This window comes from Metapseudomonas otitidis, from assembly GCF_011397855.1.
GTDB classification, from domain to species: Bacteria; Pseudomonadota; Gammaproteobacteria; order Pseudomonadales; family Pseudomonadaceae; genus Metapseudomonas; species Metapseudomonas otitidis.
In genome coordinates, this window is record NZ_AP022642.1 from 5,136,366 (window position 1) to 5,249,088 (window position 112,723).

Below are 112,723 nucleotides of genomic sequence, written 5' to 3' on the forward strand. Positions count from 1 at the left end.
CCGCGATGACCCGGCGCGTCTCCTGCTCGACGGTGGTGGTGGTGCTGTCGGCGAACTGCGGGTACAGCGGCGCCAGCGTCACGCGCTTCACGCCCTGGCGTACCAGCTCCTGCAGGGTGTTCTCGATGGAGGGCTCGCCGTAGCGCATCGCCAGGGCCACCGGCCCGTGGGGCCAGAACGGCCGGGTGGCCTCTTGCAGGCGGCGGCTGAGGGTCACCAGTGGCGAGCCTTCGGGCCACCAGATGGAGGCGTAGGCGTGGGCCGACTGCGCCGGCCGCTTGATCAGGATCAGCGACACCAGCAGGCGGCGCAGCGGCCAGGGCAGGTCGATGACGTAGGGGTCCATGAGGAACTGGTTGAGGTAGCGGCGCACGTCCTCCACCGAGGTGGACGACGGCGAACCCAGGTTCACCAGCAACAGCGCGTGATCGGTCATGGAACATCCTTCTTGGGCCCGACCAGGTCAGCCAGCGCCCGGTCGAGGTCGTTGAAACGAAAGGTGAAGCCGGCCTCCAGCAATCGGCTGGGCAGGGCACGCTGGCCGCCGATCATCAGGATCGACATTTCCCCCAGCAGAAGCCGCAGCACCGCGGCCGGCGTCGGCAGCCAGACCGGCCGCCCGAGGGCACGGCCCAGGCTGCGGGCGAAGTCGGCGTTGCGGGCCGGCTGCGGCGCGCACGCATTATAGGGACCGCTCGCGCCGTCCAGCCGCAAAAGAAAATCCATCGCGGCGATTTGATCTTCCAGATGAATCCACGGCCACCACTGGCGTCCGCTGCCCATGGTGCCGCCGAGGCCGAAGCGGAACTGCGGCAGCAGGCGCGACAAAAAGCCGCCACGGGGCGACATCACCAGGCCGATGCGCAGCAGCACCACGCGGATGCCCAGGGCTTCGGCGTCACGGGCGGCGTCTTCCCAGGCCTGGCACAGCTCGCTGGCGAAATCGCCTTGTCCGGGTGGGGCGTCCTCGCGCAGCTCACGCTCGCCGCCGTCGCCGTACCAGCCCACCGCCGAGCCGTTGAGCAGCAGCGCCGGGCGCTGGCTGCGGGTACCCAGCCAGGCCACCAGGCGCTCGGTCAGCGCCACGCGGCTGGCCAGCAGGCTGGCCTTGCGGGCGCGGGTCCAGGGGCGGTCGGCAACGGGTTGGCCAGCAAGGTTCACCACCGCGTCCAGCGGGCCGTCCCCGTAGTCTTCCAGCCGGGCGATGCCACGCACCGAAGCGGTGCACAGGCGCGGTACATCCTGGGGCCGACGGCTCAAGACCGTCAGTTGGTGGCCTTCGGCAACCCAGCGCCGGCACAGGGCGCTTCCAATCAGCCCAGTACCGCCGGTCAGCAATATGTGCATGGCATCCTCCTCGCATGGCACCAACTGGAAATATCGCCCTAGTCTGAATCATGACGGGGCACAGGTTGGCTCCATCACGGTCACACCCCTTGAAGGCATCGCGATTGGAACCGATCATCCCTGTACAATTCAAGCAATCTGTACAGGTTTGTCAGCCCGACCTGCAGTCACGCACAAAGGTATCGAGGTAGACCATGAACACACCCATCGCAATCATCGGGACCGGCCTCGCGGGCCTCTCCGCCGCCCAGGCGCTCAGCGCCGCCGGGCATGCCGTGCAGCTCTTCGACAAGAGCCGCGGCAGTGGCGGACGCATGGCCAGCAAGCGCAGCGACGCCGGCTCCCTGGACCTGGGCGCGCAGTACTTCACCGCCCGTGACCGCCGCTTCAACGAAGTCGTCCAGCAATGGCGCGAACGCGGCTGGGTCGCCGAGTGGACGCCCACCCTCTACAACTTCCGCAACGGCACCCTCGCGCCCTCCCCGGACGAGCAGGTGCGCTGGGTCGGCACCCCACGCATGAGCGCCATCACCCGGGCCCTGATGGGCGCGCTGCCGGTGAACTTCAGCTGCCGCATCACCGAGGTGTTCCGCGGCGAGCAGCACTGGAGCCTGCTGGACGCCGAGGGCCAGAGCCACGGCCCCTTCAGCCACGTCATCATCGCCACCCCCGCGCCCCAGGCCACCACCCTGCTGGCCGCCGCCCCCAAGCTCGCCGGGGTCGCCGCCAGCGTCGCCATGGAGCCCACCTGGGCCGTGGCCCTGGCCTTCGAGAAGCCGCTGGAGACGCCCGTCGAGGGCTGCTTCGTGCAAGGCAGCGGGCTCGACTGGGTGGCGCGCAACCGCACCAAGCCGGGTCGCGACAACAGCCAGGACACCTGGGTGCTGCACGCCACCAGCACCTGGAGCCGCCAGCATCTGGACCTGCCCAAGGAAGCGGTGATCGAGCAGCTCTACGGCGCCTTCGCCGAGCTGATCGGCTGCGCCGTGCCGCCGCCGGCCTTCACCCTGGCCCACCGCTGGCTCTACGCGCGCCCGGCCCAGGCCCACGAATGGGGCGCCCTGGCCGATGCCGACCTGGGGCTCTACGCCTGCGGCGACTGGTGCAGCTCCGGCCGCGTGGAAGGCGCCTGGCTGAGCGGGCAGGACGCCGCCCGCCGCCTGCTCGAACACCTCTGACGGTCGCGCACCGTCCCACCGGCGACCCCGGACAGGTCGCCGGGAAAGTTGTACAAGGCTATTGATTTGTACAACGGCACGCCTATGATGAACACAGGTTGTACAAACCACAGAACCTGTACAAGTTCATCCGAGGCACCGCATGTCCAGCGCCCCCACTGCCCAGCCCCCCAAGATCGGCATCAGCGCCTGCCTGATGGGCGAGGAAGTCCGCTTCAATGGCGGGCACAAGGAATCCCGCCTGTGCAGCCAGTTCCTCGCCCGCCACCTGGAATTCGTCCGCGTCTGCCCGGAGGTCGGCATCGGCCTCGGCACACCACGCCCGACCCTGCGCCTGGTGGGCGACCCCGCCGCCCCGCGCGCCGTGGGCAGCCGCGACGAGCGTGACGTCAGCGATGCCCTGCGCGACTACGGCCGGCAGACCGCCGAGCGCCTGGACGACCTGGACGGCTTCATCTTCATGCAGAAGTCGCCCTCCTGCGGCCTCTACCGGGTCAAGGTCTACCAGGACAACGGCTACCCCGCCGAAGGCGGCGGACGCGGCCTGTTCGCCGAGACCTTCTGCGCCGCCCGCCCCGACCTGCCGGTGGAGGAAGAAGGCCGCCTGTGCGACCCGGTGCTGCGGGAGAACTTCCTCACCCGCGTCTACGCCCACGCCGAATGGCGCGCCCTGCAGGCCGAGGGGCTGACCCGGCGCGGCATCCTCGAATTCCACGCCCGCTACAAGTACCAGCTGATGGCCAGCGACCCCGCGCGCTACCGCGCCCTGGGGCGGATGCTCGGCGGCATCGGCGAACACCACCCCGAGGAACTGGCGCCGCGCTACTTCAGCGAGCTGATGAAGGGCCTCAGCCGCTGCGCCACCCGGGGCACCCACAGCAACGTCCTGCAGCACCTATCGGGTTACCTGAAGGACGCCCTGTCCCGCGAGGAGAAGGCCGAAATGCAGGCCCTGATCGACAAATACCGCGCCGGCATCGTGCCGCTGGTGGTGCCAATGACCCTGCTCAAGCACCACTTCGCCCGCCACCCGCACCCCTACATCGCGCAGCAGGCCTACCTGCAACCGCATCCCGAAGACCTCAGCCTGCGCAACGCCATCTGACCATGGACGAACAGGACGACCTCCCCCTCGACGCCGAGTGCCAGGCAGCCCTGGAACGCGGCCTGCTGCCGATTCGCGACGTGTCGCGGCTCACCGGTGTCAACGCCGTGACCCTGCGCGCCTGGGAACGGCGCTACGGCCTGGTGCTGCCCCACCGCACCGCCAAGGGCCACCGCCTCTACGACGCCGGGCACCTGGCGCGCATCCGCGCCGTGCTCGCCTGGCTGGACCGCGGCGTGCCGGTGAGCCAGGTCAAGGCGCTGCTGCGCGGCGGCCAGAGCCCGGACATCGACATCACCTCCCAGTGGGACGAACAGCGCGCCAAGCTGCTGGAAGCCATCGACGCCCTCGCCGACCGGCGCCTGGACGAGCGCTTCAACGCCGCCCTGTCGCTCTACCCGCCCCACACCCTGTGCCAGCAGCTGCTGCTGCCCCTGCTCACCCAGCTGGAAAGCCGCTGGCGCGACCAGTACGGCGCACGGCTGGAGCGGGTCTTCTTCAATGCCTGGCTGCGCAGCAAGCTGGGCACCCGCATCCACCACAACAACCGCCAGAACAGCGGCGCGCCGCTGCTGCTGATCAACCCCTGCGAGCAGCCGATGAACCCCGGCCTCTGGCTCACCGCCTGGCTGGCGAGCAACACCGGCTGCCCGGTGGAGGTGCTGGAGTGGCCGGTGCCGGTGGCCGAGCTGCCCCTGGCCCTGGCCCGCATGGAGCCCCGCGCCCTGGCCTTCCACGCCGACCACGCATTGAACGGGCAGTTGCCGCGCCTGCTGATGGGCCACGCCTGCCCGGTGCTGCTCAGCGGCGCCGCCGTGCGCATCCACCGCGAAGCGCTGGCACCGCTGGAACACGACCACCCCGACATCCACCTGGCCGACGACCCGGTCGCGGCCCTGAACACCCTGTACGGGCTCGGCCTGCTGGCCGGCTCCTGAGGTTCCCATGCAGCAACTGATCTGGTTCCGGTGCGACCTGCGGGTCCACGACAACACCGCCCTGACCGCCGCCCTCCAGGCCGGCCCGACCCTCGCCCTGTTCCTGGTCAGCCCCGGCCAGTGGCAGGCCCACGACGACGCAGCGGCCAAGGTCGACTTCTGGCTGCGCAACCTCGTCGAACTGCAACGCGAACTGCAGGCCCTGAACGTACCGCTGCTGGTGCGCCACATCGACCACTGGGACGAAGCCCCCGAGACCATCGCCCGACTGTGCCGCGAGCACGCCGTGGGCGGCGTCCAGGTCAACGAGGAATACGGCATCCACGAGCAGCGCCGGGACGAGGCCGTGCGCGCCCGCCTGGCCCGCGACGGCATCACCCTGCACAGCCACCTCGACCAGTTGCTGTTCCGCCCCGGCAGCGTGCTGACCCGTACCGGCGGCTACTTCCAGGTCTACAGCCAGTTCCGCAAGGTCTGCTACGAGCGCCTGCACAGCGCCCTGCCTCCGTGCCTGCCGCTGCCCGCCGCCCAGGCGCCGCTGACTGTGCCCAGCGACCCGCTGCCGGAAGCCGTGGACGGCTTCCCGACCCCGCCGCAGAGCCTGCGCGAGCTGTGGCCCGCCGGTGAACGCGCGGCCCTGGCCCGCCTGGCGGCCTTCGCCGAAGACGACCTGCACGGCTACCGTGACCGCCGCGACCTGCCCGCCGAGCCCGGCACCAGCCAGCTCTCGCCCTACCTCGCGGCCGGCGTGGTCTCCCCGCGCCAATGCCTGCACGCCGCCCTGACGCAGAACCGCGGCGAGTTCGACAGCGGCAGCGAAGGTGCCGTGACCTGGATAAACGAACTGCTCTGGCGCGAGTTCTACAAGCACATCCTGGTGGGCTACCCCCGCGTCAGCCGGCACCGCGCCTTCCGCCCGGAGACCGAAGCGCTGCCCTGGCGCGATGCCCCGGCCGACCTGGAGGCCTGGCAGCAGGGCCGCACCGGCGTGCCCATCGTCGACGCCGCGATGCGCCAGTTACTGGCCACCGGCTGGATGCACAACCGCCTGCGCATGATCACCGCCATGTACCTGACGAAGAACCTGCTCATCGACTGGCGCGAGGGCGAGCGCTGGTTCATGCGCCACCTGATCGACGGTGACCTGGCCGCCAACAACGGCGGCTGGCAATGGAGCGCCTCCACCGGCACCGACTCCGTGCCCTACTTCCGCGTGTTTAACCCGGTCACCCAATCCCGTCGCTTTGATCCCAAGGCACGCTTCCTGCGCCAGTGGCTGCCGGAGCTGGGCCGCCTGGACGACGACGCCGTGCACGACCCGTCCGCCCTTGGCGGGCTGTTCGGCGTGCAGGGCTACCCGCGCCCGCTGGTGGACCTGGCGGCCAGCCGTGACCGCGCCATAGCCGCCTTCCGCGACCTGCCCAAGGAGCCCCGCTGATGGACGCCTTCCTGCCGCGTTTCGCCGAGGACTTCGCCGCCATCGGCCGCGACAGCCTGGACCGCCTGGGCCAGCTCTACAGCGACGACGTGGTGTTCCAGGACCCGCTGCACCGCATCGAAGGCCTGGCCGCCCTGCGCCGCTACTTCGCCGAGCTGTACGAGAACGTCGAGGCCCTGGCCTTCCAGTTCCACGGCCACGACAGCGTCGGGGAGGGCGAGGGCTACCTGCGCTGGACCATGCGCTACCGCCACCCGCGCCTGGCCGGTGGCCGCGAGATCTCCGTGGAAGGCTGCTCGCACCTGCGCTGGCGCGACGGCCGCGTGTACCACCACCGTGACTATTTCGACGCGGGCGCACTGCTCTACGAACACCTGCCGCTGATGGGGCGGGTCATCCACTGGCTGAAAGGGAGATTGGCATGAGCACCCGACGCATCTGGCTCACCGGTGCCAGCAGCGGCATCGGCGCCGCGCTGGCCGAGTGCCTGCTGGATCAGGGCCACCACCTGGCCCTCACCGCGCGCTCGCTGGCCGCGCTGCAAGCCTTCGAGCAACGCTACCCCGGCCAGGTACTGGCCTTGCCCGGTGACCTCGGCGCCCGCGGCGTGGCGGCCGACATCGCCGAGCACATCAAGGCGCACTGGGGCGCGCTGGATACCGCCATCCTCAACGCCGGCACCTGCGAATACCTCGACGCCCGCCAGTTCGACGCCGACATGGTGGAACGGGTGGTCAACCTCAACCTGGTGGGCAGCGCCCGCTGCATCGAGGCGGCCCTGCCGCTGCTGCGGGCCGGCCGCGATCCCCACCTGGTGGGCGTGGCCAGCGCCGTGACCCTGTTCGAACTGCCCCGCGCCGAAGCCTATGGCGCCTCCAAGGCCGGCCTGCGCTACCTGCTGCAATCGCTGCGGGTGGACCTGGCCAGCGAAGGCATCGACGTCACCGTGGTCAGCCCCGGCTTCGTCGACACCCCGCTGACCCAGCGCAACGACTTCCCCATGCCCATGCGCTGGCCGGTGGAGCGGGCCGCCCGCTACATCGCCGAGCGCCTGGAACGCCGCCCGCTGGATATCGCCTTCCCGCGCCCCTTCATCCTCACCCTCGGCCTGCTCGGGAGCCTGCCCGCGCGGCTGCGACTGGCCATCGGCAAACGCCTGTCGCGCAACGGAGCCCCTTCATGAAGATCGCCATCATCGGCAGCGGCATCGCCGGCCTCACCACGGCCTACCTGCTGAACCGCCGCCACGACATCCAGGTGTTCGAGGCCAGCGACTGGATCGGCGGCCACACCCACACCGTGGACGTCACCCTGCACGGGCGCAGCTACGCGGTGGACACCGGGTTCATCGTGTTCAACGACTGGACCTACCCGAACTTCATCCGCCTCATGGAGCAGCTCGGCGTGGCCCACCAGCCCACCGAGATGAGCTTCTCCGTGTGCGACCCGGCCAGCGGCCTGGAATACAACGGCAACAACCTCAACAGCCTGTTCGCCCAGCGCAGCAACCTGCTCTCCCCGGGGTTCTGGGGCATGCTGCGGGACATCCTGCGCTTCAACCGCGAGTCCCTGGCCGACCTCGACAGCGGCCGCGTCCCCACCAGCGCCACCCTCGGCGACTACCTGCGCGAGCGCGGCTACGGCCAGCGCTTCCGCGACCACTACCTGGTGCCCATGGGCGCGGCCATCTGGTCCACCTCCCTGGAGGACATGCTGGCCTTCCCCCTGGCGTTCTTCGTGCGCTTCTTCAAGAACCACGGGCTGCTCTCGGTCAACGACCGCCCGCAGTGGCGGGTCATCAGCGGCGGCTCGCGCAGCTACGTGGCGCCCCTGACGGAGAGCTTCGCCGAGCGCATCCGCCTGGCCTGCCCGGTCAGCCGCGTGGAGCGCGATGCCGACGGGGTGACCGTGCACAGCGCCGCCGGCGCAGAACGCTTCGACCAGGTGGTGTTCGCCTGCCACAGCGACCAGGCCCTGACCCTGCTGGCCGAGCCGAGCCAGGCCGAGCGCGAGATCCTCGGCGCCCTGCCCTACGCCGACAACGAGGTGGTGCTGCACACCGATGCCCGCCTGCTGCCCCGCCGCAAGCTGGCCTGGGCCAGCTGGAACTACCGCCTCGGCGGCCCGGCGCACCAGCCGGCGGCCGTGACCTACGACATGAACCGCCTGCAAGGCATCGAGGCGCCGGAGACCTTCTGCGTCAGCCTCAACCAGACCGACGCCATCGACCCGGCACGCATCCTTGCGCGCTTCACCTACGCTCATCCTCAGTACAGCCTGGCCGGCATGCAGGCCCAGGCGCGTTGGGGGGAAATCAGTGGCCAGCAGCACAGCCATTTCTGTGGCGCCTACTGGGCCAACGGCTTCCATGAGGACGGCGTGGTCAGCGCCCTGCGCGTGGCCCGTGCATTCGGGGAAAACCTGTGAACAGCGCCCTCTACAGCGGCTGGGTGCAGCACCGTAGGCACAGCCCGCGGGCCCATGCCTTCCGCTACCGCATCGGCCTGCTGTACCTGGACCTGGACGAACGCGAGGCGGTACTCGGCCTGTCGCCCCTGGCCGGCAGCGGGCGCTTCGCGCCCTTCTCCTTCCGCGAGCGGGACTACCTGTGCGCCTACACCGCCAACGGCCACCCCCTGGCCGAAGCGGCCCGCCAGCTGGTGGCCGAGGCCCTCGGCGAGCGGCCGGAGGGCCCGGTGTGCCTGCTCACCCAGGTGCGCAGCTGGGGCCTGGCCTTCAACCCGGCGAGCTTCTACTACTGCCACCACGCCGACGGCCGCCTGGCGGCCATCCTCTGCGAGGTGACCAACACCCCCTGGCGCGAGCGCTACCACTATGTAGTGCCGGCCCAGGGTGACGGCGCCCAGCGCATCCAGGTGGACAAGGCCTTCCACGTCTCGCCCTTCATGCCCCGCGACATGACCTACCGAATGGCCTTCACCCCGGTGAGCCAGCGCCTGGGGGTGCACATCGAGAACTGGCGCGAGGGTCAGCGCGCCTTCGACGCCACCCTCGACCTGACCCGCGAGCCGCTGGACCGGGGCAGCCTGCACCGCTACCTCGCACGCTTCCCCTGGATGACCGCCAAGACCGGCCTGGCCATCTACTGGCAGGCCCTGCGCCTGCTGATCAAACGCACGCCCATTTTCAACCATCAGGTGGCGGCGGACGCTTACCGCGTCGCCGTCCCGCTTTCCCAGGAGCATGACCATGAAAAACCCTAGCCTCGCCCGGACCGGACTGTTCGGCGGCAACGGCCTGGCCAGCGGCCTGCTGAGGCGGCTGGTGACCTCGCGCCTGGCGCAGCTGCGCCACGGCCAGCTCACCGTGCTGGAAGACGGCGAGGAGCACGTCTACGGCGACCCGCGCGCCACCCTGCGGGCACGCATCGAGATCCTCGACCCGGCAGCCTGGGCGCTGGTGGCCAGCAACGGCTCCATCGGCTCCGGCGAAGCCTACGTCCACGGCTACTGGACCACCCCGGACCTGACGGCAGTGATCCGCGTGTTCGTCGCCAACCTCGACGTGCTGGACGACATGGAGGGCGGCCTGGCGCTGCTCGGCCGTCCGCTGCTGCACGGCCTGCACTGGCTCAACCGCAACACCCGCGCCGGCTCCCAGCGCAACATCTCCGCCCACTACGACCTCGGCAACGACCTGTTCGAGCGCATGCTGGACCCGACGATGATGTACTCGGCGGCCCAGTACGAGCACCCGGAGCAGTCCCTGGAGGCCGCGCAGCTGAACAAGCTGGAGCGCATCTGCCAGAAACTGCGCCTGACTCCCGACGACCACCTGCTGGAGATCGGCAGCGGCTGGGGTGGCATGGCCATCCACGCCGCCACCCGCTTCGGCTGCAAGGTCACCAGCGTGACCCTCTCCCACGAGCAGCACGCCCACTGCCAGAAGCGCATCGCCGAACTGGGCCTGCAGGACCGGGTGGAGGTGCTGCTGAAGGACTACCGCGACCTGGAGGGCCGCTTCGACAAGCTGGTCTCCATCGAGATGATCGAGGCCGTGGGCCACCGCTTCCTGCCCACCTACTTCGCCCAGTGCGCGCGCCTGCTGAAGGACGACGGCCTGATGCTGCTGCAGGCCATCACCATCCGCGACCAGCGCTACGAGCAGGCCAAGCGCAGCGTGGACTTCATCCAGCGCTACATCTTCCCGGGCGGTGCCCTGCCCTCGGTCACCCGCATGCTGCAGGTGGCCACCGAGGCCAGCGACCTGAACCTGGTGCACATGGAAGACTTCGGCACCGACTACGCCCGCACCCTGCGCGCCTGGCACGAGAACCTCGCCCGCGCCCGCAGCGAGCTGGAAGGCCTCGGCTACGACGCCTACTTCTACCGGCTATGGGAGTTCTACCTGTGCTACTGCGAAGGTGGCTTCCTGGAGCGCGCCATCGGCACCGCCCAGCTGCTGCTGGCCAAGCCCGGCGCCCGCCACGCCCCGCTGCTCGGCCAGCTGGATGCGTGAGCTGCCGCCGCTGCTGGCGAACGGGCTGAACGCCCTGGCCTTCCAGGCCGGGTGGTTCGCCTGCGTGTTCGCCAGCCAGCACCCGCTCCTGCTGCTGGTGCCGCTGGCTGCGCTGGCGCTGCACCTGGGCCTCGTCGCCCACTGGCGCCAGGAGCTGCCGCTGGTGGCGGCCGTCGCCCTGCTGGGTGCGGCGCTGGACAGCCTGCTGCTCAACCTGGGGCTGTTTGACTTCGCCGGTGAGAGTCGCTGGGCACCGGCCTGGCTGATCCTGCTCTGGGCCCTGCTGGCCACCACCCTGCGCCACTGCCTGGCCTGGAGCGCGCGCCCGCTGTGGCTGTCGGCGCTGCTCGGCGCCCTCGGCGGACCGCTCTCCTACTACGCCGGCGCGCGTCTGGCGGACGTGGGCCTGCCACTGGGCCAGGTGACGAGCCTGGCGCTGCTGGCGGTGATCTGGGCGCTGGTGTTCCCGCTGCTGCACGCACTGGCAGCCCGGCTGGTGCCCGCGCGCTGAGGTGCGACACGGGGTGACCGGTGCTCGCGGCGCTGGAAATCGATCGATGAAGAAACAGAACGCCCGCTCCCCATTGGGGGAGCGGGCGCTTGTCGTGCCTGTGGCTGCGCGCCCCGGAGACGCGCAGCCGATGACAGGCAGGCCCTTAGAAGGCGACGCGGTAGTGCAGGGTGTAGGCCTCTACGCCGTCGTTGGGCTGCTTGATGCCCGCGTTGGAGTAGTGGATGGCGCGCACGCCGACTTCCTGGCCGTTGAAGCGCAGGCCCGCGCCGATGCGGTCCTCGAACTGGAAGGAGGAGCCCAGCTTGTTGTCTTCCAGCTCGGTGCTGGAGAACAGCGCCACGCCGATGCCGGCCTCGACGTAGGGCTTCACGGTCTCGCCGGCGAATTCGTAGACGAACACCGGGGCGAAGGAAATGCTGTGGTTGCTGGCGGTGTCGTCGCCGTCCCAGTAGGTGTAGCCCGCATCCCAGTAGCCGGTGACATGGCCGACGCTGCTTTCCAGCCAGCGGGTGCCGAAGTCGAACTGCGTACCCAGGCGGTAGACCATGGTGGAGTCACCGGTCTGGCCGATGTCGAGGGAGACGTCGGCGGCCTGGGCGCTGATGACGGGACCCACGCACAGGGCTGCGAGGGCAGCCAGGGAAAACAGTTTCTTCATGATGGAAACTTCCTTATTAAAAAGGCTGATCAGGAGGGGATACCACGCTAGGAATTGCGCGAATTATAGAGTGGCTGGTTCTAAGAGAAAGGCGACGAACGGAGAGTTCAGAGTTTTTTTACACCGGCAGCGGCTGCACGTCTTCGCCGCATTCCCCCCACAACACCGGCAATACCGCCTGCAACGCGCCGGCATCCCCGGAGCTCCAGAAACGGCAGGGTGCTGCTTCGCCTTCGGCGAGGGCATTGCCAGCCTGCAGCAGGCGCTGCAGCTGGCGCGCCACGGCGGCGCCGGTGTCCACCAGGCTCACCGACTCCGGCACCAGCTCCCGCAGCAACGGGCGCAGGAAGGGGTAATGGGTGCAGCCGAGGATCAGCGTGTCGCAACCCGCCTCCAGCAGGGGCTGGACGTAGCCCTGCAACAGCGCGCGGGTCGCCGGTCCGGCCAGGTCGCCGGCCTCGATGCGCTCCACCAGACCCGGGCAGGGCTGGGTCACCACCTTCACATCCCCGGCGAAGCGGTCGAGCAAGGCAGCGAACTTGGCGCTCCTGAGGGTGCCGGTGGTGGCCAGCACGCCCACCACGCCGCTGCGGGTGGCACGGGCCGCCGGCTTGACCGCCGGCTCCATGCCGACGATGGGCAGGTGCGGATGGCGCGCCCGCAGGTCGGCCACGGCAGCGGCGGTGGCAGTGTTGCAGGCCAGGACCAGGGCCTTGGCGCCCTGGCCGAGGAGGAAGTCGGCGATGCGCTGGCTGCGCTCGCGGATGAAGTCGGGGCTCTTTTCGCCATAGGGCACGTGGCCGCTGTCGGCCACGTAGAGCAGGGATTCGGCCGGCAGCAGCGCGCGGATCTCGCGCAGCACCGAGAGGCCGCCCACGCCGGAGTCGAAGACCCCGATCGGCGCCCGATCAGGCATGGCGCTCGCCACAGACGCTGCAGGCCGGGTCGCGCTTGACCCGCAGCTCGCGGAAGCGGGTGCCGAGGGCATCCACCAGCAGCAGCCGGCCCACCATCGGCTCGCCGAAACCAGCCAGCAGCTTGAGCGCCTCCAGGGCCTGCAGGCTGCCCACCAGGCCCACCAGTGGGCCGACCACGCCGGCCTCGCTGCAGGTCAGCTCGGCTTCGCTGCCGTGGCCGTAGAGGCAGTGGTAGCAGGGGCTGTCGTCGCGGCGCGGGTCGAACACCGAGAGCTGGCCGTCGAGGCGGATGGCGGCGCCGGACACCAGCGGCTTGCCGGCCGCCATGCAGGCGGCGTTGACCGCCTCGCGGGTGCCGAAGTTGTCGGTGCAGTCGAGCACCACGTCCACCTGGGCCACGGCAGCCGCCAGGCTGTCCTCGTCCAGCGCGCGGGTGATCGGCACCAGGCGCACGCCGGGGTTGAGGGCGGCCAGGCGGGTCATGGCCGACTCCACCTTGAGCACGCCGACGCTGGCGCTGTCATGGATCACCTGGCGTTGCAGGTTGGTCAGGTCGACGCTGTCGAAGTCGGCCAGGTGCAGCTCGCCGACACCGGCGGCGGCCAGGTAGAGGGCGACGGGCGACCCGAGGCCGCCAAGGCCGACGATGAGCACGCGGCCCTGCTTGAGCCGAAGCTGCCCGTCGACGTCGATCTGCGGCAGGAGGATCTGCCGGCTGTAGCGGAGCAGTTCCTCGTCGCTCAGCATGGCCGGCGGCCCAGGCTGATGCGTTCGTGGCCGCCCAGGTCGCGGCGGCTTTCCACGGATTCGAAGCCTTCGCGGGCGAGCAGTTCGCGCACCGCGGCGGCCTGGTCGTAGCCGTGTTCAAGCAGCAGCCAGCCGCCGGCATTCAGGTGTGCGGGGGCCTGGCTGACGATCAGGCGGATGTCGTCCAGCCCGTCGGCCCCGGCCACCAGGGCGCTGCTGGGCTCGAAGCGCACGTCGCCCTGGGCCAGGTGCGGGTCCTGGGCGGCGATGTAGGGCGGGTTGCTGACGATCAGGTCATAGCGCTCAGCGCCCAGGGCGCTGAACCAGTGGCTTTCGCGGAAGGCGGCATTGCCCAGCCCGAGGCGCTCGCGGTTGCGCTCGGCCAGGGCCACGGCCTCGCTGATGCGGTCGACGCCGGTGACCTGCCAGCCGAGGCGCTCGCAGGCCAGCGCCAGGGCGATGGCCCCGGTGCCGGTGCCGAGGTCGAGCACGCGGGCCTGGGGCAGCGTGACCAGGGCCAGGGCGGTTTCCACCAGCAGCTCGGTGTCGGGGCGGGGAATCAGGGTGTGCGGGGCGACTTCCAGGTCCAGGCTCCAGAAGCCCTGGTGGCCGAGGATGTAGGCCACCGGCTCGCCCTGGCGGCGGCGTTCGAGGTAGCTGGCGTAGCGCTCGGCGGCCTCGCCGCTGACCACCCGTTCGGGCCAGGTGTGCAGGAAGCTGCGCGGCTTGCCGAGGGCGGCGGCGAGCAGCAGTTCGGCGTCCAGGCGGGGGCTGGGCGAGTCCGGCAGGCGGGGGTCGCTCAGCAGGCTGGCGATGATGCTCACGGTCAGTCTCCGAGGGCGGCCAACTGGTCGGCCTGGTATTCCGCCAGCAGCGGTTCGATGACGGCTTCCACGCTGCCGGCGAGCACGTCGTCCAGGGCGTAGAGGGTCAGGTTGATGCGGTGGTCGGTGACCCGGCCCTGGGGGTAGTTGTAGGTGCGGATGCGCTCGGAACGGTCCCCGGAGCCCACCAGCAGCTTGCGGGTCTCGGAGATTTCCTTGTGGGCGGCGGCTTCCTGCTGGTCGTTCAGCTTGGCCGCGAGCCAGGCCATGGCCTTGGCGCGGTTCTTGTGCTGGGAGCGCTCTTCCTGGCACTCGACCACGATCCCGCTGGGGATGTGGGTGATGCGCACGGCGGAGTCGGTCTTGTTGACGTGCTGGCCGCCGGCGCCGGAGGAGCGGTAGGTGTCGATGCGCAGGTCCGCCGGGTTGATCTCGATGGCGGCCTGCTCGTCCGGCTCGGGGAGCACGGCGACGGTGCAGGCGGAGGTGTGGATGCGGCCCTGGGACTCGGTCTCCGGCACGCGCTGCACGCGGTGGGCGCCGGATTCGAACTTGAGCTTGGCGTAGACGTTGTCGCCCTCGACGCGGGCGATCACCTCTTTATAGCCACCGTGCTCGCCTTCGTTCTCGGAGAGGATCTCCACGCGCCAGCCCTGGCGTTCGGCATAGCGCGAGTACATGCGGAACAGGTCGCCGGAGAAGATCGCCGCCTCGTCGCCGCCGGTGCCGGCACGGATCTCGAGGAACACGTTGCGGCCGTCGTTGGGGTCCTTGGGCAGCAGCATGCGCTGCAGGCGTGCCTCCAGCCCCACCAGTTGCTCGCGGGCCTGGGCGACTTCCTCTTCGGCCATCTCGCGCAGGTCCGGGTCGCTGTCCTTGAGCAGCGCCTGGGCGCCTTCGAGGTCGTCCTGCACCTTGCGGAACTCGCGGAAGGCGAGGATGACCGGCTCGACCTCGGCGTACTCCTTGGAGTAGGCGCGGAAGCGGGTCTGGTCGCTGATGACCTCGGCATCGCCGAGCAATGCGGTGAGCTCCTCGTAACGATCCTGGAGGATGTCGAGCTTCTTGAGCAGTGACGCTTTCATTGAGGGTGCTTGTCCGGGCCCTCGTCGAGGGCGAAGAGTTCCTGGGCCACGGCCAGCGCATCGAAGCGGCCGTCGGCGGAGAGTTTCTTCAGCTGCACGCTGGGGGCGTGCAGCAGCTTGTTGGTGAGGCCACGGGCCAGCTGGGCGAGGACATCCTCCGGGGCGGCGCCGTTGACCAGCATGCGCTGGGCCTTGGCCAGTTCCTCGTCGCGCAGCCGCTCGGCCTGCTGGCGGTAGGCGCGCAGCACGTCCACCGCAGCCAGCTCGCGCAGGCGCTGCATGAACTCGTCGACACCGCCGCTGACCAGTTCCTCGGCGGCCTGGGCAGCGCCCTGGCGGCTCTTGAGGTTCTCCTCGACCACGTCGTGGAGGTCATCGACGGTGTAGAGGTAGACGTCGTCCAGCTCGCCCACTTCGGGCTCGATGTCGCGGGGGACGGCGATGTCGACCATGAAGATCGGCTTGTGCTTGCGCTGCTTCAGCGCGCGCTCCACGGCGCCCTTGCCGAGGATCGGCAACTGGCTGGCGGTGGAGCTGATGACGATGTCGCTGTTGACCAGTTCGCCCGGGATGTCGGCCAGCAGCACCGCGTGGGCACCGAACTGTTCGGCCAGCAGGCTGGCACGCTCCAGGGTGCGGTTGGCGACGACGATGCGTTTGACGCCCTGCTCGTGCAGGTGGCGGGCGACCAGGGTGATGGTCTCGCCGGCACCGATCAGCAGCGCCTGGCTGCGGCTCAGGCTGGAGAAGATCTGCCGGGCCAGGCTGACGGCGGCGAAGGCCACGGAGACGGGGTTCTCGCCGATGGCAGTGTCGGTGCGCACGGTCTTGGCGGTGCTGAAGGTGGCCTGGAACAGGCGCCCCAGCAGCGGCCCGACAGTGCCGGCCTCACGCGCCACGGCGTAGGCGGATTTCATCTGCCCGAGGATCTGCGGCTCGCCGAGGACCATGGAGTCCAGGCCCGAGGCCACGCGCATCATGTGGCGCACGGCGGCGGCGTCATGGTGCACGTAGGCGCAGGCGCGCAACTCTTCGAGGCTGAGGTTGTGATAGCCGGCCAGCCAGGTCAGCACCTCGTCGGCGCAGATTTCGTCCTGCTCCAGGTAGAGCTCGCTGCGGTTGCAGGTGGAGAGGATCGCCGCCTCGCGGCTGGGAGTGAGGCTGCACAGCTGCTGCAGGGCCTCGACCAGCTGCTCGGGAGTAAAAGCCACGCGCTCGCGCACATCCACGGAGGCGGTTTTGTGGTTGATACCGAGGGCTAGAAAGGCCATGCAGGGTCGCTAACGGATACGGAAGGCGCGCAATTGTCCTACTTCGATTCAGTGAGAACAACCACCGCTTGCCATTGTCACAGGCCTGTATACGCGCCATGCAATCTATAGGGCCCGGCCCCATGGGCTTGCCTGGCGGCTTGTGTCATGATGCTCCGACCGCAGGTTAGTCGCCCTTTCCCCCTTATGAATAAATCCCTCGCGTTGCTGACCGCCTTCCTGTTCCTTGGCGGATGCCAGACCCTGGCCCCTTCATCCCCGGACGGCACCCCGCCGGTGGAAGACAGTGCCCAGGCACCCGAAGCCAAACCCCAGGTCTATGCGTCCTTCAGCCGCGACACGCTGTTCGCCCTGCTCACCGCCGAGCTGGCCGGGCAGCGCAACCGCTTCGACATCGCCCTCGGCAACTACGTCCAGCAGGCCAACGCCACCCAGGACCCCGCCGTCGCCGAACGCGCCTTCCGCATCGCCGAGTACCTGGGCGCCGACCAGGCCGCGCTGGACACCGCGCTGATCTGGGCCACCAACGCCCCCGAAAACCTCGATGCCCAGCGCGCCGCCGCCATCCAGCTGGCCCGTGGCGGTCGCTACGACGAATCCATGACCTACATGGAGAAGGTGCTGCAGAAGCAGGGCGACACCCATTTCGACTTCCTCGCCCTCTCCGCCGCCGAGACCGACCCGGACACCCGCGCCGGCCTGCTGCAGAGCTTCGACCGCCTGCTGGCCAAGTACCCGGACAACAGCCAGCTGGTGTTCGGCAAGGCCGTGCTGCTGCAACAGGACGGCCGCACCGAGGACGCCCTGGCCCTGCTGGAAGACCTGCCCTCCAGTGACAAACAGATCCCGCCGATCCTCCTGCGTGCGCGCCTGCTGCAGAGTCTGGACCGCACCGACGACGCGCTCCCGCTGCTGGAACGCGCCATCAAGCAGCATCCGGACGACAAGCGCCTGCGCCTGACCTACGCCCGCCTGCTGGTGGAGGCTGGCCGGCTGGACGAAGCCAAGTCCGAGTTCGCCGGGCTGGTGCAGCGTTTCCCCGATGACGACGACCTGCGCTTCTCCCTCGCCCTGGTGTGCATGGAAGGCGAAGCCTGGGACGAAGCCCAGGTCTACCTGCAGGAACTGGTGGAACGCGGCAGCCACGTGGACTCCGCCCACTTCAACCTCGGCCAGGTCTACGAGAAGCGCAACGACCTCGAAAGCGCGCTGATCGAATACGGCCTGGTGGGCGCCGGCAACGACTACCTGCCCGCGCAACTGCGCTACACCGAGCTGCTGCTGGACGCCAAGCGCGGCGACGAAGCCGCCAGTCACCTGGCCAAGGCCCGCGAGGCACAGCCCGACTACGCCATCCAGCTGTACCTGATCGAGGCGGAGAACTTCGCCGAGCGCCAGCAGATCGACCACGCCTGGGCCACCATCGCCCAGGGCCTGAAGCAGTTCCCGGGCGACCTCAACCTGCTCTACACCCGCGCCATGCTGGCCGAGAAACGCGGCGACCTGGCCCAGCTGGAGCGCGACCTGCGCTTCATCATCGAGCGCGAGCCCGAGAACGCCATGGCGCTGAACGCGCTGGGCTACACCCTGGCCGACCGCACCACCCGCTACGAGGAAGCCCGCGCCCTGGTGGAACAGGCGCACCAGCTCAAGCCGGATGATCCGGCCATCCTCGACAGCCTCGGCTGGATCAACTTCCGCCTGGGCAAGCTGGACGAAGCCGAGAGTCTGCTGCGCCAGGCCCTGGAAGCCTTCCCCGACCATGAAGTGGCCGCCCACCTGGGCGAAGTGCTGTGGGCCAACGGCAAGCAGAGCGAAGCCCGCAAGGTGTGGGCCGAAGCCCTGAAGAACCAGCCCGACAGCCCCATCCTGCGCAGCACCCTGAAGCGCCTGACCGGTTCCGAGACCCTCTGATCCATGCGTCTACGTCATCTACTGGCTGCAGGGGCGCTGCTCCTGCTCACCGGCTGCGCCGGCCTCACCTCCCGTGAATCGGTTGAAGGCAAGGGCGACGCCACCCTCTGGAAAGCCCACAAGCAGCAGGTCGCCGCCCTCGATGGCTGGCAGATCGCCGGCAAGGTCGGCATCCGCGCACCGAAGGACTCCGGCAGCGGCACCCTGTTCTGGCTGCAACGCCGCGACTACTACGACATCCGCCTCTCCGGCCCGCTGGGCCGTGGCGCCGCCCGCCTCACCGGCCACCCCGGCGCCATCGTGCTGGAAGTGGCCAACCAGGGCCGCTACGAAGCCGAATCCCCCGAAGCCCTGCTGGAAGAACAGCTCGGCTGGCGCCTGCCCGTCTCCCACCTGCAATGGTGGGTGCGCGGCCTGCCCGCCCCTGACAGCCGCAGCCGCCTGACCCTCGACAGCGACAGCCACCTCTCCCGCCTGGAGCAGGACGGCTGGGAGGTGAACTACCTCAGCTACGTCGAGCAGAACGGCTTCACCCTGCCCGAGCGCATCAAGCTCAAGGGCGCCGACCTCGACGTCACCCTGGTGATCAAGGACTGGCAGCCGCGCCAGCTCGGCCAGTGAGTTCCGCCATGCAAGACGCCCAGCTGATCCTGCCGGCGCCGGCCAAGCTCAACCTCATGCTGCACATCCTCGGGCGCCGTCCCGACGGCTACCACGAGCTGCAGACGCTGTTCCAGTTCCTCGACCACGGCGACGAACTGGGCTTCTCGCTCCGCGAGGATGGCGCGATCCACCTGCGCACCGAGATGCCCGGCGTCCCCCATGACAGCAACCTGATCGTCCGCGCCGCGCGCAGCCTGCAGCAGGCGTCCGGCACCCGCCTGGGCGCCGACATCTGGCTCGACAAGCGCCTGCCCATGGGCGGCGGCATCGGCGGCGGCAGTTCCGACGCCGCCACCACCCTCCTCGGCCTCGACCACCTCTGGCAGACGCGCCTCGGCGAAGAGCGCCTGGCCGAGCTGGGGCTGGCACTGGGTGCCGACGTGCCGGTGTTCGTACGCGGTCGCGCGGCCTTCGCCGAAGGCGTCGGCGAGCGCCTGCAACCGGTCACCCTGGAGGAGCCGTGGTTCCTCGTCGCCGTACCGCAAGTCTTTGTCAGCACAGCAGAAGTTTTCACCGATCCCGAGTTGACACGGAATTCGGCGCCCATTAATCTTCGCAGCCTTCTTGAGGGGGGCAGTCGTAACGACTGTCAGCCAGTGGTCGAGAAGCGTTACCCCGAAGTTCGTAACGCACTGATGTGGTTGAACAAATTCACATCGGCCCGACTGACCGGCACCGGAGCTTGTGTGTTTGGGAGCTTCCCAAACCGGGACGATGCTGATAAAGTCGCCCGCCAACTTCCGGCCACTCTGCCAAGTTTCGTCGCCAAGGGCAGCAACATCTCGATGCTGCATCGACGCCTCGAAAGCCTGGCTTGAAAGAAGTGTGCAAGTCCTCCGGTTATACCGATACAGGGGCGTCGCCAAGCGGTAAGGCAGCAGGTTTTGATCCTGCCATGCGTTGGTTCGAATCCAGCCGCCCCTGCCATAACCCTTCCCAGGGTCCTCGGTAGAACAGGTCTTGCAACGGTAGTTAAACGATATAGGGGCGTCGCCAAGCGGTAAGGCAGCAGGTTTTGATCCTGCCATGCGTTGGTTCGAATCCAGCCGCCCCTGCCATACACGAAGAAGCTGTTCAAAAGCCTCGGCGTTTGAACAGCTTTTTAATTCATCAGGTCCACCCTCAGCCGGCAGGTACTGCGCGTGTCCAAGATGATGGTCTTCACGGGGAACGCCAACCCCGATCTGGCGCGTCGCGTCGTACGTCAACTGCATATCCCCCTCGGTGATGCCTCTGTAGGCAAGTTCTCCGACGGCGAAATCAGCGCGGAAATCAACGAAAATGTCCGCGGTAAGGACGTCTTCCTGATCCAGCCCACGTGCGCGCCCACCAACGACAACCTGATGGAGCTGGTGGTGATGGCTGACGCCTTCCGCCGCTCCTCGGCGTCCCGTATCACCGCTGTGATCCCCTACTTCGGCTATGCCCGCCAGGACCGCCGCCCGCGTTCCGCTCGCGTGGCGATCAGCGCCAAGGTCGTGGCCGACATGCTCACCGTGGTCGGTATCGACCGCGTGCTGACCGTCGACCTGCATGCCGACCAGATCCAGGGTTTCTTCGATATCCCCGTGGACAACATCTACGGCTCCCCCGTCCTGGTGGATGACATCGAAGACCAGCGTTTCGACAACCTCATGATCGTCTCCCCGGACATCGGTGGCGTGGTACGTGCCCGTGCCGTCGCCAAGTCCCTGGGTGTCGATCTGGCGATCATCGACAAGCGCCGTCCCAAGGCCAACCAGTCCGAAGTCATGCACATCATCGGTGATGTGGACGGCCGGACCTGCGTCCTGGTCGACGACATGGTCGACACCGCCGGCACCCTCGGCCACGCCGCCAAGGCCCTGAAGGACCACGGCGCTGCCAAGGTCTACGCCTACTGCACCCACCCGGTGCTGTCCGGTCGTGCCATCGAGAACATTGAAAACTCCGTGCTGGACGAGCTGGTGGTGACCAACACCATCCCGCTGTCTGCCGCGGCACAGGCCTGCTCCCGTATCCGTCAACTGGATATCGCGCCGGTCGTGGCTGAAGCGGTCCGCCGCATCAGCAATGAGGAATCGATCAGCGCGATGTTCCGCTAAGGAACGCGCCTGACGAAAACGCCCCGCTCCGGCGGGGCTTTTTTGCCTAACCGCCCAAGATGCTGGTCGCAAGCACTCGGGGCGGTTTGGCTATTTTGGAGAACTGCAATGACTGAATTCGCCCTGAACGCTTCCGTACGTTCCGACCTGGGGAAAGGTGCGAGCCGCCGCCTGCGTCGTAACGAAGCCCAAGTTCCCGCCGTTGTCTACGGTGGCGACAAGGCTCCGCAATCCATCGGTCTGCTGGCCAAAGAACTGGCCAAGCTGCTGGAAAACGAGGCTGCCTTCAGCCACGTGATCGCCCTGAACGTCGCCGGTGCCACCGAGACCGTTCTGATCAAGGCCCTGCAGCGTCACCCGTCCAAAGGCTTCGTCGTACACGCTGACTTCCAGCGCGTCGTTGCCGGCCAGAAGCTGACCGCTCACGTACCGCTGCACTTCCTGAACGAAGCCACTGCTGTTGGCGTGAAGACTGGTGGTGGCGAGATCTCCCACACCATCTCCGAAGTCGAAGTTTCCTGCCTGCCGAAAGACCTGCCGGAATTCATCGAAGTCGACCTGGCCAAGGTCGAAGTGGGTCAGACCGTTCACCTGTCTGACCTCAAGCTGCCGAAAGGCGTCGAGCTGGTGGCCCTGGCCCACGGCAACGACCTGGCAGTTGCCAACATCCACGCTGCTCGCGTAGCGAAGGAAGAAGGCTCCGCCGAGTAATTCGCGCAGCCTGAAAAGGAAGGGCCCCTGTCGTGACCGCCGTACAACTGATCGTCGGCCTGGGAAATCCAGGCCCCGAATACGACCAGACCCGGCATAACGCAGGGGCCCTTTTCGTTGAGCGCGTGGCAGACAGCCAGCGCGTCAACCTGTCTCTCGACAAGAAGTATTTCGGCCTCGTTGGCAAATTCAGCCACCAGGGCCGCGACGTTCGTCTGCTCATCCCCACCACCTACATGAACCGCAGCGGCCAGTCCGTGGCGGCGCTCGCCGGTTTCTTCCGCATCCCGGTCGACGCGATCCTGGTGGCCCACGACGAACTCGACATGCCCCCCGGCGTCGCCAAGCTCAAGCAGGGCGGTGGCCATGGCGGGCACAACGGGTTGCGCGACATCATCGCCCAGCTCGGCAACCAGAACGGCTTCCATCGCCTGCGCCTCGGCATCGGCCATCCCGGGCACGCCAGCCTGGTATCCGGCTACGTCCTCGGCCGCGCACCGCGCAGCGAGCAGGAACTGCTCGACACCAGCATCGACTTCGCCCTCGGCGTGCTGCCCGACATCCTCGCGGGGGACTTCACCCGCGCGATGCAGAAACTGCACAGCCAGAAGGCCTGATCCACACCTCTTAATCGCCCCATTGGCGCGAGGGACATAGCATGGGATTCAATTGCGGCATCGTCGGCCTGCCCAACGTCGGCAAGTCCACCCTGTTCAACGCCCTGACCAAATCCGGCATCGCGGCGGAAAACTTCCCCTTCTGCACCATCGAGCCGAACAGCGGCATCGTTCCCATGCCCGACGCACGCCTGGAAGCCCTGGCCGAGATCGTCAAGCCGGAGCGGGTCCTGCCCACCACCATGGAGTTCGTCGACATCGCCGGCCTGGTCGCCGGAGCCTCCAAGGGTGAAGGCCTGGGCAACAAGTTCCTCGCCAACATCCGCGAGACCGACGCCATCGCCCACGTCGTGCGCTGCTTCGAAGACGACAACGTCATCCACGTCTCCAACAGCGTCGACCCCAAGCGCGACATCGAGATCATCGACCTCGAACTGATCTTTGCCGACCTCGACAGCTGCGAGAAGCAACTGCAGAAAGTGGTCCGCAACGCCAAGGGCGGCGACAAGGACGCCATCGCCCAGAAGGCCCTGCTGGAACAACTGATCGCCCACTTCACCGAAGGCAAGCCCGCGCGCAGCCTGATGAAGAACATGGACGACGAGCAGAAGCGCGTGATCCGCGGCTTCCACCTGCTCACCAGCAAGCCGGTGATGTACATCGCCAACGTCGCCGAGGACGGCTTCGAGAACAACCCGCACCTGGACGTGGTCAAGGCCATCGCCGCCGAAGAAGGCGCCGTGGTCGTACCGGTGTGCAACAAGATCGAAGCCGAGATCGCCGAGCTGGACGACGACGAAGAGAAACTCATGTTCCTCGAGTCCATGGGCATGGAAGAGCCGGGCCTGAACCGCGTGATCCGCGCCGGCTACAACCTGCTCAACCTGCAGACCTACTTCACCGCTGGCGTGAAGGAAGTCCGCGCCTGGACCGTGCGCATCGGCGCCACCGCCCCGCAGGCGGCAGCCGTCATCCACACCGACTTCGAGAAAGGCTTCATCCGCGCCGAAGTGGTCGCCTATGACGACTTCATCCAGTACAAGGGCGAAGCCGGCGCCAAGGAAGCCGGCAAATGGCGCCTGGAAGGCAAGGAATACATCGTCAAGGACGGCGACGTGATGCACTTCCGCTTCAACGTCTAAGCCCTCCCCGCTTTACCCGAAGCCCCCTGCGGATTCACGCCGCCGGGGGCTTCGTGCTTCAGGCCGCCTCACCCCGCTGCTCGAACACCTCCCGCGCCACCGCCAGGCCGTTCAGCGCGGCCGGGAAGCCGGCGTAGACGGCCATCTGCATGATCGTCTCGACGATCTCCGTGCGGCTGGCGCCGACGTTCAGCGCACCGTGCACGTGGACCTTCAGTTGCGGGGCGGCGTTGCCCAGGGCGGTCAGTGCCGCCACCACGGCGATCTCCCGGCTCTTCAGGTCCAGCCCCGGGCGGGAATAGATGTCGCCGAAGGGGAACTCCACCAGGTAGCGCGCAAAGTCCGGGGCGATGCCCGCCAGGCTCTCCACCACCCGCTCACCGGCCTCGCCGTCGATCTCCTTCAGTTTCGCCAGCCCACGCTGGTAGCGGCTCTCGTCATTCATCTGCGTTGCCCTTCTCGGTTGATGGCTCCAGCGCCAGGGCCTGCTCGCACGCGCGGTAATGCTCGATCTTCGCGTGCAGCGCATCGGCGGCCTGGCGCATCGCCTCGATCTCGGCCAGGACCTCCGCAAGGTGGCCCTCCAGCATCTGGCGACGCGCCGGCACCGTCGGGTCCCCAGCGCTCCTCAGCGCTGCGAACGCCTGCATCTTGCCGATGGGCATGCGGGTCGTGCGCAAGCGCAGCAGGAACTCGATCCAAGCCATTTCCGAAGCCGCGTAGCGCCGCTGCCCACCCGGCGCCCGGCCCACCGGGGCGATGAGCCCGATGCGCTCGTAATAACGCAGCGTGTGAGCCGTGAGCCCGGTGCGCCGGGCGACTTCGTCGATGCTGAGATGAGGTTCCATGGGGCGATCCTAGAAGTTCGAGCGCGCTCTAAGTCAACCCTTTGCCGGCGCCACGTCAAGCCCGCCCTCAGCGCCGGCGAAAACGCAGGGGCAACCCCTGGCAATCCTCCCCGAAACGCCCCTGGTGCCAACCCAGTTGGCCCGACACCAGCGTGGTACGCACCGCGTGGCGGAAGGTGCGGCCCTGGAACGGCGTCCAGCCGCATTGCGCGTGGATCGGGTCCGCCTCCACCGGCCGGGGCTCGGCCAGGCGCTCCACCAGCACCAGGTCCGCCCAGTAGCCCTCGCGCAGGTAGCCGCGCCGCTCGATGGCGAAGCGCTCCGCCACCGCGTGGCTGGTCTTGTGCACCAGCAGCGTCAGCGGCAGCAGCCCGTCGGCCACCAGCTCCAGCAGCGCCGGCAGGCTGTGCTGCACCAGCGGCAACCCGGCGGGCGCCTGGGCGTAGGGCCGGGCCTTCTCCTCCCGGGTGTGGGGCGCGTGGTCGCTGCCGATCACGTCCAGCCGCCCGTCCAGCAAGGCCCGGCGCAGGGCATCGCGGTCGGAGGGCGCCTTGATCGCCGGATTGCACTTGATCAGGTGGCCCAGGCGCGGGTAGTCGCGGTCATCGAACAGCAGGTGGTGCACGCACACCTCGGCGGTGATGCGTTTGCCCGGCAGCGGCCCGGGGATGAACAGCTCCAGCTCCCGCGCCGTGGTTATGTGCAGCACATGCAGGTCGGTGTCGAAGCGACGGGCCAGCGCCACCGCCCGGCTGGAGGAGCGGTAGCAGGCCTCCGCATCGCGGATCAGCGGGTGCGCGTCGGCCGGGATGGCGTCGCCGTAGCCCGCAGCCCATTGCGCCTCGCGCTCGCGGATGCGCGGCGTGTCTTCGCAGTGGGCCAGCAGCAGCGTCGGGCAATCGCGGAACAGCCGCTCCAGGGAGGCTTCATCGTCCACCAGCAGGTTGCCGGTGGAGGCGCCCATGAACACCTTCACCCCCGCCACCCGCTCCGGGTCGAGCCGGGCCACGGTGTCGAGGTTGTCCCGGCTCACACCGAAGTGAAAGCCGTAGTTCACCGAGGAACAGGCCGCCGCGCGGCGCTCCTTCGCCGCCAGCGCCTCCAGGTCCAGGGTCGGCGGCTGGGTGTTGGGCATGTCCATCACGCTGGTCACGCCCCCGGCCAGCGCCGCACGGGACTCGCTGAGGAAGGTGCCCTTGTGGGGCGCGCCCGGGTCACGGAAGTGCACCTGGTCATCGATCATCCCCGGCAGCAGGTACTGGCCGTTGGCGTCGATCACCCGCACGTCCGGCCGGGCGCTGATGCTGCGGTCGATGCGTTCGATACGGCCGTTGTGCACCAGCAGGTCGGCCTCCCACTCGCAGCCCTCATTGACCAGACGGGCGTTGCGGATCAGCAGGTTGTGCATGGCTGGAACTCATTCTGCAGGGCCTGGTAACCGGGCCCCAGGTCGATGGGGACAAGGGCCACCTGTTCTGGCGGGTGGGCCGGCGCGCCAGGCTCGGGCGACGTGCACGTCACCCGCAGCCCCGCGCCGGAAAGCTGGTTGTAGAAGCACGAACGGCGCCCGGTGTGGCAGGCCGGGCCGGCCTGGTCCACCTGCAGCAGCAGCGCATCGCCGTCGCAATCCAGGTGGGCGCTCACCAGGTGCTGCACATGCCCGGAAGTGTCGCCCTTGCGCCACAGGCAGCGGCGCGAGCGCGACCAGTAGCACGCCCGCCCCTCCTCCAGCGTGGCCCGCAGGGACTCGGGGTTCATCCACGCCAGCATCAGCACCTCGCCGCTGTCGTACTGCTGCGCCACGGCGGGGATCAGCCCATCGGCACTCCAGGGAATGGCCGCCATCACCGCCTCCAGATCCCGCCCGGTGCCGGCCGGGCTCCGCTCCAGTTGCAGCCAGAAGCTCATGGCGCCAGCGCCTGCAGCAGCCGCTCGACGTTCTGCCGGTACATGCCGAGGTACGTGCTGGCCGGGCCCTCGGCCGCCAGCGCATCGGAATACAACGTACCGCCCACCCGCGCGCCGGCCTCCTCGGCGATCTGCTTCACCAGCCGCGCATCGCGGATGTTCTCCACGAAGATGGCCCGCACGCCCTCCGCCCGCAGCTGGCGGATCAACCCCGCCACCTCGGCAGCGGAAGGCTCGGCCGCATCGCTCACGCCCTGGGCCGCGAGGAACTGCAGGCGCCACTCCTGGGCGAAGTAACCGAAGGCATCGTGGCTGGTCAGCACCCGACGCCGCTCCGGCGGCAGCGCCATCAGGCGCGGGGCGATGCTCTGGCGCAACGCCCCCAGGCGGCCCAGCCAGGAGTCCCGCCGCGCCTCGAAGGCCGCCGCGCGGGCCGGCACCAGCTGCACCAGCGCCTGGGTGATGTTGCGCGCGTAGATCTCCGCATTGCCCAGGCTCTGCCAGGCGTGGGGGTCCACCAGGCGCTGGTCGTCCTCCAGCACCGTCATCGGCACCACGCCCTTGCTCGCGTCGATACGCGTGCCGCGCGCCTCGCCGTTGGCCAGCAGGCGCTCCAGCCAGGGCTCGAAGCCCAGCCCGTTGGCGATCACCAGGTCCGCCTCCAGCACCGCGCGCACCTGGGCCGGAGCGGGCTCGAAGACGTGGGCATCGGCATCCGCCCCCACCAGGTTGGTGAGCTGGATATCGTCCCCGCCGATCTCGCGGGTGATGTCCGCCAGGATGCTGAAGGTGGTCACCACCCTCGCCTTCTCCGCAGCGGACAGTGAAACGGGCAGGCACAGCAACAGCACAACGCACAGGCGCATGAACATGCGGGGGCTCCTCAACAGGGCACGGGAAGGGGCGCGCGTCGCAGCAAGCCGTGGACCGGCCCGACGAACACCGAAATCAGGTAGGCCAGCCCCGCCAGCAACACGATGCAGGGGCCGCTGGGCAGGTTGGCGTGGAACGACAGCAACAGCCCCAGCCACACGCAGCTCGCGCCGATGCCCGCCGCCGTCAGCAGCAGCACCGGCAGGCGCCGGCTCCAGAAGCGCGCCGCAGCGGCCGGCAGCATCATCAGCCCCACCACCATCAGCGCACCGATGGCGTGGAAGCCGGTCACCAGGTTGAGCACCACCAGCGCCAGGAACAGCGCATAGGCCGGCGCCCCGAAGCGGCTCACCCCGCGCAGGAACACCGGGTCGAAGCTGTCCCACAGAAGCGGGCGGTAGATCAGCGCCAACAGCGCCAGGCTGGTGCCGGCCACCGTCAGCATGCTGCGCAGCGTCTCGCCGTCCACCGCCAGGGCCGAGCCGAACAGCAGGTGCAGCAGGTCGATCCGGCGCCCGGCCAGCCCCAGCAACAGCACGCCGCCCGCCAGGGAAATGGGGTAGATGGCCGCCAGGCTCGCATCCTCCCGCAGGCCGGTGCGGCGGGTGATCCACGCGGCCAGCCCGGCCATGCCCAGCCCCGCCACCAGGCCGCCAAAGGTCAGCGCCGGCAGGCTCAGGCCGAAGAACCAGAACGCCAGCGCCGCACCGGGCAACACCCCATGGGAAATGGCATCGCCGATCAGGCTCATGCGCCGCAACATCAAAAACACCCCGAGCGGCCCCGCGCTGCACGCCAGCGCCACCCCGCCCAGCAGCGCCCGCTGCAAGAAGGCGAACTCCGCAAAGGGTTGCCAGAGCGCCGCGAGCATCAGGCCACCTGCTGGCGGGTGGGCGCCGGCAGCAGCACCCGGCTGGCGCCATGACGGCAGCCGTCGGCGCGGATCAGCAGGCAGCGTGGCAGGCGCTCACGCACCGCCTCCAGGTCATGGCAGACCACCAGCTGCGTGCGCCCCTCCCGCTGCCAGCGGGCGATGCGCTGCCAGAGAATCGCCTGGCCCTCCACGTCCAGCGCCGCGTCGGGTTCGTCCAGCAACAGCAGCGGCGCATCCATCAGCTCCAGCCGCGCCAGCAGGGCTCGCTGCAATTCCCCACCGGAAAGCGCCAGCAACGGCTGGTCGGCCAGCGCCTCCAGCTGCCAATCCGCCAGGGCCGCCTCGCAGCGCCTGCGCCGCTCCACCCGGCTCAAGCGGCTGCGCCACAGCCCCGCCATCGCCAGCTCCCCCAGGCTGAGGGGGAACTGCCGGTCCAGCGCCTGTTGCTGCTGCAAAAAGCCCACTGCTCCCAAACCCGCCGCCCCGACGCTCACCCGCCCCGCCAAAGGGCGCTGCAAACCGGCGATCACCCGCAGCAGGCTGCTCTTGCCGCACCCGTTGCGCCCCACCACCGCCGTAAGGCTGCCGGCCGGCAACGCCAGGGAAAGCGGAGGCGCCAACGGCCGCGCAGGCGGCCCCCATTGCAAGGCATCGAACTGAAGCATCGTCAGGTCCAGGGCGTGGGAGAAAGGGCTGTAGGAAAACGCAAATGTTATAAAGTAACAAATCACGCTTCACAACCCATTTCCCCGCGCACGCCCCCTCCCCTTTTCCAACCCGAACGCCAACCGGCACCCACCGCTAAGCGGTTGATCGCCCTTCGAAAAATTCTGAAAAGTGGGGTTGACAGAGGCAGGAAGCGAGAGAATAATGCGCGCCACGTTGGCTACGTAGCTCAGCTGGTTAGAGCATAGCATTCATAATGCTGGGGTCCGGGGTTCAAGTCCCTGCGTAGCCACCATACAAAACAAAGGGTTAGCTTCGGCTAACCCTTTGTGCTTTCTGGGGTGTTAATTTCTTGACGCCTCCCCTGCCTCGATCACTCCCCTAATCGCTTGGCCAGTTTGGTTGCGGATATGCTTCGGGGCCAAACGCCCCCTTCGCCTCAACGCTTGAGAGGCCTCCATGACTCCTCCGCCAGCACCTAACCACAGCGCTCTAACATTATGAATGGAGAGTTCTAATTGCCCTCCAAAAGCAATTCTCTTCGGCGGAAATTTAGTTTAAGCAAGCTATAAAAAACCCTCATCGCAGAACCATCCACTATTCGCTAGCGCTTGATACAACGCTCTCTTCCATGAGTTCATGTGGAGCCGGCTCTCTATCAACTCCATTCTCTTCAATTGCTGGCTTCGCTCATTAGCGGAAGCATTATTAAAATAACAAATGAAAGTCTGACGAATATTCGAGAGCTCCTCTGCCGCCTCAACTGAGAATCGGGCATTCAGATCAAATGCTCTCAAATGTGAGTTAACTCTTGCTATAGCAGAACTGGACCACGACTTAGGCGCTCCAGCATAAAATGAAACTGTTGCTGGCCGTGTTTCATGTATCTCACAGAACAACCACTGCACTGAATTAAAAGTATCAGCATCAAAATACGGATGAATAGGTTGGTCACCCTCAGAAGTAGCTACAGCGACCCCCTTCCCTCCCAAATTACAGTCCCTGCACGATGGCACTAAATTTGTGACAAGAATAGATAAGCGAGGGAATTTAGATTTTGGAAGATAATGATCTAATGTGGCAACACGACCAATGCCACAGTAGGGGCACTTTTCGCCTGGAGCAGCTCCCATCAGCTTGTCATATATACCTCTAGCTGGCTTACCTTGCGCCGCCAGATAATTTGAGTAGAGTGCTTTCAACTCGCCTTTCTGAACTCTACCAACTACGACATCATTTTTCCGTTGATTATTTTGTGGAATTGTCCACCAGCTGGCGTGTACCCCATGTGCGTCATAGGCATTCGCGTCTAGTGTAAGATCAGCAAGAATTTCATTGTATCGCTGTTGGAGTGTCGCATCCCCGACACCTGCGACACATAAATCAAAAACATCGCTAAAATTCTCTAACGGTTTAGGAAGCGCTCTCACAAACCATCATCCCCTTGTGCCTTCTTAAGAGCTCTCAGCAAGGCTTGCCCTTCGAATCCAAGCTGCCCTTCGTACTCTGAAAAGACCTCTTGATAACTTTTCCCCTCGCGAATAGATTGCTCAAGCAGGTCATAGAAGCCCGACTTAGAAACCTCTAAACCAAAAACTTCTCGCGTTAAAAAACCAACATTTTCTGCAAAGGTCTCTGACTCAGGCCTCTCAGCATAAGTTAATAAATTTGAACGCCTAACTTTCCACACACAGGAACTGGGAACCTCTTGCAAAACAACAGGAGAATGCGTAGCAATGATTGCCACACCATTTCTATCAGTAAGCAAATCAGAAATCGCGCGAGTAAACGCGGACAATAATGGCGGATGAAGATGACTTTCCGGCTCATCAAGCAGAACTAAAGTTTTTTCTTCGACAGTTTCAACCAAGCGCGTAACAGTTAACAAAACTATTGCATGCCCAGAACTCATTTTAGCAAACAGATATTCTGCTCTATCGAAAGCAGAGGAATCTGTTCCGGCAGCCAAAGCAGGGAGGTCCATACTCTGGAAATTCAGGTCTGACTCTAGCCTTTTAATGGCTGTCACCCACTGCGAACGCTTTCTCTCCAAACTAAAACAATTTTCTAAACTTTTTACAAACTCCCGAGAAAGCTCCACCATTGTCTTAAGACTGTATGAGCCGTCTGCCTTTATAGATAGAGAATCTTTAAGACCTACATAGTAATAACAAGTACCTTCAGCCTTATTTATGCGATCCCTGGGGGGGATAAATGGGTCAAACGCGCTAAATGAAACAGAAACAACACTACTAAAATAATCCGAAGTAATGGGCCCTCCACCATCCCAAGGATCGTTATCAATAAATACTCCCCCCCCACTCTCCGCACCTACCCCTTGAACTATCGACCGAATCATCCCATTTAAAAGGGTCGTTTTCCCGACGCCATTACGCCCGATTAGCACATGCATATTTGTAGGAGGCTTCGAGCCAGGAATTACCTTGAAGCTTAAATCCGCACCGCCTATTGTGCTTGTAGCGGCTCGCTTATAGCTAAAATCAAATGGGGTTAATACAGCCCCGCCGGCTATAACTCTTCGATACTGATTACTGATAGCAGCCACACTGACGCCACGCGTCAATGAATCTTTAAAGACTTTTTCCTCTTTTGCTATAGATAATATTTTCTGGTCGTACGCAACATCACACAGACTGGCAAGAATTTTTTCAAATAGCTCTGCCGTCAAATTTTTCTGCAAACTCGCGTAGTAACCAACATCTTGCCCTAAAGAAAAATAACCTTCAGGCAAAAACTCAAAACTCGGAGACAAAGACTCCTCGGTCCACCCATGCTGCTGGTTTACATACCCAATTTTTACGTTTCCAATCTCATGTTCAACCCCTAGCTCGTCATAGACAGTCAGGAAGAATAATGTTTTAAAACCATAATCATCCCAGTTATTAACTCTCAAGTAGGCAGCTGTCTTTTTGGGACCGGTAACACCACCTGACTGCTTATGAAAAATAATATTCATTCATTTCCCTCAAGAATCCAAACATTCTAAATCCAACCTTCCCTGCTCCTCACTAATATAGCGATAGGATTGTGGCGCGTTCCCACTCGGGACGAAATGAGTCAGTGCCAAAGGTGTGCAATACCGGCGAACAACACTTACCTTTATTGCATGAGCAGTTTCCCGCCCCTTAAAATATGAATTAAAGAATTTTCTAGATATCCCAGAGAACTCATGAGTCGCAGACCATATAGCATTCGGGGGACCAGAAAGCACTACATCAAAATCAAATTCACCCACAACTTTTCCCACAGGCATCGTGGCATAAATAACAACAGTCCTAACATCTTTATTCTTAAATATATTTTTTCTGAACTCATACCTCTTAACGCCTTGAAGTATCTTTTCAGCATACTCTGGCTTAATCGACAATAAGACCTTCATGAACCATCCCTCTTCTGGCTACAGCTTTTACGTGAGATGAGGGAATCTCAAAAAACCCCCAATACTGCGATCCGTCCGGAAAACCAAGTTCCTCAATAAGGACCTGTCGCGTTACTTTTTTCTTAAAAGCCAAGTTATAAGAAAACTTAAAAATGTGAGGATAGTTCCCTTTAACCCACAACCGCTCTAGCTCTGAAGGCGTAAAAACACTATGCGGCCCACAATATCTAAAAAATTCTTCTTTGCAAGAAAATTTAGATATATGGCGATACTCTTCAACCACTCCAATAGAAGTAGCAACGGATCTATAGTGGGCCGGTCCCTGCCCATCACCTTTACGATAAATAACGATAACATCTCCAGCGCGAAGACTTTCCATGCCTCGCATACCGGCCATGTATATCTTGTGAATACTATTTGCCGAAGATATATCTTCAACAATATCAGGACTTTCATTACTCAACATAGAGTCGGGCAATAGACGAGTGTGCCACTTGGGATCAATGGCAACAACATAGCATCGGACCCCTCTTAAACTGACTAGCGGATAACTTTGAAATTGAGACACATAGTTTGAGACAACACTTTTCACCAATACCAACTCGACGCCATTACACGTCGTTTTAGTACCTTGCTGCATAAAACCGTATTTCTTAAGTAATTGAATTAGCCCTTCGTGCTCCTTAAAAACTGTTACATACACCTCATCAACATCAGCTGAAATGGCATGATCGATTATCTTTTTGATGAACCTTTCACCCATTTTTGTACCATGAGCATTGATCTTCATCGTCCCAACTTTCAACCGCTTCGCGGCGGGCAGTGGAGGCGATACATCATCTACAGCACCATTCTCAATTTTTAGATACAGGAAACCATCCAAGGCTCCGTTGCCTCGAAAAAAGACATAGGCTTTTTCATTAGCCTTACGCCTAAACCAATCCGTAAACTCTTCATATGAACGCTTCAGAGAATCAAAAAATGGATCACTCAGATTTATGTCACTAAATTTTTTCAGCTCCAGCTCCACAAACTACCACTCCCTATTGACAGAATTAAACATAGAAAGCACAGCCCGAGAAAACTCCTCAAAGTCCGGCTCATATAAAATTTCAAGATTCAAGCCGAGGGCGCCACATATATTCTCAGCATTATTTCTCTCTGCCTTTATAAAGCCCTCTATATTTACTGCGCTTTTTGAATAATCACGCTTTTCAAGTCGACTAACAATGACTTCCGGACTTGCCTCTAATAGCACGACGCCTCGAAGGCCTAGGCTTTCAAAAACCTGCACATCAAGTTTTATAAACTCCGCACTTTCGCTTATGAGAACGAAGTGCCCGTCCAAAAGAAGTGAGTCGCCCTCTAAGGCTATACGTCTAACGGCTCGGAACAGTGCGTTCTGATTATCGTTGACATCAACGACTCGCTTATCGAGGCTCCAAGCCGTCTGAGTGCGCTCCCGCTGAATCAAACTACTAGCACTCTCGTGGAGGACCGGAAAGGCGCTAGCGTACTGCTGGCAAAGGTGGGTTTTTCCAACCCCGTGAACACCCGCTACGAAAACCGTCATGGCACATCCCTGTACTCCGTAAGGTTTTCGATGCTAATTGGCCAGTAGCAGCGACGTAAAGATCTAGGCAACACATCACCAGCTTTCTCTGTGCAAACCTGTTCCGGGTGCTGTAGCGGTCGCCTCTCCCAATCCATGAGTCACCGAGCTGGAGATAGGTCAATATCAGATAATTCGCATTGCTGGACACTAGGCTCAAGCGACTGCACAACCGTCATACAAAACACGGTCTTACAGTCGATAGGCGCTTTTATTTGTAAGCAGCTTGCAAGCGGGGGCTTCACTTTTATTGCCAACAAGCACCTTGGCCGCGCCCCCTCCTCAACTGTCTTCGTTTGCCAACTCAAAGCTTTGGTTCGTCTCCGCTCAGAAGGAGCCTCCAAAAGCCATCGCAATACGAACCACAACTCGATAAATTCGCCCTGGCGTCTGGCTGGCAGGCACACATGATGGGCGCCCGAGGCTAATGGCCAAGCGCCTCAGAAGGGCAAAGAAAAAATTGCAAAGGAAGCAGTATGAAAAAAGTGATGCTGGCACTCGCACTCTTGGCAACGACCGCTCATGCCGAGGACTTCGACATGAAGTCGTACGTGGACAGTGCGTACCAGAAAGGTGATTCCGTCCCCTTCAAATGCGTAGAGGCTGATGGCTCTTTCGACTCCTTACATCTCTACGGCGAAGAGGAGATGCTTTGGACCAGATACGTGGGGGGTGACCCGGTAGCAAGGCAGTTCGTAAAGCCCAGAATCTCGAAAGACAAGGTCGTGATTCCGCTCGAAAGCGCTTATGAAGGTGCCTCCGAGCGAGTGTTCACCTTTGTAGCCAAGGAAGGGAACAAGGTGATCTGGAACCACGGGAAGCCGTGCACAGTGAGCCTGTAGCCCGGTCTGCCTCGGGCTGGGTGGCCCACGCCCTTATCCACACCTCCCGCATATACAGCTCCTCCGGCAGCACATAGCCCCAGCGCCCCCGGATATCGGCGCGGGGTGCGCGGGGGCGGCGGGTGGCGGCTGGGACGGGGCGCCATTGGCCGTAGGGCGTGGGGGTGAGGATGCAGAGCAGGCGCAGTGCGGGGCGCGCCTGCTGGGGGTGAACAGCCTTGTTCATATGAGCTCCCGGTTATGGCGGTTGGTGCGCTGGTTGTAGGCGTTGAAAGCGAGGCGGTCGAGGCGCTTGATTTCAGCCTGGGTTACATCAAGTCCCTCCAGACGAAGGCTGGCGATGTAGTTGGATTGGCGAACTTTGGCGAAGTAGGCCTTTTTGACCGCTAGGGACGAAGTGGACATGGCGTACGTCTCTCGCTGAGTACCTAAAGCAGGCGCAATGCGGGGCGCGCCTGCTGGGGGTGAACTGCCTTGTTCATATGAGCTCCCGGTTATGGCGGTTGGTGCGCTGGTTGTAGGCGTTGAAGGCGAGGCGGTCGAGGCGCTTTATTTCGGTGGTGTCGAAGGTGTTTGTGTCCTGCAGGGCGTCGAGGTAGCCGCCCATGCGGATGTAGTAGGCGAGCGCGCGTTCCGAGTCGGAATAGCGAATGGCCTTGAGGAGCAGGCGCAGTTGAACGTTGATGGCTTTCATTGGGCGTAGTCCCCCGCGCTGAACACTGTTTTGCCGCTCTCCAGGTCGAGGCGGATGCGGTGCAGGTTGATGACGCGGCGCCGGCCGATCTTCACGGTGGGGATGGTGTTGCTCTCAACCCAGCCGCGCACCACGTCCTCGGTGATCTCTCCGAGACCCAACATTTCAGCCAGGACGAGCTGCGTGCAGAACGGTGCATCGCGGAAGGTGGTGATACGCATGGGGTTCCCTTCATAGGAAAGCCCCACTATTCCAGACTGTTCCATAGTTCTTGCCCTATACTCCTCAAGATTTTCTATCAAATAGTTCATTTCAAACTATTTGAAATAACCATAGGGCGAGAATTCGCGCTTTTCAAATTATTTGATCTATTTATTTGTAACAAATGAGTAATATTGCCGAGCGCGTCAGGACACTAGCTTCAATCATTGGCATGGATCGCCTGGTCCGTGAGACGCCCATCGGCTCAAACCGGTGGCGAACCGTGCTGTACAACAAGGACATTCGGGTCAGCACGGTTGAGGTAGAAGAGCTCTGCAAGCTCTTCCCGGCCTACCGCTGGTGGCTAATCACCGGGGAAATTGCGCCAGAAATGGGGCAGAGCAGCCCCGAACACGACGGCTTGATCACTCCGCCCTCCCAGGCCTAGCGCCGCCTTTCACCTTCCCCGCCCGGTGCCCACGCTATGCGCGCCGGGCCCTTCCCTCTCCTGATCCCCCGGCTTCATTCCTGCCCTCCCCCGCTGCGCGCGGCCAACTGCTCATGCAGGGACCACGCGACGGCGTAGGGCTGTTCGCGCCGGCTGAAGGTGGCCCCGGCCTGGTGCCAGCGCGCTTCATCCAGCCCGCTGCGGGCGATTTCGTGGGCGAGTGCTTCGATCTGCCGTTCGAGGGTGCTGCCCAGGCCGGCGGTGACGGTGAGGGGCAGGCCGAACAACGGCCGCCCGATGAAGGCGGGGTAGCGCTCCACCGGCCCATCGAGGGCGGTGGCCTGGATGCCCAGCAGGACGATACGGCCCTCGGCATCCACCACCTCCAGCCCGTACGAGCCGCCATCGCTCAGGGCCCAGCCGTCGAGGCGCTGGAGGGGGTAGGCCAGGCGGGGCACCTGGGTGAGGTAGAGGTAGCCGGCGGCTGCGGCACTGGCGGCGAGTGCCAGGGTGAGTGAGGTGATCCCTGATGCGCGTTTCATCGAGGCCTCCTTGCGGGTGGGCGAAGCCTACAGGGCGCGAGGCCTGGCGGGCCATGGCGGCTTGCCGGGGCGCTGAAAGCGGAACTGGCCGGTCATCCCCCCGGTGGGAAAAAATTGTACAAGCCTCTTGCGCAAACTTATACGCAGCAGTAGAAAAGCTATACAAATTTACTGAATGTACAGCTTTAGAGGACTCGACCATGCCGGCCTACCGCGCGCCGCTCCGCGACATGCGCTTTGTGTTCGATGAAGTACTCGACGCCTATTCGCACCTGCAGGCGCTGCCGTCCCAAGGGGAATTCGGCGCGGACCTGGGCAGCGCGATCCTCGAAGAGGCGGCGCGCCTGGCTGAGGGCGTGCTGGCCCCGCTGAACAGTTCGGGCGACAAGGAAGGCTGTCATTACGACCCGGCGACCCGCGCGGTGAAGACGCCCGCCGGGTTCCGCGAGGGCTACCGCCAGTTCGCCGAAGGCGGCTGGACGGCGCTGGCCTGCCCCACCGAGTTCGGCGGCCAGGGCCTGCCCCACGTGCTGAACATGATGGTGGAGGAGATGGTGTGCTCGGCGAACCTGTCGCTGGGCATGTACCCGGGCCTGACCCACGGCGCCATCAATGCGCTCTCCGCCCACGGCACCCGCGAGCAGCAGGAGGCCTACCTGCCGAAGCTGATAAGCGGTGAGTGGACCGGCACCATGTGCCTGACCGAGCCGCAGTGCGGCACGGACCTGGGGCTGATCCGCACCCGCGCCGAACCCCAGGCGGACGGCAGCTACGCGCTGAGCGGCACGAAGATCTGGATCACCGGCGGCGAGCACGATCTGGTGGAGAACATCGTCCACCTGGTGCTGGCCCGCCTGCCCGACGCGCCGGCCGGGGTGAAGGGGATTTCGCTGTTCCTGGTGCCCAAGTTCCTCGCCGATGGCAGCCGCAACCCGGCGTTCTGCGGGGGGCTGGAGCACAAGATGGGCATCAAGGGTTCAGCCACCTGTGTGATGAATTTCGAGGGGGCCAAGGGCTGGCTGATCGGCGAGCCCCACAAGGGCCTGCGCTGCATGTTCACGATGATGAACTCGGCACGCCTGATGGTCGGCATGCAAGGCCTGGGCATTGCCGAGAACGCTTACCAGATCAGCCTGGGCTTCGCCCGCGAGCGCCTGCAGAGCCGCTCCCTGAGCGGGCCGAAGGCGCAGGACAAGCCGGCCGACCCGATCCTGGTGCACCCGGATGTGCGGCGCATGCTGCTGCGCCAGAAGGTGATGATCGAGGGCAGCCGCGCGCTGGCCTACTTCACCGGCCTGCATCAGGACATCGCCCACGACCACCCGGACGCCGAGGTGCGCCAGCAGGCGGACGATCTGGTGCAGCTGCTGACGCCGGTGGTGAAGGCCTTCCTCACCGACGAGGGTTTCGCCTGCGCCAACGAGGGCCTGCAGGTGATGGGCGGCTCGGGCTTCACCGAGGACTGGGGTATCGAGCAGCTGGTGCGGGACTGCCGCATCACCCGTATCTACGAGGGCACCAATGGCATCCAGGCGCTGGACCTGGTGGGCCGCAAGCTGGCCCTGGGCGGCGGCCGTGCGGTGCGTGGCTTCTTCCAGTTGGTGGGTGAGTGGCTCAAGGCCAACCCCGAGGCGGCCCACGTGGCCAAGGTGGACAAGGCGCTGCGCCAGTTGCAGCAGGCGACGATGTGGCTGGCCACCGAAGGCATGAAGGACCCGGAACAGGCCGGCGCTGCAGCCACGCCCTACCTGCGGCTGTTCGCGCTGACCGCGCTGGCCTGGCTGTGGGCCCGCATGGCTCAGGTGGCCCAGGCCAAGCTGGACGCCGGCAGTGAGGAGAAGACCTTCTACGGCGCCAAGCTGAAGTCCGCCGACTTCTACATGACCCGAACCCTGACCGAGACCGACGGCCTGCTGGCCGAGGTGATGGCAGGCAAAGCATCCCTGATGGCGTTCAACGAGGACGAGTTCGCCGCATAGCCAACCCTCCCCCTCCGTATGCGCACGCCGGCAATCCCTCCCTTTTTTGATTGCCGGTTTTTTTTTGCCCGGAATTTGGTCGGCCCGTGGGCCGGCTGGGACCGTCGTAGGGCGGGTTTCAGCCCACCGGCCGACACCGACCGGGACCGATGCGGTTCGCCGAGCTCACCGCATCCTACGAGCAGGTGACGTGCCGGTTTGTGGGGGCGAGTTCGGTCGCGATGGGGCGGGAATGGTCAGCGCCGTTCCCGGGCTGAAGCCCGGGCTACGAGTGACAACGTGCCGGCCCACTGCCATTCGTACAGGCACACACCGTGGTGGATCGCGCTTCATCGATCCACCGACGGAGTCATACCGGATGCCCATGGTGGGCAGGAAAAGCATCGCGAATGAGTTCGCTCCCATGGGGTGCGTCATGGGGCCGTGTCGAACGCCATTGGTGGATGGAAAGAGCGCCATCCACCCTACGCCCCGAGAGGCGATGTGCCGGTTTGTGGGGGCGAAATTATTTGCGATTGGTCGGGGAGTGATCGGGCCGCGCCCATGGGTGAAGGCACACCCCGTAGGGTGGATCGCGCTTCATCGATCCACCGGCGGAGCCATGCCGGATGCCCATGGTGGGCAGGAAAAGCATCGCGAATGAATTCGCTCCCACGGGGTACGGCACGGAGCCGTAGGGTGGGCTTCAGCCCACGCTGTCTGCCGCTGGTGGGCTGAAGCGGAACGCCGCCCGGCCCACCCTGCAGGGCATGTGCCCTGGGATCGGGAGGGAATTGATGCGGTTCGCTGAGCTCACCGCATCCTACGGGGTGCGCGTTGGGTGACGTGTGGGCAAACAAAAACACCCCGCCGGGGCGGGGTGTTTGTGGGGGTGCCGTCAGGAGGCGGTGTTGCTGGTCAGGTGGGCGTCGGGTTGGTTGCCGAGCTTGAACACCTTGAACAGCACAGTCAGCAGTACGAGGAAGGCCGGGCCGATGTAGAGGGCGATGCGGGTGTCTTCGAAGAAGGCCATGAGCGCCACCACCAGTACCAGGAAGGCCAGGGCGAGGTAGGAGCTGATGGGGAACAGCCACATCTTGAACTGCAGCTTGCCCTGTTCGGCGGGGCTGAGGCTGCGGCGGAACTTCATCTGGGCGAGCAGGATCATGGCCCAGGTCCAGATGGCGCCGAAGGTGGCGATGGAGGTGACCCAGACGAACACCTTCTCCGGCACCAGGTAGTTCAGCAGCACGCCCAGCAGCAGGGCGAAGATGGACAGCAGCAGGGCGTTGCGCGGGACGCCATTGCCGGAGGTGCGGCCGAAGGCGCGCGGGGCCTGGCCGTGCTGGGCGAGGCTGTAGAGCATGCGGCCGGTGCTGAAGATGCCGCCGTTGCAGGAGCTGAGGGCGGCGGTGATGACCACGAAGTTGATGATGCCGGCGGCGGTCTTGATGCCCAGGCGCTCGAAGGTCATGACGAAGGGGCTGCCCTGGGTGCCGATCTCGTTCCACGGGTAGATGGACATGATCACGAACAGCGCGCCGACGTAGAACAGCAGGATGCGCCAGAACACGGAGTTGATGGCGTCGGGGATGGTTTTCTGCGGGTTGCGCGCTTCACCGGCGGTGAGGCCGATCATCTCCACGCCAAGGTAGGCGAACATGACCATCTGCAGGGACATGAGCACGCCCTGCACGCCGTTGGGCATGAAGCCGCCGTGGGTCCAGAGGTTGCTGATGCCGGTGGCGATGCCGCCGTTGCCGATCCCGAAGAGGATCATGCCGGCGCCGGCCACCACGAGGGCGATGATGGTGACGATCTTGATGAGGGCGAACCAGAACTCGAACTCGCCGAAGGCGCGCACGGTGATGAGGTTGACGGTGCCCATGCTCGCCAGGGCCAGGAGGGCCCAGATCCAGCGGTCCACGTCGGGGAACCAGATCTGCATGTAGATGGCGACGGCGGTGATCTCCGCGACGCAGGTCACCAGCCAGAGGAACCAGTAGTTCCAACCGGTGAGAAAGCCGGCCAGCGGGCCGAGGTAATCCTGGGCGTAGCGGCTGAAGGAGCCGGCCACGGGGTTGTGCACGGCCATCTCGCCGAGGGCGCGCATGATCACCAGGATGGCGAGGCCGCCGATGATGTAGGAGAGCATGATGGCGGGGCCGGCCATCTGGATGGCCTTGGCCGATCCCAGGAACAGACCGACACCGATGCAGGCGCCGAGCGCCATGAGCCGTATGTGTCGTTCACCCAAACCGCGGTGCAGTTGATCGCTGCTGGACATGAAGAACCTCTTATTTTTGTAAAAGGGCTGACACCCGCCAGGGGGTAACCCGGCGGGCGCTCTCGTTTCCCGCGGGCCCGGTTTGGGCGGGCGGGAGCAGAGGACGTCCGGGGCCACAGGGCATGCCTGTCGGCCAGGCTCGGACGGCCGGCTGTTGTATAGGGGGGTGTGCCGGGGGGCAACTTGCCAATCGGCTTCCGGGTTAAAACAGCTGAATCTGCTGCGCGGACTATACAGCGCAGTGAAAATGTCTTCGATACGACGAATTGACAGGAATAGCGCGGCTGGTACGCCCGTTCTGACCCGGGATCGACGGGGAAGCCGCGATTCCTGGCCGTTTCGCCAGGAAGCCCCTGCCCGGCCTGCGTTGTGGTGTCGCAGGCCGGTGCACGGGTCAGCGCAGCTTGGGCCGGGTGCCCAGCAAGAGGCCGGCGAAGATCATCGCGCCGCCGAGCCAGTGGTAGCCCTGCAGGGACTCGCCGAGCACCAGGTAGCCCAGCAGCGCGGTGAACACCGGCATGAGGTAGTTGGTCAGCGACACCTTGGCCACGCCGAGCACGGCGATGCCCCGGTTCCACAGCAGGTAGGCGATCAGCGAGGCGAAGGTGCCGGTGTAGCCGATGGCGGCGAGGTTGGCCGGGCTGGGGGCGAAGCCCTGGCCGCTGGCGATCTCCAGCAGGTACAGCGGCAGCAGCATGGGCACGCCGCAGAGGATCAGCGCGCCGAGGAACACCAGCGGGGGGATGCCCTGGAACCAGGCGGCCCAGCGCCGTTGCAGCAGGGTGTAGAGCGCCCAGTCGAGCACGCCGAGCAGCATGATCAGGTCGCCGGGGTTGAAGCGCAGGCCGGCCAGGGTGGCCAGGCTGCCCTGGCCGATCAGCACCAGCAGGCCGAGGATGGCGACGGCCATGCCGCCCCAGGCGCGCCGGGCCGGCCATTCCCCCAGCAGCACCCCGGCGCCGATGAAGGTGGCCAGGGGCAGGCAGGTGTTGAGCAGGGTGAGGTTGATGGCCACGGTGGTGCGCGCGGCGAAGTACATCAGCACGCTGAAGGTGCAGATGCCCAGCGCGGCCACCACCAGCAGGCGCCAGCCGGCGCGGCGCAGGGCGGCACGGTGCTGCCACAGGGGCTTGGCGATGAAGGGCAGGAGCAGCACCAGGGCGACGCTCCAGCGCCAGAAGGTCAGGGCAAAGGGCGGGATGTCATCATGGAAGGCGCGGGCCACCAGGGCGTTACCGGCCCAGCAGGCGCTGGCCAATACCAGGCCGGCCCAGGCGAGCGCCGGGGCGTGTGTGCGGTTCATGGGTCAGCGCACGCCCTGGGGGCGCAGGCGGTACTGCGGCGGCAACTGGTCGATGCCGCTGACGGTGACGTTGAGGTCTTTCCAGAGGCCGTCCTTGATGCCGTAGATGCAGCCGTGCACGGACAGCGACTGGCCGCGGTGCCAGGCGTTCTGGACGATGGTGGTGTGGCTGACGTTGGCCACCTGCTGCATGACGTTCAGCTCGCAGAGGCGGTCGACCCGCGCTTCGTCGGTGGGGAACTGGGCGATGTGGTCGCGGTGTTCGTAATAGAGGTCGCGGATGCTGCGCAGCCAGCCGTCGATCAGGCCGAACTGGGCATCCTGCATGGCGGCGCGCACGCCGCCGCAGCCGTAATGACCGGTGACGAGGATGTGCTTCACCCGCAGCACGTCCACGGCGTACTGGACGACCGACAGGCAGTTAAGGTCGGTGTGCAGGACGACGTTGGCGACATTGCGGTGGACGAACAGGTCGCCGGGCAACATGCCGACGATCTCGTTGGCCGGTACGCGGGCGTCGGAGCAACCGATCCACAGGTATTCGGGCGCTTGCTGCTTGGCCAGTTTCTCGAAGAACTGGGGGTCGTCTTCCTTGATGCGTTCAGCCCAGCGGGCGTTGTTGTCCAGCAGCTGCTGCAGGTCGCTCATGGTGCTTTTCCTCCGTTGGCCGGCGCACCTTACGGAGGGGGGCCGGCTTTGACAAGGCTGGATGCCGAGTCGGCCGGCCCGGGGGCGTGGCGGCTGGGAAGGGTGGGCGCGCGGTCAGTCGAGCAGGGTGCAGGCCATGACGAGGGCGTCTTCACGGCCGCCAACGGCGGGGTAGTAGCCACGGCGGCGGCCGACTTCGTTGAAGCCGTAGCGCTCGTAGAGGCGGTAGGCCGATTCGTTGCTGGCACGCACTTCGAGGAAGCATTCGCGGGCGTTGAGCGCGCGGGCGCGGTCCATCAGGTGTTCCAGCAGGCGCAGGCCGAGGCCGCGCCCCTGGCTTTCCGGCTTGACGGTGATGTTGAGCAGGTGCGCTTCGTCGATGATCACGTTGATCACGCCGTGGCCGACCTGCTGGGAGCCTTCGAACATCAGCCAGCAGTCATAGGACTTGATGCCGTCGGCGAAGATGCCGCGCGTCCAGGGGTGGCTGAAGGCGGCGTATTCGATCTTGAGTACGGCGTCGAGGTCCGCCTCGGTCATGGGGCGGAAGGTTACGGCATCGGTCATTCAGCGTTGTTCCAGCGGCGCATGACCCGGCGCATGGCGCGCCAGAGGTCCGCCTTGCGGTGCGGTTCGTCCATCAGCAGTTCCAGGCCGGGCACGGCCCAGGCGGCACAGAGCCCTTCGATCTGCAGTTCGCGGCCAAAGGCCTCGGCGTCGGCTTCGCCGGCAAAACGCACGGCGGGCAGCCCCACCAGCCAGAGGCAGGCGCAGGCCGGGCCTTCTTCCAGGCGGGCAGCGAGGAAGCCCTGGAGGAAGTCGCGGGCGGCGTCGGGGCCCTGGTCCATGTTGCCGCGGGCCAGCAGCGGCCAGCGGATCGGCTCGCCGATGAGCTGCGGCGCGTCCGGCAGGCCGGCGGCACGCAGCAGGTCCTTGAGCAGCAGGTAGGCCGGGTCGCGGCTCTGGAAGCCTTCCCCGGTGGGCAGCTCCACCAGCAGCAGGCAGGCACCGGCCCGCAGCAGCTGGAGGGCGAAGCGCGGCGGGGCCACCGGGGCGGCCTTCACCGGCTGGGGTGCATCCACCTCGGGCTCCGCCGCCGGCTCGGGCACGGCCACGCGGGGCGTGCTGCCCGGGCGCGGTACTTCGATCTTCGGCCGGGGCGCTGCCGGGGCTTCGGTGCGTTCGGCCACGACGGCTGCGGCCGCCGGTTCCGGGCGCGCGGGGCGGACCGGTTCCGGCGTGGGCAGGGGCTCGGGCAGCACCAGCAGTTCGGGGCGCGAGGGGGCGGCGAAGGGCAGCGCCGTGCGCGGCAGCCAGGTGGCGACCTGCATGGCGTCGAGGTATGCGCGGCGGCGAAGCTCTGGGATCAAACGTCAGCTACCTGTGGATGGGCTTTGCGTACGCCGGCCTGCATGAGGTTCAGCGCGTTGAGATAGGCCTTGGCGGAGGCGAGCACTATATCCGTATCGGCGCCGTTGCCGTTGACGATTCGTCCGGCTTTTTCCAGGCGCACGGTCACTTCGCCCTGGGAGTCGGTGCCCTGGGTGATGGCGTTGACGGAGTACAGCTGCAGGCTGGCGCTGGAGCGGGCCAGGCTCTCGATGGCCTTGAAGGCGGCGTCCACCGGGCCGGAACCCTGGGCGCGGGCTTCGTGGTCCTGGCCGTCGATGCTGAGCACCACGCGGGCTTCGGGGATCTGCCCGGTGCGCGAGGTGACTTCAAGGAAGGCCAGGCGGAAGTGCTCGGGGGCTTCTTCGCCGAGGGTGTCGGAGACCAGGGCCTGGAGGTCTTCGTCGAAGATCTCGTGCTTCTTGTCGGCCAGGGCCTTGAAGCGGGCGAAGGCCTCGTTCAGCTCGGTCTCGCCGGGCAGGTGGATGCCCAGCTCTTCCAGGCGGGTGCGGAAGGCGTTGCGGCCGGAGAGCTTGCCGAGGGAGAGCTTGTTGGTGTGCCAGCCCACCGACTGGGCGGACATGATCTCGTAGGTTTCGCGGTGCTTGAGCACGCCGTCCTGGTGGATGCCGGACTCGTGGGCGAAGGCGTTGGCGCCGACGATGGCCTTGTTCGGCTGCACCGGGAAGCCGGTGATGCTGGAGACCAGGCGCGAGGTGCTGAGGATGTGCGGGGTGTCGATGCCGGTGTGCACCCCGAGGACGTCGGCGCGGGTCTTGATGGCCATGACGATCTCTTCCAGCGCGGCGTTGCCGGCACGCTCGCCGAGGCCGTTGATGGTGCATTCCACCTGGCGGGCTCCGGCGGCGACGGCGGCCAGGGAGTTGGCGACAGCCAGGCCAAGGTCGTTGTGGCAGTGCACGGAGAACACGGCCTTGTCGGCGTTGGGGATGCGCGCCAGCAACTGGCGGATGGTCTCGGCGTACTGGTGCGGGATGGCGTAGCCGACGGTGTCGGGGATGTTGATGGTGCGGGCGCCGGCGTCAATGGCGGCTTCGATGATGCGGCAGAGGAAGTCGATCTCGGAGCGGCCGGCGTCCTCGCAGGAGAACTCCACGTCGGCGCAGAGGTTGCGGGCATGGCGCACGGCGCGCACGGCCTGCTCCACCACCTGGTCCGGCTGCATGCGCAGCTTGTACTGCATGTGGATGGGGCTGGTGGCGATGAAGGTGTGGATGCGCCCGGCGTTGGCGCCCTTGAGGGCTTCGGCGGCGCGCTCGATGTCGGCTTCGACGGCGCGGGCCAGGCTGCACACGGTGCTGTCCTTGATGCTGTCGGCGATGGCCTTGACCGCCTCGAAGTCGCCGGGGCTGGCGATGGCGAAGCCGGCTTCGATCACGTCCACCCGCAGGCGCTCGAGGGCCTTGGCGATGCGCAGTTTCTCTTCCCGGGTCATGGAGGCGCCGGGGCTCTGCTCGCCGTCACGCAGGGTGGTGTCGAAAATGATGACGCGATCGTTGTTGTTCATTGTGGTCACTCTCCTCTTGTCCCGCCGGGGGTGCGGCCGAGCGCTGGCTAATGACGCCGCGGCTCGTGGCCGCGACGACGGATGGCGGATTGTGGCGCGAAACGCGCGGGGCGGGAAGGCGCGGGCGGCGCGCAGGGGCGCCGCCGTACAGGCTCAGTTGATCGGCGTGGCAGTGAGGTTGGCGCGGATGTCAGCGTTCTGCAGCTTGACGCCGTACATGGAGGTGACGGCCCCGCCGGTGGGGTGTACGTGCTGGACGCGGTCGATGTCCACTTCCTTGAAGTGGACGCGCCCGTTCACCGCGAAGCCCAGCGGGTCGGGGGTGACGGGGGTGCAGCTGCTGCCGTTCTTGGTGCAGACCTTGGTGGGCGCGACGTCCAGGTTGAGGTCGGCGTTGAAGCCGTAGGTGTTGGCGTTGGGGTTCTTGGGGTCGCCATCGGAGGTGTAGAAGTTATCCACAACCAGCTGGGCGCCGCTGCCGTTCACGCCGTTGACGCGGTCGGTTTCGAGGATGATCTGGTTGCGCTTCTCGTCGGTGGCGACGCCGTTGACGGAGCTGTCGATGGCGGTGTCGCGGACGAAGACGTTCTTCAGCTTGACCGAGACGCCTTCGTTGCCCCGGTCTTCCCAGCGGCCGCCGCTGGCGGAACAGGCGCTGGCGGTGGAACCGCTGCCGCCCACGCAGAGGGCGCCGGCCCCGCCGGAGCTGAGGGCGAGGGTGGAGCCCTGTTCGTAGCGTTTGAGCACCAGCCGGCCGAGGCTGGCGCCGGTGGCGCGGTCGCCCCAGCGCAGGTCGGAGACGTCGAGGTTGGACCAGTAGGTGCCTTTGCGCAGCTCGACGCCGTTGTTGGTGACGTCCACGGTGCCGTCGCGGAAGTGCATGTCGTAGCGGGTGCCGGACAGCCACAGGCCCTTGCCGGTTTCGTCCACGGTGATGGCGGCGCGGGCGTCGCTGACCACGAAGTCGGCGTTGTAGCCGATGCCGTCGCCCACCAGGCCGCCGGGCTTGAGGGTGATCTGGCCGTTGAGGGTGAAGTCGTAGGCCGGGAAGATTTCCATCAGCACCAGCAACTCGGTGCCGCCCTGCAGGGGTGCGTTGGCGCTGCCGACCCGCAGGCCGTCGAAGCTGTAGCTGCCCTTGAGGTTGTTGAGCCCCAGGCGCAGGCCGTCGAAGTGGCCGTTGTAGTTGCCCTTGCTCATGTCGCTCTGGGTGCCGGCGTAGCACCCGGTGGCGGCGCCGCCGGCGCAGCTGCGGGTGATGTCGAGGGTGAGCTGGCCGCTGCCGTAGGTGCGCAGGCCGCTGAACCACATGCTGTTGCCGTTATCGGTGAGCGAGACCGCGCTGTTGGCCATGTTCCAGCTGAGGTCGGCGGTGAGGCGGGTCAGCCCGGAGTTGGGGTCGCCGCCCGGGCGCAGGGCGATGCTGTTGCGGCGGCTGCCGTCGTCGACGAAGTTGAGGTCGATGCCGAGGCTGCCGAGCTTCTGGTTGGTGGGGTTGCCGAGGATCAGCCCGCCGAGGGTGGCGTTGAGCTTGAGGTCGGCGAAGGCGATCTGGACGAAGCTGCCGTTGGCGTCCTGCACCAGGTCGAGGGTGAGGCCGTTGAGGCTGCGCAGGGTGCCGGAGAAGTTCTCGGCGCGGAGGATGCCTTCGTCCTGGTACTGGAACAGGCTGTTGCTGATGCTGACGTCGGTGCGCACCCGCAGGCCGGAGCCGCTGGCGCCGCCGCTGGAGACGCTGACGGTGCCGCCCAGGCGCAGGTCCATGTTGAGCTTGCCGAAGCTCTTGTCGGCGCCGGGGCCGCGCAGGTCGGGGGCATCCGGGGTGACGGGGCTGGCGCTGGGGTCGCCGCTGGCCAGGTCGAGCCCGATGCCGCCGATGGCGGCGACGACGCGCGAGTTGCCGAGGTCGAGCTTGACGGCCTGGCCGTCGCCTCCGCTGACGATGTCGAGGTAGGCGTTGTTCAGGTAGGCGTCCAGGCTCATGCCCTTCACCACCAGGTCGTAGCCGTTGTCGCGGTAATAGAAGGTGACGTCGGAGAGCGACAGGCGGCTGTCGTCCACCGAGATGCCGGTGACGCCGCTGGCGCCCCCGCCCTTGAGCTTGAGCACGCCGCCGAGGGTGTAGAAGGCGCGCAGGCCGCCGAAGCTGCGGGTGCTACCGCCCATTTCGACGCTGTTGACGTTCATGACCCGGGCGCCGCCCTGGTGCTGCACCTGCAGGCGGCCGCCGGTGACGTCCACCTGGGTGGTGGAGGTGGTGGTGGCGCCGGTGCGGGCCTGGTTGCTGACGCCCTTGAGGTTGAGGCTCTGGCCGTCCTCCTGGTAGCTGATGGAGCTGGCGGACCAGGTGCCGGTGGTGGTTTCCAGGGTAATGCCGTCCCGGCCGCTGACATCGGAGAGCGCGGAGTCGTCCAGCGCCTGCATGGCCTGGGCCAGGGGGCTGAGGAGGATCGCGAACAACGCCACTGCACGCATCGCCTGCTCCTTCTTCTATTTGGGGAACACCAGCACGCTGCCTTGCATGCGGATGCTGCCGTCGATCCGGGCGGAAAAGATGTTGGTCTGCTGGTAGGTGGCGTCGCCGCCGTTGGCGACGGTGCCGGCCTTGTTGCGCCAGCCGCCCTGGTTGGCGACGGCGAAGGCGAAGCTGCCGTCCTTGAAGCGCACGTTGTTGGGCAGGCCCAGTTCGATCACGTCCTGGTTGAAGCCGGCGCTGGCGTCGTTGATGGCGCGGGTGCGCAGGGTCAGCCCCTCGAAACTGAACACGCCTTTGAGGTTGTCCAGCACGTACCAGCCGCCGTTGGCTTCGGTACGGATGGCGACGCGCATGCCGCAGGCTTCGGGGGTGCTGGCACCGGCGGTGGCGCAGCTGCGTTCGTTGACCGTCCACTGCGCGGGGTTGTTGCCGGCGGGGGTGTTCCACAGCACGCCGCCGGCCTTGTTGATGCTGAACTCGCCGGAGAGGTACACCCCGCCCTGGCCGCTGGTGGCGCTGAGGTCGGCGTCGTCCAGGGGCTTGAGTTCGGCCCGGGCGCCAGCGCTGGCAAGCAGCAGGGCCAGGGTGAGCAGACGGGTCCTAGAGGTCATGGCTGGTCACCTTCAGGTAGTTGATGCTGAGGCCGCCGATCTCGTTGTAGCCGAAGTTGTAGCCGCCGGTGGCGGGGTCGCCGGTGCCGGACTTGAGGTTGTTGATGATGATGCTGGTGCGCGGGGCGTTGGCGTAGAAGTCGTCGGCCAGGGCCTGCTTCTGCGCGGCGGTGGTGCCGGAAACGGTGGGGTTCTGCAGCTCCAGCACGAACTGGCCGTTGCTGCTGACGTCGAACAGCAGCGGCTGGCTCTTGCCGTAGCCCAGCGCCACGGTGGCGTAGGCGCCGCTCATGAAGAGCGTGCGGTCGCGCTGCTGTTGGGCGGTGGTGCAGTTGGTGGTGCCGGCGGCGCAGGACATGAGCTGGATGCTCTTGGCGAAGACGTTCAGGCGCAGTTCGCCGACCATCTGGTTCTTCACCTTGTCGCCCCAGAGGCGCAGGTAGGAACCGTCCATGGCCAGTTCGGCGATGTCGAGGTTGATCACGTCGGTGCGCCCGGCGGCAACCTGGAAGTCGAAGCGGATGCCCAGGTCGACCTTCTCGCTGGCCCGGCTGGAGCAGGTGTTGCCGCCGGTGCTGTAGCCGCTGATGCAGGCCGACCCGCCGCTGGTGAGGCGCTCGGGGAAGGTGAACTCCAGCACCGAGATGCCGCTGGGGGTGGTCTGCACCCACTGCCCGGCATCGTTGAGGGTGCGCATCGACTCGCCCCGGGCGAAGTTGAGGGTGAAGGGGTGGTCGAGCCGGCCGATGGTCACCGGGTTGAGGCTGGCGCCGTTGTTGCTCCCGGTGGCCCCCAGGTAGAACTCCTTCACGGCGATGGGCACGTTCTGCCCGCTGCCGTTGGTGATGTCATTGAGGGTGATGGTGGCGCCGCTGGCGTCGAGCATCACCTTGTCCAGCACGAAGCCGATGCCGGCGCCGTCCACGGCGGACAGCTCGGAATCGTCCATGGCCTGCATCTCGGCGTTTGCCAGGGCCGGCAGCAGGCACGACAACAGGGCCAGGGTGCGCATGGTCAGCACCCCTTGGTGGCGGAGCCGAGGCAGGTGTCCTGGCGGGGGATGCCGTTGAACGCCTGCTCGAAGTCGATGTTGATCGGCGACACCATATTGCCGTTGGCGTCCCGGTACTTGGGCATGTTCATGAAGGCGCCCTTGAGGGCGGTCATGAAGGCGTTGCTGTCCATGTCGCGCCAGGCCACATCCTGGGTCTGCAGGGAGATGAAGAAGCCCTTGGCCGCGCCATCCATGCCCGCCATGTTGCTGGTGTTGCCCACGGGCAGGGACTGGAACTGGGAGAGGTTGAAGCAGGTGGTCAACGAGAGAATGCCGCAGCCGCTGGACTTGAACAGGCTCAGAAGGCCATCGGAGAGTCCGCCCCAGGTACAACCGCTGACGCAGTTGAGTGCGGTGCCATTGGTCAAACCCGCCATGGTTCCGCGCACGGGGTCCGCGTTGCCGCTGGAGTTAACCAGCGTAGCGTCCGCTTCAAGCTTGGTTTCGTCTCGGATACCTGCCGCGCCTAACAGGAACCTGTCGATGCCCGATGCAGCGTCCCTGATCGGTTTGGCGTTGCCACTGATATGCACCGGGATGTTCCCGGTCAGGCTCTGGATATCCCCAGAAAGAACCCCCTTGGCCTCGCCAAAGCCGATGCGCACCCCCACCACCTGGTTGCCCGAGTAGGCGAACTCGACGAAGGGGTTGGAGACCTTGAAGGGGTTGATGGTGTTGTCAGCATTGACGGTGCCGAGGGCGAAATTGTTGATCAGGATGTCCGACGAGCCGGCCGCCTCACCGGCGCGATCGTACTGGCCGAGCTGGAGCTTCTTGATGTTGAGCTGGGTGTCGACGTCCACCCCGAAGTTGACGCGGGTGTAGTTGATGCCGGCGTTAGCGTCGGTGGTCAGGTTGATGAAGGCCTGGCCGGTGATGGTCGAGAGTTCAGCGTCATCCAGGGCCTGCATCTGGGCCTGGGCAGCGGTGGCCAGCAAGCTGGCGGCGAGCAGGAAGACAGCGCCCCTGAAGGGACTGCGAGACGGACGCATGGCGGGTTCCCTCACTTTTCTTGTTATCCGGGGCCGCTCCGGGGGCGGCACGATTCCGTGTTGCCACTATAGGGGCGCCCCCGCCATTTAGGCCCGACCCATAGGCGGGAAAAGGGCGGAATTGCATGGGCCCCGTACCGAGCGGCCGTTGCGGTTGTTACCCAACGCCACACTCCCCGTCCCGACCTTGGTTAGGTGGGCGATGAGGTCATGCACTGGTGAACTGCCAACGCAATTAAGTTCCTGTCGCTCACAAACACGGAGTCGTTTAATGCGCTTTGAAACTGTTCTGCTCGCCCTGGCTGTATCGCTTCCAACTCTTGCCAACTCGGCATCGCCAGCGCAGACAACCTCGATCCTGACGCAACAGATACTGCTCACTAAAGAAAGTGTGCAGCCACCAAATAAACGCGCAGAGAACACACATGGCGCCATAACGGTCGGGAAAGTCATAACGTATGACGCCAGCAACTACAGCCCATACAACGGTGCAACTGCGGACATGAACGTTTTTAACGCAGTGTTCGCCGGATATTCATCCGACGTGCCGCAAATAGGCGTATCAGAAGCGCTACCGGAACTGCGCGCACTCGTTATGACCCGGATGGTTAAAGTGTTCGGGGTAACTCCAATTCCGGAAGCCGATTTGATATGCAATCTGGCGCTGAGTACGCGCAATGAAATATCAGGCGTAAGCATTGGCGATCAGTACTTTCCCCTCACGCTCTCGACTACCTCAGTAATCAATGGCGTGAATTACCACGAATACGTGGCGGTCCCACAGAACGGTCCAGGCTTTCAGCAAATCATTGCGCAGCACGCCTTCTGCACCACCTTCGAATCCTTCAACAGCACCTACCCCAACGGCGCCTCGGTCCCGGTGACGCTGGTGCCCTGATCGCCCAGGTGACGCACTGCGTCAGTTTGCGACTGGCGCAGGAGGGGGGCCGGGGGCGTAGAATCAGCCCAGGCCATGCCAGGCCGTGCCTTCACGGCCTGGCATGTTTTCTGCTCCCACCCTGCCATGGCCGCCCTCCTCTCTCTCATGACCACAGACCCGGATTACGCCGACGCCCGCTGGGACGAACTGAAGAACCAGAACGACCTGGCCTGGGACCTCGACGCCATCACCGACCGCCAGCAGGCCATCGACTTCCTGCTGCGCTTCGAGAACCGCCTGTGCGTCTACTCCAGCTACGTGGAGAAGCTCTACAGCAACTACAGCTTCGTGGTGCCGGATGAGGCCCACGGCAGCATCACCATCCTGCCCGACGAGCAGGCCTGGCATGACACCTTCCACGAGATCCCGCCGGAGGCGGTGCAGCCCACGGGCATCCACATCCTTCCTGGCGAGACCATGGGCCACACCGGCCTGTACCTGAAGATCCCCGGCGAGCATCGCCTGGCCGCCTCCCGCGAGGTGCCCTTCCAGGAGGGGCTGAAGCTGCTGATCCAGCGCTACCAGGCCAAGCACGACCACTTCCTGCCGGTGCTGGCCAAGGGTGACCTGCGCGAGTACGAGGCGCGCATGCCGTCGCTGCACCTGCACCGCGTCGACACCACGCGCCTGGGCCACCTGTCGCAGCTGGAGGTCAACACCATCAAGGCCGCCATCGCGGACCACCTGATCGGACTCTTCCGCCACGCCTGACCGGGTGCGGCACGCGATCCTTTGATCGCTTCGGGCTGATTCGTCGCCCCCCTCATGCAGTACAATCGCCCCCTTTTTCCTGGCAGGGACCGTCTCCCACGATGATCGAACCCAAGCGCGTCTTGCGCGCCCTCGCCGAACACTGGTCGCTGCTGGAGCCGCTGTGCGAGCGCTTCGATACGGGCACCCTGAGCCTGTCGGAGCTGCGCATGCAGGTCGGCGCCCAGTTGCCGGCGGGCACGCCCACCGATATCACCGCGTTGCTCGACCAGTGGATCCGCCTGGATATCCTGGTGCCGGTGGCCAAGAGCCCCAACCGCTTCGAGCTGAACGCCCAGATCCACGACTTCCTCGCCTACCTGCGCCGCGAGCACCGCCTTGGCCTGTGCCTGGAGATCGAGGCCTACCTGCGCCACCTGGAGCGCCTGGCCGGGCACATTCAGGAAGCCTTCGAGATCCGCGACGGCAACGACCTGGCACGCCAGCTGCGCCTGCTGGACATGCGTGTGCGTGACGTGCTGAAGAAGCTCGACAACGACGAGCAGGCGCTGGTGGGCGTGGCCGAGCGGGCCAAGACCAGCGACCGGCAGATTCCGCTGCGCCAGCGTTATGCCGAGGTCCTGGCGACCTGGGACGAGTACGTCGAGCCGATGATCCAGCTGGTGTCCGCCGATGGCGCCTTCGAGCAGGGCGTGCGCCGTGTGGAACAGGTGCTGCTCAAGCTGCTCGGTGAGCAGCAGCGCCTGGGCCAGCTGGTGGACGACGATCTGCTGCTGCGCACCCATGCGCGCATCCTGGAGATGCAGACCACGGCCCAGCTGACCCTGCGCAAGGCCCGTGAGCTGCTGCTGCCGCTGCGCGAGGAAGCGCGCCGGCACAACGCCGTGACCCGTGGCGCGGCCCTGGCGCTCTCGGTGATCCGCAAGAAGGGCCTGGACGGGGTGCCCCAGGCGGCGATGCCGCTGTTCACCCGGCCGCAGAGCACCTTCCTCGGCAGCGCGTCCCAGGTGGAGGCCTACGTCTACGCCCTGGCGCGCTTCGAGCCCAAGCCGGCGCACTTCCCCAAGGCCGGCGTTGGCCGCAAGGGCGCGCCGCCCAAGGCCCCGCGCACGGCACGGGAGATGATCGAGCGCTGCGAGCAGGCCCTGCCGCTGCCGGACCTGATGGCCTGGCTGCTGGAGCAGGAGCCGGACGGCGCCACCGACGAATTGCTGTACTGGTTCTCCCGCCTGTCGCGGGATGGCCGCTTCCAGCGCGAACGCCTCGAGCGCCGCGACTACCTCACCGCCGAGCATCAGGTCAGCCTGAGCTCCTTCGCCCTCATCAAGAGCGAAAACCATGCAACTTGATCTTTCCGAAATGACCCAGCTCCAAGCGATCTTCCGCGAGCTGTTCAAGGGCTATCACCTCTCCCGCAGCGAGCCGGAGTGCTACGCCCAGCTGTCCACCATGCAGGACCAGTACCGGGCGCTGTTCAAGGCCCTGGGCTTCGAGCTGGTGTGCGACCCGCGCGGCTTCTACTACTTCGTGCCCGAGCAGATGGGCGCACAGGTGAACAAGACGGCGCAGCGCCTGGCACTGTTCACCTTCATCCTGGTGGAGCACCTGGCCGACCAGGGCCGCGACCCGCTGGCGGTGCTCGATGGCGGCAGCATCGGCCGTGACGAGCTGCCGGCCCTGCTGGACAAGTACCGCGACCTGTTCCTGCAGGCCGAGGTGACCACCCATGAGGAGCTGGAGGAGAAGATCATCCGCCGCCTCACCCAGTTGGGCTTCGCCGAGGACAGCAACGGTGTGTACCGCTTCCTGCCGCCGATGCACCGCTTCCTCGATGTGTGCCTGTCGGTGCAGCACGACCGCGACCTGGCGGCCAGCCTGCACAGCACCGACCTGCCGCTGCAGGCGCCGGTGCTGATGGACGACGACGGCGACGAGCCCATCGTCAGCCTCGATCCGCAGGAGAGCCCTGTGGATGAGTCCGAAGAAGACGCCCTGGCCCGCGCCATGGCCGAAGAGCGCGCTGCACAGGAGATCGACGCATGAGCCAGGAACGCTACGGCATCCGCCGCTTCGCCCTGCTGAACACCGCCGGCTACAGCCTGGGCCTGTTCCCGCTGGAGAACCCGCTGTCGGTCTACGGCGCCAACAACCTGGGCAAGTCCGCGTCGATCAACGCGCTGCAGTTCCCCATCCTGGCGCGCATGTCGGACATGAGCTTCGGCAAGTACAGCCTGGAGCAGTCGCGCAAGTTCTACTTCGCCACCGACACCAGCTACATCCTCGTGGAGGTGTCCCTGCCCCACGGCCCACACGTGATCGGCGTGGCCGGTCGCGGCCCGGGTGGCGGTTTCGGTCATCAGTTCTTCGCCTACCAGGGCAGCCTGGACCTGGATCACTACCAGAAGAACGGCACCTGCCTGCGCCAGCGCGAGCTGTTCGCCAACCTGGAGCGCGAGGGCATCAAGGCCTACGAGCTGAAGCCCGATGAGCTTCGCCGTCTGCTGGTGGGCGGGCATACCTCGATCCCGCTGGACCTGACGCTGATCCCGCTGCGCTCCACCAGCGAGCACAGCCTGAAGACCTTCCGTGCGCTGTTCATCAACCTGCTGCACATGCGCGAGATCACCGCGGCCAAGCTCAAGCAGCTGTTCCTCGATGCGTTCGAGCACAGCCTGCGCTCGGGCAGCGTGGACTACATCGCGGCCACCGAAGAGGCCTTCCGCGATGTGCGCCGCATGGAGCAGGACTACCAGGCACTGGTGGCCGCCGGCCCGCTGGTGGAGGCGCTGGCCAACGGCGTGACCCAGCGCGAGATCCTGCGCGGCAAGCTGCATCGCCTGTCGCCCCTGCTGGATTCGCTGCTGGGCACCTGGCACGACTATTCGGGTGCGCGCCGCGAGGAGCTGGTGATCCAGGCCGAGCACTACCGCAGCGAGCAGGACGGCCTGCAGAACGAGCAGCGCGGTGGCACCACCGAGCTGATGCGCCTGGAGCGCGAGATCACCGAGACCCAGCGCTGGCTGGGCGAGCTGGCGGTGCTGAAGAACCGCTTCGCGCTGGTGGAAGACGCCAAGGTGCTGGAGCAGCAACTGCTGGCCGCGAAAGACGCCCACGACGAGCTGGCCGGTGCGCTGGCGCAGTCCCGCCAGTTCTCCACCGAGGACCTGGACGAGCGCGTGCGCGACCTGGAGAAGCGCCTGAAGGCGGTGAAGCAGCAGCTCGACCATGCCGACAACAACAGCTACTCGCGCCTGCGCGAGGAGTTCTCCCAGGCCGACGTGGATCGCCTGATGCGCCTGTTCAACGGCCAGCTGTTCAGCCTGCCGCTGGGCGAGAAAGGCATCCAGCTGGATGACGCGGACGCCTGGGTGAAGACCCTGGAGGCGGTGCTGGATGGCTTCAAGGGCGATCACTTCATCGTCCCCGGCCTGGAGGTGGACCTTTCCCACATCGAGCCGCCGGCCCTGCAGGCCCTGGCCGACCGGGCGGCGCTGCGCGACCAGAAGGACCGTCTGGAGCGCGAGCTGAAGCAACTGAAGACCCAGCAGTCCGTGGCCGCCGACCGTTCCGCGAGCAAGGCCCAGGCCGAGCAGCTGTACCAGGCGGTGCTGGATGCGCAGAAGGCCCTGGAGGACTTCCGCAAGACCCAGACCCTGACCGCCGAGGAGCCCGCCAAGCTGGAGAAGCTGGCGGTGCTGGAAGCCTCGCAGGACGAGCTGAAGCGCTCCAGCGATGCCTTCACCGAGCGCGTCCAGCAGCTGTCCGCCAAGCTGCAGCTGGTGGGCCGTCAGCTGGCCGACCTGGAAGCCAAGGAACGCACTCTGGAAGACGCCCTGCGTCGTCGCCAGCTGCTGCCGGCCGACCTGCCCTTCGGTACGCCGTTCACCGACCCGGTGGACGACAGCCTCGATAACCTGCTGCCGCTGCTCAACGACTACCAGGACACCTGGCAGGCGCTGCAACGCATCGACGGCCAGATCGACGCGCTCTATGCCCAGGTCCGCCTGAAGGGCGTGGCGAAGTTCGACAGCGAGGAAGATGCCGAGCGTCGCCTGCAACTGCTGATCAACGCCTACGCCCACCGCCAGGACGAGGCGCTGACCCTGGCCAAGGCCCGTCGCGCGGCGGTGACCGACATCGCCCGGACCCTGCGCAACATCCGCAGCGACTACGACAACCTGGAACACCAGCTGGCGCTGTTCAACCGCGAGATCAACAAGCGGCAGGTGTCGAACCTGGCGAGCTTCCGCATCGTGCTGGCGCCGAACAAGGATGCGCTGCGCCACATCGACCAGATCATCCACAGCGCCGGCCAGTACGAGGAAGGCGAGACCCTGTCGGTGTTCGACCTGACCCAGTCCGCCGAGCAGGACGCGAAGAACGAGGAGGCCAAGGAGTACCTGGCACGCCTGGTGGCGGCCAACGGCAACCAGCTGGGCCTGAAGGACCTGTTCGAGCTGGCGTTCGAGATCACCAAGGTGCATGGCCAGCCGGTTATCCACACGGACATCGATGGCGCGGCGTCCAACGGTACGACCATGACCATCAAGGCGCTGACCAACATGTACCTGCTGCTGCACCTGATGGACCGCGAGCAGGCCGGGCGCATCCGCCTGCCCTACTACCTGGACGAGGCGGCGGACATCGACGAGCGCAACCAGCAGGCGCTGATCGAGACCAGCGCGCAGTTGGGCTTCACGCCCATCCTGGCGTCGGTGAAGCCGCAGGTTTCGGCCCACGTGGCCATCGACCTGGAGGGCGGCAGCGGCCCGAACGGCATCTACATCGACGAGGCGGACTGGAAGTTCATCAAACCCCGCGAGAAGGCGGCCAGCCCGGCCACCGCCGAGGCGACGGGCTCCGAGGTGGAGCCCGCCTGACCGGGATGCTGTTTCGCTGACAACAAAAAGGGCCGCTTCGCGGCCCTTTTTGTTATCGGGGTGGGGTCATTTGCCGAGTTCGATCTTCGGTGCCCACTTCAACCACTCTTCGTTGAGTTCGTCGTGCAGGGCGAAGGTCTGGCCGGGGATGGCCGGGCTGCCCATCTGGGCGTTGTCCGGGGTGGCGAAGGCGATGCCGCCTTCCAGCAGCGCTTCGAGGGACTCGGTGCGCACCTTCACGCCCTTGAACAGGCCGGCGTCGATACCAACGCCGCTGGCATTCCAGAAGCGCGTGCCGCTGCGGACCAGGGGCGCGTAGCGGGGCTCGATGAGGATGTGGATCAGCACCCGGTCGGCGGAGCTGCCGAGTTCGAAGCTCTCCACCTTGCCCACCGGCACTTCGCGGTAGCTGACCACGACGCCGGGCTTGATGGAACCCCGGCGGGCGGTGCTGAGGGTGACGCGCAGGCCCTCTTCCCGGGCGATGGTGGACGGCGGCTGGGCCAGGGCGGTGAAGCGCGTCTGGCTGGCGCCCTTGCGGGAGGACGGCTGGACTTCGAGGTACTGGCCGCTGACCAGGGTGTCGAGGTTGGCGGTGCGCACCAGGCCGAGCTCGGGCTTGACCACCCAGAACTGGGTGCCTTCGCGGGCGATGCGCTCGGCGGACTCGGTGATGCGGGCGACCACGACGACGCGGCTGAGGTCGTCCGCCAGGGAGATGCGCTCGACACTGCCGACGTCCAGGCCCTTGTAGCGGACCGGTGTGCCCTCGCGCAGGCCGTCGGCCTGGGGCATGAGGATCTCCACCAGGGTGCCTTTGCCGAGGGCGAGGTTCTCGTTGTCGTAGAGGGTGAAGCGCCGCGGCTTGGTGACGGGGGTGGCCTTGGCGTCGGGGGTGGCGAAGGCGATGCCGCCGGCGAGCAGGGTCTGCAAGGACTCGCTCTTCACTTCGACGCCGGAGAGTCCGCCCTTGATGCTGACGCCGCTGACGTTCCAGAAGCGGGTGGATTCGTTCACCAGGGAGGCGAACTCGGGCTCGATGTGCACGCCGACCACGACGCGCTGGTGGTCGCGGGAGAGCTGGTAGCTCTGGATGCTGCCGACGCGCATCTGTTTGTAGAGGATGGGGCTGCCGACATCGAGGGAGCCGAGTTTGTCGCTGGTGAGCACCAGGTGCAGGCCGGGGGCGTCGGTGTTGAGCGGCGGGGCCTTGGGCCGGGCGGTGAACTCACGGGTGGGGGTGCCGCTCTTGGCGAAGCGCACGGCGATGTAGTTGCCCTTCACCAGCGCTTCGATGCCGCTGATGCCGGCGAGGGAGATGGAGGGTTTGACCGTCCAGAACTCGGTGCCTTCGACGAGGAAGTCTTCGGTGCGGGGCTCCATGGTCAGTTCGGCGGTGGCGCCGGCGAAGTTCTTGTCCATGTCGAGCTTCTTGAGGGTGCCGACCTGGACGCCGTTGTACATGACGGGGGTGTTGCCGGGGTTGAGGCCGCTGACGTCTTCCATCCGCAGCAGGACCTTGAGGCCCGCCTCGGCCGCCTCGAAGCCGTCGTAGAGGCGGAAAGGGATGGTGGAGTCGGTGGGTGGGCTGTCCTGGCGGTTCTCGGGCGTGGCGAAGGCGATGCCGCCGGCGGCCATGCTGAGCAGCGATTCGGTGCGGATCTTGACCCCGGAGAGTCCGGCGGTGACGTTGAGGCCGCTGGCGTTCCAGAAGCGGGTGTGCTTGCGCACGAGGTGGGCGTAGGGCTGTTCGATCAGTACCTTGATCTCGACGGTGCGCTGGTCGGCGGCGAGCTGGTAGCTCTTCACCTGGCCGACCTGGATCTGCCGGTAGTAGACGGGGCTGCCCTGTTCCAGCGAGCCGAGGCGCTCGGCCTTGAGGGTGATGTGCAGGCCGGGCAGCGAGTCGGAGAGCGGCGGCGGTTCGGCGAGGGCGTGGTACTTGCGCTCGGGCTCGCCTTTGACCGGGTCGATGGCGATGTAGATGCCGGAGACGAGGGTTTCCAGCCCGGTGACACCGGCGAGGGAGACGCGGGGGCGGACCAGCCAGAAGCGGGTTTCCTTGCTCAGGTAGGGCTCGGCCTCCTTGAGCACTTCGACGGTGGCGACCACGCCCTTGATGTCGTCGCTGACATGCAGGTCGGTGACCTTGCCGACCTGGATGCCCTTGTACATGAGCTGGGTCTTGCCGACCTGGATGCCTTCGCCGTTCTCGAAGTAGATGGTGATGTTGATCCCGGCTTCGTTCATGGACTTCCAGCCCAGCCAGAGGCCGATCGCGAGGGCGATCAGGGGCAGGACCCAGATGGCGGACCAGTTGGTGGTTTTCTTCTTCGTGGGCTTGGGCAGGTCAGCCATGCTCGTCGTCCATATCGGTGTTGTCCCAGATGAGTCGGGGGTCGAAGGTCACTGCCGCCACCATGGTGAGGACCACGACGCTGGCGAAGGCCGCGGCGCCGATATTGGCCTCGATGCTGGCGAGGTTCCCGAAGTTGACCAACGCCACGAGGATGGCGATCACGAAGATGTCCAGCATGGACCAGCGGCCGATCCATTCGATGAATCGGTACATGAGGATGCGCTGGCGGGCGGACATCGGTTGGTGGCGTTGTACGGAGTAAAGCAGCAGGGCGATGCCCACGAGCTTGAAGGTGGGCACGAGGATGCTGGCGGTGAAGACGACCAGGGCAATGGGCAGCATGTCGGCGTGGATCAGCTCGATGACGCCTTCCATGATGGTGGAGGGCGAGCCCTTGCCGAAGAAGTTGACCGTCATGATCGGCAGCACGTTGGCCGGGATGTAGAGGATGGTGGCAGTCAGCAGCAGGGCCCAGGTGCGTACCAGGCTGTCGGGCCGGCGGGCGTGAAGCCGGGAACCACAGCGGGTGCAGTTGGGGGCTTCGTCATCAGGGTCCGGCCGGTTGAGCTGATGGCATTCGCCACAGACGAGGATGCCGGCATCAAGCGCTCTCACTGGCGTGCCCTCCTTCGTCCAATGCGTCCCAGACCTGATGGGGCGACATGGTGACTTCGAGCCAGACCTGGGAAAGCAGCAGGCCGATGAAGCAGGCCAGGCCGATGCCGAGGTGCAGGTCGGCGAGGTCGATCAGTTTGACGATGCTGACGAGGATGCCCATGAGGTAGACCTCGAGCATCCCCCACTCACGCAGGTGGTGATACAGGCGGTACAGGTGCAGGCCCACCACCTGGTAGCGCTGCCAGCGTATGCACAGCAGGACCAGCAACTGGCAGACGAGCTTGAGGAGGGGGATGACCATGCTGCAGAGGAACACCAGCACGGCGACGCCCTGCATGCCGCTGTCGTAGAGGCCGAGCACGCCGGTCCAGATGGTGTCCTGGGTGGTCTGCCCGAGCAGGTTGAGCTTCATGATGGGCAGGAAGTTCGCCGGTACGAACAGCAGCAAGGCGGTGAGTACGAGGGCCATGGCCCGTCGCTCCATGTGCGCACGGTGGACGATCAGCTCGTAGCCACAACGGGGGCAGCAGGCTTTCTGCTCCTCTTCGACATGCTGGCGATGCATCAGCAGGTCGCATTCGGGGCAGGCGAGCAATTCCTCCAGGGGGTATTCGGACAACGGGCGGACTTCAGCCGAGTCAGGCATACGGGGAGCTCACGAAGATTCGCGCTTATTCTAGACGAGCACAGCCTCAAAAGAGACTGCCTGAGTGTGACTGCATCTGGCTGGGCGAGGTTCATTTCTCGCCCTGTTCCAAGGCCTGCACCTGGAGCGCTCATGCACTGCAACAGCGTTCAAGCCGGCTATATGCGCGTCGGAGTTCAGTGCGATTTTCATCCGCGCAAAGTCAAACCCCCGATCACCTTTCGATGATCGGGGGTTTGGTATAGGTGCTTGACGATGACCTACTCTCACATGGGGAAACCCCACACTACCATCGGCGATGCATCGTTTCACTACTGAGTTCGGGATGGGATCAGGTGGTTCCAACGCTCTATGGTCGTCAAGCAATTCTTTAGGGTGATCGTCGAGACGCTCACCCGAATTCGGGTATGTGACAGTACTTTGCGGTTCAATCGAACTTTCGGTTTGTCGACTTCACCAACAACACCAGATTGTTTGGGTGTTATATGGTCAAGCCTCACGGGCAATTAGTATTGGTTAGCTCAACGCCTCACAGCGCTTACACACCCAACCTATCAACGTCGTAGTCTTCGACGGCCCTTTAGGGGATTCAAGATCCCAGTGAGATCTCATCTTGAGGCGAGTTTCCCGCTTAGATGCTTTCAGCGGTTATCTCTTCCGAACATAGCTACCCGGCAGTGCCACTGGCGTGACAACCGGAACACCAGAGGTTCGTCCACTCCGGTCCTCTCGTACTAGGAGCAGCCCCTCTCAAATCTCAAACGTCCACGGCAGATAGGGACCGAACTGTCTCACGACGTTCTAAACCCAGCTCGCGTACCACTTTAAATGGCGAACAGCCATACCCTTGGGACCGGCTTCAGCCCCAGGATGTGATGAGCCGACATCGAGGTGCCAAACACCGCCGTCGATATGAACTCTTGGGCGGTATCAGCCTGTTATCCCCGGAGTACCTTTTATCCGTTGAGCGATGGCCCTTCCATACAGAACCACCGGATCACTAAGACCTACTTTCGTACCTGCTCGACGTGTCTGTCTCGCAGTCAAGCGCGCTTTTGCCTTTATACTCTGCGACCGATTTCCGACCGGTCTGAGCGCACCTTCGTACTCCTCCGTTACTCTTTGGGAGGAGACCGCCCCAGTCAAACTGCCCACCATACACTGTCCTCGATCCGGATGACGGACCAGAGTTAGAACCTCAAGCATGCCAGGGTGGTATTTCAAGGATGGCTCCACGAGAACTGGCGTCCTCGCTTCAAAGCCTCCCACCTATCCTACACAAGCAGGCTCAAAGTCCAGTGCAAAGCTACAGTAAAGGTTCACGGGGTCTTTCCGTCTAGCCGCGGATACACTGCATCTTCACAGCGATTTCAATTTCACTGAGTCTCGGGTGGAGACAGCGCCGCCATCGTTACGCCATTCGTGCAGGTCGGAACTTACCCGACAAGGAATTTCGCTACCTTAGGACCGTTATAGTTACGGCCGCCGTTTACCGGGGCTTCGATCAAGAGCTTCGCTTGCGCTAACCCCATCAATTAACCTTCCGGCACCGGGCAGGCGTCACACCCTATACGTCCACTTTCGTGTTTGCAGAGTGCTGTGTTTTTAATAAACAGTCGCAGCGGCCTGGTATCTTCGACCGGCATGGGCTTACGGAGTAAATCCTTCACCCTCACCGGCGCACCTTCTCCCGAAGTTACGGTGCCATTTTGCCTAGTTCCTTCACCCGAGTTCTCTCAAGCGCCTTGGTATTCTCTACCCAACCACCTGTGTCGGTTTGGGGTACGGTTCCTAGTTACCTGAAGCTTAGAAGCTTTTCCTGGAAGCATGGCATCGACCACTTCGTCATCTAAAAGATAACTCGTCATCAGCTCTCGGCATTGAGCGCCCGGATTTTCCTAAGCACCCTGCCTACCACCTTAAACTTGGACAACCAACGCCAAGCTGGCCTAGCCTTCTCCGTCCCTCCATCGCAGTAACTAGAAGTACGGGAATATTAACCCGTTTCCCATCGACTACGCTTTTCAGCCTCGCCTTAGGGGCCGACTCACCCTGCGTCGATTAACGTTGCGCAGGAACCCTTGGTCTTTCGGCGTGGGTGTTTTTCACACCCATTGTCGTTACTCATGTCAGCATTCGCACTTCTGATACCTCCAGCGAGCTTCTCAACTCACCTTCACAGGCTTACAGAACGCTCCTCTACCGCGTCACTTACGTGACACCCGCAGCTTCGGTGTGTGGTTTGAGCCCCGTTACATCTTCCGCGCAGGCCGACTCGACTAGTGAGCTATTACGCTTTCTTTAAAGGATGGCTGCTTCTAAGCCAACCTCCTAGCTGTCTAAGCCTTCCCACATCGTTTCCCACTTAACCACAACTTTGGGACCTTAGCTGGCGGTCTGGGTTGTTTCCCTTTTCACGACGGACGTTAGCACCCGCCGTGTGTCTCCCACGCTCGGCACTTCCAGGTATTCGGAGTTTGCATCGGTTTGGTAAGTCGGGATGACCCCCTAGCCGAAACAGTGCTCTACCCCCTGGAGTGATACGTGAGGCGCTACCTAAATAGCTTTCGAGGAGAACCAGCTATCTCCGAGCTTGATTAGCCTTTCACTCCGATCCACAAGTCATCCGCTACCTTTTCAACGGGAGTCGGTTCGGTCCTCCAGTCAGTGTTACCTAACCTTCAACCTGCTCATGGATAGATCGCCCGGTTTCGGGTCTATACCCAGCGACTAAACGCCCTATTAAGACTCGCTTTCGCTACGCCTCCCCTATTCGGTTAAGCTCGCCACTGAATATAAGTCGCTGACCCATTATACAAAAGGTACGCAGTCACCTAACAAAGTAGGCTCCCACTGCTTGTACGCATACGGTTTCAGGTTCTATTTCACTCCCCTCTCCGGGGTTCTTTTCGCCTTTCCCTCACGGTACTGGTTCACTATCGGTCAGTCAGTAGTATTTAGCCTTGGAGGATGGTCCCCCCATGTTCAGACAAAGTTTCACGTGCTCCGTCCTACTCGATTTCACTTCAAGGACCTTTTCGCGTACGGGGCTATCACCCACTATGGCCGCACTTTCCAGAGCGTTCCGCTAAAATCCAAGAAGCTTAAGGGCTAATCCCCGTTCGCTCGCCACTACTAAGGGAATCTCGGTTGATTTCTTTTCCTCAGGGTACTTAGATGTTTCAGTTCCCCTGGTTCGCCTCTTGCACCTATGGATTCAGTACAAGATACCTAGGTTATCCTAGGTGGGTTCCCCCATTCAGAGATCTCCGGATCAAAGTCTGTTTGCCGACTCCCCGAAGCTTATCGCAGGCTACCACGTCTTTCATCGCCTCTGACTGCCAAGGCATCCACCGTATGCGCTTCTTCACTTGACCATATAACCCCAAGCAATCTGCCAGTGGCCATGGTGTGAAGACGACATTCGCCGAAAATTCGCGCTTGAACTCGCAAATTTTGCCTTGAGTTGCTGAGTGCAGTGAAACACTCAACAAGTCACTTCTATCACATACCCAAATTTTTAAAGAACGTTCTGGCGCAAAGACCAGAAATCAATACCTGAACCAGGTACTCATTTCTGAACTTTCAGCGATTGTGTGGATGGTGGAGCCAAGGAGGATCGAACTCCTGACCTCCTGCGTGCAAAGCAGGCGCTCTCCCAGCTGAGCTATGGCCCCTTCAGACCTGCTGCGCCCTCGACAATTGGTGGGTCTGGGCAGATTCGAACTGCCGACCTCACCCTTATCAGGGGTGCGCTCTAACCAACTGAGCTACAGACCCAATCGTCACACTTTCGGGTCTAAACCCAATCGCTTTTCGCAAGTGAATCAAGCAATTCGTGTGGGAGCTTATGAAGAAGCTGATGTCTTCGATTAAGGAGGTGATCCAGCCGCAGGTTCCCCTACGGCTACCTTGTTACGACTTCACCCCAGTCATGAATCACTCCGTGGTAACCGTCCTCCTTGCGGTTAGACTAGCTACTTCTGGAGCAACCCACTCCCATGGTGTGACGGGCGGTGTGTACAAGGCCCGGGAACGTATTCACCGTGACATTCTGATTCACGATTACTAGCGATTCCGACTTCACGCAGTCGAGTTGCAGACTGCGATCCGGACTACGATCGGTTTTATGGGATTAGCTCCACCTCGCGGCTTGGCAACCCTTTGTACCGACCATTGTAGCACGTGTGTAGCCCTGGCCGTAAGGGCCATGATGACTTGACGTCATCCCCACCTTCCTCCGGTTTGTCACCGGCAGTCTCCTTAGAGTGCCCACCCGAGGTGCTGGTAACTAAGGACAAGGGTTGCGCTCGTTACGGGACTTAACCCAACATCTCACGACACGAGCTGACGACAGCCATGCAGCACCTGTGTCAGAGTTCCCGAAGGCACCAATCCATCTCTGGAAAGTTCTCTGCATGTCAAGGCCAGGTAAGGTTCTTCGCGTTGCTTCGAATTAAACCACATGCTCCACCGCTTGTGCGGGCCCCCGTCAATTCATTTGAGTTTTAACCTTGCGGCCGTACTCCCCAGGCGGTCGACTTATCGCGTTAGCTGCGCCACTAAGATCTCAAGGATCCCAACGGCTAGTCGACATCGTTTACGGCGTGGACTACCAGGGTATCTAATCCTGTTTGCTCCCCACGCTTTCGCACCTCAGTGTCAGTATCAGTCCAGGTGGTCGCCTTCGCCACTGGTGTTCCTTCCTATATCTACGCATTTCACCGCTACACAGGAAATTCCACCACCCTCTACCGTACTCTAGCTCAGTAGTTTTGGATGCAATTCCCAGGTTGAGCCCGGGGCTTTCACATCCAACTTGCTGAACCACCTACGCGCGCTTTACGCCCAGTAATTCCGATTAACGCTTGCACCCTTCGTATTACCGCGGCTGCTGGCACGAAGTTAGCCGGTGCTTATTCTGTTGGTAACGTCAAAACAGCAAGGTATTAACTTACTGCCCTTCCTCCCAACTTAAAGTGCTTTACAATCCGAAGACCTTCTTCACACACGCGGCATGGCTGGATCAGGCTTTCGCCCATTGTCCAATATTCCCCACTGCTGCCTCCCGTAGGAGTCTGGACCGTGTCTCAGTTCCAGTGTGACTGATCATCCTCTCAGACCAGTTACGGATCGTCGCCTTGGTGGGCCATTACCCCACCAACTAGCTAATCCGACCTAGGCTCATCTGATAGCGTGAGGTCCGAAGATCCCCCACTTTCTCCCGTAGGACGTATGCGGTATTAGCGTTCCTTTCGAAACGTTATCCCCCACTACCAGGCAGATTCCTAGGCATTACTCACCCGTCCGCCGCTGAATCATGGAGCAAGCTCCACTCATCCGCTCGACTTGCATGTGTTAGGCCTGCCGCCAGCGTTCAATCTGAGCCATGATCAAACTCTTCAGTTCAATACTGCTTGGGTTTTGAGAAAACCCTAAACTTGGCTCAGCAATCGCAAATAAACTCTCGAATTCACGAGTGTTACTTGTGTTGCTGATAATCAGTCGACTACCAGTCTTACATCACAAGCACCCACACGAATTGCTTGATTCAAATTTTTAAAGAGCGTTTCGATCAAGTCTTTCGTCTCAACCGAGGCCGCGCATTCTACAGCAGCCTTTCTTTCTGTCAAGCTGTTTTTCGAAGAATTTTTTCTTTCTACTCAACAACTTGCGCATCCGTCGAAACACTCTTCAACATCAGCGGGAGGCGAATCATACAGCATTCAAACTCGCTGTCAACACCCCTATTCAGCAATCAACCTGGGTAGCAGGACAATCACCGCGAATCCGCAACCACTCCGGAACCGCACTCCACCTCGAACACTCAACTCATTGATTTTCAAGGAGTTTTCGTTGTCTGCCGTGGGAGTGGTGCGCATTATAGAGACCTCAGCCACGACGTCAACACCTATTTTGAAATATTTCCATCAACTCTCAACGCACCCCGGAAGATCCTTGGCAGAAGCTTCGCAACACCAGGTAGCCGCAACCCCATAAGCACAGCCCCCACCAACGCATACGCTGCCCATTCGGTCATGTCAGCCCTCACGACCCAGAGCATATGGAGCAGGCCAAGCCCCAGGATTCCATAGACGCTCCGGTGAATCAGCTTCCAGCGCCTCCCAAGCCGCCGGATGCTGTAGCGGTTGGACGTCAGCGACAGAATCAGAAGCCCTGTAAAGGCTACTGCCCCCACGAAGATATAAGGGCGCTTCCCCAGATCGCTCGCCAACTGCTGCAGATCGAGCCCCAGAAGAAAGACGGCATAAGCCGTTATGTGTAGGCATAGATAGAAAAAGGACCACAAACCAAGCTGGCGTCTGACTGCAATCCATCCACCCCACCCGGTCATCTTCTGCAGAGGGGTCATGCTGAGGGTAATCAGCAATAGCCAGAGAACACCCAAGCCCAACCTGTCGACGAGCGCCTTTCCCGGATCAGGACCCAGGGCGAAGATCCACGCCTGATATAGCCATAACACCGGAGGCACCAGAGCTCCGAGGAAGACAACGAACCTCCATTGCCAATAACGCATCAGTAGTTCTTCCGCAGATCGAGCCCGGCGTAGAGGCCAGCGACCTCCTCATAGCCATTGAAAAGCCGTGTCGGAATCACATTGGGATTGAACAGGCCACTCGGCAGGCGCCGCTCATGCGCCTGGCTCCAGCGGGGATGGTCCACATTCGGGTTCACATTCGAATAGAAGCCGTACTCGTTCGGCGCAATCAGCTGCCAAGTCGTCGAAGGCTGCTCCTCCGTCAGACTGATGCGGACGATGGACTTGATGCTCTTGAAGCCATACTTCCAAGGCACCACCAGACGCAACGGCGCCCCGTTCTGGTTGGGCAGTACTCGCCCATACATACCAACAGCCATCAAGGTAAGCGGATGCATCGCCTCGTCGATGCGCAAGCCTTCAACGTATGGCCAGTCGATAAGGGACAACCCCGAACGCACACCCGCCATTTGCTCGGGCTCTACTCGCGTCTCGAAACGGACGAAGCGCGCCCTGGAGGTGGGCTCGACCCGTTTCAACAGCTCCCCCAACGGAAAGCCAAGCCAGGGAATGACCATGGACCACCCTTCTACGCAGCGGAGCCGGTAGATGCGCTCCTCCAACTGATAGGGATTGACCAGGTCCTCCAAGCCGAAGCTGCCCGGTTTTCCGACTTCGCCATCCACCTTGACTGTCCATGGCTCGACAGCAAGCGCGCCCGCATAGCGGGCAGGATCACCTTTGTTGGTGCCGAACTCATAGAAGTTGTTGTAGTGGGTAGCGTCGGCGAACGGGGTAATAGGCTCATTGCCCGGCACGCTTGCCCGCCAACGAGCAGCCGACAACTTCTCCTCTAACCAGGCGGGAGTCGGCGCAGGCTCTACATCGGGATAGTCGCCTGGCCCATCTGCGCGCACAGGCAAGCCAACAAGTGCAGCGGCAGCCCCCACACCTGCCATGAAGGTGCGACGGGACAGATAGACGGATTCAGGAGTGACCTCGCTTTCGCGAGCAATAGAGATAGAGGGAGGTGAAACCTTGATAAGCATCGGGGACTCCGCAGTACGGCTTCGGTTTGGCCAGTAGACTGCGGAGCCGCGGGAAAATTACATCACTCGACGTGTTGGCGGCGGCGCATCTGGAGCAAGTATTGCACCGGACCGGAAGCAGCGTAGGCCAGGAAGATCAACAGCAGGATACGCGGCGGATCACTGAAGACCACGGCAAAGGCCAACACCACCACGAGGATCGCCACGAAAGGTACACGCCCTTTCAGATCCAGGTCCTTGAAGCTGTAGTACTTGATATTGCTGACCATCAGCATGCCCGCAGCCGCCACCAGCATGGCGACGATGAAGGACATGTTGGAGCCCTTGATACCGAAGTCACTGAACGCCCACACCGTGCCGGCCACGACCCCCGCCGCCGCCGGACTGGCGAGGCCGATGAAGTAGCGCTTGTCGGTCTTGCCGATCTGGGTATTGAAACGGGCCAGGCGGAGCGCAGCTCCGGCGACATATATGAAGGCAACGGTAAGTCCGACGCTGTTGAGGCCACTCAAGGCCCACTCGAACGCCAGCAATGCCGGAGCCACACCGAAGGCCACCATGTCCGACAGCGAGTCGTACTCGGCACCGAAAGCACTTTGCGTGTTGGTCAGGCGTGCCACTCGCCCATCCAGGCTATCGAGGACCATCGCCACGAAAATGGTCGCCGCTGCAACGGAGAAATTACCGCTCATGGCATTGATGATGGCGTAGAAGCCGGCGAACAGGTTGGCCGTGGTGAACAGGTTGGGAAGCAGGTAGATACCGCGATGGCGAACCTTGCGCCCCTGGTCGTCGTGCCCTTCCTCGACATGCTCGTCGATGGGCAGGAGGCTTTCAGGTTCTGGAGCCTTGCCGGGCTCTTCGGGACGGTCACTCATGAACAACATCCTTGCAGATATGCAGATGAATTTAGCCGGGCCGAAGGCAGAAACTACCGGACCCAGCGATGTCGCTTTATACCAGATGCGGGCGCCCCAATGAAAAAACGCGGCCAAGGCCGCGTTTCTTCATGCATGGACCGGAACTCAGTTCTTGGCCTTGTCGACGATCTTGTTGGAGGCGATCCACGGCATCATTGCGCGCAGACGCTCGCCAACCTGCTCGATGGGGTGAGCAGCGTTGTTACGGCGGTAGGCCGTCATGGAGGCGTAGTTGGATGCGCCTTCCTGGATGAACATCTTCGCGTATTCGCCGTTCTGGATGCGCTTCAGAGCGTTGCGCATGGCCGCACGGGATTCGGCGTTGATGACCTCCGGACCGGTCACGTACTCACCGTATTCGGCGTTGTTGGAGATCGAGTAGTTCATGTTGGCGATACCGCCTTCGTACATGAGGTCAACGATCAGCTTCAGCTCGTGCAGGCACTCGAAGTAGGCCATCTCAGGGGCATAGCCTGCCTCGACGAGGGTTTCGAAGCCGGCCTTGACCAGCTCGACGCAGCCACCGCACAGAACGGCCTGCTCACCGAACAGGTCGGTTTCGGTTTCGTCCTTGAAGGTGGTTTCGATGATGCCGGTGCGGCCGCCGCCCACGCCACAGGCGTAGGACAGGGCAACGTTCTTGGCATTGCCGGAAGCGTCCTGGTAGATGGCGATCAGGTCAGGGATACCGCCGCCCTTCACGAACTCGGAACGCACGGTGTGACCCGGAGCTTTCGGCGCGATCATGATCACGTCGAGGTCGGCACGCGGTACGACTTGGTTGTAGTGGATGGCGAAGCCGTGGGAGAAGGCCAGGGTGGCGCCTTTCTTGATGTTCGGCTCGATCTCGTTCTTGTACAGCTGGCCCTGGAATTCGTCCGGGGTCAGGATCATCACCAGGTCGGCCGCAGCAACAGCGCTGGCAACGTCGGTGACCTTCAGGCCATGGGCTTCGGCCTTGGCAACGGTGGCGGAACCCTTGCGCAGGCCGATGGTGACATCGACGCCGGAGTCTTTCAGGTTGCAGGCCTGGGCATGGCCCTGGGAGCCGTAACCGATGATGGCGACTTTCTTGCCCTGGATGATGGAGAGATCGCAATCTTTGTCGTAATAAACTTTCATGTTTCTGGCTCTTATAACGAAAGGGATGGGGTGCGCACACCGCGACAAGGGCACATTAAGCGATCCGTCTCGTTGCGTAAAATGATATATTCGCAACGCAACGTGCCGATAAATGAAATACACATGGACAGCCACGCGCTCAGGCTCTTTCTCTCCCTGGCAGACAACCTGCACTTCGGCAAGACCAGCCGGGAGCAGCATGTCAGCCCCTCTGCACTCAGCCGCAGCATCAAGCAACTCGAAGATGAACTGGGTGCCCCCCTGTTCGTGCGCGACAGCCGTTCGGTGCAGCTGACTCGCGAGGGCCAGCAGTTCCGCGAGTACGCCAGCGAGGTCATGAGCGGCTGGCATGCCATCCGCCAACGTCTCATGCAGGACCAGCAGGACCTGCACGGCGAGCTGTCGTTGTATTGCTCGGTGACGGCGAGCTACAGCTTCCTCTACGACATCCTCAGCAGCTTCCGCCAGGACTACCCGCGCATCGAGATGAAGCTGCACACCGGCGACCCGGCAAAAGCAGTCGAACGGGTGCAACAGGGGCTGGAAGACCTCGCCATCGGCGCCCGGCCCGACAACCTGCCAGTCGGCATCGACTTCCAGTCGATCACCCGCTCCGAGTTGCGCTTCATCGGCCCGCAATCACCCCAATTGCTGACTGAGGAACAACTGCATCAGCCTACGGCGCAAAACTGGAAGGACGTGCCGATGATTCTCTCGGAAGAAGGCCTTGCCCGGACCCGTACCGACCGCTGGCTGAAAAGTCACGGCATCAAGCCCAACATCTATGCCCAGGTCAGCGGCAACGAAGCCATCGTCAGCATGGTGAGCCTTGGGTTCGGGATTGGCGTGGTCCCGCAGATCGTCCTCGACAACAGCCCTTTGGCCGGACGCATACGCCTCTACGATATCCAACCGCCCTTGGCCGCCTACGACATCGGCCTCTTCGCCCTGGAAAAGCGCCTGAAGGATCCGCTTATCGCCGCCTTCTGGAATCGCCGCCAATAAATCCAGGCAATAAAAAACCCCGCACAAGGCGGGGTTTTCCATTCAACAGCAATCAGATGCTCAGCACCTTGTCGCCGCGGGCAATGCCGGTCACGCCACTGCGCACGGTTTCGAGGATCGAACTGGTGCCGATTGCCTGGATGAAGCTATCGAGCTTGTCGCTGGTACCGGCGAGCTGGATCGTGTAGACGCTGCTGGTCACATCGACGATCTGCCCACGGAAGATATCGGTGGTGCGCTTGACCTCGGCGCGCTGGGCGCCAGTGGCCTTCACCTTAACCAACATCAGCTCGCGCTCGATGTGCGCGCTCTCCGACAGGTCGACCAGCTTCACCACCTCGATCAGTTTGTTGAGGTTCTTGGTGATCTGCTCGATCACGTCGTCCTGGCCCACGGTCGTCAGGGTCAGACGAGACAGGGTCGGGTCTTCGGTCGGCGCTACGGTCAGGCTTTCGATGTTGTAGTTGCGCTGGGAGAACAGACCGACGACGCGGGACAGGGCTCCGGGTTCGTTCTCAAGCAACAGGGAAATGATGTGTCGCATGGTCAGGTCCGCTCCGTCTTGCTCAGCCACATATCGCGCATGGCGCCATCCCGGATCTGCATCGGATAGACGTGCTCGCTCGGATCCACCTGGATATCGAGGAACACCAGGCGGTTCTTCAGTGCGAACGCCTCTTCCATCTTCGGTTTCAGGTCCTTGAGATCGGTGATGCGCATGCCCACGTGACCGTAGGCCTCGACCAGCTTGACGAAGTCAGGCAGCGATTCCATGTAGGAATGGGAATAGCGGCTGTTGTACTGCATGTCCTGCCATTGGCGGACCATGCCCAGCGCACCGTTGTTGAGGTTGACGATCTTCACCGGCAGGTCGTACTGCAGGCAGGTCGACAGCTCCTGGATGTTCATCTGGATGCTGCCCTCACCGGTCACGCACGCCACGTCGGCATCCGGGAAGTTCAGCTTCACGCCCATCGCAGCAGGGAAGCCGAAGCCCATGGTGCCGAGGCCACCGGAGTTGATCCAGCGGTTGGGCTTGTTGAAGCGGTAGTACTGGGCCGCAAACATCTGGTGCTGCCCCACGTCGGATGCAACGTAGGCATCGCCCTTGGTGACTTCGCACAGCGTCTCGATGACGGTCTGCGGCTTGATGATGCTGCCGTCGCCCTTGTCATAGGGGAACAGGCCACGATCACCACGCCACTCGTCGATCTGCTTCCACCAGCTGGCAACGGTCTCGCGGTTCGGCGTCTCGCCGATTTCCTTGAGGATCGCGACCATCTCGGTCAGCACGCTGTCGACCGGCCCCACGATCGGGATGTCGGCCTTGATGGTCTTGGAGATGGACGCCGGATCGATGTCGATGTGAATGATCTTGGCGTTCGGGCAGAACTTGCTCGCACCGTTGATCACGCGATCATCGAAGCGGGCGCCCACGGCCAGGATGACGTCTGCATGGTGCATCGCCAGGTTCGCGGTGTAGCTGCCGTGCATGCCGAGCATGCCGACGAACTGACTATCCATGCCCGGGAACGCGCCCAGTCCCATCAGGGTGTTGGTAACCGGCAGGTTGAGCATCTTGGCCAGCTCGGTCAGCGGCTCGGATGCGCCGCCCATGATGACGCCGCCGCCCGAATACAGGATCGGGCGCTTGGCAGCCAGCAGCAGCTCGGCAGCCTTGCGGATCTGCCCCGAGTGCCCCCGAACGGCCGGGCTGTAGGAGCGCAGCTTCACTTTCTTCGGGTAGCTGTACTCGAACTTCTGGGTCGGGTCGCCCATGTCCTTGGGAATATCGACCACTACAGGTCCCGGACGACCCGACTGGGCGATGTAGAACGCCTTCTTGATCACCTCGGGGATTTCGGACGGGTGCTTGATGATGAAGCTGTGCTTCACGATCGGGCGGGAGATACCGACCATGTCGGTCTCCTGGAACGCGTCGGTACCCACCATGTTGCTTGGCACCTGGCCGGACAGGATCACCATCGGGATGGAGTCCATGTACGCGGTGGCGATGCCGGTAACGGCGTTGGTGGCACCGGGGCCGGAAGTCACCAGCACCACACCGGCCTTGCCGGTGGCACGGGCGTAACCGTCAGCCATATGGGTAGCAGCCTGCTCGTGACGGACCAGGATGTGGGTCACGTCGCTTTCCTTGAACAGGGCATCGTAGATATGCAGGAGGGCACCGCCCGGGTACCCGTAAATGTACTTAACGCCTTCGTCACGCAGGGAGCGGACGACCATTTCAGCGCCAGATAAGAGCTCCACGTTTATCACCTCTAGAACGCCAGAATACTGCCCGCGACCGGACAGCCTGAAAGGATTGCTCGTCTACAGGGCATGAGCGACTGGTGGTCGCCGACTACGTCAGCCACTGGCAGAACAAGCATTGGGGCGGCCCCTGAGAGTTGTTGCGGGGCTTTCCCACCCAGCGCGAGGTAACGCGTTGCAGGGTGATGCGGGTCGGCGCGGGTGTGCACCTCATCGACTGCTACAGCTTCCGACTTGCGGCCGGCCCACTGGAACAGCGAACCCTGGATTCTTCGGATTAGAGCCCTTCAAGTCAAGTCATCCCTAACGGAATATCGCGCGAAATGCTGTGACACACGCTGGATCACAGCCACGGGACTTTGGTTATAGTTACCGCCGGACTCCCCTTCTTATTAAGGAACCCCCATGCATCGCATGATTTTCGCAGGCCTGGTTCTCGCCCTCAGCACCTCGGCCATGGCCGGCCAGGTCTACAAGTGGGTCGATGCCCAGGGTGTCACGCATTTCGGCGCACAACCGCCGCAGGGCCAGGATTCGACCCAGGTCTCCACCGGCAAGGCCGAGCCCAAGGAGCCGAAGGCGAGCTTCGAGAACCCCTATCCCGTTCTGAACAAAGCCGAAGAGCCAGCCAAGGCGCCCGCCCAGGCCAAGCCCGCCAGTGAGGACGAGCAAAAGGCCATCGACGAGAAAGTGAAGAAGGACGTCGCCAAGCAGGAAGCCGAGCGCAAGGAATACTGCACCCAGCTGCGCACCAACCTGGCACAGATGCAGAACAACCCGCGCCTGCGCGTGGAAGACAAGGGAGAAGTTCGCCGCCTGACCGAAGACGAGCGTCAGTCCCGACTCAAGGAAACCCAGAAGGCCATCGCCGAGAATTGCCAGTAACGCACGCCCGACCTGCTCAGCCGGCGCTGCCGATCAACCGATCGAAAGCGCCGAGCGCTTCCAGAAGCCCCCGCACGTTCCCTGCACGTTCCTGATAGGCCATCTCGGCCATGGGCAGGATGCCGGATACCCGAGGCAACTCGGCACCGGCCTCGAGGATCACCTTCATCCTCGGCAGGAAGATCCACTGCAACCACTCTTCGAACGTCATCGTGTCCACGCAGAACGGCGCCTGGCTCGCAAGCGCCTCGGCACTGGGCGGCTGCTCTGCCCACCAGCCGAGCAAGCGGAGCTCACGCTCGATCAGTAGCAGCTGATCAGCCACCTCGGCCAGGCGCACGTCCATCAGGAGCTGACCCGAGCGCGCTGACGTGCCTGGGCAGCACCTGCCGGATCACCCTGACGCTCGCGAGACTTGGCCACCAACTCCCAAAGACCCGCCTGGAGGGAGGGACGTCCGTTGGACAGGCTCAGACCACGCCGGGCCAGTTGCTCGGCCTGGGCAGCATCCCCCTGGGCGAGGCGGACCTCCGCCAGGCGGTAGAGCACCTGAGGCTCACGAGGAGCGATGCGCTGTGCACGTTCGAGACTGGACGCAGCACCGTTGAGATCACCGCCACCCTGCTGCTGCTGGGCAGTGGTCAGCAAGGCCAGCACCGGGCCATCCAGCTGCTCGTCGGCAGCCAGGCCACCACTGGAGGGGATGCCGCTCGGCATGGACGGCGCGCTCGGGGCGGAATAGGTGCTGCCGTAATTGGGGCTGGCGGCAGGTGCCGAAACGCCTGCTGCAGGGCCGGTGACGAGCGGTCCCGGAGTGATCGGGCCAGAGGTCACCGAACCACTGATGGGCGCACTCGGTGCCGGCATGGCCTGTGCGGACGAGCCGGAAGCGGCCCCTGGAACCATCACCACGACACCCGCATCCTGCGGCTCATAGCGAGGCTGGGCAGCCTGTACGGGCGCCCGGTAACCGCCCGCGCCCTCTTCCTGCTCGGACATCGGGCCACCGGAGTCGACGACAGGAATGGCATTGCGCTGAGGGGTGGCGCAACCACCGAGCATGAGTGCGACGGTAACCGCAGGAATCCAGCCTTTGTTCACATCAGGTCCTCTTGGTTCATTGCATCCAGCCGCGGACCCAGTCCATCACCGAGTCCACCGGCGCACCCGCTCCACAGGCCTGGCCAGGGGCGGGCTCACTGCCGCGAATATAAGGCATCTGCACCGCACCCGGGCAGCTCGAATCGGAGCCTTGGCCGGTACGCGGATCGATCCATGCCTGGACGACGTTCTCCGGCATGGGCATGTCGAGCGGCAGCGGATCGGCCTTGCGCATAAAGCTGGTCCACACCTGCAGCGCACCCGTGGCACCGGTCAGCGGCGTCTTGCCGTTGTCATCGCGGCCAAGCCAGACCACTGCCAGCAGGTCCTGGCTGAAACCGGCGAACCAGCTGTCACGCGAATCGTTGGTGGTGCCGGTCTTGCCCGCCAGGGTCAGGGACGCCGGCAACTGGCTGTAGACGGAGCGCCCCGTACCTTCGCGCATCACGCGCTGCATGGCGTTCTGCACCAGGTAGATGGCACCCGGATCGAAGCGTTGCTGAATCTGGAAGGGGTAGCGCTTGAGCGGTTCACCCTCCGCCGTCAGCACACTGCGAATGCCCCGCAGCGGGGTGTTGAAACCACCGCTGGCCAGGGTCTGGTACATCGTCGCTACTTCCATCGGGCTGAGCGCACCAGCGCCCAGCAGCATGGACGGATACGCCGGCCACTCGCGGGACACGCCCAGGCGCTCCAGGGTCTTCAGGACATTCGGCACACCGATGTCCAGGCCGAGCTTGGCGGTGGAGAGGTTGTAGGAGTTGGCCAGCCCCTGGTAGAGGAAGATCGTGCCGTGGGCCTGGCGATCGTAGTTCTGCGGCGTCCAGACCTGGCCATCCTGCCCCTTCACCGAGAAGGGTTCATCCTGCACCCAGCTGGTCAGGGTGTACTGGCTGGGCCGTTCCAGCGCCGTCAGGTAGACAGCGGGCTTGATCAGGGAACCGACCGGGCGCACCGCATCGATGGCCCGGTTGAAGCCGGCGAAGCGGGGCTGGCGGCTGCCGATCAGGGCCTGGATTTCGCCGGTCTCCGGATTGCTCACCACCATCGCGGACTCCACCTCGTCCACGCCCTTGCGGCCTGCCAGGCGCTTGAGCGTCTCCTCCAGCGCCGTCTCGGCCTTGGACTGGAGGATGGGGTCGAAGCTGGTGAAGATGCGCAGCCCTTCCTCGGTCAGGTCCTCGTCTCGGTAGTCCTCCCGCAGCTGGCGCTTGACCAGATCGAGGAACGCCGGATAGGAGCTGTCGGCCATGCTACCGCGCGGCGTCACGCCCAGGGGCTTGGCCTTCGCCGCTGCAGCCTCCTCGGCCGTGACCACGCCCTGCTCGGCGAGCAGGTCCAGCACCAGGTTCCGGCGCTCGAGCGCGCGCTCGGGGTTGCGGCGCGGGTTGAACTGGGACGGGCCCTTGACCATCCCCACCAGCAGCGCCACCTGGTGCAGCTTGAGTTCGGAAAGCGGCTGACTGAAGAAATACTGGCTGGCGAGACCGAAACCGTGCACAGCACGCTGGCCGTCCTGGCCGAGGAACACCTCGTTCAGGTAGGCCTCGAGGATCTCGCGCTTGTCGTAGTGCATCTCCAGCAACACGGCCATCATCGCCTCGGTGGCCTTGCGGGTGATGCTGCGCTCGTTGGTCAGGTAGAAGTTCTTCACCAACTGCTGGGTCAGGGTGCTGCCGCCCTGACGCAATTGGCCGGCGGTGGCGTTGACCCAGATGGCCCGCGCGATGGACTTCAGCGAGACGCCCCAGTGGTTGAAGAATTCTCGGTCCTCCACCGCGACCAGCGTATCCACCAGGTAGGGCGGCGCCTGGTCCAGCTTGATGAGAATCCGGTCTTCGTGGTGGGCGGGGTAGAGGCCACCGATCAGCAGCGGCTCCAAGCGCGCGACCGCCAGGTTGGCACCGCTGCCCTGGCTGAGCCCTGCCACGTAGTCACCGGAGAAGCGCACCTTGATCAGCCGCGCCGGCTCAGCCCCTTCGTAGAACTGGAAGCCACGGGTGTTCAACTCCACCGTCGAGCCGGCCACCGAGGCCGAACCCGGCCCGTTGGAGGCGCTCTCCCGACGGTAGCCGAGGGCGTCGAGCTCCTTGAGGAAGTCGTCCTTGGCCAGCTTCAGCCCGACGAACAACTCGAGGGGCCGTGCATAGACCTTCGCCGGCACGGTCCAGCGCTTGCCGGAGAATTTTTCCTGGACGATGGCATCCAGATAGACGGCGAAGCCCGCCAGGACGACCAGGCCCACCAGGCTGAGCTTGAAAGCCCAGCCGAAGAGCCTGCGCAAGCCACTGGAACGGGGTTTCTTACGGGAGCGGGGGGATCGGGAACGAGTCATGGCGGCGCATTATACGCACTTTGCCCAGCGCCAGAAGGCGCCCCCTGACGGTTTGCAGAGTGGCGCACAGCACCCATAATGCCCGCCTCTGCACGTGCCAGAACAAGGAACGACCGTGAGCCAACAATTGATCCAAGCCCTTCAGGACCCGAGCCTCTACCCCCATCCGGTGGAAGCCTTCAGCGTCATCGAAACCCATATCTCCTGGGTGCTGCTCACCGGTCCCTACGTCTACAAGATCAAGAAGCCGGTGAATTTCGGCTTCCTCGACTTCACCCGCCTGGAAGACCGCCAGCACTTCTGCACCGAGGAAGTCCGCCTCAACCAGCGCCTTACCCATGACCTTTACCTGGATGTAGTGCCCATCACCGGCAGCGAGTCCGCCCCCCGCCTGGGAGGCGAAGGCCCGGTGATCGAGTACGCCATCCGCATGGCGCAGTTCCCGCAGAGCAACCTGCTGAGCGAGATCCAGTCCCGCGGTGAACTGAGCCCGGCCCACGTCGACGCCCTGGCCGCGCAGATCGCCCGGTTCCACCTCGAAGCCCCGCGCGTGGACGAGAAGCACCCGCTGGGCACGCCCGAAGCCGTGATGCAGCCGGTGCAGCAGAACTTCGACCAGATCCGCCCGATGCTCGAAGCCAAGGCCGACCTGCAGCAACTCGACGCCCTGGAAGCCTGGGCGCAGAGCAGCTTCGAGCGCCTCAAGCCGCTGCTGGCCGAGCGCAAGCGCGACGGCTTCATCCGTGAGTGCCACGGCGATATCCACCTGGGCAATGCCACCCTCATCAATGGCGAAGTGGTGCTGTTCGACTGCATCGAGTTCAACGAGCCCTTCCGCTTCACCGACGTCTACGCCGACATCGGCTTCCTGGCGATGGACCTCGAAGACCGTGGCCTCAAGTCGCTCTCCCGCCGCCTGGTCAGCCGCTACCTCGAGGAAACCGGCGACTACCGCGGCCTGGCCCTGCTCAACTTCTACAAGGCCTACCGCGCCCTGGTGCGTGCCAAGGTCGCCCTGTTCAGCCTCGCCCACCAGACCGATGCCGTGCAGCGCGCCGCCACCCTGCGCCAGTACCGCAACTACGCCAACCTGGCAGAAAGCTACAGCGCCATCCCGCTGCGCTTCCTCGCCATCACCCACGGCGTCTCTGCGGTCGGCAAGAGCCACGTCGCCCTGCGCCTGGTAGAAGCCCTGGGCGCCATCCGCCTGCGTTCGGACGTGGAGCGCAAGCGTCTGTTCGGCGAGCAGCCGGGGAAAACCGGCGAACTGAACAGCGGCATCTACAGCCCCGAATCCACCGAGGCCACCTACCAGCGCCTGCACGAGCTGGCCGAGCAGGTGCTGAGCGCCGGCTTCCCGGTGGTGCTCGATGCCGCCTACCTCAAGCGCGCCCAGCGCCAGGGCGCTCGCGCCGTGGCCGAGAAGGCCGGCACCGCGTTCCTGATCCTCGACTGCCAGGCCCCGGACGCGGTCATTGGCGGCTGGCTGGAGCAGCGTCGCCAGCAGGGCACCGACCCGTCCGACGCGACCCTGGAGGTGGTACAGGCGCAGCACGCCAGTCGCGAGGCCCTCGACAGCGAAGAGCAAGCCCACAGCACCCGCGTCGACACCCACCAGGCCAAGAGCCTGGACACCCTCGTCGAGCGCATCCGCCAGTTCCTGCCGGGGCTCTGAGCCCCTCCCAAGGTGCGGCAGGGAATTCCTGCCGCACCTTCTATACTCCCGGGGAACCCTCAACGGACGAGCCCCGCCATGACACTTCCCCATCAGCTCGACTCGCCTCTCTACCTCCTCCTCCGCAACGACGACATCGCGGGCTTCAACGCCCAGAAACCAGCCGACGGCACCGTCGACCTGCGCGGCGGTGACTTCCGCGGCGTCGACCTGCGCGGCCTGGATGCCCGTGGCGTCGACTTCACCGACGCCTACTTCCGAGGTGCCGACCTACGCGGCATCGACTTCCGCGAGTCCCAGCTGCAGGGCGCCAGCATCGCCCACGCACAGATCTCGGGCGCCTACTTCCCCACCGAACTGGCGGCGGACGAGCTGCTCATGTCGGTGAATTTCGGCACCCGCCTGCGCTACAACACCCACCGCTGACCAACCGTCGAGCGGGTGATGTCATGCGGCCACGTCCGCCTGACCGCCCGCTACACTCTTGGGCGCGACACCGGGAAACCTGTCCTCTCGCGCACCCATTGCAAGGAGGCTCGATGAACGATGAATTGCAGAACCTGAAGAACCTGGGCAAGACCTCGGCGCAGTGGCTGCACGCGGTAGGCATCCATAACGCGTCCGACCTTCGCCGCCTGGGTGCCGTGGGCGCCTATCGGGCGGTAAAGGCCCGTGGCTTCCGCGCCTCCAAAGTGCTTCTCTACGCCATTGAAGGGGCCCTGCTGGACGTGCACTGGAACGAGCTGCCCCCGGGCCACAAGGCCCAGCTCAACGGAGAGCTCGAGTCTTTCCCGCAAAACAACAGGAGCTAGCTCACAACACCGGCGTTCGGTGATTTACGTTCGTACCGATGCGCCCTATTGTTTCAGGGACGTTCGTGCGTCCAAGCCCAGTCAGTCCAAGGAATTTACCGACATGTACCTACTCGGGGAGCAACCTGCTTACGCCGACCAGCTGATCAACCGACTGCAAAGCATTCCCAGCCAGCTGCTCGACGGGCTTGAACCTTCCGGCCCCCCGCTCTCCTTCGAGTCGGTCGAGGACCTGAACCGGGAGCTGCCCGGCAATCAGCTGTTCATCATCGAGAATGGCCTGCTGCACGCCCTGGTCGACGAACGTCCGCTGTTCTACCTCCAGGAGGGCGATCTGGTGGGTCTGCGCCAGGGCATCGAACTGCCCAGCTGCCGCTACCGCAGCGACGAGCCCGTCAGCCTCATTCCCTATTCCCGCAGCGCTGTGTTCAAGCACATCTATGCCGATGAGCAGCGCCAGGAACAGTTCATCCAGTACCTGATCGGTCACACCGCCCTGCTTTCGGATGCACTGGCCCGACTGAAGCAGCCGGAAATCCGCCCCTCCACCGGCTTCCAGCACTTCGCCGCCGGCGAGGAGCTGATCCACCAGGGCGATGAAGCCGACCACGTCTTCATCATCATCGAAGGCCATGCCGAAGCCTTCGTCGACGGCCAGAAGGTCGGCGACGTGCAGAAGGACGAGATCTTCGGCGCCATGGCGGTGTTCACCCGCGAGAAGCGCAGCGCCACCGTCATTGCCAGCGAGCCCTGCACCGTGATGGTGATCCCCAAGGACCAGTTCCTCAGCCTGATGCAGAGCAACCCGCGCATCGCCCACAGCCTCATCGAGAGCATGGCCCGGCGCATCGACCTGCTGAACAAGGAAATCACCCAGCAGCGCCAGGCGAACCCGGAAGGCTGATCCACAGAGCCCTACAAAAAGCCCGGCACATGCCGGGCTTTTTCATGGCTGATGACCGTTCATCCTGTTCTGACGAATTTTTTTACATCCTGCGCTTGACCACGAAATGAGAATTGTTATTATTACCACAACTGGTCGCGAGATCAGCCGGTAAGCTGAGAGACCAAGCAGTCGGACTCTTCAGATTATCTCCTCATCAGGCTAATCACGGTTATTGACCCGGCAGTTTGCCGGGTCTTTTTTTGCCTGCAGAAAACCGCTGAAAGCCTCGCACCACCTGGGTTTACCGCCCTCAGACGATCACGCTTTCAAGCACCAGCCGGGCCATGTCGTGGAGCCCTTCCTGGCGCGCTTGAGCCCCGAGGCGCTCCCCCGTCAGCAGCTGGTCGCTCACCGTCAGCACGGCCAAGGCCTCACGCCCCAGTTCCGCGGCCACGCCATACAAGCCCGCCGCCTCCATCTCCACGGCAAGGATGCCCATCCGGCTCATGGGCACCATCCAGTCGGCCGCCGGCTCGTAGAACAGGTCGGCGGAAAACACATTGCCCACGTGCACCGTCATCCCCATTTCATCGGCTCGATTCACGACACGCGCCAACAGTCGGTAATCCGCCAGCGCGGCGAAGTCGAAGCCGCCGAAGCGTTTGCGGTTGACGCCGGAATCGGTGGACGCGCCCTGAGCAATCACCAGGTCGTGCAGGTGGACGTCCGGCTGCAAGGCCCCGCAACTGCCCACTCGGATGATGCGCTGCACGCCGAACTGGCTGAACAGCTCATGGGCGTAGAGCGAGATGGAGGGGATGCCCATGCCCGACCCCATCACCGAAACACGCTGCCCTCGGTAGCGGCCGGTATAGCCGAGCATGTTGCGCACCGCGTTCACCTCTCGCACGTCTTCCAGAAAGGTTTCGGCGATGGCCCGGGCCCGCAGCGGGTCACCGGGCATGAGCACGGTCTCGGCAAAGTCACCCGGACGGGCGTTGATGTGGGGTGTGGTCATGACAGCCTCGTTCGGGAACGTTGGGAAGGTGGGGATGAATCAGTAGCCAGTGCCTGTTCCGGCTTCGCCCGCTTCACCCAGGGTCTTCAGCAACTCGGCCAGCAGACCCGAGGCGCCGAGCCGCAAATGCCCGGGCGTCACCCACTGCGCGCCGAGCGTCGCCCGTGCCAGCTCGATGTAACAGCGCGCATCCGCCAGGGTCCGCAAGCCGCCGGCCGCCTTGAAGCCCACCATACCGCCGTGCTCGGCAATGACCCCGAGCATCAGCGATGCCGCTTCCGGCGTGGCGTTGACCGGCACCTTGCCGGTGCTGGTCTTGATGAACTGGGCACCCGCTGTGATCGCATCGTGGCTGGCCTGGCGGATCAGCTCCGGTCGCGCCAGCGCCCCGGTCTCGAGAATCACCTTGAGCAACGCCCGATCCCCGCAGGCCTCCCGACACGCCGCCACCAGATCGCGCCCCGGCTGGGCATCGCCCGCCAGCAATGCGGCATAGGGATAGACCAGGTCCACCTCGTCCGCCCCATCGGCCACGGCCGCTCGGGTTTCCTCCAGCGCTCGCCGTACATCGACGCCACCCTGGGGAAAGTTGGCCACGGTGGCCACACGCACGGCTTCGGCACCCAGCGCATCGAGGCGCCGCCGGGCGAAGCCGATGAAGCGCGGGTAGATGCAGACGGCAGCCACCGCCCCAACGGGCGTCAGCGCACGGGCGCAAAGAGCCGCGATGGTCGCCTCGTCATCCGTGTCGTTGAGGGAGGTCAGGTCGAGCAGGCGGACCGCCAGGGTGGCCAGCTCAGGGTCGTTCAGTTCAGCCATACGGGCTCCGGGATCGCCAACAGGGTGGATTCAAGGGCGCGTGTGCATCTGCTTGCGCATCTCGGCACAGTGGTCCACCGGGGTGACGGCAGCGGTGTACCAGACGAAATCCGCCTCGGCGGCATCAACGGCCTTGCCGGCCTCGGCGAGGATCACCACCCGCGCCTGGTCAGGCTCCAGCCCGAGGTCCGCCAGGTGCAGCGGCGCCCCCAGGTCGCGCCGCGCATGGTAGCTGCCGGCCACCAGCAGCGCCGGCGCCGGGGCGGCCAGCAGGCGCTCGGCCATGCGCCGGTCCCGCTGCTGCTGCACCGCCACCATGGGCGGGAACTGGCTCTCCGGCAGCAACCCGCAATGGGACTGGCGCACCTGCTCCGTCAGCTTGGCCTGCACGGCCGGCGCCGTCGCAGCAGCGCCCTCGAGGCGCGGCGGCTGCCGGTAGATGGCGAGGATCTCATCACGGTCCAGATTGGCTGCCAGCAGGGGATAGGGCTGGGCCAACCCATGGCGTACCAGCGGCCCGTAGAGCGACCAGTCCCATCCGCCCTCCCAGTCCAGGGCCTTGGGCAGGTCCGCCACCGACTGACCGCGAACGGCATCGACCCTGGCCTGCTGCGACGGCGTGAGCATCTCCATCAGCAGACTGCCCTGGGACCGACGCTGCTCCAGCGCCTGCAACAGCCACAGCTCCAGGGCGTGGTGGTCCGGGTTGTCGTGCTGCTCACCCACCAGCACCCGGGGCACCGGCGCCAGCGCGTCCACCAGTTCGTCCGGGGAGAGGCGGCGCCCGTCACGCAGGTCGAGGATGACGCCCAGGTCCGGGTGCTGCCGCCCCTCCGGGCTCTGCCAGGCCGGCACGGGAGGGAGCGACTGGCAGGCCGCCAGCAGAAGAAAACCGCAGACCAGGATGAACCTCATGTCGACCTCGCAAGCATGCTCAGCGCGCGACGATCAGGGGATGCCCGCGCTCCGGGTGACGCTGCACCAGCACCTCCAGCCCGAACACCGCCTCCAGCGTGTCGGCCCGAAGCACCTCCTCCGGGGTTCCCAGCGCCTGGGGACGCCCTTCGGCCAGCAGCAACAGGCGATCACAGTAGCGCGCCGCCAGGTTGAGGTCATGCAGGATCACCAGCACCGCCACGCCGCGCCGGGCGAATGCCCAGGCCGCCTGCAGGGTGGTGTGCTGGTGCAGAGGGTCGAGCGCCGAGGTCGGCTCGTCCAGCAACAGCACCTGCCCCTCTCCGCCCGGCCAGAGCTGCGCCAGCACCCGGGCCAGGTGCACACGCTGGCGCTCACCGCCGGACAGGGCCAGGTAGCTGCGCCCCGCCAGGTGAGCGGCATCCACCGCGTGCAGGGTCTCACCGACGATTTCCGCATCCCGCGCGCGGCCGGTGGCGTGGGGCAGGCGCCCCATGGCCACCACGTCCTCGACGGAGAAGGCAAAGCCCAGGCTGGAACTCTGCGGCAATACCGCCAGCTGACGAGCCCGCTCGGGGCCGTTCCAGCCCGCCAGCGGGCGGCCCGCCAGCAGCACCTGCCCGCTCGCCGGCGCCAGTTCGCCGCACAACGCGCCAAGCAGGGTGCTCTTGCCCGCTCCGTTGGGGCCGAGCACACCCAGCACCTCGCCCGGCCGGACGGCCAGCTCCACCCCCTCCAGCACCACCGTGTGGCCTCGCCGGATCGACAGCCCTTCGGCACGAAGCATCACGCGCGCCCTCGCAGCAGCAAATAAAGGAAGAACGGCGCCCCCACCAGGGCCGTGACGATGCCGATGGGCAGCTCCGCCGGCGACAGCACCAGTCGCGCGGCCAGGTCGGAGAACAGGATCAGGCTCGCTCCCGCCAGGGCCGAAGCCGGCAGCAGCACACGATGGTCCGGCCCGGCCAGCAGGCGCACCAGGTGCGGCACGACCAGCCCGATGAAACCGATCAGCCCCGAGGCGGCCACGGCCGCACCGACGCCCAGCGCGGTGCAGAACACCAGCTCGCCCTTGAGGCGCTCCACATCGAACCCCAGGTGCCGCGTCTCCGACTCGCCCAGCAGTAACGCATTCAACGCGCTGGCCCGGCGCGGCAGCCAGGCGATCACCGCCAGCACCACCACCAGCAGCGGCCACAAGCGTGCGTAACTGGCGCCGTTCAGGCTGCCCAGGTTCCAGAACGTGAGCGTGCGCAGGGTGGCGTCGTCGGCCAGGTAGGTGAACAGGCCGATGGTGGCGAAAGCCAGGGCGTTGAGGGCGATGCCGGCCAGCAGCATGGTGACCACGCTGGTCTGCCCGTCGCGCCGACCGAGGCGATAGACCAGGGCGGTGATGAGGAAACCGCCGGCGAACGCACTGATGGACAGCAGGTACGGCGCCAGAGCCTCCGGCAGACCGCCCACCGCCGCGCCACCGACAATGGCCACGGCCGCACCCAGCCCCGCGCCACTGGAAACGCCCACCAGGCCCGGGTCGGCCAGGGGGTTGCGGAACAGCCCCTGCATCGCCACCCCGGACACCGCCAGGACGGCCCCCACCGCCAGCCCCAGCAGGGTTCGCGGCAGACGGATCTGCGCCAGGATCAGTTCGGCCTGCTCCAGCCCGTCACCGTCCAGCGGCACGCCCACCAGGCGCAGCAGCGCCCGCAGGGTCGCATCCAGCGGCAGGCTCACCGGCCCTAGGGCGAGGGACAGCCACAGCGCCACCAGCAGCAGCAGGGACAGGCCGATGAACAGCAGGCGTGGCGACAACACGGGCTTCATGGGGTGGCTCGGTGCTCAGCATCCGGGGCGGGGGCCTGAGGATAAAAGCCGGCGGACAACGCCGCCAGCGCATCCGGCAGCCGGGGGCCCAGTCCGCCCACCAGCAAGGTCGGGTCCAGCACCAGGAAGCGGCCCGCGCGCCCGGCCCGGGTGAGTGCCAGGGTGGGGTTCTGGCGCAGCAGCGCCTCCCGCGCGGCCTCGCCCACCAGCGCCCGGTCGGCCACGACGACCACCTCCGGGTCGAGGGCAGCCAGGGCCTCGTTGGACAGGGCCTTGTAGCCGGAATGATCGGCCACGTTGAGGCCACCGGCGCGCTCGATCATCCAGGCGCCCGACGTGCCCTTGCCGGCCGCCAGCGGGTTGCTGCCGGCATGCCCCACCAGCAGCAGCACGCGAGGCGCAGCCTGCTTGCCCTGAGCCTCGCGGACATGGGTCGCCAGGCTGTCCAGCCGCGCCACATAGTCGATCCGGGCTTGCTCAGCCCGTGCAGGGTCACCGAGCAACGCGCCCAGGCGTTCGAGGGTGTGGGCCAGAGCCGCCAGGTCCGGCTGCGAGGACAGCTGCTCCACCTGCACCCCGGCCGCCTTCACCTGCGCCAGCACCGGCGGCGGCCCCATTTCTTCGGTGCCCACCAGCAGCTCGGGGCGCAGGGACAGCAGCCCTTCCGCCGCCAGCTGCCGCTGGTAGCCGACGCTGGGCAGACGCTTGAGGCTCTCCGGGTGCTGGCTGGTGGTGTCGACGCCAACCAGCCGCGGTTCGCCCCCCAGCGCCACCACCCATTCGCTGACCGCACCTCCCGCGCTCACCCAGCGCTGGGGCAGGGCCTCGGCCGACGCCAGGGAACAGAAAAGCAGGCCGGCACAAAGGCCGGCGAGGTGTCTCGGGGCGGGCATATCGACTCCTTGTGTAGCAGTGCAGGCCCCGGACCCGGGGCGTCATGAAAGAGGGCCGGGTCAGCGCGCCGGCACCGACTCGGCGAGGGCGCGCCAGTCCGGGCGCTCGGGCTGGCCCGGCTTGCGGGCGCCGAACAGTTGCAGCACCAGCTCGCCCTCGGCGTCGAAGGCCTCCCAACTGGTAATCACACCGTCGCTGCTGGGCTTGCGCACCCGCCACAGCTCGATGACACCGGTGGTTTGCAGGTGCAGGTTGAAATCCGCGTCGAGGACGTTGAACCAGCTGTCCATCCAGCGCAGGTTCTGCACCGGGCCGGTGTGGATCTGGATGCAGTGGCGGTTGCCGACGAACACCATCACCGGTACCGCCTGCTCGGCGACCCGCTCCAGCAGGCGCGGCAACTCGGCCGGGACCAGCGGCTCGGCCCATTCGGCGCCCGCCAGGCGCAGGGCCTGGGTGCGCGCGACGCCGTGCTGCTTGAGCAGGGCGAAGAAGTGATGGGTGTCCTTCAGGTTGGCCCAGCCCGCCTGCAGGCTGGCGACGTCGATCGCCGCATCGGGCCGGGGCGGCTCGGCCTCCGGCAGCGGCTGCAACTCCAGCTCGGCGCACTGCGCCTCGGCACGGAAGCGCTCCACCAGCGGCGCCCAGGCAGAAACATCGCTGTGCTCGGTCAGGAAGACCTTGTGTACCGCCATGCCCTGCCTGTCGAACACCTGCAGGCTGCGCTGGGTGCCGCGCGGGGTGTCCTCGGCGATGGCGAACACACTGGCCCAGCCCGACAGGAACAGCCGCAGGTCGATGTCGGGCGACACCACCAGCCCCATCTGGCCATTGCCGCTGATCGTCACCTCGCGGTACGGGCCATGGCGCTCGTGGACGCAATGCTCATTGCGGGTCAGCGCCATCACCGGACCCAAGGCTTCCAGGGCCGGCAGCAACACCGGCCAATCCGGGCGCAGGCGCACCGCGTCGACACCCAGGCGCGCGGCGACCAGTTCGGCTTCGCTGACGCCCAGCTGGCGAGCGGCATCGCGGGCGCGCAGGTGGGGCTGCTCCCCGCGCAGCGCCTGCCAGGCCTGGTAGAGGGGAGAACGCGTGGGGGCAACGGACGGCATCATCGAAGGGCTCCTCTAGTCACGGATCAACCGGGCGGCGAAGGATGGGCACTGCGTGCAAATTGATAATTATTTGCATTTGCAAGTCAAGGGACGTAAGGTGCGCCCCGACCGGACTTCGACGCCTTCTGCAGTGACATGACGAACGAGCAGGCTGCCGACGGTAAAGAATCCGTGTCCCTTTCCTTTCAAGCGCAAGGACGCGCTCCCCTCTTGGCGACTTCCGGCGGTGCGGGATAATGCCTCCCCGTGATGGAGGTGCCCTTGATGAAATGGCTGTGCGAACCCGGCGCCCTGGCGGAAGGCCAGAGCCGCGGGATGACGGTGGACGATAGGAAGCTGCTGCTGGTCCGCCGGGACGGGCAGGTCTACGCCTACGAGAATCGCTGCCCGCATCGGGGCATCCCGCTGGAATGGCAGACGGACCAGTTCCTCGATGCCAGCGGCAGCCTGATCCAGTGCGCCACCCACGGTGCGCTGTTCCTGATCGAGACCGGTGAATGCGTTACCGGCCCCTGCGTGGGCCAGGCGTTGCGCGCCCTGCCCTGCCGGGAGGACGGACAGGGCATCTGGCTGGAGGCTGCGCCTACAGCTGCAGGCTGAGGCGGCGGGTCAACACCATGCCTTCGGGGCTCAACTCCGCGCCGTAGGCCAGTACCTCCACCCCGGCCTCGTGGGCATCAGCCAGGGCCTGGGCATAGTGCGGGTCGATCTCCCGTGCCGGCCGCACGGCGTCGATGCCGGAGAGGTTCACGCAATACAGCTGCACGGCACGGGTCCCCTCCCGCGCCAGGTGCGCCAGCTCCCGCAGGTGCTTGGCACCACGGGTGGTGACTGCATCGGGGAAGGCCGCGACGGGCGTGCCCTCGAAGCCGAGGGTGACGCTCTTCACCTCGACGTAGAGCGCACCCGTGGGGTAGTCGAGGCGGAAGTCGGCACGGCTGTTCTCCACGCCATAAGCGACTTCCCGCTTCAGCGCAGTGAACCCCGCCAGTTCGGGGATCCGCCCCGCCAGCAAGGCCTCCTCCACCAGCGGGTTGGCCCGCGCGGTGTTGATGCAGGCCAGGCGGCCCTGGGGCGTCTCCACCAACTCCCAGGTACCGGGCAACTTGCGTCGGGGATCGTTGGAACGGCTGAACCACACCCGACAGCCTTCGCTCATGCAGTTGAGCATCGAACCGGTGTTCGGACAGTGGATAGTCAACTGCTCCCCCTGGGCGGTCTCGATGTCGGCCAGGAAGCGCTTGTAGCGCCGCAGCAACCGGCCCTCTTCAAGCGGCGGATCGAACCTCACGCTCGCGCCGCCCAGCTCTGCAGGCCACGGGCGATGCGCGCGACCGCCTCTTCCAGACGCGGCAGGCTCTGGGTGTAGGCGAAGCGCACGTGCTGGCCGGCCAGGTGCCGGCCGAAATCCAGGCCGGGGGTGAAGGCGACGTGCTCGGTCTCGATGAAGTGCTGGCAGAACGCATAGGCGTCCTGGGTGAAGGCCGAAACGTCTGCATATAAATAGAAGGCACCTTCCGGCTCGACGGCGATCCCGAAGCCCAGCTCGCGCAGGGCGGGCAGCAGGTAGTCGCGGCGGCAGGCGAACTCGGCGCGACGCGCCTCCAGGATCGCCAGGGTGTCCTCGCGGAAGCAGGCCAGCGCGGCGTGCTGGGCCATCGAGGGCGCACTGATGTAGAGGTTCTGCGCCAGCTTTTCCAGCTCCGGCACCGCTTCCCGCGGGGCGACCAGCCAGCCCAGGCGCCAACCGGTCATGCCGAAGTACTTGGAGAAGCTGTTGAGCACGAAGGCGTCGTCATCCACCTCCAGCACGCTGGCGGCGTCCACGCCATAGGTGAGGCCGTGGTAGATCTCGTCCACCACGAGGTGTCCGCCCAATCCCCGGAGGCTGTCGGACAGTGCCGCCAGCTCGTCCCGGTGCAGCAGGGTGCCGGTGGGGTTGGCCGGCGAGGCCACCAGGGCGCCGACGCTCTGGGCATCCCAGTGGCGCTCCACCAGGTGCGGGGTCAGTTGGTAACGGGTCTCGGGGCCCACCGGCACCAGCTGGGCCGCGCCCTCCACCAGGCGCAGGAAGTGCCGGTTGCAGGGGTAGCCGGGGTCGGCCAGCAGCCAGTGCCGGCCCGGGTCGACCAGCAGGCTCGACGCCAGCAGCAGCGCGCCCGAGCCGCCGGGGGTGATGAGGATGCGCTCGGGGTCGATGTCCAGCCCGTAGCGCTGCCCGTAGAAGCCAGCGATGGCACGGCGCAGCTCCGGCAGGCCACGGGCCGCGGTGTAGCGGGTATGCCCGGCGGCCAGCGCGGCCTGCCCGGCCTCGACGATGGGGGCGGCGGTGGTGAAGTCCGGCTCGCCGATCTCCAGGTGGATCACGTCGTGCCCTTCGGCCTGCAACTCGTTGGCGCGGGCCAGCAGCGCCATGACGTGGAAGGGTTCTATGGCACGGCTGCGTGCACTGTATGACTGGGCCATCGGCCTTCCCTCATCGACACAAAGCGCGGATTCTAACCAATGCTTCGGGACGCCCGCAGCAACCGCGATAACTGGGAGTGGCGTGGCCTGAATCGTTCTGGTAAGTTCGCCCGCTTGCAGCCGCAGGGCCGGCAGTGTCGGCGACGGACCAGCTTCCTGCGAAATGGATTAGAGAAAGTGAGAGGCGGCCATTCATGCCCACCAAAGCTAAGCAAACGAGCAGCCAACTGATCCGTGGTTTCGAGCCCTATCAGGAAACCAAGGGTGAGGAGTACATGAGCGACCGCATGCGCGCTCACTTCACCAACATCCTCAACAGGTGGAAGGTCGAGTTGATGGAAGAGGTCGACCGCACCGTCCACCACATGCAGGACGAAGCGGCCAACTTCCCCGATCCGGCCGACCGCGCCAGCCAGGAAGAAGAATTCAGCCTGGAACTGCGTGCCCGTGACCGCGAGCGCAAGCTGATCAAGAAGATCGACGAGACCCTCCAGCTGATCGAAGACAACGAGTACGGCTGGTGCGATTCCTGCGGCGTCGAGATCGGCATCCGCCGCCTCGAAGCGCGCCCCACCGCCACCCTCTGCATCGATTGCAAGACCCTGGCGGAAATCAAGGAAAAGCAACTCGGTTCCTGATCCCAGAACGGGGCGCTACGGCGCCCCGTTTCGTTTCAACAGGCTCACGCCCGCATGCCTCCGTCTTCCTACGTCGGCCGCTTCGCGCCCACCCCCAGCGGCTACCTGCACTTCGGCTCCCTGGTTGCCGCCCTCGCCTCCTACCTCGATGCCCGCGCTGTCGGCGGTCGCTGGCTGCTGCGCATGGAAGACCTGGACCCGCCCCGCGAGATGCCGGGTGCCCAGGCGGCAATCCTCTCCACGCTGGAGGCCTACGGTTTCGAATGGGACGGTGAGTTGGTGCGCCAAAGCGACCGCCACGACGCCTACGCCCAGGTGATCGACCGGCTCTTCGCCCAGGGGCTGGCCTACGCCTGCACCTGCTCGCGCAAGCAGCTCGAAGGCCATCACGGCATCTACCCCGGTTTCTGCCGCAACGCCTGCCACCCCCAGGCCGATGCGGCCATCCGCCTGCGCGTGCCGGAGCTGGTCTACCGCTTCACCGACCGGGTACAGGGCCTGTACCAGCAGCACCTGGGCCGCGAGGTGGGGGACTTCGTCATCCGCCGTCGCGACGGGCTCTATGCCTACCAGTTGGCCGTGGTGCTGGACGATGCCTGGCAAGGCATCACCGACGTGGTGCGCGGCGCCGACCTGCTGGACTCAACGCCGCGCCAACTGTACCTGCAGGAGCTGCTGGGCCTGTCGCAGCCGCGCTACCTGCACGTGCCGCTGATCATCCAGCCGGACGGCCACAAGCTCGGCAAATCCTACCGCTCGCCGCCCCTGCCGGCCGACCGTGCCACGCCGCTGCTGGCCCGCGCCCTGCGTGCCCTCGGCCAGCAGCCACCGGAAGACCTCGCCGGCGGCACGCCCCGCGAAGCCCTGGACTGGGGCATCGCCCACTGGGACGCCACGCGCATCCCCCGCACCCGCACCCTGGCCGAAGCCCAGCTGCGCTGAGCGCACTCGCACCGGCACGGGGCATTCGCTACCATCGCCGCACCCTCGATGTGAGATGCGGCATGTATATCTACCGACTGGTACTGCTCCTGGTGGTGGGGATCTACCTGTTTTCCCCGGCCATCATGGACTGGTGGATCGACCCCAACGGGGCCTGGTATCGCCCCTACCTGCTCTGGCTGATCCTGATCGTGGTGACCTTCATCCTGCAGAGTCAACGCGATGCTGACGAGCTTTAGCCTGAGCCAGCTGATCCTCATCAGCGCGGCCTACCTCTTTGCCCTGTTCGGAGTCGCCTGGTTGAGCGATCGCGGTTTCGTTCCGCGTCGCATCGTCCGCCACCCGCTCACCTACACCCTGTCCCTCGGCGTGTACGCCAGTGCCTGGGCCTTCTACGGCACGGTGGGGCTGGCCTACCAGTACGGCTACGGCTTCCTGGCCAGCTATCTGGGCATCTCCGGGGCCTTCCTGCTGGCGCCGGTGCTGCTCTACCCGATCCTGCGGATCACCCGCACCTACCAGCTCTCCTCCCTGGCCGACCTGTTCGCCTTCCGCTTCCGCAGCACCTGGGCCGGGGCGCTGACCACCCTGTTCATGCTCATCGGCGTACTGCCCCTGCTGGCCCTGCAGATCCAGGCGGTGGCCGACTCCATCGGCATCCTCACCCGCGAGCCGGTGCACGACAGGGTCGCCCTGGGCTTCTGCGCGCTGATCACGCTGTTCACCATCCTCTTCGGCGCGCGCCACATCGCCACGCGGGAGAAGCACGAGGGGCTGGTGTTCGCCATCGCCTTCGAGTCGCTGGTGAAGCTGACCGCCCTCGGTGGCATCGGCCTCTATGCGCTCTACGGCGTGTTCGGCGGACCTCACGAACTGGAGCTGTGGCTGCTGCAGAACCAGGCGGCGCTCTCGACGCTGCACACACCGCTGCAGGAAGGCCCGTGGCGCACGCTGCTGCTGGTGTTCTTCGCCTCGGCCATCGTCATGCCGCACATGTATCACATGACCTTCACGGAGAATCTCAACCCCCGCGCCATGGTCAGCGCCAGCTGGGGGCTGCCACTGTTCCTGCTGCTGATGAGCCTGGCGGTACCGCTGATCCTCTGGGCCGGCCTCAAGCTGGGCGCCACCACCAACCCGGAATACTTCACCCTGGGCCTGGGCATTGCGGTTAACAGCGATGCCCTCGCCTTGCTGGCCTACATCGGCGGGCTCTCTGCCGCCAGTGGCCTGATCATCGTGCTGACCCTGGCGCTCTCCGGCATGGCACTGAACCACCTGGTGCTGCCGCTCTACCAACCGCCGTCGGAAGGCAACATCTACCGCTGGCTGAAGTGGACCCGCCGGGCGCTGATCGTCGCCATCATCATGGCCGGCTACGGCTTCTATCTATTGCTCGGCGCCGAGCAGGACCTGTCGAACCTGGGCATCGTCGCCTTCGTCGCCACCCTGCAGTTCCTTCCTGGCGCGCTCTCGGTGCTGTACTGGCCGACGGCAAACCGCCGGGGCTTCATCGCCGGTCTGATGGCCGGCATCGGCGTGTGGATGTTCTCCATGCTGCTGCCCCTGCTGGGCAACCTGCAGGGCATCTACGTGCCGCTGTTCAACGCCATCTACGTGCTCGACGACACCAGCTGGCACATCGCGGCCATCGCCTCGCTGGCGGCCAACGTGCTGGTGTTCACCCTGGTCTCGCTGTTCACCGAGGCCAGCCCCGAGGAACGCGGGGCCGCCGAGGCCTGCGCCGTGGACAACGTGCGCCGGCCGCAACGCCGCGAACTGGTGGCGGCCTCGCCCCAGGAATTCTCCGAGCAACTGGCCAAGCCGCTGGGTGCGAAGACCGCGCAGAAGGAGGTGGAGCAGGCCCTGCGCGACCTCCACCTGCCGTTCGACGAGCGCCGCCCCTACGCCCTGCGCCGCCTGCGCGACCGCATCGAAGCCAACCTCTCCGGGCTGATGGGGCCGAGCGTGGCCCAGGACATCGTGGAGACCTTCCTCCCGTACAAATCCGGCAGCGAGGGCTACGTCACCGAGGACATCCACTTCATCGAGAGCCGCCTGGAGGACTACCACTCCCGGCTCACCGGCCTGGCCGCCGAGCTCGACGCCTTGCGCCGCTACCACCGCCGCACGCTGCAGGAACTGCCGATGGGGGTGTGCTCGCTGGCCAAGGACCAGGAGATCCTCATGTGGAACCGCGCCATGGAGGAGCTGACCGAGATTCCCGCGCAGCGCGTGGTCGGCTCGCGGCTCTCCGCCATCAGCGATCCCTGGCGGGGCCTGCTGGAAAGCTTCATCAGCCAGCCCGACGAACACCTGCATAAGCAGCGCCTGCCGCTGGAAGGCCAGGTGCGCTCGCTGAACCTGCACAAGGCCGCCATCGACGAGCCACTGGCACCCGGTAACAGTGGCCTGGTGGTACTGGTGGAAGACGTGACCGACACGCTGCTGCTGGAAGACAAGCTGGTGCACTCCGAGCGGCTGGCGTCCATCGGCCGCCTGGCCGCCGGGGTCGCCCATGAGATCGGCAACCCCATCACCGGCATCGCCTGCCTGGCGCAGAACCTGCGGGAAGAGCGCGAGGGCGACGCCGAGCTGACCGAGATCAGCGGGCAGATCCTCGAGCAAACCAAACGGGTGTCGCGCATCGTGCAGTCGCTCATGAGCTTCGCCCACGCCGGCGCCCGCCAGCAGGCCACGGAACCGGTGTGCCTGGCGGACGTCGCCCAGGAAGCCATCGGCCTGCTGTCCCTGAACAGGCGCAGCGTCGATGTGCAGTTCTTCAACCTCTGCGACCCGCACCACATCGTCGAGGGTGACCCGCAGCGCCTGGCCCAGGTGCTGATCAACCTGCTGTCCAACGCCCGCGACGCCTCGCCCGAGGGTGGTGCGATCCGCGTGCGCAGCGCCATCTCCGACCATGCCGTGGAGCTGATCGTGGAGGACGAAGGCAGCGGGATTCCCAAGGCGATCATGGACCGGCTGTTCGAGCCCTTCTTCACCACCAAGGACCCCGGCAAGGGGACCGGGCTGGGGCTTGCGCTGGTCTATTCAATCGTGGAAGAGCATTATGGCCACATCACCATAGAAAGCCCGGCCGACCCCGAGCAGCAGCGCGGCACCCGTTTCAGGGTGACACTGCCACGCTTCGCCGAAGCGCCCAGCGCTGCCATCTGAGACTGTCGAGAGAGCTGAACCGAATGCCACATATCCTGATCGTCGAAGACGAAACCATCATCCGTTCCGCCTTGCGCCGCCTGCTCGAGCGCAACCAGTACCAGGTCAGTGAAGCCGGGTCTGTCCAGGAGGCCCAGGAGCGTTACAGCATCCCCGGTTTCGACCTCATCGTCAGCGACCTGCGCCTGCCCGGCGCCCCCGGTACCGAACTGATCAAGCTGGCCCAGGGCACCCCGGTGCTGATCATGACCAGCTACGCCAGCCTGCGCTCGGCGGTGGACTCGATGAAGATGGGCGCGGTGGACTACATCGCCAAGCCCTTCGACCACGACGAGATGCTCCAGGCCGTCGCCCGCATCATCAAGGACCGCCAGGAGAACAAGGCGGCCCCTGCCGAACGTGCCCCGGCCCGCACCCAGGAGAAGAGCAGCGCACCCCAGGCCGATGGCGAAATCGGCATCATCGGCTCCTGCTCCGCCATGCAGGAGCTCTACAGCAAGATCCGCAAGGTCGCCCCCACCGACTCCACGGTGCTCATCCAGGGCGAATCCGGGACCGGCAAGGAACTGGTGGCCCGTGCCCTGCACAACCTCTCCCGCCGCGCCAAGGCGCCGATGATCTCGGTGAACTGCGCAGCCATTCCGGAAACCCTGATCGAGTCCGAACTCTTCGGTCACGAGAAAGGCGCCTTCACCGGCGCCACCGCCGGCCGCGCCGGCCTGGTGGAAGCGGCCGACGGCGGCACGCTGTTCCTCGACGAAATCGGCGAGCTGCCCCTGGAAGCCCAGGCGCGCCTGCTGCGAGTGTTGCAGGAAGGCGAGATCCGCCGTGTCGGCTCGGTCCAGTCGCAGAAGGTGGATGTGCGCCTGATTGCCGCCACCCACCGCGACCTCAAGACGCTGGCCAAGACCGGCCAGTTCCGCGAAGACCTCTATTACCGCCTCCACGTCATCTCCCTGAAGCTGCCCGCCCTGCGCGAACGCGGTAACGACGTGATCGAGATCGCCCGCGCCTTCCTGGCGCGCCAGTGCACCCGCATGGGGCGCGAAGAACTGCGCTTCGCCCACGATGCCGAACAAGCCATCCGCCACTACTCGTGGCCCGGTAACGTGCGTGAACTGGAGAACGCCATCGAGCGTGCGGTGATCCTCTGCGAGAGCCCGGATATCTCGGCAGACCTGCTGGGCATCGACATCGAGCTGGCCGACCTGGAGGACGACGACTTCCTCGACGGCCCCGCCCAGGCCACGGCCGCCAGCACCCACGAACCCACGGAAGACCTGTCCCTCGAGGACTACTTCCAGCATTTCGTCCTTGAGCACCAGGACCACATGACCGAGACCGAACTGGCCCGCAAGCTGGGCATCAGCCGCAAATGCCTGTGGGAACGCCGCCAGCGCCTGGGCATCCCCCGGCGCAAATCGGGGGCTGCCACCTCCTGACCGCCCGAGGTTGCGCGTGACCGTGGGAACGGTTAGGAGTTCCCCAGGCTGTTACCGCAAAAACCTCTCGTAACAAAAGCCGGGTGAGTCGGTAACGGAAACCCGGCTTTTTTGTACCTCACCGCCATACCCATTTTTACGCAAGTCGTTGATTTTAAAGGGTTTTCAAAAGTTGGCACGGCAACTGCTTTATCTCTGGCACAACAACAATAAAAACCGTAGTAACCCCACAACAAGAACAATACGCACCGACTCCAGCACAACAAGAACAAAACCGCGGAGGCGCAGCTAACTGATTCTTTTGGAGAGGAGTTGCCATTGGGGCTCGCCCCACGACCAGGCTGAGAACAATAAAACTGCTTACTCAGGCAGCACCCGAACTGGTTGGATCGAATGATCACGGCACCATCAGCATCCAAAGCAATCCGTTTGCTCTTGACCCTCGATTCGAGGGCATATCCAGAGATCGCGAATCTGCTGGTACGGGTCAAACAACAAGAACAGCAAGCCCGGCTCAATAATAAAAACAAAGCACGCACCAGTTTGGGGGGGAGCTTCGGCTCCCCCAGTAGCTTTGACACACTCCCGCCGCTTCCTTCACCATCCCCCCGCCCAGTGCTAGAATCCGCGCCCATCGTGCGGTCTCTCATTCGTTCCGGCCGCCCATCCCACACACAGTGCCTCCCATGCTGAAGAAGCTGATCCAGTCCTTTCGCTCTCCCCTGCGCCGCACCCAGCATCCCCGCAGCACACCTGAAGTCCTGAGCAACCGCCAGCACGCGCTGGACCGCGCGGACATCAGCCGTAACGCGGTGAACGTCGTGGAACGCCTGCAGAAGGCGGGCTACCAGGCCTACCTGGTCGGCGGCTGCGTCCGTGACCTCATGCTGGGCCTGGACCCGAAAGACTTCGACGTCGCCACCAACGCGACCCCCGAGCAGGTGCGTGCCGAGTTCCGCAATGCCCGGGTGATCGGCCGCCGCTTCAAGCTGGTCCATGTGCATTTCGGCCGGGAAATCATCGAGACCGCGACCTTCCGCGCCAACCACCCCCAGGGTGATGACGAAGACAGCAACCAGTCCTCGCGCAACGAAAGCGGCCGCATCCTGCGTGACAACGTCTACGGCAACCAGGAAGAAGACGCGCAACGCCGCGACTTCACCATCAATGCCCTCTATTACGACCCGGTCACCGAGCGCGTGCTCGACTACGCCCACGGCGTGCACGACATCCGCAACCGCCTGATCCGCCTGATCGGCGACCCCGAGCAGCGCTACCTGGAAGACCCGGTGCGCATGCTGCGAGCCGTGCGCTTCGCCGCCAAGCTGGGCTTCGAGATCGAGAAGCACAGCGCCGCACCGATCCGCCGCCTGGCCCCCATGCTGCGGGACATCCCCTCCGCACGCCTGTTCGACGAAGTCCTCAAGCTGTTCCTCGGCGGCAAGGCCGAGCGCACCTTCGAACTGCTGCTGGAGTACGACCTCTTCGCCCCGCTGTTCCCGGCGGCAGCCGCCTCCCTGGAGCGCGACCCCGAGTACGCTGGCGCCCTGATCCGCCAGGCCCTGGCCAACACCGACGAGCGCATCCGCCTCGGCAAGCCGGTCACCCCGGCCTTCCTCTTCGCCGCCCTGCTCTGGCCGGCCCTGCCCGTCCGTGCCGCCTTGCTGCAGGAAAAGGGCATGCCGCCGATCCCGGCGATCCAGGAAGCCGCCCACGGCCTGATCCTCGAACAGTGCCAGCGCACCGCCATTCCCAAGCGCTTCACCATCCCGATCCGCGAGATCTGGGACATGCAGGAACGCCTGCCCCGCCGCAGCGGCAAGCGTGCCGACCTGCTGCTGGAGAACCCCCGCTTCCGCGCCGGCTACGACTTCCTCCTGCTGCGTGAAAGCGCGGGCGAGGAAACCGGCGGCCTGGGCGACTGGTGGACCGACTACCAGGACGCCAGCGACAGCGAACGCCGCGCCATGATCCGCGACCTCAGCAGCCGCGACGAAGGCGGTGCCGCACCGCGCAAGCGTCGCCGTGGCGGCGGTCGTCGCAAGCGCGGCCCCCGCAGCGAAGGCAGCGCCCCGGCTGGCGAATAAGATGGAGCGCGTCTACATCGGGCTGGGCAGCAACCTGTCGGACCCGGCCAGCCAGCTGCGCAATGCCCTGGCGGCCCTGGCCGCCCTCCCCGGCACGCAGCTCAGCGCCGTCTCGTCCCTCTACAGCAGCGACCCCCTCGGGCCACCGGACCAGCCCCGCTACAGCAATGCCGTTGCCGCGCTGGACACCGACCTCGCCCCCCTGGACCTGCTCGACGCCCTGCAGGCCATCGAACTGTCCCAGGGGCGGGTACGCAAGGACGAGCGCTGGGGCCCGCGCACCCTCGACCTGGACATCCTGCTGTTCGGCCAGCGGCAGATCGACGAGCCGCGCCTGCAGGTCCCCCACTACCACATGCACGCCCGCGCCTTCGTGCTGTATCCCCTGGCCGAGATCGCACCCGACCTGCAACTGCCCGACGGCCGGCCGCTCCAGGCCCTGCTGGACGCCTGCCCCTACGCCGGGCTGGAGCGCATCGAGGGCCTTTCCGCGCTGGCGGTAACGCCGTAACAGCTCGGTAACACCTGCAATTGACACCATGCCCCCCCATCGGGACTATAAGCGTCCCGTTGCCCCGTACCGGTGCAGAATCGGTACCGATGAGGACGTTTTCATGCCTGATGTGACCCTGACCACCCTTCAAGAGCTGAAGCAGAAAGGCGAGAAAATCGCCATGCTCACGGCCTACGACGCGACCTTCGCCCAGGCCGCCAGCCAGGCGGGCGCCGACGTCCTGCTGGTGGGCGATTCCCTCGGCATGGTCCTCCAGGGCCATGACAGCACCCTGCCCGTCAGCGTCGCCGACATGGCCTACCACACCGCCGCCGTGAAGCGTGGCAACCAGGGTTCGCTGATCATCACCGACCTGCCGTTCATGGCCTACGCCACCCTGGAGCAGACCTTCGCCAACTGCGCCGCGCTGATGCAGGCCGGTGCGCACATGGTCAAGCTCGAAGGCGCTGCCTGGCTCGCCGAGCCCATCCGCCTGCTGTCCGAACGCGGCATCCCGGTCTGCGCCCACCTCGGCCTCACCCCCCAGGCGGTGAACATCCTCGGTGGCTACAAGGTGCAGGGCCGCCAGGAAGCCCAGGCGCGCCAGCTGCGTGCCGACGCCATGGCCCTGGAACAGGCCGGTGCCGCCATGCTGCTGCTGGAATGCGTGCCCAGCGAACTGGCCGCTGAAATCACCCAGTCGGTGAAGATCCCGGTCATCGGCATCGGCGCCGGCAGCGCCACCGACGGCCAGGTGCTGGTCCTGCACGACATGCTCGGCCTGTCCCTCACCGGCCGCACGCCCAAGTTCGTGAAGAATTTCATGGAAGGCCAGACCAGCATCCAGGGCGCCCTCGCCGCCTACGTCCGCGCCGTCAAGGACGTCACCTTCCCCGCCGCCGAGCACGGATTCGCCGCATGATCACCGTCAAGACCGTCCGTGAACTGCGCGCGGCCGTCGCCCGTGCCCGCAGCGAAGGCAAGCGCATCGGCTTCGTGCCCACCATGGGCAACCTGCACTCGGGCCATGTCGCCCTGGTGGAGAAGGCCAGCCAGCGCGCCGACTTCGTGATCGCCAGCATCTTCGTCAACCCGCTGCAGTTCGGCCCCAGCGAAGACCTCGCCAAATACCCGCGCACCCTCGCCGCCGACCAGGAGAAGCTGGTGGCCGCCGGTTGCCACCTGCTGTTCCACCCCGACGTGGAAGAGATGTACCCCGACGGCATGGACGGCCAGACCCGCGTCAACGTCCCCCTCGTTTCCGAGGGCCTGTGTGGCGCCAGTCGCCCGGGCCACTTCGAAGGCGTCGCCACGGTGGTCAGCAAGCTGTTCAACATGGTCCAGCCGGACCTGGCCGTGTTCGGCGAGAAGGACTTCCAGCAGCTGGCGGTGATCCGCAAGCTGGTGCGCGACCTGAACATGCCCATCCAGATCATCGGCGAGCCCACCGTCCGTGCCGAAGACGGCCTCGCGCTGTCCTCCCGCAACGGCTACCTGGACGCTGCCCAGCGCGCCATCGCCCCGACCCTCTACGCCACCCTGCGCCAGCTGGCCGAGGGCGTCCGCGCCGGTCGCAGCGACCATGCCGCTCTGCTGGAGGAAGGCCTTGGCGCCCTCGCCGGCGCCGGTCTGCGTCCCGACTACCTGGAGCTGCGCGAATCGCATACCCTGCGCACCGCCCAGCCCGGCGACCGTCACCTGGTGCTCCTCGCCGCGGCCTACCTCGGTAACACCCGGCTGATCGACAACCTCGCCTTCAACCTCGACGACAACGCCTGACCCGTGCAGGGCCCCGTCCGAGGGCCCACCGGATAAACAAGGAAAACGCCATGCACGCCATCATGCTCAAGGCCAAGCTGCACCGTGCCGAAGTCACCCATGCCGTCCTCGACTACGAAGGCTCCTGCGCCATCGACGGCGAGTGGCTCGACCTCGCCGGCATCCGCGAGTACGAGCAGATCCAGATCTACAACGTCGACAACGGCGAGCGCTTCACCACCTACGCCATCCGTGGCGAGAACGGCTCGCGGATGATCTCGGTCAACGGCGCCGCCGCGCACAAGGCTAAGGTGGGCGACCGCGTCATCATCTGCGCCTACGCCCATTACAGCGAGGCCGAGCTGGCCAACTTCAAGCCGCGCATGCTGTACATGGCCCCGGGCAACGAGCTCAGCCACACCAGCAATGCGATTCCCGTCCAGGTGGCCTGACGCCCACACGCTAGACTCCAAGCCCGGAACACTCCGGGCTTTTTAGTGTTCATACCCTCGATCACTGTTTGAAAGGCACCTCATGAACCACCACCTGACACCGCTCGACGTCACCCGCCTGGACAGCTGGAGCGCCCTGCGCGCGCACCGCGAGGAACTCGCCGGGTTCAGCATGCGCCAGGCCTTCCAAGATGATGCCGAGCGCTTCAAGCGCTTCAGCCTCAGCGCCTGCGGCCTGCTGCTGGACTACTCGAAGAACCTGGTGCGCCCCGACACCCTCGCCCTGCTGGTGAAGCTCGCCGAGGAAGCCCAGCTGGGCGAAGCCATCCAGGCCATGTTCCGCGGCGAGATGATCAACGCCTCCGAGCGACGCCCGGTGCTGCACACCGCGCTGCGCCGGCCCATCGGCGACAAGGTGCGGGTGGACGGCAAGGACGTGATGCCCGAGGTGCACCGCGTGCTGCACCAGATGACCGAGCTGGTCGGCTACGTGCACAACGGCCTGTGGCGCGGCTACACCGAGAAGCCCATCACCGACGTGGTGAACATCGGCATCGGTGGCTCCTTCCTCGGCCCGCAGCTGGTGTCCGAAGCGCTGCTGCCGTTCGCCCAGAAGGGCGTGCGCTGCCACTACCTGGCCAACGTCGACGGCAGCGAATTCCGCGAGCTGGCCTGCAAGCTCAACGCCGAGACCACCCTGTTCATCGTCTCCAGCAAGTCCTTCGGCACCCTGGAGACCCTGAAGAACGCCCAGGCCGCCCGCGCCTGGTACCTGGCCCAGGGCGGCAGTGAGCAGGAGCTGTACCGCCACTTCATCGCCGTCTCCAGCAACAAGGAGGCCGCGCTGGCCTTCGGCATCCGCGAAGAGAACATCTTCCCGATGTGGGACTGGGTCGGCGGGCGCTACTCGCTGTGGTCGGCCATCGGCCTGCCGATCGCCATGTCCATCGGCATCTCCAACTTCAAGGAGCTGCTGTCCGGCGCCTACAGCATGGACCAGCACTTCCAGACCGCCCCCTTCGAACGCAACATCCCGGTCATCCTCGGCCTGCTCGGCGTCTGGTACAACGACTTCTGGGGCGCCCGCAGCCATGCGGTCCTGCCCTATGACTACTACCTGCGCAACTTCACCGACCACCTGCAGCAGCTGGACATGGAGTCCAACGGCAAGAGCGTGCGCCAGGACGGCACCCCGGTGACCGCCGGCACCGGCCCGGTGATCTGGGGCGGCGTCGGCTGCAACGGCCAGCACGCCTACCACCAGCTGCTGCACCAGGGCACCCACCTGATCCCGGCGGACTTCATCGTCCCGGTGTCCAGCTACAACCCGGTGGCCGACCACCACCAGTGGCTGTTCGCCAACTGCCTGTCTCAGAGCCAGGCGATGATGCTCGGCAAATCCCGAGAGGAGGCCGAGAACGAACTGCGCGCCAAGGGCCTGGACGAAGCCGAAGTGCAGCGCCTCGCGCCGCACAAGGTCATCCCCGGCAACCGCCCCAGCAACACCCTGGTGATGGAGCGCATCAGCCCCCGTCGCCTGGGCGCGCTGATCGCCATGTACGAGCACAAGGTGTACGTGCAGAGCGTGCTGTGGGGCATCAACGCCTTCGACCAGTGGGGCGTGGAACTGGGCAAGGAGCTGGGCAAGGCGGTCTACTCGCGCCTGGTGGGCAGCGAAGAGAACCCCGCCGAGGACGGCTCCACCCAGGGCCTGATCGACTTCTTCCGCGGCCGTCACCGCGGTTGATCGAAGCACCCCGCCGCCCAGCGCGGCGGGGTGTCAGCGGCAAAAGCGCTCGCGGTACTCGCTGGGCGTTACCCCCAGGGCCTGGACGAAGGCGCGGCGCAGGTTGTACTCACTGCCGAAGCCGGTTTCCAGCGCCACCCGCTTCAACGCCCCCTCCCCCGCCTCCAGCAACCGACAGGCCTTCTCCAGCCGCAGCTGCAGCACCAGCCGCGCCGGCGTTATCCCCAGCTCATCCAGACAATGCCGGTGCAGCGTGCGGGACGACACCGCCATCTGCGCCGCCAGCGTCTCCACATCCAGCGCCTCCCGCAGGTGCCCCCGCACCCAGTCCGCCAGCCGCTCCGCCAGTCTGCCCTGCCGGGCTTGCTGGGCCAGCAGCTCCGCACTGAACTGGCGCTGGCCACCCGGGCGCCGCAGGTACATCACCAGCCCCTTGGCCACCTGCAATGACAGCTCACGGCCGTGATCCGCCTCCACCAGGGCCAGGCACAGGTCCATGCCCGCCGTGACGCCGGCCGAGCTGTAGATGCGGCCCGCCTCCACGAAGAGAGACTCCTGCAGCACCTGCAACCGAGGGAACAGGCGCTGCAGCAGCTCGGCATAGCGCCAGTGGGTCACCACCGGCCGCCCGTCCAGCAAGCCTGCCTGGGCCAAGAGGAAGGCCCCGGTGCACACCGAGCCGCAACGCGCGGCGGCAGGCGCCACAGCGGCCAGCCAGCGCGCCAGCGCGCCCCCACCCATCGCGCGCTGCACGCCATGCCCACCCGCCACCAGCAGCGTTGCCCCGGCCAGCTCATCGGCCGCCGGCAGGGGCTCCGTCATCAGCGCCAGGCCCGTGCTGGAGCGCACCAGCCCGCCCTCGGGCGACAGCAGCCTGAGGGCATAGCCCTCGCCCTTGGGCAGCGCCTCGCTGGCCGCCGCGAACACCTCTGCCGGCCCGGTCGCATCGAGCAGCTGAAAGTCCGGAAACACCACGAGCGCCACCTGATGGCCGGCCATGTCACACACCTCGGAACAGACAGAAAAAGTTGGCAGATATTCACCCATCGACGTCATTCACGACAGCCCGCCGATCCGCAGACTGTGACCCACTGACGGAGAACGCCCATGCGCACCCTGCTGCTCATCCTCGCGAGCCTGCTGTTACCCACCCCGGCCCTGGCGGACGACGCCCTGCCGCCCTACCACCCCCGCTTCGGGCGTACGCAGCCGGTGATCGTCGTGGTCGCCGAGAACGGCATGACCGAACTGGTGGATCTCCTCGTGCCCTTCTCGGTACTCAGCCGCGCCCAGGTGGGCGAGGTGATCGTCCTGTCCACCCAGCCCGGCCCCGTGCAGCTGATGCCGGCACTGCGGATGCGCGCCCAGGCCACCGTCGATGCCTTCGAACAGCGCTACCCGGACGGGGCGGACTACCTCATCGTCCCTGCCGTGCACCACAGCGACGACCCGCGCCTCACCCGCTTCGTCACCGAACAGGCGGCACGGGGCGCCACCGTCGTCGGCATCTGCGATGGCGTGCTGGTGCTAGGCCAGGCCGGCCTGCTGGAGGGCCGTAGAGCCACCGGGCACTGGTACTCCCGCGACGAACGGCAGGCCGACTTCCCGCGCACCCAGTGGCAGGAGGACCGCCGCTACCTGGCCGACGGCAACCTCGTCACCACCTCAGGCGTCAGCGCCGCACTACCCGCCTCCCTGGCCCTGGTGGCAGCCATCGCCGGGGACGAAAAGGCCCACGCCGTCGGCCGCGAGATCGGTGTGGAGCGCTGGTCCGCCGAGCACCACAGCCTCGGCTTCGCCCTCGGCACCCGGGGCTACCTGACCGCCGCCGGCAACTGGCTGCTGCCCTGGCGCCAGGAGACCCTGGCCGTGACGCTGGCCCCCGGGATGGACGAGGCGACCCTGGCGCTGCAGGTGGATGCCTGGGCCCGGACCTTCCGCACCCGCGTGGTGGGCAGCGCCGGCACGCCCGTCACCAGTCTCCACGGCCTGGAACTGCTGCCTGATACCGCCGAAGCCGAGGACACCGTCGAACTGCCTGCCCCCCAGGCCCTGCCCGGCGCCGTACTGGACGAAGCCCTGCAGGCCATCGACGCACGCTACGGCAGCGCCACTGCAGACCTGGTCGCAGCCCAGCTGGAATATCCCTACAAGCCCCTTCGCGCCCCTTGAAGGCGGCCCGGCGTTGCAGGCAACCTTGTCGCCATCTCGGCAAACAACAACAAGGAATTCGCCATGTACGAGATCAGCCTTCACCCCGTGCCTGAAGACGTGCGCCAACGCGCCCATATCGACAACGACACCTACCAGCGCCTCTACCGCCAGTCCGTGGACGAGCCCCAGGCCTTCTGGAGCGAGCAGGCCACCCGCTTCCTCCACTGGTTCAAACCCTGGGACGAGCTGCACCACAGCGACCTCGCCAAGGGCGAAGCGCGCTGGTTCAAGGGCGGCAAGCTGAACGTCGCCTACAACTGCATCGACCGCCACCTGGACACCCGCGCCGAGCAGATCGCGATCATCTGGGAAGGCGACAACCCCACCGAATCCGCCCACATCACCTACCGCAAGCTGCACAGCAACGTCTGCCGCCTGGCCAACGTGCTCAAGGCGCGGGGCGTGAAGAAGGGGGACCGGGTGTGCATCTACATGCCGATGGTGCCCGAGGCCGCCTACGCCATGCTGGCCTGCGCCCGCATCGGTGCCGTGCATTCGGTGGTGTTCGGCGGCTTCTCCCCGGATTCCCTGCGCGACCGCATCCTCGATGCCGACTGCCGTGCCGTGATCACCGCCGACGAAGGCGTGCGCGGCGGCAAGTACGTGCCGCTGAAGCAGAACGTCGACAAGGCGCTGAAGGAGTGCCCGGACGTGTCCACCGTGGTCGTGGTGCAACGCACCCAGGGCGAGGTGGGCTGGGTGGAAGGCCGCGACCTCTGGTACCACGAAGCCCTGCAAGGCGCCGCCGAGGCCTGCGAACCGGAATGGATGGACGCCGAAGACCCGCTGTTCATCCTCTACACCTCCGGCTCCACCGGCAAACCCAAGGGCGTGCTGCACACCACCGGCGGCTACCTGCTGGGCGCGGCAATGACCCACAAGTACGTGTTCGACTACCACGAGGGTGACATCTACTGGTGCACCGCCGACGTCGGCTGGGTCACCGGCCACAGCTACATCGTCTACGGCCCGCTGGCCAACGGCGCCACCACCCTGGTGTTCGAGGGCGTGCCCAGCTACCCGGATGCCTCGCGCTTCTGGCAGGTGATCGACAAGCACAAGGTCAACATCTTCTACACCGCGCCCACTGCCCTGCGCGCCCTCATGCGCGAAGGCGAGGAGCCGGTGCGCCGCACCGACCGCAGCAGCCTGCGCCTGCTCGGCAGCGTCGGCGAGCCGATCAACCCGGAAGCCTGGGAGTGGTACTACAACGTGGTCGGCGAGCGCCGCTGCCCCATCGTCGACACCTGGTGGCAGACCGAGACCGGCAGCATCCTCATCACCCCCCTGCCCGGCGCCACCGCCCTCAAGCCCGGTTCCGCCACCCGGCCGTTCTTCGGCGTGCAGCCGGTGCTGCTGGATGAGAAGGGCCACGAGATCGAAGGCCCCGGCTCCGGCGTCCTGGCCATCAAGGCCAGCTGGCCGAGCCAGATCCGCACCGTCTACGGCGACCACAAGCGGATGATCGAGACCTACTTCTCCGCCTACCCCGGCTACTACTTCACCGGCGACGGCGCCCGCCGCGACGAGGACGGCTACTACTGGATCACCGGCCGCGTCGACGACGTGATCAACGTCTCCGGCCACCGCATCGGCACCGCCGAAGTGGAAAGCGCCCTGGTGCTGCACGACGCCGTGGCCGAGGCCGCCGTGGTGGGTTACCCCCACGACCTCAAGGGCCAGGGCATCTATGCCTTCGTCACCCCGATGAAGGGGCTGGAGCCCAGCGAGGAGTTGAAGAAGGAACTGCTCGCCCTGGTCAGCAAGGAGATCGGCAGCTTCGCCAAGCCCGAACTGATCCAGTGGGCCCCCGGCCTGCCCAAGACCCGCTCCGGCAAAATCATGCGGCGCATCCTGCGCAAGATCGCCTGCAACGAGCTGGAGAACCTGGGCGACACTTCGACCCTGGCCGACCCTTCGGTGGTGCAGAACCTGATCGACGCCCGCCTCAACCGCTGACCCCACGCCACCCGCGCCCGGCCGTCGCGAGGCGGCCGGGCGTTTTCATTCCAGGCACCAGGCCTGCGACATGCCGCTGCTTGTAGCGGAGCGCGAGTACGCTGTAGCGTTGCCCGCCATGAACCTCATACGCACCCGCATCGAACGCCAGATCCACAGCCTCACCGGCGCCTCCCTGGGCCTGCTCGACCTGGAGAACCCCAGGGGCGACCCCGGCCTGTTCGGCCCCGAATCCGTGGTCTGGCGGGTACACGGCGACTTCACCTCGATGATGACCGGCGGCATCAGTGCCCTGCTGCTGCAGATGCTGCACCCCCTGGCGCTGGCCGGCGTGTGGGACCACTCCAACTTCCGCGAGGACATGCTCGGCCGCCTGCGCCGCACCAGCCTGTTCATCTCCGGTACCACCTATGCCGGCCGCGAGGACGCCGAGCGGCTGATCGAGAAGGTGAAGACCATCCACCTGCAGGTAACGGGTACCGCCCCGGATGGCCGGCCCTATGCCGCCAGCGATCCCGACCTGCTGACCTGGGTGCACGTGGCGGAAGTCAGCTGTTTCCTACAGGGCTACCTGGCCTACCTCGACCCGACCCTCTCCCCAGCCGACCAGGACCGCTACTACGACGAGATCGCCCTGGTGGCCGAGCGTCTGGGCGCCCGCGACGTGCCGCGCTCGCGCCAGGCCATCGCCGCCTACCTGGAGCGGATGCGCCCGCAGCTGCTGTGCGACGACCGCACCCGCGAGGTGGTCCGCCTGCTGCGCAACGCCCCGGCCCCCAGCGCCCTGGCCAAGCCGGTCGGCCACCTGATGATGCAGGGCGGGATCGCCCTGCTGCCCGACTGGGCACAAAGGCTGCTGGGCCTGGAACTGCCCGCCTGGCAGCGACCGCTGGTGCACAGCGGCGTGCAACGCACCGCCTCCATGGTGCGCTGGGCCATGCGCGACAGCGCCGCGCTCAAAGCCCGTCGGCGCATGGGGCTGCCCACGTACTGAGTGACTGGTTGGCGCACGTTCGCTGTGCGACCATTGCGACCCTTCCGGTCACAGACTGATCTGCTCCGCTGATTCGAGGACTTGAAACATGCAAGACGTCGTCATCGTTGCCGCCACCCGTACCGCCGTCGGCAGCTTCCAGGGCTCGCTGGCCAACATCCCCGCGCCGGAGCTGGGCGCCGCTGTGATCCGCCAGTTGCTGGCCCAGACCGGCCTCGACGGGGCCCAGGTCGACGAGGTCATCCTCGGCCAGGTGCTCACCGCAGGCTCCGGCCAGAACCCCGCCCGCCAGGCCGCCGTCCTCGCCGGGCTGCCCCACGCCGTACCGGCCCTGACCCTGAACAAGGTCTGCGGCTCCGGCCTCAAGGCCCTGCACCTCGCGGCCCAGGCCATCCGCTGCGGCGATGCCGAGGTGGTGATCGCCGGCGGCCAGGAGAACATGAGCCTCGCCCCCTACGTGATGCCCGGTGCCCGCACCGGCCTGCGCATGGGCCACGCCAAGCTGGTGGATACCATGATCCAGGACGGCCTGTGGGACGCCTTCAACGACTACCACATGGGCATCACCGCCGAGAACCTGGTGGAAAAGTACGGCATCAGCCGCGAAGCCCAGGACGCCTTCGCCGCCGCCTCCCAGCAGAAGGCCTGTGCGGCCATCGAGGGTGGGCGCTTCAAGGACGAGATCACCCCCATCCTGATCCCGCAGAAGAAAGGCGAGCCCATCGCCTTCGCCACCGACGAGCAGCCCCGCGCCGGCACCACCGCCGAGTCCCTGGCCAAGCTCAAGCCGGCGTTCAAGAAGGACGGCAGCGTCACCGCCGGCAACGCCTCCAGCCTCAACGACGGCGCCGCCGCCGTGCTGCTGATGAGCGCCGACAAGGCCAAGGCCCTCGGCCTGCCGGTGCTGGCGCGCATCGCCAGCTACGCCAGCGCCGGTGTCGACCCGGCGATCATGGGCATCGGCCCGGTCTCGGCGACCCGCCGCTGCCTGGAGAAAGCCGGCTGGAACCTCGGCGAGCTGGACCTGATCGAAGCCAACGAAGCCTTCGCCGCCCAGGCCCTGTCCGTGGGCCAGGAGCTGGGCTGGGATGCGAGCAAGGTCAACGTCAACGGCGGCGCCATCGCCCTCGGCCACCCCATCGGCGCCTCCGGCTGCCGCGTGCTGGTGACCCTGCTGCACGAGATGATCAAGCGCGATGCGAAGAAGGGCCTGGCAACCCTGTGCATCGGCGGCGGGCAGGGCGTGGCCCTGGCCATCGAGCGCTGATCGCCACGAAGCCGCTCCCCAGGGAGCGGCTTCGCCCTCCCAAGGCCCCATCGCCAACGCGACGCCCTCCCGCCTTTTGCTAAACTGCGCGCCCCTTACACGAGACGCCGCGCATGCCCTCCGTTCTCCTCCCGGCGCTGCGCGCCGCCCTCGACGCCCGCCAACCGCTGCTGGCCGAACTGAAAGCTCAGGGCACCGACTGCTACCGGCTGTTCCACGGCAGCCAGGAAGGCGCTCCCGGCCTCACCGTGGACCGCTACGGCCCCCAGCTGATGGTGCAGAGCTTCCACCAGCCCCTGCAGCGCGACGCCCTGCTGGCACTGGTCGAGACGGTCAACGCCCACCTGGGCGAGGCGCTGCTGCCGGTCTACAACGACCGCTCCGGCAGCAACTCCCGCGTCGACCGCAGCGACCCGGTGTACCAGGCCGACGACGCGGCCCTGGCGGACCAGGTCGGCCATGAATGGGGCCTGGCCTACCGGGTGCGTGGCCGTCACCCCGGCCAGGACCCGCTGCTGTTCCTTGACCTGCGCAACGCCCGGGGCTGGGTGAAGGCCAACAGCGCCGGCAAGTCGGTGCTCAACCTGTTCGCCTACACCTGCGGGGTCGGCCTGGCCGCCGCTGCCGGCGGCGCCCGCGAGGTGTGCAACCTGGACTTCGCCGAAGGCAACCTGGCCGTGGGCCGGGAGAACGCCGCCCTCAACCCCGGCCTGGTGCCCATGCAGTTCGTGCAATCGGACTACTTCCCGGCCATCCGCCAACTGGCCGGCCTGCCCATCGCCCGGCGCCATGGGCAGCGGCTGCCCAGCTACCCGCGCCTGGAAGCACGCCGCTTCGACCTGGTGTTCCTCGACCCGCCAGCCTGGGCCAAGAGCGCCTTCGGCACCGTCGACCTGCTGCGGGACTACCAGAGCCTGCTCAAGCCCGCCCTGATGGCCACGGCGGACGACGGCGTGCTGGTGTGCTGCAACAACCTGGCGAAGGTGGGAATCGAGGAATGGCGCGACCAGGTGCTGCGCTGCGCCAGCAAGCTCGGGCGCCCGGTGCGCGACTGCGAGCAGCTGCTGCCGGCCGCCGACTTCCCCTCCCAGGACGGGCGCCCGCCGCTGAAGACCCTGGTGCTGCGATTCTGAATCGAGACACCGCCGACGATTCCAGTCGGCGCCGTCTGTCGGAACCTTAAGGGCGTGCCATACTCCAACCCACCTCCGCCGGGATAGTCGACGCCGCACCATGTACAAAGGATTGAAACGCGCCACGTGCGCCTTGCTGATCGTCCTCGCCTTCTACGCCCTGCTCGGCTTCCTGATCCTCCCGGGAATCGCCCTGCGCGTCGTCAACCAGCAGTTGGCCACCTATGCCAAGGTTCCGGCACACCTGGAGCGGCTGCAGCTCAACCCCTTCAGCCTCGAACTGACCCTCTGGGGCCTCGAGATCGGCGAGCCCGACAAGCGCCAGGTGGGTTTCGAGCGCCTGTACGTCAACCTGGAGCTGGACAGCCTCTGGACCGGCGCCCTGCACCTGGCCGCCGTCGACCTCGACAAGCCCACCACCGAGGTGCTGTTCGCCAAGGACGGCACGCTGAACCTGACCCAGCTGTTCCAGCTGCCCCCCAGCGAACCCAAGGCCGACGAACCGCCTGCCGGCGATCCGTTCCCGGTGCGCATCGACAGCATCCGCCTGGCCAAGGGCGACGTGCGCTTCCAGGATCTGCGCCCGAGCGAGCCCATCGAATTCGTCTACGACGCCCTCGACCTGGAGCTGAAGAACCTCAGCACCCTGCGCGACGACAACGCCGACATGCTGCTGGTGGCCACCGGGCCCTACGGCGGGCGCATCGACTGGAAGGGCAGCCTGAGCCTGCTGCCGCTGACCTCGGAAGGCGAACTGAAAGTCACCGACGGCAACATGAAGGGCTTCTGGCCCTACGTGCGGGACGCGGTGCCGCTGGTGCTGGACAAGGGCACCGTCAGCCTGTCCACCCGCTACCACCTGAGCCTGGCCGAAGGCACCGCGCTGAAGCTGGAGCAGACGGCCATCAAGGTGGCGCCCTTCGCCATCAAGGCGCCGGACGGCCGACCGCTGGTGAACCTGGAAAGCCTGGAAGTCAGCGACAGCGCACTGGACCTGGCCAAGCAGCAGGTGGTGGTCGGCAAGATCCGCAGCCAGAACCTGGAGACCTGGGCCGCCCGCGAAGCCGACGGCCAGCTCGACTGGCAGAAGCTGTTCGCCAGCGAAGCCAAGGCCCCGACGAAATCCCCTGCCGCCCCGGACGCGAAACCGGCCGACGCGGCGGCCACGCCGGCCCCTGCTGCCGCGCCTGCCAAGCCCTGGCAGGTGCTCCTGCGTGACACCCAGCTGCGCGGCTACAAGGTCCACCTCGCCGACCGCGCGCAGAAGGATGCCGTGCAGATCGACGTCGGCCCGCTCAACCTCGACCTCAAGGACTTCGACAGCCTGGGGCAGTCACCCTTCCAGCTGGCCCTGGACACCGGCATCGGCAAGCAGGGCAAGCTCAAGGCCGAAGGCCAGGTGCAACTGACCCCGACCACCGCCAAGCTGAAGGTGGAGACCCGCGACATCGACCTGCGGGTGGCCCAGGCCTACCTGGCTCCCTTCGTCCGCCTGGAACTGCGCAGCGGCATGCTCGACAGCAACCTGGACGTCGCCCTCACCAGTACCGAGCCACTGGCCCTGACCATCACCGGACGTGCCCTGGTCAACCAGCTGCACACCCTGGACACCCTCAAGCAGCGCGACTTCGTGAAGTGGCAACAGCTGCTGGTGGAAGGCCTCGACTACCGCCATGGCAGCAGCCTGAGCATCGCCAAGGTGGGCATCAGCCAGCCCTATGCGCGCTTCATCATCAACGAGGACCTCACCACCAACGTCAGCGACCTGGTGATCAAGCAGCCTGCCGATCCCAAGGCCAAGGCCGAACCGGCCGGCAAGCCGCTGGACATCCACATCGGCGCGGTGAGCATCAGCAACGGCTC

The 112,723-nt window shown here is 65.2% G+C and carries 104 protein-coding genes, 5 tRNA genes, 3 rRNA genes and 1 pseudogene (2 of these 113 only partly in view); 52 read left to right on the forward strand and 61 right to left on the reverse strand.

The annotated features are described in order from the left end of the window. Positions 1-436 carry the start of a ferrochelatase gene (hemH, locus tag PotMrB4_RS23765; RefSeq protein WP_044407447.1) on the reverse strand. The gene continues 590 nt to the left of window position 1, outside the view, so only the first 436 of its 1,026 coding nucleotides appear in the window; the start codon lies at positions 434-436; its stop codon lies off the left edge, out of view. Further along, the gene (locus PotMrB4_RS23770; RefSeq protein ID WP_044407450.1) at positions 433-1,347 is read right to left on the reverse strand and encodes a TIGR01777 family oxidoreductase; all 915 of its coding nucleotides are present in this window, start codon (positions 1,345-1,347) and stop codon (positions 433-435) included. The genes hemH and PotMrB4_RS23770 overlap by 4 nt, the downstream gene beginning before the upstream one ends. Positions 1,348-1,541: 194 nt before the next feature. Here PotMrB4_RS23770 and PotMrB4_RS23775 point away from each other — a divergent pair, with 194 nt between their 5' ends. The 10 genes from PotMrB4_RS23775 to PotMrB4_RS23820 all read left to right on the forward strand — a co-directional run bounded on the left by PotMrB4_RS23775 (position 1,542) and on the right by PotMrB4_RS23820 (position 10,996). Next, on the forward strand, positions 1,542-2,525 hold the full coding sequence (locus tag PotMrB4_RS23775; protein ID WP_172434643.1) for an NAD(P)/FAD-dependent oxidoreductase: 984 nt from the start codon (positions 1,542-1,544) through the stop codon (positions 2,523-2,525). A gap of 142 nt (positions 2,526-2,667) precedes the next feature. Further along, entirely contained in the window at positions 2,668-3,630 is a 963-nt protein-coding gene (locus PotMrB4_RS23780) for a YbgA family protein (RefSeq protein ID WP_044404505.1), read from the forward strand. A gap of 2 nt (positions 3,631-3,632) precedes the next feature. Next, the gene (locus tag PotMrB4_RS23785; RefSeq protein ID WP_044404502.1) at positions 3,633-4,568 is read left to right on the forward strand and encodes a MerR family transcriptional regulator; all 936 of its coding nucleotides are present in this window, start codon (positions 3,633-3,635) and stop codon (positions 4,566-4,568) included. A 7-nt stretch (positions 4,569-4,575) separates the two neighbouring features. Continuing rightward, complete coding sequence (phrB, locus tag PotMrB4_RS23790; protein WP_172434644.1) at positions 4,576-6,006, forward strand: deoxyribodipyrimidine photo-lyase; 1,431 nt, start codon at positions 4,576-4,578, stop codon at positions 6,004-6,006. After that, on the forward strand, positions 6,006-6,431 hold the full coding sequence (locus PotMrB4_RS23795) for a nuclear transport factor 2 family protein (protein WP_172434645.1): 426 nt from the start codon (positions 6,006-6,008) through the stop codon (positions 6,429-6,431). The genes phrB and PotMrB4_RS23795 overlap by 1 nt, the downstream gene beginning before the upstream one ends. Beyond that, positions 6,428-7,189 carry an SDR family NAD(P)-dependent oxidoreductase gene (locus PotMrB4_RS23800; RefSeq protein ID WP_172434646.1) on the forward strand — a complete coding sequence of 254 codons (762 nt, stop codon included), beginning with the start codon at positions 6,428-6,430 and terminating at the stop codon, positions 7,187-7,189. Before PotMrB4_RS23795 ends, PotMrB4_RS23800 begins: the two co-directional genes overlap by 4 nt. Beyond that, on the forward strand, positions 7,186-8,433 hold the full coding sequence (locus tag PotMrB4_RS23805) for an NAD(P)/FAD-dependent oxidoreductase (protein ID WP_107330332.1): 1,248 nt from the start codon (positions 7,186-7,188) through the stop codon (positions 8,431-8,433). Before PotMrB4_RS23800 ends, PotMrB4_RS23805 begins: the two co-directional genes overlap by 4 nt. Beyond that, complete coding sequence (locus PotMrB4_RS23810) at positions 8,430-9,230, forward strand: DUF1365 domain-containing protein (RefSeq protein ID WP_172434647.1); 801 nt, start codon at positions 8,430-8,432, stop codon at positions 9,228-9,230. The genes PotMrB4_RS23805 and PotMrB4_RS23810 overlap by 4 nt, the downstream gene beginning before the upstream one ends. Continuing rightward, entirely contained in the window at positions 9,217-10,485 is a 1,269-nt protein-coding gene (locus PotMrB4_RS23815; RefSeq protein WP_074973492.1) for an SAM-dependent methyltransferase, read from the forward strand. Before PotMrB4_RS23810 ends, PotMrB4_RS23815 begins: the two co-directional genes overlap by 14 nt. Continuing rightward, positions 10,478-10,996 carry a DUF2878 domain-containing protein gene (locus tag PotMrB4_RS23820; protein WP_172434648.1) on the forward strand — a complete coding sequence of 173 codons (519 nt, stop codon included), beginning with the start codon at positions 10,478-10,480 and terminating at the stop codon, positions 10,994-10,996. The genes PotMrB4_RS23815 and PotMrB4_RS23820 overlap by 8 nt, the downstream gene beginning before the upstream one ends. Positions 10,997-11,141: 145 nt before the next feature. Here PotMrB4_RS23820 and PotMrB4_RS23825 read toward each other — a convergent pair whose 3' ends face one another. The 6 genes from PotMrB4_RS23825 to hemA all read right to left on the reverse strand — a co-directional run bounded on the left by PotMrB4_RS23825 (position 11,142) and on the right by hemA (position 16,501). Further along, entirely contained in the window at positions 11,142-11,657 is a 516-nt protein-coding gene (locus tag PotMrB4_RS23825; RefSeq protein WP_044404483.1) for an acyloxyacyl hydrolase, read from the reverse strand. A 118-nt stretch (positions 11,658-11,775) separates the two neighbouring features. Beyond that, positions 11,776-12,573 (reverse strand): glutamate racemase, encoded by a 798-nt coding sequence (murI, locus tag PotMrB4_RS23830; protein ID WP_172434649.1) that lies wholly within the window; start codon positions 12,571-12,573, stop codon positions 11,776-11,778. After that, entirely contained in the window at positions 12,566-13,321 is a 756-nt protein-coding gene (locus PotMrB4_RS23835) for a molybdopterin-synthase adenylyltransferase MoeB (RefSeq protein ID WP_074973499.1), read from the reverse strand. Before PotMrB4_RS23835 ends, murI begins: the two co-directional genes overlap by 8 nt. Then, positions 13,315-14,145 (reverse strand): peptide chain release factor N(5)-glutamine methyltransferase, encoded by an 831-nt coding sequence (prmC, locus tag PotMrB4_RS23840; RefSeq protein WP_172434650.1) that lies wholly within the window; start codon positions 14,143-14,145, stop codon positions 13,315-13,317. The genes PotMrB4_RS23835 and prmC overlap by 7 nt, the downstream gene beginning before the upstream one ends. A 2-nt stretch (positions 14,146-14,147) precedes the next feature. Continuing rightward, complete coding sequence (prfA, locus tag PotMrB4_RS23845) at positions 14,148-15,230, reverse strand: peptide chain release factor 1 (RefSeq protein WP_044404472.1); 1,083 nt, start codon at positions 15,228-15,230, stop codon at positions 14,148-14,150. Then, positions 15,227-16,501, reverse strand: a complete 1,275-nt coding sequence (gene hemA, locus PotMrB4_RS23850; protein ID WP_172434651.1) for a glutamyl-tRNA reductase — start codon at positions 16,499-16,501, stop codon at positions 15,227-15,229. Before hemA ends, prfA begins: the two co-directional genes overlap by 4 nt. Positions 16,502-16,687: 186 nt before the next feature. Between hemA and PotMrB4_RS23855 the strand changes: the two genes are divergently transcribed. The 9 genes from PotMrB4_RS23855 (at position 16,688) to ychF (ending at position 23,632) form a co-directional block, all read left to right on the forward strand. Next, on the forward strand, positions 16,688-18,415 hold the full coding sequence (locus PotMrB4_RS23855; protein ID WP_074973502.1) for a tetratricopeptide repeat protein: 1,728 nt from the start codon (positions 16,688-16,690) through the stop codon (positions 18,413-18,415). Between the two features lie 3 nt (positions 18,416-18,418). Further along, the gene (gene lolB, locus PotMrB4_RS23860; RefSeq protein ID WP_074973504.1) at positions 18,419-19,036 is read left to right on the forward strand and encodes a lipoprotein insertase outer membrane protein LolB; all 618 of its coding nucleotides are present in this window, start codon (positions 18,419-18,421) and stop codon (positions 19,034-19,036) included. Between the two features lie 8 nt (positions 19,037-19,044). Next, positions 19,045-19,896 (forward strand): 4-(cytidine 5'-diphospho)-2-C-methyl-D-erythritol kinase, encoded by an 852-nt coding sequence (gene ispE, locus PotMrB4_RS23865; RefSeq protein WP_172434652.1) that lies wholly within the window; start codon positions 19,045-19,047, stop codon positions 19,894-19,896. Between the two features lie 34 nt (positions 19,897-19,930). Continuing rightward, positions 19,931-20,005: transfer RNA gene (locus tag PotMrB4_RS23870), tRNA-Gln, on the forward strand. 56 nt (positions 20,006-20,061) lie between these two features. Further along, positions 20,062-20,136 (forward strand) — tRNA-Gln (locus PotMrB4_RS23875). 84 nt (positions 20,137-20,220) lie between these two features. Beyond that, complete coding sequence (locus PotMrB4_RS23880) at positions 20,221-21,162, forward strand: ribose-phosphate pyrophosphokinase (protein ID WP_044404458.1); 942 nt, start codon at positions 20,221-20,223, stop codon at positions 21,160-21,162. A gap of 108 nt (positions 21,163-21,270) precedes the next feature. Next, positions 21,271-21,873 (forward strand): 50S ribosomal protein L25/general stress protein Ctc, encoded by a 603-nt coding sequence (locus PotMrB4_RS23885; protein WP_044404455.1) that lies wholly within the window; start codon positions 21,271-21,273, stop codon positions 21,871-21,873. A 32-nt stretch (positions 21,874-21,905) separates the two neighbouring features. Continuing rightward, entirely contained in the window at positions 21,906-22,490 is a 585-nt protein-coding gene (gene pth / locus PotMrB4_RS23890) for an aminoacyl-tRNA hydrolase (RefSeq protein WP_044404452.1), read from the forward strand. Between the two features lie 41 nt (positions 22,491-22,531). Further along, the gene (ychF, locus tag PotMrB4_RS23895) at positions 22,532-23,632 is read left to right on the forward strand and encodes a redox-regulated ATPase YchF (protein WP_044404449.1); all 1,101 of its coding nucleotides are present in this window, start codon (positions 22,532-22,534) and stop codon (positions 23,630-23,632) included. Between the two features lie 58 nt (positions 23,633-23,690). Here ychF and PotMrB4_RS23900 read toward each other — a convergent pair whose 3' ends face one another. The 7 genes and pseudogenes from PotMrB4_RS23900 to PotMrB4_RS23930 form a co-directional block, all read right to left on the reverse strand. Further along, positions 23,691-24,077 (reverse strand): carboxymuconolactone decarboxylase family protein, encoded by a 387-nt coding sequence (locus PotMrB4_RS23900; protein ID WP_044404447.1) that lies wholly within the window; start codon positions 24,075-24,077, stop codon positions 23,691-23,693. Continuing rightward, positions 24,070-24,480 (reverse strand): MerR family transcriptional regulator, encoded by a 411-nt coding sequence (locus PotMrB4_RS23905; RefSeq protein WP_172434653.1) that lies wholly within the window; start codon positions 24,478-24,480, stop codon positions 24,070-24,072. The genes PotMrB4_RS23900 and PotMrB4_RS23905 overlap by 8 nt, the downstream gene beginning before the upstream one ends. A gap of 67 nt (positions 24,481-24,547) precedes the next feature. Further along, positions 24,548-25,888 (reverse strand): dihydroorotase, encoded by a 1,341-nt coding sequence (locus PotMrB4_RS23910; RefSeq protein WP_172434654.1) that lies wholly within the window; start codon positions 25,886-25,888, stop codon positions 24,548-24,550. Positions 25,889-25,983: 95 nt separating this feature from the next. Then, positions 25,984-26,388: pseudogene (gene hisI, locus PotMrB4_RS23915) on the reverse strand (phosphoribosyl-AMP cyclohydrolase); the annotation flags it as partial. After that, positions 26,385-27,254 carry a metal ABC transporter solute-binding protein, Zn/Mn family gene (locus PotMrB4_RS23920; RefSeq protein WP_044404512.1) on the reverse strand — a complete coding sequence of 290 codons (870 nt, stop codon included), beginning with the start codon at positions 27,252-27,254 and terminating at the stop codon, positions 26,385-26,387. The pseudogene hisI and the gene PotMrB4_RS23920, both read right to left, overlap by 4 nt. Positions 27,255-27,271: 17 nt before the next feature. Continuing rightward, the gene (locus tag PotMrB4_RS23925) at positions 27,272-28,132 is read right to left on the reverse strand and encodes a metal ABC transporter permease (protein WP_043245644.1); all 861 of its coding nucleotides are present in this window, start codon (positions 28,130-28,132) and stop codon (positions 27,272-27,274) included. Then, entirely contained in the window at positions 28,132-28,800 is a 669-nt protein-coding gene (locus PotMrB4_RS23930) for a metal ABC transporter ATP-binding protein (protein ID WP_172434656.1), read from the reverse strand. The genes PotMrB4_RS23925 and PotMrB4_RS23930 overlap by 1 nt, the downstream gene beginning before the upstream one ends. 219 nt (positions 28,801-29,019) lie before the next feature. On the opposite strand from PotMrB4_RS23930, the gene PotMrB4_RS23935 reads away from it, so the two are divergent. Next, positions 29,020-29,096: transfer RNA gene (locus PotMrB4_RS23935), tRNA-Met, on the forward strand. A gap of 271 nt (positions 29,097-29,367) precedes the next feature. On the opposite strand, the gene PotMrB4_RS23940 is transcribed toward PotMrB4_RS23935, so the two are convergent. From PotMrB4_RS23940 to PotMrB4_RS23960, 5 genes are read right to left on the reverse strand one after another with little or no spacing between them, the layout of a single operon-like run. Continuing rightward, positions 29,368-30,231 (reverse strand): HNH endonuclease, encoded by an 864-nt coding sequence (locus PotMrB4_RS23940; RefSeq protein ID WP_160483399.1) that lies wholly within the window; start codon positions 30,229-30,231, stop codon positions 29,368-29,370. Continuing rightward, complete coding sequence (locus PotMrB4_RS23945; protein WP_172434657.1) at positions 30,228-31,778, reverse strand: AAA family ATPase; 1,551 nt, start codon at positions 31,776-31,778, stop codon at positions 30,228-30,230. The genes PotMrB4_RS23940 and PotMrB4_RS23945 overlap by 4 nt, the downstream gene beginning before the upstream one ends. 9 nt (positions 31,779-31,787) lie before the next feature. Beyond that, positions 31,788-32,201 carry an ASCH domain-containing protein gene (locus PotMrB4_RS23950; RefSeq protein ID WP_172434658.1) on the reverse strand — a complete coding sequence of 138 codons (414 nt, stop codon included), beginning with the start codon at positions 32,199-32,201 and terminating at the stop codon, positions 31,788-31,790. Then, positions 32,179-33,231: an N-acetyltransferase gene (locus tag PotMrB4_RS23955; RefSeq protein WP_172434659.1), complete on the reverse strand. Its 1,053-nt coding sequence runs from the start codon at positions 33,229-33,231 to the stop codon at positions 32,179-32,181. The genes PotMrB4_RS23950 and PotMrB4_RS23955 overlap by 23 nt, the downstream gene beginning before the upstream one ends. 3 nt (positions 33,232-33,234) lie before the next feature. Continuing rightward, a complete protein-coding gene (locus PotMrB4_RS23960) occupies positions 33,235-33,774 on the reverse strand; it encodes an ATP-binding protein (protein ID WP_172434660.1) in 540 nt (179 codons plus the stop codon). A 515-nt stretch (positions 33,775-34,289) separates the two neighbouring features. Here PotMrB4_RS23960 and PotMrB4_RS23965 point away from each other — a divergent pair. After that, positions 34,290-34,655: a hypothetical protein gene (locus PotMrB4_RS23965; RefSeq protein ID WP_172434661.1), complete on the forward strand. Its 366-nt coding sequence runs from the start codon at positions 34,290-34,292 to the stop codon at positions 34,653-34,655. Positions 34,656-34,877: 222 nt separating this feature from the next. Here PotMrB4_RS23965 and PotMrB4_RS23970 read toward each other — a convergent pair whose 3' ends face one another. The 3 genes from PotMrB4_RS23970 to PotMrB4_RS23980 form a co-directional block, all read right to left on the reverse strand. Next, positions 34,878-35,060: a YhfG family protein gene (locus PotMrB4_RS23970; RefSeq protein ID WP_172434662.1), complete on the reverse strand. Its 183-nt coding sequence runs from the start codon at positions 35,058-35,060 to the stop codon at positions 34,878-34,880. Positions 35,061-35,133: 73 nt separating this feature from the next. Then, complete coding sequence (locus PotMrB4_RS23975; protein ID WP_044403786.1) at positions 35,134-35,349, reverse strand: hypothetical protein; 216 nt, start codon at positions 35,347-35,349, stop codon at positions 35,134-35,136. After that, positions 35,346-35,615: a helix-turn-helix domain-containing protein gene (locus PotMrB4_RS23980; protein WP_165676758.1), complete on the reverse strand. Its 270-nt coding sequence runs from the start codon at positions 35,613-35,615 to the stop codon at positions 35,346-35,348. The genes PotMrB4_RS23975 and PotMrB4_RS23980 overlap by 4 nt, the downstream gene beginning before the upstream one ends. A 218-nt stretch (positions 35,616-35,833) precedes the next feature. On the opposite strand from PotMrB4_RS23980, the gene PotMrB4_RS28335 reads away from it, so the two are divergent. Then, a complete protein-coding gene (locus PotMrB4_RS28335) occupies positions 35,834-35,998 on the forward strand; it encodes a hypothetical protein (protein WP_232060763.1) in 165 nt (54 codons plus the stop codon). Between the two features lie 74 nt (positions 35,999-36,072). On the opposite strand, the gene PotMrB4_RS23990 is transcribed toward PotMrB4_RS28335, so the two are convergent. Then, positions 36,073-36,540, reverse strand: coding sequence for a hypothetical protein (locus PotMrB4_RS23990; RefSeq protein WP_172434664.1), 468 nt, complete (start codon positions 36,538-36,540; stop codon positions 36,073-36,075). A 200-nt stretch (positions 36,541-36,740) separates the two neighbouring features. Between PotMrB4_RS23990 and PotMrB4_RS23995 the strand changes: the two genes are divergently transcribed. Beyond that, on the forward strand, positions 36,741-38,519 hold the full coding sequence (locus PotMrB4_RS23995) for an acyl-CoA dehydrogenase C-terminal domain-containing protein (protein ID WP_074973524.1): 1,779 nt from the start codon (positions 36,741-36,743) through the stop codon (positions 38,517-38,519). Between the two features lie 877 nt (positions 38,520-39,396). Here PotMrB4_RS23995 and PotMrB4_RS24000 read toward each other — a convergent pair. From PotMrB4_RS24000 to PotMrB4_RS24045, 10 genes are all read right to left on the reverse strand, one after another. Continuing rightward, positions 39,397-40,785 (reverse strand): amino acid permease, encoded by a 1,389-nt coding sequence (locus tag PotMrB4_RS24000; protein ID WP_172434665.1) that lies wholly within the window; start codon positions 40,783-40,785, stop codon positions 39,397-39,399. 394 nt (positions 40,786-41,179) lie between these two features. Then, positions 41,180-42,088, reverse strand: a complete 909-nt coding sequence (locus PotMrB4_RS24005) for a DMT family transporter (protein ID WP_074973529.1) — start codon at positions 42,086-42,088, stop codon at positions 41,180-41,182. 3 nt (positions 42,089-42,091) lie between these two features. Further along, a complete protein-coding gene (can, locus tag PotMrB4_RS24010) occupies positions 42,092-42,736 on the reverse strand; it encodes a carbonate dehydratase (RefSeq protein WP_044407857.1) in 645 nt (214 codons plus the stop codon). 114 nt (positions 42,737-42,850) lie between these two features. Continuing rightward, positions 42,851-43,303, reverse strand: coding sequence for a ribosomal protein S18-alanine N-acetyltransferase (gene rimI / locus PotMrB4_RS24015; RefSeq protein ID WP_044407854.1), 453 nt, complete (start codon positions 43,301-43,303; stop codon positions 42,851-42,853). Beyond that, positions 43,300-44,106, reverse strand: coding sequence for a hypothetical protein (locus PotMrB4_RS24020; RefSeq protein ID WP_044407852.1), 807 nt, complete (start codon positions 44,104-44,106; stop codon positions 43,300-43,302). Before PotMrB4_RS24020 ends, rimI begins: the two co-directional genes overlap by 4 nt. Continuing rightward, positions 44,103-45,653, reverse strand: a complete 1,551-nt coding sequence (locus PotMrB4_RS24025) for a 2-isopropylmalate synthase (protein WP_074973530.1) — start codon at positions 45,651-45,653, stop codon at positions 44,103-44,105. Before PotMrB4_RS24025 ends, PotMrB4_RS24020 begins: the two co-directional genes overlap by 4 nt. 153 nt (positions 45,654-45,806) lie before the next feature. Then, positions 45,807-48,128 carry a DUF6160 family protein gene (locus PotMrB4_RS24030; RefSeq protein ID WP_172434666.1) on the reverse strand — a complete coding sequence of 774 codons (2,322 nt, stop codon included), beginning with the start codon at positions 48,126-48,128 and terminating at the stop codon, positions 45,807-45,809. Positions 48,129-48,143: 15 nt separating this feature from the next. After that, complete coding sequence (locus PotMrB4_RS24035; protein ID WP_172434667.1) at positions 48,144-48,740, reverse strand: DUF6160 family protein; 597 nt, start codon at positions 48,738-48,740, stop codon at positions 48,144-48,146. Beyond that, positions 48,730-49,752, reverse strand: coding sequence for a hypothetical protein (locus PotMrB4_RS24040; protein ID WP_172434668.1), 1,023 nt, complete (start codon positions 49,750-49,752; stop codon positions 48,730-48,732). The genes PotMrB4_RS24035 and PotMrB4_RS24040 overlap by 11 nt, the downstream gene beginning before the upstream one ends. 2 nt (positions 49,753-49,754) lie before the next feature. Next, on the reverse strand, positions 49,755-50,786 hold the full coding sequence (locus PotMrB4_RS24045) for a DUF6160 family protein (RefSeq protein WP_172434669.1): 1,032 nt from the start codon (positions 50,784-50,786) through the stop codon (positions 49,755-49,757). Positions 50,787-51,057: 271 nt separating this feature from the next. On the opposite strand from PotMrB4_RS24045, the gene PotMrB4_RS24050 reads away from it, so the two are divergent. The 5 genes from PotMrB4_RS24050 to mksF all read left to right on the forward strand — a co-directional run bounded on the left by PotMrB4_RS24050 (position 51,058) and on the right by mksF (position 57,317). After that, entirely contained in the window at positions 51,058-51,684 is a 627-nt protein-coding gene (locus PotMrB4_RS24050; protein WP_172434670.1) for a hypothetical protein, read from the forward strand. A gap of 147 nt (positions 51,685-51,831) precedes the next feature. Next, on the forward strand, positions 51,832-52,437 hold the full coding sequence (locus PotMrB4_RS24055) for a hypothetical protein (protein ID WP_074973548.1): 606 nt from the start codon (positions 51,832-51,834) through the stop codon (positions 52,435-52,437). Between the two features lie 101 nt (positions 52,438-52,538). Then, on the forward strand, positions 52,539-53,786 hold the full coding sequence (gene mksB, locus PotMrB4_RS24060) for an Mks condensin complex protein MksB (RefSeq protein ID WP_044407837.1): 1,248 nt from the start codon (positions 52,539-52,541) through the stop codon (positions 53,784-53,786). Further along, the gene (mksE, locus tag PotMrB4_RS24065) at positions 53,776-54,480 is read left to right on the forward strand and encodes an Mks condensin complex protein MksE (RefSeq protein ID WP_069566494.1); all 705 of its coding nucleotides are present in this window, start codon (positions 53,776-53,778) and stop codon (positions 54,478-54,480) included. Before mksB ends, mksE begins: the two co-directional genes overlap by 11 nt. Then, positions 54,477-57,317 (forward strand): Mks condensin complex protein MksF, encoded by a 2,841-nt coding sequence (mksF, locus tag PotMrB4_RS24070; protein WP_044407833.1) that lies wholly within the window; start codon positions 54,477-54,479, stop codon positions 57,315-57,317. The genes mksE and mksF overlap by 4 nt, the downstream gene beginning before the upstream one ends. A 66-nt stretch (positions 57,318-57,383) precedes the next feature. Here the strand turns inward: mksF and PotMrB4_RS24075 are convergent, their stop codons facing one another. From PotMrB4_RS24075 to ilvC, 12 genes are all read right to left on the reverse strand, one after another. Beyond that, positions 57,384-59,675 (reverse strand): PqiB family protein, encoded by a 2,292-nt coding sequence (locus PotMrB4_RS24075; protein WP_160482326.1) that lies wholly within the window; start codon positions 59,673-59,675, stop codon positions 57,384-57,386. Continuing rightward, positions 59,668-60,291: a paraquat-inducible protein A gene (locus PotMrB4_RS24080; RefSeq protein ID WP_107331827.1), complete on the reverse strand. Its 624-nt coding sequence runs from the start codon at positions 60,289-60,291 to the stop codon at positions 59,668-59,670. Before PotMrB4_RS24080 ends, PotMrB4_RS24075 begins: the two co-directional genes overlap by 8 nt. Beyond that, complete coding sequence (locus PotMrB4_RS24085; RefSeq protein WP_044407827.1) at positions 60,278-60,940, reverse strand: paraquat-inducible protein A; 663 nt, start codon at positions 60,938-60,940, stop codon at positions 60,278-60,280. Before PotMrB4_RS24085 ends, PotMrB4_RS24080 begins: the two co-directional genes overlap by 14 nt. A 247-nt stretch (positions 60,941-61,187) precedes the next feature. Continuing rightward, positions 61,188-61,303, reverse strand: a 5S ribosomal RNA gene (gene rrf / locus PotMrB4_RS24090). A 122-nt stretch (positions 61,304-61,425) separates the two neighbouring features. Continuing rightward, positions 61,426-64,317: ribosomal RNA gene (locus PotMrB4_RS24095) — 23S ribosomal RNA — on the reverse strand. A gap of 224 nt (positions 64,318-64,541) precedes the next feature. Continuing rightward, positions 64,542-64,617, reverse strand: a tRNA-Ala gene (locus tag PotMrB4_RS24100). Between the two features lie 26 nt (positions 64,618-64,643). After that, a tRNA-Ile gene (locus PotMrB4_RS24105) sits at positions 64,644-64,720 on the reverse strand. 93 nt (positions 64,721-64,813) lie between these two features. Beyond that, a 16S ribosomal RNA gene (locus PotMrB4_RS24110) occupies positions 64,814-66,349 on the reverse strand. The 16S, 23S and 5S rRNA genes sit together here with 2 tRNA genes alongside, the layout of an rRNA operon. 502 nt (positions 66,350-66,851) lie before the next feature. Continuing rightward, positions 66,852-67,478 carry a protein-methionine-sulfoxide reductase heme-binding subunit MsrQ gene (gene msrQ, locus PotMrB4_RS24115; protein ID WP_172434671.1) on the reverse strand — a complete coding sequence of 209 codons (627 nt, stop codon included), beginning with the start codon at positions 67,476-67,478 and terminating at the stop codon, positions 66,852-66,854. Beyond that, complete coding sequence (gene msrP, locus PotMrB4_RS24120; protein ID WP_172434672.1) at positions 67,478-68,488, reverse strand: protein-methionine-sulfoxide reductase catalytic subunit MsrP; 1,011 nt, start codon at positions 68,486-68,488, stop codon at positions 67,478-67,480. The genes msrQ and msrP overlap by 1 nt, the downstream gene beginning before the upstream one ends. A gap of 62 nt (positions 68,489-68,550) precedes the next feature. Beyond that, positions 68,551-69,366 carry a CDP-diacylglycerol--serine O-phosphatidyltransferase gene (gene pssA, locus PotMrB4_RS24125; RefSeq protein ID WP_044403286.1) on the reverse strand — a complete coding sequence of 272 codons (816 nt, stop codon included), beginning with the start codon at positions 69,364-69,366 and terminating at the stop codon, positions 68,551-68,553. Between the two features lie 147 nt (positions 69,367-69,513). Continuing rightward, entirely contained in the window at positions 69,514-70,530 is a 1,017-nt protein-coding gene (gene ilvC / locus PotMrB4_RS24130) for a ketol-acid reductoisomerase (RefSeq protein WP_044403288.1), read from the reverse strand. Positions 70,531-70,653: 123 nt separating this feature from the next. On the opposite strand from ilvC, the gene ilvY reads away from it, so the two are divergent. Beyond that, complete coding sequence (ilvY, locus tag PotMrB4_RS24135; protein WP_172434673.1) at positions 70,654-71,535, forward strand: HTH-type transcriptional activator IlvY; 882 nt, start codon at positions 70,654-70,656, stop codon at positions 71,533-71,535. Between the two features lie 52 nt (positions 71,536-71,587). On the opposite strand, the gene ilvN is transcribed toward ilvY, so the two are convergent. Further along, positions 71,588-72,079 carry an acetolactate synthase small subunit gene (gene ilvN, locus PotMrB4_RS24140; protein ID WP_044403291.1) on the reverse strand — a complete coding sequence of 164 codons (492 nt, stop codon included), beginning with the start codon at positions 72,077-72,079 and terminating at the stop codon, positions 71,588-71,590. Positions 72,080-72,081: 2 nt separating this feature from the next. Continuing rightward, positions 72,082-73,806 (reverse strand): acetolactate synthase 3 large subunit, encoded by a 1,725-nt coding sequence (locus PotMrB4_RS24145; protein ID WP_172434674.1) that lies wholly within the window; start codon positions 73,804-73,806, stop codon positions 72,082-72,084. A 408-nt stretch (positions 73,807-74,214) separates the two neighbouring features. Between PotMrB4_RS24145 and PotMrB4_RS24150 the strand changes: the two genes are divergently transcribed. Continuing rightward, on the forward strand, positions 74,215-74,694 hold the full coding sequence (locus PotMrB4_RS24150) for a DUF4124 domain-containing protein (protein ID WP_172434675.1): 480 nt from the start codon (positions 74,215-74,217) through the stop codon (positions 74,692-74,694). Positions 74,695-74,710: 16 nt separating this feature from the next. On the opposite strand, the gene PotMrB4_RS24155 is transcribed toward PotMrB4_RS24150, so the two are convergent. From PotMrB4_RS24155 to mrcB, 3 genes are read right to left on the reverse strand one after another with little or no spacing between them, the layout of a single operon-like run. Further along, positions 74,711-75,040 (reverse strand): YqcC family protein, encoded by a 330-nt coding sequence (locus tag PotMrB4_RS24155; RefSeq protein WP_172434676.1) that lies wholly within the window; start codon positions 75,038-75,040, stop codon positions 74,711-74,713. Further along, positions 75,040-75,795 (reverse strand): tetratricopeptide repeat protein, encoded by a 756-nt coding sequence (locus tag PotMrB4_RS24160; protein WP_082078160.1) that lies wholly within the window; start codon positions 75,793-75,795, stop codon positions 75,040-75,042. The genes PotMrB4_RS24155 and PotMrB4_RS24160 overlap by 1 nt, the downstream gene beginning before the upstream one ends. Before the next feature lie 16 nt (positions 75,796-75,811). Beyond that, on the reverse strand, positions 75,812-78,130 hold the full coding sequence (gene mrcB, locus PotMrB4_RS24165) for a penicillin-binding protein 1B (protein WP_107330811.1): 2,319 nt from the start codon (positions 78,128-78,130) through the stop codon (positions 75,812-75,814). 115 nt (positions 78,131-78,245) lie between these two features. Between mrcB and PotMrB4_RS24170 the strand changes: the two genes are divergently transcribed. The 4 genes from PotMrB4_RS24170 (at position 78,246) to PotMrB4_RS24185 (ending at position 81,521) form a co-directional block, all read left to right on the forward strand. Continuing rightward, positions 78,246-79,805 carry a bifunctional aminoglycoside phosphotransferase/ATP-binding protein gene (locus tag PotMrB4_RS24170; RefSeq protein WP_172434677.1) on the forward strand — a complete coding sequence of 520 codons (1,560 nt, stop codon included), beginning with the start codon at positions 78,246-78,248 and terminating at the stop codon, positions 79,803-79,805. Positions 79,806-79,883: 78 nt separating this feature from the next. Beyond that, positions 79,884-80,231, forward strand: a complete 348-nt coding sequence (locus PotMrB4_RS24175) for a pentapeptide repeat-containing protein (protein WP_142014361.1) — start codon at positions 79,884-79,886, stop codon at positions 80,229-80,231. Between the two features lie 113 nt (positions 80,232-80,344). After that, positions 80,345-80,617 (forward strand): TfoX/Sxy family protein, encoded by a 273-nt coding sequence (locus tag PotMrB4_RS24180; RefSeq protein WP_044403307.1) that lies wholly within the window; start codon positions 80,345-80,347, stop codon positions 80,615-80,617. Positions 80,618-80,720: 103 nt separating this feature from the next. Beyond that, positions 80,721-81,521 (forward strand): Crp/Fnr family transcriptional regulator, encoded by an 801-nt coding sequence (locus PotMrB4_RS24185; RefSeq protein ID WP_074974054.1) that lies wholly within the window; start codon positions 80,721-80,723, stop codon positions 81,519-81,521. Positions 81,522-81,813: 292 nt separating this feature from the next. Here the strand turns inward: PotMrB4_RS24185 and deoD are convergent, their stop codons facing one another. The 7 genes from deoD to PotMrB4_RS24220 are packed head-to-tail and all read right to left on the reverse strand — an operon-like array spanning position 81,814 to position 88,091. Further along, the gene (gene deoD, locus PotMrB4_RS24190) at positions 81,814-82,521 is read right to left on the reverse strand and encodes a purine-nucleoside phosphorylase (RefSeq protein WP_172434678.1); all 708 of its coding nucleotides are present in this window, start codon (positions 82,519-82,521) and stop codon (positions 81,814-81,816) included. A gap of 39 nt (positions 82,522-82,560) precedes the next feature. Beyond that, complete coding sequence (gene deoC / locus PotMrB4_RS24195; protein ID WP_172434679.1) at positions 82,561-83,340, reverse strand: deoxyribose-phosphate aldolase; 780 nt, start codon at positions 83,338-83,340, stop codon at positions 82,561-82,563. A 30-nt stretch (positions 83,341-83,370) separates the two neighbouring features. Continuing rightward, a complete protein-coding gene (locus PotMrB4_RS24200) occupies positions 83,371-84,255 on the reverse strand; it encodes a ChaN family lipoprotein (RefSeq protein ID WP_172434680.1) in 885 nt (294 codons plus the stop codon). A gap of 19 nt (positions 84,256-84,274) precedes the next feature. Further along, on the reverse strand, positions 84,275-85,042 hold the full coding sequence (locus tag PotMrB4_RS24205; protein ID WP_172434681.1) for a heme ABC transporter ATP-binding protein: 768 nt from the start codon (positions 85,040-85,042) through the stop codon (positions 84,275-84,277). Beyond that, on the reverse strand, positions 85,042-86,079 hold the full coding sequence (locus tag PotMrB4_RS24210; protein WP_394354008.1) for a FecCD family ABC transporter permease: 1,038 nt from the start codon (positions 86,077-86,079) through the stop codon (positions 85,042-85,044). Before PotMrB4_RS24210 ends, PotMrB4_RS24205 begins: the two co-directional genes overlap by 1 nt. Continuing rightward, entirely contained in the window at positions 86,076-86,972 is an 897-nt protein-coding gene (locus PotMrB4_RS24215; RefSeq protein ID WP_172434682.1) for a heme/hemin ABC transporter substrate-binding protein, read from the reverse strand. Before PotMrB4_RS24215 ends, PotMrB4_RS24210 begins: the two co-directional genes overlap by 4 nt. Positions 86,973-87,032: 60 nt before the next feature. Beyond that, positions 87,033-88,091, reverse strand: coding sequence for a hemin-degrading factor (locus PotMrB4_RS24220; protein WP_394354009.1), 1,059 nt, complete (start codon positions 88,089-88,091; stop codon positions 87,033-87,035). 264 nt (positions 88,092-88,355) lie between these two features. Here PotMrB4_RS24220 and PotMrB4_RS24225 point away from each other — a divergent pair, with 264 nt between their 5' ends. After that, positions 88,356-88,691, forward strand: coding sequence for a Rieske (2Fe-2S) protein (locus PotMrB4_RS24225; protein ID WP_172434683.1), 336 nt, complete (start codon positions 88,356-88,358; stop codon positions 88,689-88,691). On the opposite strand, the gene sfsA is transcribed toward PotMrB4_RS24225, so the two are convergent. Both sfsA and PotMrB4_RS24235 read right to left on the reverse strand, forming a co-directional pair. Next, positions 88,675-89,382 (reverse strand): DNA/RNA nuclease SfsA, encoded by a 708-nt coding sequence (gene sfsA / locus PotMrB4_RS24230; RefSeq protein ID WP_044403323.1) that lies wholly within the window; start codon positions 89,380-89,382, stop codon positions 88,675-88,677. The two genes, PotMrB4_RS24225 and sfsA, sit on opposite strands and share 17 nt — an antisense overlap. After that, positions 89,379-90,557, reverse strand: a complete 1,179-nt coding sequence (locus PotMrB4_RS24235; RefSeq protein WP_172434684.1) for a pyridoxal phosphate-dependent aminotransferase — start codon at positions 90,555-90,557, stop codon at positions 89,379-89,381. The genes sfsA and PotMrB4_RS24235 overlap by 4 nt, the downstream gene beginning before the upstream one ends. 194 nt (positions 90,558-90,751) lie before the next feature. On the opposite strand from PotMrB4_RS24235, the gene dksA reads away from it, so the two are divergent. From dksA to pgi, 11 genes are all read left to right on the forward strand, one after another. Then, positions 90,752-91,195 (forward strand): RNA polymerase-binding protein DksA, encoded by a 444-nt coding sequence (gene dksA / locus PotMrB4_RS24240; protein WP_044403327.1) that lies wholly within the window; start codon positions 90,752-90,754, stop codon positions 91,193-91,195. A gap of 54 nt (positions 91,196-91,249) precedes the next feature. Continuing rightward, the gene (gene gluQRS, locus PotMrB4_RS24245) at positions 91,250-92,137 is read left to right on the forward strand and encodes a tRNA glutamyl-Q(34) synthetase GluQRS (protein ID WP_172434685.1); all 888 of its coding nucleotides are present in this window, start codon (positions 91,250-91,252) and stop codon (positions 92,135-92,137) included. Positions 92,138-92,199: 62 nt separating this feature from the next. Next, a complete protein-coding gene (locus PotMrB4_RS24250; protein ID WP_003095129.1) occupies positions 92,200-92,376 on the forward strand; it encodes a hypothetical protein in 177 nt (58 codons plus the stop codon). Next, complete coding sequence (locus tag PotMrB4_RS24255) at positions 92,360-95,314, forward strand: sensor histidine kinase (RefSeq protein WP_044403331.1); 2,955 nt, start codon at positions 92,360-92,362, stop codon at positions 95,312-95,314. Before PotMrB4_RS24250 ends, PotMrB4_RS24255 begins: the two co-directional genes overlap by 17 nt. A gap of 23 nt (positions 95,315-95,337) precedes the next feature. Next, positions 95,338-96,756, forward strand: coding sequence for a sigma-54-dependent transcriptional regulator (locus PotMrB4_RS24260; protein ID WP_172434686.1), 1,419 nt, complete (start codon positions 95,338-95,340; stop codon positions 96,754-96,756). Positions 96,757-97,442: 686 nt separating this feature from the next. Beyond that, entirely contained in the window at positions 97,443-98,843 is a 1,401-nt protein-coding gene (locus tag PotMrB4_RS24265; protein ID WP_044403335.1) for a polynucleotide adenylyltransferase PcnB, read from the forward strand. Position 98,844: 1 nt separating this feature from the next. Continuing rightward, positions 98,845-99,354: a 2-amino-4-hydroxy-6-hydroxymethyldihydropteridine diphosphokinase gene (folK, locus tag PotMrB4_RS24270; RefSeq protein ID WP_069561616.1), complete on the forward strand. Its 510-nt coding sequence runs from the start codon at positions 98,845-98,847 to the stop codon at positions 99,352-99,354. Positions 99,355-99,457: 103 nt separating this feature from the next. Further along, positions 99,458-100,258, forward strand: a complete 801-nt coding sequence (panB, locus tag PotMrB4_RS24275) for a 3-methyl-2-oxobutanoate hydroxymethyltransferase (protein WP_172434687.1) — start codon at positions 99,458-99,460, stop codon at positions 100,256-100,258. Next, the gene (panC, locus tag PotMrB4_RS24280; RefSeq protein WP_172434688.1) at positions 100,255-101,115 is read left to right on the forward strand and encodes a pantoate--beta-alanine ligase; all 861 of its coding nucleotides are present in this window, start codon (positions 100,255-100,257) and stop codon (positions 101,113-101,115) included. The genes panB and panC overlap by 4 nt, the downstream gene beginning before the upstream one ends. A 50-nt stretch (positions 101,116-101,165) precedes the next feature. Further along, a complete protein-coding gene (gene panD, locus PotMrB4_RS24285) occupies positions 101,166-101,546 on the forward strand; it encodes an aspartate 1-decarboxylase (RefSeq protein WP_003457244.1) in 381 nt (126 codons plus the stop codon). Positions 101,547-101,628: 82 nt separating this feature from the next. Further along, positions 101,629-103,293, forward strand: a complete 1,665-nt coding sequence (pgi, locus tag PotMrB4_RS24290; RefSeq protein ID WP_074974084.1) for a glucose-6-phosphate isomerase — start codon at positions 101,629-101,631, stop codon at positions 103,291-103,293. A gap of 33 nt (positions 103,294-103,326) precedes the next feature. Here pgi and PotMrB4_RS24295 read toward each other — a convergent pair whose 3' ends face one another. Then, positions 103,327-104,292: a GlxA family transcriptional regulator gene (locus PotMrB4_RS24295; protein WP_172434689.1), complete on the reverse strand. Its 966-nt coding sequence runs from the start codon at positions 104,290-104,292 to the stop codon at positions 103,327-103,329. A 108-nt stretch (positions 104,293-104,400) separates the two neighbouring features. Between PotMrB4_RS24295 and PotMrB4_RS24300 the strand changes: the two genes are divergently transcribed. From PotMrB4_RS24300 to PotMrB4_RS24325, 6 genes are all read left to right on the forward strand, one after another. Beyond that, on the forward strand, positions 104,401-105,465 hold the full coding sequence (locus PotMrB4_RS24300) for a DJ-1/PfpI family protein (protein ID WP_172434690.1): 1,065 nt from the start codon (positions 104,401-104,403) through the stop codon (positions 105,463-105,465). Between the two features lie 63 nt (positions 105,466-105,528). Further along, the gene (acs, locus tag PotMrB4_RS24305; RefSeq protein ID WP_160481787.1) at positions 105,529-107,466 is read left to right on the forward strand and encodes an acetate--CoA ligase; all 1,938 of its coding nucleotides are present in this window, start codon (positions 105,529-105,531) and stop codon (positions 107,464-107,466) included. A 118-nt stretch (positions 107,467-107,584) separates the two neighbouring features. Beyond that, on the forward strand, positions 107,585-108,460 hold the full coding sequence (locus tag PotMrB4_RS24310; protein WP_172435148.1) for an oxygenase MpaB family protein: 876 nt from the start codon (positions 107,585-107,587) through the stop codon (positions 108,458-108,460). Between the two features lie 88 nt (positions 108,461-108,548). After that, positions 108,549-109,727 carry an acetyl-CoA C-acetyltransferase gene (locus PotMrB4_RS24315; RefSeq protein WP_172434691.1) on the forward strand — a complete coding sequence of 393 codons (1,179 nt, stop codon included), beginning with the start codon at positions 108,549-108,551 and terminating at the stop codon, positions 109,725-109,727. Positions 109,728-109,840: 113 nt separating this feature from the next. After that, positions 109,841-110,860, forward strand: coding sequence for a class I SAM-dependent rRNA methyltransferase (locus PotMrB4_RS24320; RefSeq protein WP_107328305.1), 1,020 nt, complete (start codon positions 109,841-109,843; stop codon positions 110,858-110,860). A gap of 100 nt (positions 110,861-110,960) precedes the next feature. Further along, a protein-coding gene (locus PotMrB4_RS24325) for a DUF748 domain-containing protein (RefSeq protein ID WP_172434692.1) crosses the window boundary here: on the forward strand, positions 110,961-112,723 show its 5' portion. Its footprint extends 1,162 nt past the window's final position; 1,763 of the gene's 2,925 nt are visible here — the first part of the coding sequence; it begins with the start codon at positions 110,961-110,963; its stop codon lies beyond the right edge, outside the window.

Coding starts and splice junctions, on each gene's coding strand:
- PotMrB4_RS23770 (WP_044407450.1), bottom strand. CDS start 1,347: ATGCACATATTGCTGACCGGCGGTACTGGGCTGATTGGAAGCGCCCTG.
- PotMrB4_RS23775 (WP_172434643.1), top strand. CDS start 1,542: ATGAACACACCCATCGCAATCATCGGGACCGGCCTCGCGGGCCTCTCC.
- PotMrB4_RS23780 (WP_044404505.1), top strand. CDS start 2,668: ATGTCCAGCGCCCCCACTGCCCAGCCCCCCAAGATCGGCATCAGCGCC.
- PotMrB4_RS23785 (WP_044404502.1), top strand. CDS start 3,633: ATGGACGAACAGGACGACCTCCCCCTCGACGCCGAGTGCCAGGCAGCC.
- phrB (WP_172434644.1), top strand. CDS start 4,576: ATGCAGCAACTGATCTGGTTCCGGTGCGACCTGCGGGTCCACGACAAC.
- PotMrB4_RS23795 (WP_172434645.1), top strand. CDS start 6,006: ATGGACGCCTTCCTGCCGCGTTTCGCCGAGGACTTCGCCGCCATCGGC.
- PotMrB4_RS23800 (WP_172434646.1), top strand. CDS start 6,428: ATGAGCACCCGACGCATCTGGCTCACCGGTGCCAGCAGCGGCATCGGC.
- PotMrB4_RS23805 (WP_107330332.1), top strand. CDS start 7,186: ATGAAGATCGCCATCATCGGCAGCGGCATCGCCGGCCTCACCACGGCC.
- PotMrB4_RS23815 (WP_074973492.1), top strand. CDS start 9,217: ATGAAAAACCCTAGCCTCGCCCGGACCGGACTGTTCGGCGGCAACGGC.
- PotMrB4_RS23820 (WP_172434648.1), top strand. CDS start 10,478: ATGCGTGAGCTGCCGCCGCTGCTGGCGAACGGGCTGAACGCCCTGGCC.
- PotMrB4_RS23825 (WP_044404483.1), bottom strand. CDS start 11,657: ATGAAGAAACTGTTTTCCCTGGCTGCCCTCGCAGCCCTGTGCGTGGGT.
- murI (WP_172434649.1), bottom strand. CDS start 12,573: ATGCCTGATCGGGCGCCGATCGGGGTCTTCGACTCCGGCGTGGGCGGC.
- PotMrB4_RS23835 (WP_074973499.1), bottom strand. CDS start 13,321: ATGCTGAGCGACGAGGAACTGCTCCGCTACAGCCGGCAGATCCTCCTG.
- prfA (WP_044404472.1), bottom strand. CDS start 15,230: ATGAAAGCGTCACTGCTCAAGAAGCTCGACATCCTCCAGGATCGTTAC.
- hemA (WP_172434651.1), bottom strand. CDS start 16,501: ATGGCCTTTCTAGCCCTCGGTATCAACCACAAAACCGCCTCCGTGGAT.
- PotMrB4_RS23855 (WP_074973502.1), top strand. CDS start 16,688: ATGAATAAATCCCTCGCGTTGCTGACCGCCTTCCTGTTCCTTGGCGGA.
- lolB (WP_074973504.1), top strand. CDS start 18,419: ATGCGTCTACGTCATCTACTGGCTGCAGGGGCGCTGCTCCTGCTCACC.
- ispE (WP_172434652.1), top strand. CDS start 19,045: ATGCAAGACGCCCAGCTGATCCTGCCGGCGCCGGCCAAGCTCAACCTC.
- PotMrB4_RS23885 (WP_044404455.1), top strand. CDS start 21,271: ATGACTGAATTCGCCCTGAACGCTTCCGTACGTTCCGACCTGGGGAAA.
- ychF (WP_044404449.1), top strand. CDS start 22,532: ATGGGATTCAATTGCGGCATCGTCGGCCTGCCCAACGTCGGCAAGTCC.
- PotMrB4_RS23900 (WP_044404447.1), bottom strand. CDS start 24,077: ATGAATGACGAGAGCCGCTACCAGCGTGGGCTGGCGAAACTGAAGGAG.
- PotMrB4_RS23905 (WP_172434653.1), bottom strand. CDS start 24,480: ATGGAACCTCATCTCAGCATCGACGAAGTCGCCCGGCGCACCGGGCTC.
- PotMrB4_RS23910 (WP_172434654.1), bottom strand. CDS start 25,888: ATGCACAACCTGCTGATCCGCAACGCCCGTCTGGTCAATGAGGGCTGC.
- PotMrB4_RS23920 (WP_044404512.1), bottom strand. CDS start 27,254: ATGCGCCTGTGCGTTGTGCTGTTGCTGTGCCTGCCCGTTTCACTGTCC.
- PotMrB4_RS23925 (WP_043245644.1), bottom strand. CDS start 28,132: ATGCTCGCGGCGCTCTGGCAACCCTTTGCGGAGTTCGCCTTCTTGCAG.
- PotMrB4_RS23930 (WP_172434656.1), bottom strand. CDS start 28,800: ATGCTTCAGTTCGATGCCTTGCAATGGGGGCCGCCTGCGCGGCCGTTG.
- PotMrB4_RS23945 (WP_172434657.1), bottom strand. CDS start 31,778: ATGAATATTATTTTTCATAAGCAGTCAGGTGGTGTTACCGGTCCCAAA.
- PotMrB4_RS23950 (WP_172434658.1), bottom strand. CDS start 32,201: ATGAAGGTCTTATTGTCGATTAAGCCAGAGTATGCTGAAAAGATACTT.
- PotMrB4_RS23960 (WP_172434660.1), bottom strand. CDS start 33,774: ATGACGGTTTTCGTAGCGGGTGTTCACGGGGTTGGAAAAACCCACCTT.
- PotMrB4_RS23965 (WP_172434661.1), top strand. CDS start 34,290: ATGAAAAAAGTGATGCTGGCACTCGCACTCTTGGCAACGACCGCTCAT.
- PotMrB4_RS23970 (WP_172434662.1), bottom strand. CDS start 35,060: ATGTCCACTTCGTCCCTAGCGGTCAAAAAGGCCTACTTCGCCAAAGTT.
- PotMrB4_RS23975 (WP_044403786.1), bottom strand. CDS start 35,349: ATGAAAGCCATCAACGTTCAACTGCGCCTGCTCCTCAAGGCCATTCGC.
- PotMrB4_RS23980 (WP_165676758.1), bottom strand. CDS start 35,615: ATGGAACAGTCTGGAATAGTGGGGCTTTCCTATGAAGGGAACCCCATG.
- PotMrB4_RS23990 (WP_172434664.1), bottom strand. CDS start 36,540: ATGAAACGCGCATCAGGGATCACCTCACTCACCCTGGCACTCGCCGCC.
- PotMrB4_RS23995 (WP_074973524.1), top strand. CDS start 36,741: ATGCCGGCCTACCGCGCGCCGCTCCGCGACATGCGCTTTGTGTTCGAT.
- PotMrB4_RS24000 (WP_172434665.1), bottom strand. CDS start 40,785: ATGTCCAGCAGCGATCAACTGCACCGCGGTTTGGGTGAACGACACATA.
- PotMrB4_RS24005 (WP_074973529.1), bottom strand. CDS start 42,088: ATGAACCGCACACACGCCCCGGCGCTCGCCTGGGCCGGCCTGGTATTG.
- can (WP_044407857.1), bottom strand. CDS start 42,736: ATGAGCGACCTGCAGCAGCTGCTGGACAACAACGCCCGCTGGGCTGAA.
- rimI (WP_044407854.1), bottom strand. CDS start 43,303: ATGACCGATGCCGTAACCTTCCGCCCCATGACCGAGGCGGACCTCGAC.
- PotMrB4_RS24025 (WP_074973530.1), bottom strand. CDS start 45,653: ATGAACAACAACGATCGCGTCATCATTTTCGACACCACCCTGCGTGAC.
- PotMrB4_RS24030 (WP_172434666.1), bottom strand. CDS start 48,128: ATGCGTGCAGTGGCGTTGTTCGCGATCCTCCTCAGCCCCCTGGCCCAG.
- PotMrB4_RS24035 (WP_172434667.1), bottom strand. CDS start 48,740: ATGACCTCTAGGACCCGTCTGCTCACCCTGGCCCTGCTGCTTGCCAGC.
- PotMrB4_RS24040 (WP_172434668.1), bottom strand. CDS start 49,752: ATGCGCACCCTGGCCCTGTTGTCGTGCCTGCTGCCGGCCCTGGCAAAC.
- PotMrB4_RS24045 (WP_172434669.1), bottom strand. CDS start 50,786: ATGCGTCCGTCTCGCAGTCCCTTCAGGGGCGCTGTCTTCCTGCTCGCC.
- PotMrB4_RS24050 (WP_172434670.1), top strand. CDS start 51,058: ATGCGCTTTGAAACTGTTCTGCTCGCCCTGGCTGTATCGCTTCCAACT.
- PotMrB4_RS24055 (WP_074973548.1), top strand. CDS start 51,832: ATGACCACAGACCCGGATTACGCCGACGCCCGCTGGGACGAACTGAAG.
- mksB (WP_044407837.1), top strand. CDS start 52,539: ATGATCGAACCCAAGCGCGTCTTGCGCGCCCTCGCCGAACACTGGTCG.
- mksE (WP_069566494.1), top strand. CDS start 53,776: ATGCAACTTGATCTTTCCGAAATGACCCAGCTCCAAGCGATCTTCCGC.
- mksF (WP_044407833.1), top strand. CDS start 54,477: ATGAGCCAGGAACGCTACGGCATCCGCCGCTTCGCCCTGCTGAACACC.
- PotMrB4_RS24075 (WP_160482326.1), bottom strand. CDS start 59,675: ATGGCTGACCTGCCCAAGCCCACGAAGAAGAAAACCACCAACTGGTCC.
- PotMrB4_RS24085 (WP_044407827.1), bottom strand. CDS start 60,940: ATGCCTGACTCGGCTGAAGTCCGCCCGTTGTCCGAATACCCCCTGGAG.
- msrQ (WP_172434671.1), bottom strand. CDS start 67,478: ATGCGTTATTGGCAATGGAGGTTCGTTGTCTTCCTCGGAGCTCTGGTG.
- msrP (WP_172434672.1), bottom strand. CDS start 68,488: ATGCTTATCAAGGTTTCACCTCCCTCTATCTCTATTGCTCGCGAAAGC.
- pssA (WP_044403286.1), bottom strand. CDS start 69,366: ATGAGTGACCGTCCCGAAGAGCCCGGCAAGGCTCCAGAACCTGAAAGC.
- ilvC (WP_044403288.1), bottom strand. CDS start 70,530: ATGAAAGTTTATTACGACAAAGATTGCGATCTCTCCATCATCCAGGGC.
- ilvY (WP_172434673.1), top strand. CDS start 70,654: ATGGACAGCCACGCGCTCAGGCTCTTTCTCTCCCTGGCAGACAACCTG.
- ilvN (WP_044403291.1), bottom strand. CDS start 72,079: ATGCGACACATCATTTCCCTGTTGCTTGAGAACGAACCCGGAGCCCTG.
- PotMrB4_RS24150 (WP_172434675.1), top strand. CDS start 74,215: ATGCATCGCATGATTTTCGCAGGCCTGGTTCTCGCCCTCAGCACCTCG.
- PotMrB4_RS24155 (WP_172434676.1), bottom strand. CDS start 75,040: ATGGACGTGCGCCTGGCCGAGGTGGCTGATCAGCTGCTACTGATCGAG.
- mrcB (WP_107330811.1), bottom strand. CDS start 78,130: ATGACTCGTTCCCGATCCCCCCGCTCCCGTAAGAAACCCCGTTCCAGT.
- PotMrB4_RS24175 (WP_142014361.1), top strand. CDS start 79,884: ATGACACTTCCCCATCAGCTCGACTCGCCTCTCTACCTCCTCCTCCGC.
- PotMrB4_RS24180 (WP_044403307.1), top strand. CDS start 80,345: ATGAACGATGAATTGCAGAACCTGAAGAACCTGGGCAAGACCTCGGCG.
- PotMrB4_RS24185 (WP_074974054.1), top strand. CDS start 80,721: ATGTACCTACTCGGGGAGCAACCTGCTTACGCCGACCAGCTGATCAAC.
- deoD (WP_172434678.1), bottom strand. CDS start 82,521: ATGACCACACCCCACATCAACGCCCGTCCGGGTGACTTTGCCGAGACC.
- deoC (WP_172434679.1), bottom strand. CDS start 83,340: ATGGCTGAACTGAACGACCCTGAGCTGGCCACCCTGGCGGTCCGCCTG.
- PotMrB4_RS24200 (WP_172434680.1), bottom strand. CDS start 84,255: ATGAGGTTCATCCTGGTCTGCGGTTTTCTTCTGCTGGCGGCCTGCCAG.
- PotMrB4_RS24205 (WP_172434681.1), bottom strand. CDS start 85,042: ATGCTTCGTGCCGAAGGGCTGTCGATCCGGCGAGGCCACACGGTGGTG.
- PotMrB4_RS24210 (WP_394354008.1), bottom strand. CDS start 86,079: ATGAAGCCCGTGTTGTCGCCACGCCTGCTGTTCATCGGCCTGTCCCTG.
- PotMrB4_RS24215 (WP_172434682.1), bottom strand. CDS start 86,972: ATGCCCGCCCCGAGACACCTCGCCGGCCTTTGTGCCGGCCTGCTTTTC.
- PotMrB4_RS24220 (WP_394354009.1), bottom strand. CDS start 88,091: ATGATGCCGTCCGTTGCCCCCACGCGTTCTCCCCTCTACCAGGCCTGG.
- PotMrB4_RS24225 (WP_172434683.1), top strand. CDS start 88,356: ATGAAATGGCTGTGCGAACCCGGCGCCCTGGCGGAAGGCCAGAGCCGC.
- PotMrB4_RS24235 (WP_172434684.1), bottom strand. CDS start 90,557: ATGGCCCAGTCATACAGTGCACGCAGCCGTGCCATAGAACCCTTCCAC.
- dksA (WP_044403327.1), top strand. CDS start 90,752: ATGCCCACCAAAGCTAAGCAAACGAGCAGCCAACTGATCCGTGGTTTC.
- gluQRS (WP_172434685.1), top strand. CDS start 91,250: ATGCCTCCGTCTTCCTACGTCGGCCGCTTCGCGCCCACCCCCAGCGGC.
- PotMrB4_RS24250 (WP_003095129.1), top strand. CDS start 92,200: ATGTATATCTACCGACTGGTACTGCTCCTGGTGGTGGGGATCTACCTG.
- PotMrB4_RS24255 (WP_044403331.1), top strand. CDS start 92,360: ATGCTGACGAGCTTTAGCCTGAGCCAGCTGATCCTCATCAGCGCGGCC.
- PotMrB4_RS24260 (WP_172434686.1), top strand. CDS start 95,338: ATGCCACATATCCTGATCGTCGAAGACGAAACCATCATCCGTTCCGCC.
- PotMrB4_RS24265 (WP_044403335.1), top strand. CDS start 97,443: ATGCTGAAGAAGCTGATCCAGTCCTTTCGCTCTCCCCTGCGCCGCACC.
- folK (WP_069561616.1), top strand. CDS start 98,845: ATGGAGCGCGTCTACATCGGGCTGGGCAGCAACCTGTCGGACCCGGCC.
- panB (WP_172434687.1), top strand. CDS start 99,458: ATGCCTGATGTGACCCTGACCACCCTTCAAGAGCTGAAGCAGAAAGGC.
- panC (WP_172434688.1), top strand. CDS start 100,255: ATGATCACCGTCAAGACCGTCCGTGAACTGCGCGCGGCCGTCGCCCGT.
- panD (WP_003457244.1), top strand. CDS start 101,166: ATGCACGCCATCATGCTCAAGGCCAAGCTGCACCGTGCCGAAGTCACC.
- pgi (WP_074974084.1), top strand. CDS start 101,629: ATGAACCACCACCTGACACCGCTCGACGTCACCCGCCTGGACAGCTGG.
- PotMrB4_RS24295 (WP_172434689.1), bottom strand. CDS start 104,292: ATGGCCGGCCATCAGGTGGCGCTCGTGGTGTTTCCGGACTTTCAGCTG.
- PotMrB4_RS24300 (WP_172434690.1), top strand. CDS start 104,401: ATGCGCACCCTGCTGCTCATCCTCGCGAGCCTGCTGTTACCCACCCCG.
- acs (WP_160481787.1), top strand. CDS start 105,529: ATGTACGAGATCAGCCTTCACCCCGTGCCTGAAGACGTGCGCCAACGC.
- PotMrB4_RS24310 (WP_172435148.1), top strand. CDS start 107,585: ATGAACCTCATACGCACCCGCATCGAACGCCAGATCCACAGCCTCACC.
- PotMrB4_RS24315 (WP_172434691.1), top strand. CDS start 108,549: ATGCAAGACGTCGTCATCGTTGCCGCCACCCGTACCGCCGTCGGCAGC.
- PotMrB4_RS24320 (WP_107328305.1), top strand. CDS start 109,841: ATGCCCTCCGTTCTCCTCCCGGCGCTGCGCGCCGCCCTCGACGCCCGC.